Origin of the sequence: Pseudomonas sp. REB1044, assembly GCF_038813925.1 — a bacterium.
Taxonomy (GTDB): Bacteria; Pseudomonadota; Gammaproteobacteria; order Pseudomonadales; family Pseudomonadaceae; genus Aquipseudomonas; species Aquipseudomonas boreofloridensis.
The window spans coordinates 343030-458372 of record NZ_CP046139.1 but is presented as its reverse complement, the minus strand read 5'-3'; the positions used below and the strand labels follow the sequence as shown (position 1 = coordinate 458372).

Here is a 115343-nt window from a genome sequence, read left to right as displayed (position 1 = left end):
CCGATGTCCGGCGCCAACACTGCCTGGGTGCCGTCGCCGACCGCTGCCACGCTGCATGCCCTGCACTACCACAAGGTCGATGTGCAGGCACGTCAGCGCGAGCTGGCCAGCCGTACCCCGGCGTCGGTGGACGACATCCTGAGCATCCCGCTGGCGACCGACCGCAACTGGTCGGACGAGGAGATCCGCAACGAACTGGACAACAACGCCCAGGGCATCCTCGGCTATGTGGTGCGCTGGATCGACCACGGCGTGGGCTGCTCCAAAGTGCCGGACATCAATAACGTCGGCTTGATGGAAGACCGCGCCACGCTGCGCATCTCCGCGCAGTTGCTGGCCAACTGGCTGCGCCATGGCGTGGTAACCCAGGAGCAGGTGCTGGAAAGCCTCAAGCGTATGGCAGCGGTGGTCGACCGGCAGAACGCCGGCGATGCGCAGTATCGCCCGATGGCGCCGAACTTCGATGACAACATCGCGTTCCAGGCCGCCGTGGAACTGGTGATCGAAGGGGCCAAACAGCCCAACGGCTACACCGAGCCAGTGCTGCATCGTCGTCGTCGCGAGTTCAAGGCCCGCAACGGGCTGTAAGCCGTTCCGGCCCCGCCGCGCTCACTGCGCGCGCGGGGCCGGACTAATCAAGCCGCAACTCCGTCTTCACCAATTCCAGCAGCTTGCCCAGGTCGACCGGCTTGAGCAGGAAGTCCAGCACGCCCAGGTGCATCACATCCACCGCTTCCTTCACGTCGGTGTCGCCCGACACCACGATGATCGACACTTCCGCACGGTCCGACTCGCGCACCTTGCGGATCAGCTCCAGTCCGTCCACCGGCAGCATGCGCAGGTCGGTGATCATCAGCGCGATGCGCGGCTCGTAATGCAGCTTGAACAGCGCTTCTTCGGCACCGTCGGCCGTCATGCAGTCGATACCGCGGCTTTTCAGGTACAGGCTCAACGCCTCGCTGTTCACCGGATTGTCGTCCACCACCAGCACCACCGGCCTGGGTGGGGTCGGCGCACTCACCACGGCCAGGGCCTCGCGCTCGGCGTCACTCAATATGTCGTCATGCTCAGCCATGGCCATCTCGTCAAAAAAATCCCGCAGTGTTGTTAAGACCGTCGAAACCGTCGTAACGGCCTTCCTTTCGTCGGAACCTTGACGGAGCCCTCGCCCGCTAGACTTACGTCCAATGGGCATCCCCCGACGCTCGGCCGACCATGGGGTTCGACAACAACAAAGCCGCCCCTATAGATAGATATATATAGTTCGGCATAAGGCAGACGGTCAGCCCATGAGCAAAAAGGACGCCTTCACCCAGGCCGGCAGGACAGCCGTCCTGCAGAACGTTCAAGGCACGTTGCAATTCCTGCAGCGCTTTGCGCCCTTCAACCAGATGGAACAGGGTCACCTGTCGTACTTGGTAGAGCAGTGCCAACTGCGCTTCTATGCCAGCGGCGAGAGCATCATCAAGCCCGCCGACGGCCCCGTGGAGCACTTCTACATCGTCAAGCAGGGCCGGGTGATGGGCGAGCGCCAGCACGTCACCGGCCCCGGCGTGGAAACCACCTTCGAGATCGCCACCGGCGAGTGCTTCCCCCTGGCCGCGTTGCTCGGCGAACGGGCCACGCGCACCGAGCACCTGGCCGGCGAAGACACCTTCTGCCTGCAACTGAACAAAGCCGCGTTCATCCGCGTGTTCTCGCTGTCCGACGTGTTCCGCGACTTCGCCCTGCGCGGGGTCAGCAGCCTGCTCGATCAGGTCAACCAGCAGGTGCGCCAGCGCGCGGTGCACACCCTCGGCACCCAGTACTCGCTGAATACGCCACTGGGCGAACTGGCCATGCGTCACCCGGTGGTGTGCCCGCCGGACATGCCGCTGCGCGATGCCGTGCGCCTGATGCACGAGCAGCAGGTGGGCAGCATCGTGATCGTCAATACGCAGCGTTTCCCCATCGGCATCTTCACCCTGCGCGACCTGCGCCAGGTGATCGCCGACGCCAGCGCAGAGCTGGATGCGCCGATCCAGCGCCACATGACCGCCGCGCCCTTCTTCCTCGCGCCACAGGCCAGCGCCTTCGATGGCGCCCTGGCGATGACCGAGCGGCACATCGCCCACATCTGCCTGGTGGACAACGGGCGGCTGTGCGGCGTGGTCTCCGAGCGCGACCTGTTTTCCCTGCAGCGCGTCGACCTGGTGCACCTGGCGCGCACTATCCGCCACGCGCCACGGCTGGAAGCGCTGGTGGCCCTGCGTGGGGAAATCGGCCAACTGGTCGAGCGCATGCTCGCCCACGGCGCGTCCTCGACGCAGATCACCCAGATCATCACCCTGCTCAACGACCACACCGTGTGCCGGGTGATCGAACTGGCCCTGGCCGAACACGGCGATCCGGGGATCGCCTTCAGTTGGTTGTGCTTTGGCAGCGAAGGCCGCCGCGAACAGACCCTGCACACCGACCAGGACAACGGCATCCTCTTCGATGCCGCAGACGCCGCCGAGGCCGAAGCGTTGCGCGCGCGCCTGCTGCCGTTGGCGAACAGCATCAATCAGGATCTGGCCCAGTGCGGCTTCAGCCTGTGCAAAGGCAACGTCATGGCCGGCAATCCCGAGCTGTGCCTGTCGCGCGCCGAATGGGCACAACGTTTCGCCGGTTTCATCCGCGAGGCCAGCCCGGAGAACCTGCTGGGTTCGAGCATCTATTTCGACCTGCGCGTGGTGTGGGGCGACGAGCAGGGCTGCGAACAGTTGCGCCAGAGCATCCTGGCGCAGGTCGCGGACAACCGCATCTTCCAGCGCATGATGGCCGACAACGCCCTGCGCCAGCGCCCGCCCGTGGGGCGCCTGCGCGACTTCGTGCTGACCCGGCAGGGCAACGACAAGACCGCCACCCTCGACCTCAAGGTCCAGGGCCTCACCCCCTTCGTCGACGGTGCGCGGCTGCTGGCCCTGGCCAACGGCGTCGCCGCCAACAACACCTTGGAACGCCTGCGCCAACTGGTGGCCAAGGGGGTCATTGACGCCCTCGACGGCGCCGCCTTCGAGGAGGCCTATCACTTCATCCAGCAGACCCGCATGCAGCAGCACCAGCGCCAGAGCCGCGACAACCAGCCCTACTCCAATCGCCTCGACCCGGACAGCCTCAATCACCTGGACCGGCGCATCCTGCGCGAATCGCTGCGCCAGGCTCAGCGCCTGCAAAGCAGTCTGGCCCAGCGGTATCAACTGTGAAACTGTTCGCCTGGCTGCGCCCGCGCACGCCGACGCTCGACGTCGATCTGCAACAGCGCCTGGCCAGCCTGCCACGTCCAGCCGCGCTCGGTGTGTGCTCGCTGCGCGAGCAGCGCTGGGTGGTGCTGGACCTGGAGACCAGCGGCCTGAACCTGCAACGCGACCAGGTGCTGTCGATCGGCGCGGTGGCCATCGAGGACGGCGCCATCGCTCTGGGTGGGCAATTCGAGCGCACCCTGCGTCGGCCAGAGCAGAAGACCAACGCCAGCGTGCTGATCCACGGCCTGGGCCCCAGCGCCCTGGCTGCCGGCAGCGATCCTGCCCAGGCGCTGGTCGAGTTGCTGGAGTTCATCGGCGACAGCCCGGTGCTGGCCTTCCATGCCCCATTCGACCAAGGCATGCTCGGCCGGGCACTCAAGGACACCCTCGGTTACCGCCTGCAACAGGTGTTCATCGATGTCGCCGAACTGGCGCCCATGCTCAACCCCGACACGGTGCTGCGCGAAGCGGGGCTGGACGACTGGGTGGCACGCTTCGGCCTCGAGGTGCAGGCGCGTCACCACGCCAGCGCCGACGCCCAGGTGACCGCCGAGCTGGCGCTGATCCTGTTCAGCCAGGCGCGGCGCCAGCAACTGGATAGCCCCCTGCAACTGGAGCAGCGGCTGCGCCAATGGCGGCGGCGCGCGCTGCAACCGCACGGTCTATAAAAGCCGCGGAGCAACGTCGAGCATTCTGACAAGCGTCAATTGCATCCCCCGGTACAGCTCTGCGACAATCGCGAATCATTATCGTTATTTAACGCATTCTTTTCGGGGAACGCCCTTGTCGTCCGTGCACAGCCCACATGCCGAGCTGGTCGGCAGCCTGTACCGCGACCATCGCGGCTGGCTGATGGCCTGGCTGCAGCGCAGCACCGCCTGCCGCCAGCGCGCCGAAGACCTGAGCCAGGACACCTTCGTGCGCCTGCTGGGGCGCGAGCAGTTGAGCGCGCCACGCGAGCCGCGCGCGTTCCTCGTCGCCGTGGCCAAGGGTTTGCTGTTCGACCACTTCCGCCGCGCCGCACTGGAGCAGGCCTACCTCGCCGAACTGGCGCTGCTGCCCGCCGCCGAACACCCCTCCCCGGAAGTGCAGCACCTGATCCTCGAAGACCTCAAGGCCATCGACCGGCTGCTGGGCAAGCTGTCAAGCAAGGCGCGCGCGGCGTTTCTGTACAACCGCCTGGACGGCCTGGGCCACGCCGAGATCGCCGAGCGCCTGGGCGTCTCGGTCTCGCGGGTGCGCCAGTACATCGCCCAAGGCCTGCGCCAATGCTACGTGGCGCTGTACGGAGCGCCGACATGAACAACCTGCCGGTCTCGGCCAAGGTGCTGGAAGCCGCCATCGCCTGGAAGCTGTGCCTGGAAGGCGGCGATGGCACGGCCGATGAGCGCGACGCCTTCAAACGTTGGCAGGCCGCCAGCGACGAACATGCCCGCGCCTGGTTTCAATTGGGCCTGCTCGATCGGCGCGTCGGCGCGGCGACCGGTCCGGCGCGCCATGCCCTGCTGCAATCGCGTGCGCGCCTGCGCCAACGGGTCGGCAAGCTTGGCGGCGGGCTGGCCGGCATGCTGCTGCTCGGCGGGCTGCTGGCCTGGAGCGCAGCACCCTCGCTGGCGCCCAGTTACTGGCTGGCCGACCAGCGCACCGGCACCGGGGAACTGCGTACCCTGCGCCTGGAAGACGGCACGTTGCTCAGCCTGGACACCCACACGGCGGTGGACATCGACTTTGCCGGCGAACAGCGGGTGATCGTGCTGCACCAGGGCGAGATTTCGGTCGAAACCGGTCACGACGACCCGCGCCCGCTCTGGGTGCGCACCGACGACGGCCGCCTGCGTCCGCTGGGCACGCGCTTTTTGGTCAAGCGCGAGACCGCCGGGACGCGGCTGGAAGTGCTGCAGGCCCGGGTCGCGGCGCAACCGCGTGATCAAGGCAACGAACAGGTGTTGGACGAAGGCCAGCAGGTGCTGATGAATGCCCAGGGGCTGGGGTTGATCGGCCCGGTCCAGCCCGGCGCCGATGCCTGGACGCGCGGCATGCTGGTGGTGGACAACGTGCGCCTGGGCGACCTGGTGGCCGAGCTGAGCCGCTACCGCAGCGGCCACCTGGGCGTGTCCGGCAAGGTCGCGCAACTGCGGGTCAGCGGCAGCTTCCCCTTGACCGACACCGACCTGGCGCTGGCCTCGCTGGTACCGGCGTTGCCGGTGAAGATCGAACGGCGCACGCCGTGGTGGGTGACGGTCGAGGCCAAGTGAATCTTCGCCCCCCGCCGTCTGTAGCCACCCAAAAATTTTCAGACAGCCCTGTCACTTTTCATCGTTCGCTCGGCAAGGAAGCAGTCAGCACTTATCCGTCGAGGAGCCACTGCATGTCCCGCGCTGTCGAATCTTACCTGCGTCCCAGCCTCATGGCCCTAGCCATCGGCCTTGCCACCCCTGTGTTCGGTCCGGTGGCGTTCGCTGCCGAACAGGCCGCCGTACGCACTTATGATGTGCCCAGCGGCCCCTTGGCCGCGACGCTCAACCGCATTGCCAGCGAAGCCGGCATCGCCCTTGCCCTGGACCCGAGCCTGGCCAGCGGCCGCACCTCGGCGCCGGTCAAAGGCAGCTTCAACGGTGTTGGGGCCTTGCAGGCCGCCCTGCGCGGTACCGGCCTGCAACTGCAACTGGGCAGCGCCGGCAGCTACAGCCTGGTGAGTGTGCCGCAGGGCAGCGTGGCGCTACCGGAAACCACCGTGAATGCCAGCGGCGACAGCGAGAGCGCGTGGGGCCCGGTCGACGGTTACCTGGCCAAGCGCACCGCAGCCGGCAGCAAAACCGACACCGCACTGGTGGAAGCCCCCCGCTCGATCTCGGTGGCCACCCGGCAACAGATGAGCGACCGCGGCGTTCACAGCCTGGATGACGCGGTGAAGTACATGCCCGGCATCGTCTCCTCCAGCTTCGGCAGCGACACCCGCTACGACTGGATGCGCGTGCGCGGCTTCGAGCCGACCCAGTTCCTCGATGGCCTGCCGCTGCCGCGCGGGGTGTATGCCAACCCGAAACCGGAAACCTGGAACCTTGACCGCCTGGCCCTGCTACGCGGTCCAGCGTCGTCGGTGTACGGCCAGACCCCGCCAGGCGGGCTGCTGGACATCGTCAGTCGTCGCCCGCAAGCCGAAAGCCTGCACGAAATCGAAGTGCAGTACGGCAGCGACAACCATCGCCAGATCAACTTCGCCAGCACCGGCAAGATCGACGACGACGGCCGCCTGCTCTACGGCGTCAGCGGCGTGGTGCGCGATGGCGGCACGGCCATCGACCATATCGACGACAAACGCTACAACATCGCCCCGAGCCTGACCTGGCATATCGACGAAGACACCTCGCTGACCTTGTTGAGCCAGTTCACGCGGGACGATACCGGGGTCACCAGCCAGTTCTACCCGATCCAGGGCACCAAGATCGACATGCCGTTCGGCAAGGTTTCACGGCACAAGAACCTGGGCGATCCCAACTACGACTTCTACGACCGCACCTACTACGCACTGGGCTATGCCTTCGAGCATCGCATCAACGATGTCTGGCAGTTCCGTCAGAACCTGCGCTACACCAAGTCGGACCTGTCCTTCCAGACGGTGACCGTCAACAGCTACAACCCTGGGTTCGGCATGGTGGTGGACAATCAGGGCAATACGGGTCGCGGCACCACCAATGTCGATGAAGACATCAGCCAATTCGCCGTCGACAACAACTTCCAGGGCGACTTCGACACCGGCAACATCCGTCATACCCTGCTGGTCGGCCTGGACCACCAGCGCATGAACAACAACTACTTGGCCATCTTCGGTCGCGCACCGGCGATCAACGTCAACCGTCCGGTCTATGGCTTGCCCATCGAGCGCCCGGACCGATCCACCGCGTTCTACGACTACGACCAGAAGACCCGCCAGACCGGTCTCTACGTTCAGGACCAGATGGCGCTCGACAACTGGCGCCTGACCCTCGGTGGGCGCGAAGACTGGGTGCACACCGGGACGCAGTTCCGCAATCAAGGCGACGCCACCAACACCCAGCGCGACAAGAAATTCAGCGGCAACGCCGCCATCAGCTATGTCTTCGACTCAGGATTCGTGCCTTATCTGTCCTACGCCGAGTCATTCCAACCCAGCAGCAAGGCTGATGTATCGCCCACCAACGGCCTCAAGCCCACCGAAGGTCAGCAATGGGAGCTGGGCATCAAGTATCAGCCACCAGGCTCCAACACACTGCTGAGCGCAGCGGTCTATGACTTGACCCAAAAGAATGTGGCCGTCACCAACAACGTAGGCAACGTCACCGTCACCAGCCAGACCGGCGAAGTAAAAGTCCGCGGCCTGGAACTGGAGGCCACCTCCGAGGTGACCGAGAACCTCAAGGTGATCGCCGCCTACACCCTGGCCAAATCCGAGGTGCAGAACGGCCTCTACAAAGGCAACCGCCTGCAACTGATGCCCAACCAGCAAGCCTCGCTGTGGACCGACTACACCTGGCACAGCGGTGTGCTCGACGGCTTCGGCGTCGGCGCCGGGGCGCGCTACACCGGCAACACCTATGGCGACCAGGCCAACACCTACCTGGGCAAGGCCAAGGCCTATACCGTGTTCGATGCCGCCGTGCACTACGACCTCGGCCGCCTGGACAACAGCCTCAACGGCGCCTCGGTGGCGGTCAACGCCACCAACCTGCTGGACAAGAACTACCTGTCCACTTGCGACAGCTACTACTGCTACTACGGTGACCCACGCAGCGTGGTGGTCAGCGCCAAGTACCAGTTCTGACCGACTGCGCCCTCGCAAACCCGCTGCGCGAGGGCGCGGCCCAAGACCCCTGCGGGACCTGAAATGAAAAGCCAAACCCTGCGCCGCTGGTCGGCGATCCATACCTGGAGCAGCCTGGTCTGCACGCTGTTCCTGCTGCTGCTGGCCCTGACCGGCCTGCCGCTGATCTTCCACCACGAACTCGAACACCTGCTCGGCGACGCGCCCGTGCTGCGCGAACTGCCGTCCGGTACGCCTCACCTGGACCTGCAACAACTGGTGCTCAAGGCCGAGCAGCATCGGCCCGGCGAGGTGATGCAGTATTTCGGTTTCGATGAGGACACCCCCGACGGCGTGGTGGCGATCACTGCCGCCACGGCGGGCAGCGATCCCAACTCATCGCACACCTTCATGCTCGACGCGCGCACGGGCGAGGCGGTGGCCATGCCGGCGGCCAATGGCGGCCTGATGATGGTGCTGCTGCGCTTGCATGCGGATATGTTCGCCGGCCTGCCCGGCAAGCTGCTGCTGGCCTTCATGGGCCTGCTGTTCATCGTCGCCCTCGTTTCCGGCACCGTGCTCTATGCGCCGTTCATGCGCCGCCTGCGCTTCGCCTCGGTGCGCACCGACAAGTCGTCGCGGGTACGCTGGATCGACCTGCACAACCTGATTGGCATCGTCACCCTGACCTGGGCGCTGGTGGTGGGCGTGACCGGCGTGATCAGCGCCCTGTCCGACCTGGTCATCGCCGCCTGGCGCAACGACAGCCTGGCCGCGATGGTCGCGCCCTATCGCGAGGCCGCGCCGTTGACCGAACGCGCCCCGGCCACGCAGCTACTGAGCATCGCCCAGCAAGCCGCGCCGGGCATGCGCCCGGACTTCATCGCCTTTCCCGGCACACGCTTCTCCAGCGAGCACCACTACGCGGTGTTCATGAACGGCGCCACGCCCCTCACCTCGCACCTGTTCACCCCAGTGCTGATCGATGCCCGCACGCTGCAAGTGACAGCCGTCGGCGAGCGTCCCTGGTACATGGACGCCATGGGCCTGTCGCAACCGCTACACTTCGGCGACTACGGCGGACGACCGATGCAGATCCTCTGGGCGGCGCTGGACCTGCTGACCATCGTCGTGCTGCTCAGTGGCCTGTACCTGTGGTGGGGCAAGCAGCGCAAACGGCGGGAGGTGCCAGCATGAGTCACAGATCGCAAAGCACGCGACGCATTTTCGCCTGGCCGCTGGTCATCGCCGTGCTCGGCGGCGCCGGGCTGTTTGCCGCACTGCTGGGCGACGGGGCCTGGGACGCGCTCGCCTGGGTGGGTTTGGGCGTACCGGTATTCCTGGCAACGCGCGGGTTGTGCGCCAAGTGAGGTAACCGACTAACGCGCGCGCCGCAGCAAGGCGCGCCAGGCTCGCATGCTCCCCCACCACGGAGCGCCGCTCATGAGTCTTCAGCAGTTCATCGCCTTCGATCAGCAATTAAGCGACCTGCTCGCCTCGCCACCCAGCCCCGACGCTCAACTGCCCTGGCTGAGTGCGCGCCAACGTTACTTTGCGGACCTGGCCCAGTACTGGCTCGACACGGACGTCACCGGCCAGACCCGCCAGGCGAGAATGACGGCCGTGCTACGTGAACAGATGCTGGCGCAGATCACGCTGCGCGTCGGCGATCACACCTTGGGCTCGAACCACGCTGAACTGATGGAAACCTGCATACGTCTGCCGTTGCCCTGGCAGCGTCAGCACCTGGGCCGCGCGGCGCGTCCGCAGGTGTACCGGCCCGTGCTGGACATCGGCACGCCCAGTTGGCGCAGCTACCTGCCCGGTGCTTTCGTCATCGTCGAGGGAGGCCCCGAGGGCCGCATGCCCGATCCGCAACAACCCAGCGAGTACGCGCTGCTGTGCAGCCTGTCCCATGGCATCGAGGCGTTCGATGGCCTGGCAGAACTGCATGCCGAGCTGTGCGAGCGGCTGGACGATCCGCAACAGAGCCAGCCACTGATGCGGCATATGGCCAGCGACCGCGACCGGGATCTGGCGCTCAATGCCGAGCGTCTGCGCTACGAATGGTTCAGCGAGGATCTGGTGCTGGCCCAGGCACAGGTCCTGATCGACGGGCAACGCACACGGTTGACCCAGGTGTGGGAAGAACTCGCCCAGCGCGATCCGCTCGACCACGCGCAGTTGGCGAGCCGACTGCAACAGACGGTCGACCTGCTGCCCTGGGCCGGCAGTCAGTCGGCACTGCAGACACGCTACGGCCTGCTGCTGGAGCGCAACTCACCCGCCTGGCTGAAGAATGCCTCGCCCCAGGCCCTGACCCACATCATGCAGACCTTGCAGGAGTTGGTGATCGCCATCGACCGGGCGGCGGCACCGGGCATCCTCAGCCACGAACAATTCCTCGATCAGAACGCCCTGAGCACCTGGACATGCCAGCAACTACGCGACCGATTGCGCCATCAGTACCAATTCGATGTCGATCCGTTGGAGATTCATGTGAGCGTGACCTTGGCGCGACAACGCGGCCCCGTCATGCATCCAGGCCTGACCAGCGGCTACATTCCCGCCGCCAGCAGGCCGCAGGTGGGCGATACCATCGAACTGGTGCCACGCACCTACCGCCTCGACGAGCTGGCCGCGCTCAACGTCGCCTGGCTCGACGTAGACTATTGGCTGACGGCACGCGTTCATCGCAAGGACGGCAGCTCCATCCCCGAGATTACTGCCGGGCAGGTCAAGCAACTGGTGCGCGAGTTGAACGTGGGCGAAAGCTACAGCCAGTACCTGCGTCTGCACCTGCTGGACTCGCCAGCCGGACAGTGGCGGCAGGAGCGCCATGTCGCCATCAACCAGGCACGCATGCAGGCCGAGGCGGCCAAGGCGCGCTATGCCGGCCACTACCTGGAGGATCCGTTCGAGCGCGGTTACGCCTGGAGTCGCACCGTCATCGATCATCCCGCCAGCGCTCAACGCAGCGCGCTGGGTCATCGAATGAAAGTGCGCCAATGGATGATCGACAACCACACGGTAATGGGCGTGCTTCTGATCACACCCGAGATCACCGGCCTGCAGCGCTTCGTGGTGTACACCCCAGACGCCCCGGATCGCCGCGCCTGGCGCGAATACCGCAATGCCCGGCATTTGCTGCGCACGCTGCGTGAAAAGCCGGCGTTGCGCGATTACCTCAAGGAGCGACTTCCCTTGGCCGACTCCGCGGCCATTGAACGCGCGGTACTCAACGGGCGACTCGGACATCGCGTGAACACGCCGGAGATCGTCGGTGATTTCCAGCAGGCACGCTACCGGGCCGAAGTGCATGCAGCACTGGCAATGGTGGATGCCAGTACCCATACCAAACTGGAACTGCTGGGCGAGTTCAGCCTGCATGTGCTGTGGGTCACGCTCGACCTGATCAGCCTGGTGCTACCCAACCGCGCCCTGACTCCCCTGTCGTTCGCACGCGCGGCACTCTCGGTATTCGACATGGCCAAAGCCTACCGCGAGGACGACCGTGTCAGCGCGCTTAAGCACTTCGTCGAAGCCTTCACCCATGTCAACGACGCCATCAACAGCATCGGCGGCTCGACCGTGGTTCGCCGTGCGATCCGCGGCATGCCCCCGACGCCACCGCTGAGGCTGCCGCCCGCACTGGCCCTGAAAGTCGACACCAGCAAGCTGCGTTATCGGGTTGACGGTGTCCACAAAGAAGGTATCTACGAACAGGCCTCAGCCTATCCGGGAATGACCTTCTATTTCGTCAAGGACTCGGCCGGCCGCACCTATCAGGTCGCCTTCGACGGTTACCGCTGGCGGGTGCTCGACCCGCGTCAGCCCGACGCCTACACCAAGGTGCCCATCAAGCGCCGCGAGGATGGCGAATGGGTCGTGGACTCGCCGGTGTTGTGGTACGACGGTTTGCCGGATCTGCAAGCACTGCTCGACGACTGTCGCCTCGCCGAAGTGCCCAGCGGCCTGCGCGAAGCGTCGGCCGTAGGCCTGCACCGCGCAGGCGACAGGCTTTACCTACTGGCCGGCAAGCACGCCTTGCCGTTACGGGCTCATCTGCTAAGCGACCACTATCACCTGCTGATGCGCAGCGAGCCGGGCGCTGCGGTGAAGCCCTGGGCGATCCTGCGCTGGAAAGACCGGCAATGGCGCATTCGCGTGCGCCAGGCCGGGCGCAGCAGCGACTGGCTGGCGCTGCCGCCCGCCTACTCGGTAAGCCTTGGCAGACGTTGATCCAGCCGCTGATACAGCGCGCTGCGGGTCGGCCAGTTGCGCAGCAGCCGCGCGCGGTCGCGGGCGAAGGCCGGGGCGAAACTGAGCTGGGTGGCGTGCTGGGTCATGGCGTCGAGGTCGATCAGCGACCACTGGCCGTCCTGCCAGAACAGGTTGTGGCCTTTGAAATCGCCATGGCTGATGCGCTCGGCGATCAGCCGCTGCATCAGCTCGATCAGCGCCTGTACCTGTTCTTCGGGCGCCTCGCCGCTCTCGACGAAGGGCGCGAAACAGGCGCTCAAGTCAGGGCCATCGGCGTATTCGGTAATCAGGTAGGCTATGCTGCGCAACCCCATCACGCGCCGTTCGAGCACCGCCAGCGGGCGCGGCGTGGGGATGTCGAGGAAGGTCAGGCGATTGCCTTCGATCCAGGAATGCCAGGCCCGGCTCGGGCGCCAGAAACGCTTGAACCAGTGGGCGGTGTTCTTGATGTTGTAGCGCTTGAGCACCAGGGTACGGCCGCCGACGTCCACGCGCGCGACGCTGGCTGCGCCGCCGGTCTTGTACAAGTGGCCCTGGTCGATCAGCGCATCGGCTTGCGCCAGCGCCGGGGCAAGGGCTGCGACTGCCTCGCGGCGAATCGCCTGTAGCCCTGACAGGCTGCGCTGCACGCTGAACAGGCTGCAGTCGCGCCCGGCCTTGTCCAGGTAATCCTTCAGGCGCCAGGTGCGCACTTTGTCGATCTGCTTTTGCAGTGCCTCCAGCGGCAGCGCATGCTCGGCGTTGGCCAGCAGGTAATGCACCAGGGCTTCTTCGATGAACGGCTGCAAGCGCTTGGGCAACTGAGCGAAGAACACCCCGAGGTTTTCCAGCACGCGCTGACGCGACAACTGCTGGCCCGGCGTCTCGGCCTTGATCCCGGCGCCGTCGATCAGGTACAGGCGACCGTCGTGGCGCAGCAGGTTGTCCAGGTGCAGGTCTTCCTGCCACAGGCCGTTGGCGTGCATCTGCGCCACCGCCGTCAACGCTTCGCCGAGTACGGCATGTTGCTCATCGGCAAGCATCGGCAGGTGCTCGACCTTGGCCCAGGCAGCACCCAGGCTTTCGGCGTGCTCCAGGAACTCGAACAGCAGCCAGCCGCCTTCGCCGTCTTTCAGGCCATCAGCCAGCAGGCGCGGTGTGACCAGGCCCTGGGCGGCCAGTAGGCGCACGCCGTTCAGTTCGCGTTGGAAGTGTCGCGCGGCGTTGCCGCCCACCAGCAACTTGGCCAGCACCGGCGTACCGCGCCACAGGCCGGCGCCAACGTAACGCTGGCCGGGCAGCACGCGCAGCAGGCTGAACAGCTGCAGTTCGGCACTGCCAGCGGCATCCTCGAGGACCACGTTCAAGGGTAGGCTCGGGCTGCGCCCGGCGCTCTTCAATTCGGACAGGCGCATCAACGGGCCTCTTTTTCACGACGGCGTTTGCTCAGACGCTGCAACCAGCCGGCCACCGACGGGCTCGCGGCCGGCTGCGTCAGGTAGACCGCGAGCAGATGGCGCAAGTCCGCCTCGCTCCATACCGGCGCACGACGCAGCAGCGGCTCCAGGTCCTTGAGCCGGTCACGGCGACCGAGCAGCAGCGGCCGAGTTTTTTCCAGGTCGATCAATTGCGCCTGCCAACCTTCCCGGCGCTCGCGCAGGAAAATGTGCTTGGGGTAGAAACAGCCATGCACCTGACGGGCGCCGTGCAGCGTACGCGCCAGTTCGCCACAGGCACCGAGAATGCCCTGGCGTTGCGCGGGATCGAGCTGCGGCCATTGCAGCAGCAGGCTGTCCAGGTCGCGCCACTCGTCCAGCGCACGGGTCATCAGGATCGCCCGATGCTGGCCACCTTGCTTGCGCTCACCGTAGAACACCGCCTGCAAAGCCGGGATGCCGAGCGCCTGATAGCGCTGGATATTGCGAAATTCGCGAGCGAAGGTGGGCTCGCCCAACGGCCGGTGCAGGGTGTGGGTGAGGTAGTCGCTCTGGCGCTTGAGGTAATAGCCCTTGCCCTCGAGTTCCAGGCGAAACACGCTGCTCCAACCGCCGCGCCCGGTGTTGGGCTCGTCAACGGCCTCCAGTTGCAGCGCCCACAGCGCCTCGAAATCGTCGAGGCCATGGCGTTGCAGCAGCGCCGCTTCGGCGCTGGCCAGGTAATCGGTCATTCCCTTCCCTCGAAAAAGCTCACCACCTGACGGACACGCCGCTTATCGCGCGCGTTGAGTCGGGTGTGCCCGCGGTACTGCAGGTAGAAACGCAGACGCTGGGTCGCGGACAGGTGATATTTGGCCACCTTATCCAGGCAGGCCAGGTCCTTGATCAGTCGATGACGCAGCATGAACCCGCGCCAGAAGTCACCGGTCGGGCAGTCGATGAAGAACACCGTCGCCTGGTCGTCCACCAGCAGATTGCGCCACTTCAGGTCGTTGTGAGCGAAGTGATGGTCATGCATCACCCGGGTGTGACGGGCCAGTTGGCGACTGACGTGATCGACCCAGGCACGATCGGCCAGGCGCGGATCATTGCGATCGGCCAGTGCCGACAGGTCCTCAGTGCGCGGTAGCTCGCGGGTAATCATCGCTCCACGACCGAATGACAGGCCGTTGCGCTCCAGCCCCCAGGCCACCACTTCAGCGGTGGGAATGCCCCACTTGGCGAACTGTTTGAGGTTCTGCCATTCGGCCTTGATACGAGGCCGTCCGAAGAAGCGGCGCATGTGCTTGCCGGCCCCAGTGTAGCGCTTGACGTAATAGTTGACGCCCTCGCGCTCGACGCGGATGACCTCGCTGAGCGGGTCGCGGGTCAGGCGTTCGCCTTCCAAGGCGAACACCGCCTCGAGGCTGCCGAAGTCGGCGGCCAGCCACGCGTAGTCCGGCGCCAGTGTCCAACTCGCCATCAGAGCGCATCCCCATAGCGTTGCTTGCGGTCGTAGAGTTTGCGCGCCTTGCGCTCCAGCCAGGCGAGCAACGCGGCTTCCTCGGCCAGCACCTGGCGCAGCGGGCGCTGGAAGTAGCCTTTGAGAAAGCGCAGTTTGTCGCGACGCGTCAGGCCGATGTCCAGTGCCGAAAAGTACAGGGCGGCCAGGTCCTTGTTGCGCCAGCGACGGGTGATTGTGGCGCGGGTCTGTGCGCGGTGCAGGTCGATGACCGACAGTTTGAAGTCTTGCGCCGTCACCGGGCGGTCGGTGTGCAGCAGGAAGTGGCAGATGTAGCAGTCGCGGTGGTTGACCCCGGCGCGGTGCATGGTGCCGGTCATCTTCGCCACTTCGGCGATGAGGGCGCGCTTGAGCGCCGGTGGCGGCGGCTGACGGCGCCAGTCGAGGCTGAAGTCTTCCAGGCTGACGGTAGGCGCCAGTTCTTCGGTGACGATGAACGAATGTTGGGTCGCAGGATTGGCGCCGCGCTCGCCATAGGCCACCGCGGTCATGGTCGGCACCCCGGCTTGATGCAGGCGTTCGATGGCTCGCCATTCCTGGCCGGCACCCAGCACCGGCAGCTTGGCGCTGAACAGGTTCTTGAAGATCTCGCCCCAGCCGATGCCGCGGTGAATCTTCACGAAGTAGCCCGCGCCGGCCACCTCGGTGCGCAGGGTCCGACGCCCTTCCAGTTCGCGGTATACCTCGCCCTGCAAGGCCTCGACGGCCTCGAAGGGATCGCGCCCGGCCCACAGGCGCTTGAACGGTTCGGCCAGCATCAGTTTCATGCGCGCTCCTGGAGAATCACGTCGGCGGCGTGCTGCGGCATGCTGTACAGGTCGGCCGTGGCGGCGAAGGCCAGGCCATTGCGCGCCCAGTCGGCACGCGCCTGAGGGTCGTCGAGCATGCGCTGCAGGTAGGCGTCGAGCTGCGGCTGCTCGAACGGCTCGTCGAGCACCAGGCCGCTGTCGGCCTCGGCGATGTAATGGGCATAACCGCACACCTGCGAGACCAACACCGGCAGGCCAGCCACCAGCGCTTCGAGCAGCACCGTGCCGGTGTTCTCGTTGTAGGCCGGATGGATCAGCAGGTCGGCACCGAGCAGGAAGCGCGGAATGTCGCTGCGCCCTTTGAGGAACTGCACCTGATCGCCCAGGCCAAGGGTAGCGCTCTGCAACTGGAACACCTTGGGGTCGTCCTGGCCGATGACCATCAGCCGAGCGCGCTTGCGCAGGTTCGCCGGCAGCGCGGCCAGGGCCTTGAGGCTGCGGTCCACGCCCTTGGTCTTGAAGCCCGAACCGATCTGCACCAGCAGCAGGTCGTCCTCGCCCAGGCCGAATTCCTGGCGAAACGCCGCGCGGATGTCTGCTGCGTTGGCCGGCGCCCGGCGGTCCTGGGAAATACCTGGCGGCAGCAGATGGAAACGCTCGAGGGGCGTGCCGTAGTGCTTGATGAACAGCGGCTGCTGCACTTCGGAGATCATCAGGATTTCCGTGTTGGCGTGCGGGTCGAACACCGCGCGCTCGTACTCGGCGAAGTGCCGGTAGCGGCCCCAGCGCCGGTACAGGCCGCCGCGCAGGGTCTGGGCCTTGTCTTCGAAGCAGCCGTCGGCGGCGTAGTACACGTCCAGCCCCGGCATCTTGTTGAAACCGATCAGCCGGTCGACCGGCTCTCTGGCCAGGTCCTCGGCCATCCAGGCACTGAGCTTCTCGTTGCGCCGGTGATTGGACAGCGCCTTGACCGGCGCCACCCGCACGTCGAAGCCCGGTGGCACATCACCTTCCCAGATCAGCGTGTAGACACGGATCTGGTGGCCACGCTGCTGGCACTCCAGGGCGATGCGCATGAAGTCGCGCTGCAGGCCACCGAAGGGGAAATATTTGTAAAGCACGAAAGCCAGTTGCATCAACGAACATCCTCAGCCAGCAGCAGCGCGCTCAAGCGGCTCGCCACATGCTCGGGATTCAGGCGAGTGAAGCACAACGGCCACTCGCGTTTGAGATCGAACCGGCGCAGGTCCTCGGCGCTCGGTTTGTAGGTGCACTTCTTCTGCAGGCAGGGGGCGCAGGGGAAGTCGCTGGCCTGATGGATTTGCGCGCGTCCGTAGGCGCCGGTCAGGCCAGGGTTGGTCGGGCCGAACAGGGAGATGGTCGGCACATCCAGCGCGGCGGCCAGGTGGCCGAGGCCGGTGTCCACCGCGACGCAGGCCTTGGCCGCCGCCAGAATGCGGGCCACGCCTGCCAGGTTCAACTTGGGCAGTACCTGGCAGTGCTCCAAGCCCTGGGCGATGCGCTCGGCGCGCGCCTGTTCGGCGGCGTTGCCCCAGGGCAGTACCACCTTCATGCGACGCCGCCCCATGCGCTCGGCCAGCTCACGCCAGTAGGCCTCAGGCCAGTGTTTGGTGGCCCAGGTGGTGCCATGCAGAAACACCACATAGGGGGCGGTGGGCGGCAGTTGCAGGCGTTTGAGGTCCAGGCCGTACTGGCCGAGCCCCTCGGGCAGGTCATAGGCCAGGGCCAGGGCGAACAGTTGGCGCACACGCTCCACCGCATGCTGACCCACGGCCACAGACAGACGCCGGTCGTAGAATCGGCTGGCCAGGCCTTCGCGCGCCGAATAGCGATCGAGCCCAGCCACCGGCGCCTTGATCAGACGCGTCAGCCAGGCCGACTTGACCAGCCCCTGGGCGTCGATCACCAGGTCGTAACGGCGCTCGCGCACGCGCTGCTTGAAAGCCTTCCATTCGCCGCTCTTGAGGGTCTGCCAGAGGTTCTTGCGCCAGCGCCGAATGGCCACCGGGATAACCTGGTCCACCGCCGGGTGCCAGCTGGGAATCTCAGCGAAGCCCTCCTCCACCACCCAGTCGAAGCGGATGCCGGGGACGGCGTGGGCCGCATCGGTGAGGGCTGGCAAGGTGTGGATCACGTCGCCCAGTGACGAGGTCTTGATGATCAGTACCCGCACTTAGTCGACCTCGACACGGGTATCGATCAGGCCCGGCGCGGCCAGCCCGTGCAGGGCAGCGATGACCTTCTGCGGCTCGAGCAGGCGCAGGCAGTTGTAGTGCCCGAAGCGGCAGGTACGGTCGAAACAAGGGCTGCATTCGATGCCGGTGCGCACCACTTCGACCTGATCGGCCAGCGGCGGCGTGAAGCCCGGCGAGGTGGAGCCGTAGACCGCCACCAGCGGGCGATTCAGGGCGGCGGCGACGTGCATCAGGCCGGAGTCATTGGACACCACGGCATCGGCGCAGGACATCAGGTCAATGGCCTCGGCCAGCGAGGTGTCGCCGGCCAGGTTGCACGACTCTTCGCGCAGCCCTGGGATCAGGCGCTCGCGGATCTGCTCGCCGACCGGGTGATCGTTCTTCGAGCCGAACAACCACACTTGCCAGCCCTGGCGAATCATCGCCTCGGCCACGGCGGCATAGTGCTCCACCGGCCAGCGCTTGGCCTCGCCGAATTCGGCGCCCGGACACAGTGCCAGCACTGGACGGTCGAGCTGCAGGCCGAACTTGGCCAGCGCAGCCTCTCGGCTGGCGGCTTCGATGCGCAAGCTCGGACGTGGATAGGGTTGCGGCAATTCGGCGCCCGGCTCGAAGGCCAGGGCCATGAAGCGCTCGATCATCAACGGGTAGCGCGCTTTGTCGAGCTTGCGCACGTCGTTGAGCAGCAGGTAGCGCATCTCGCCGCGCCAGCCGGTGCGCTTGGGGATGTCGGCGAACCACGGCACCAGCGCCGACTTCAGCGAATTGGGCAGCAGGATGGCCTGGTCGTACTGGCCGGCCAGCGATTTGCCGATACGTCGCCGCGTGGCCAGCTCGAGCGCACCGTGGCCGAGCGGGAAGCTCAAGGCCTGGCGCACCTCGGGCATGCGTTCGAGGATCGGCCGGCTCCACTCGGGGGCCAGCACGTCGATCACGCATTCGGGATGACGTTGGCGCAGGCACTGGAACAGGGTCTGTGCCATCACCATGTCGCCGACCCAGCTGGGTCCGATGATCAGTATTCTCATGCTTTATCCAGAAACAGTCGGGGAGGCTGCAGGCTGCGTTTCAACCTGGCCTCCCCTCTTTATATTCAGGCTATTTGGCGGACAGTGTATCACCGGTGCTGCGCCATGGACCTTCGCGCCTGACAGGGCGCCCCGGCTACAGGCCCAGCTCGCTCCAGATCCGCCGCACCTGGCGACGCTCATCGACGAACTGTCCGGCATCGATCACCCCGGCCTGCTTCTGCAGTGCCTGGCGGTGCGAGGCCGAGCGGAAGGTCTTGTACACCTCGCGCAGCAGCACGGCGTCTGCGGCGGACATCAACCCGGCCTGTTCGAGCTCTTCCAGAATGCGGATGTTATCGGTCCAGCGCAGCAGGGCCGGGTGCTCGTGGGACCAGGCCAAAGCGGCGTATTGCACCATAAATTCGATGTCCACGATACCACCGGCATCCTGCTTGATATCGAACGGCTGGCCCGGCTCGAAGGCGTTGTCGGCGGTGCCGGCGACCGTCGCCTTGCTGCCCAGGCTGGCGCGCATCTTGGCGCGCATCTCGCTCACCTGCGCGCGCAGCGTGTCCAGCTCGCGGGGCTTGCCCAGCACCGCCGCGCGCACGCGTTCGAAGGCGGCGCCCACCTGCGGGCAGCCCACCAGCACCCGGGCGCGCACCAGGGCCTGGTGCTCCCAGGTCCAGGCTTCCTGCTGCTGGTAGCGCTCGAAGGCCCCCAGCGAGCTGACCAGCAACCCCGACGCACCGGAGGGGCGCAGGCGCATGTCAACGTCGTAGAGCTGGCCGGAGTTGGTCTGGGTGGTCAGCAGATGAATGATGCGCTGGCCCAGGCGGGTGAAGAACTGCGCGCCGTCGATGGGCTTGGCGCCGTCGGTCTCGGCATTGGCGTCGCCGTCGTGGATGAACACCAGGTCAAGGTCCGAGCCGTGCCCCAGTTCGATACCGCCGACCTTGCCGTAGCCGACGATGATGAAGCTCGGCGCGCACAGGCTGCCGTCGCTGCGCTTGGGTTGACCGTGGCGGGCCACGGTATGACGCCAGGCCAGGGCCAGCACTTGGTCGAGAATGGCTTCGGCGAGCCAGGTCAGGTAGTCGCTGACCTTCATCAGCGGCAGGTTGCCGCTGATTTCCGAGGCCGCTACGCGCAGGCTGTGGGCCAGCTTGAAATGCCGCAGCGCCTCCATTTGCTGCTCCAGGTCGTCCTCGGGAATGCGGGTCAGACGCTCACGCAACTCCGAGGCCAACTCCGGCGCCAGCGGCGGACTGAACAGCCGCCCTTCGTTGAGCAATTCGTCGAGCAACAGCGGGAAACGGGCGATCTGCTCGGCGATCCAGGGACTGGCCGCGCACAGCGTCAGCAGGCGGCGCAGTGCCCCTGGGTTCTCACTGAGCAGCACCAGGTAGGCCGAACGCCGCGCCACCGCTTCGACCAGCGGCAGCACGCGCTCGAGCACCAGGTCCGGATCCTGGTGCTCGACGGTCTGCGCCAGCAAGCGCGGGATGAAGGCATCCAGACGCTCGCGACCGAGGCGCTGCATCGAGCGCAGCGATGGACTGGTGCGCAGCACCGAAAGGCGCCGCAACGCTTCGCCGGCCTGCTTGAAACCGGCCTCCTCGAGCTGCCGGCTGGCAGCCTCCTCGTCCTGGGCCTGCTCCCACAACGGCGACCACTCACCCCCGACCACCAGCTCGCCTTCACCCTCTTCATCGTCGGGGTCGGCGATCACTTGGCGGAAGTGCCAGTCGACGCGACCGCGCCAATGCATCAATTGCGCGTGGAAGGCGTCCCAGTCGGCGAAGCCGAGCATATAGGCGATGCGAGCGCGGTCCAGCTCGGCGTCCGGCAGCATCTGTGTCTGCCGGTCGGCGATGGCCTGGATGGCGTGCTCGGTATAGCGCAGGAAGCGGTAGCCATCGCGCAGCTCGCTGACCACCGCCGGCGGCAGGTAGCCCTGGCCTTCCAAGGTGGCGAGAACGTTCAGCAACGGGCGCTGCTGCAGGCTCAGGTCACGCCCGCCGTGAATCAACTGGAACGCCTGGGCGATGAACTCCACCTCGCGGATGCCGCCCGCGCCGAGCTTGATGTTGTCGGCCATGCCCTTGCGCCGCACCTCCTGCTGGATCAGTTGCTTCATGGTGCGCAGCGCCTCGATGGCGGAGAAGTCCAGGTAGCGGCGATAGACGAAGGGCCGGAGCATGTCCTGCAACTGCGCGCCGGCCTGCTGATCGCCCGCCACCACCCGCGCCTTGATCATCGCGTAGCGCTCCCAGTCCCGCCCCTGGTCCTGGTAGTACTGCTCCAGGGCATTGAACGACAGCACCAGGGCGCCGGCCGAGCCGTAGGGGCGCAAGCGCATGTCGACACGGAACACGAAGCCGTCGACGGTGACCGGGTCCAGCGCCTTGATCAGCCGCTGGCCCAGGCGGGTGAAGAACGCCTGGTTGTCCAGTGCCCGCTTGACGCCCTCGGTCTCGCCGCCTTCCGGGAAAGCGAAGATCAGGTCGATGTCCGAGGACAGGTTCAGCTCCACCGCGCCCAGCTTGCCCATGCCCAGCACCACCATGTGCTGGGGCTGGCCGCTGCGGCTGCCGATGGGCGTGCCGAACTGCTGGCAGTGACGCGGGTACAGCCACTGGTAGGCTTCGTCGATCGAGGCGTCGGCCAGGTCCGAGAGGTCGCGGCAGGTCTCGCCGAGGTCGGCCTGACGGCTGAGGTCGCGCCAGATGATCCGCACCTGCTGGCGGTTGCGCGCACGGCGCAGGTTGCGCGCCAGCTCGTCTTCGCTCTGCGCCGCGTCGGCCGCTGCCTTTATATGGCTGCGTAATTGTCCGGGGGCATAACCCTGCGCCAACTCACCGCGTGCGACCAGCTCCAGCAGCATGCCCGGCTCGCGCTGCACCTGCTCGAGCACGAACTCGCTGGCGGCAGCGACCTGGTCGAACTGAGCCCAGTGGGCATCGCTCAAGACGGCAGGGTCGAGGTCGGGGTGTGCCGCCAGGGCCTCGCGCAGGAATTGGCGGTTACGGGCGACCAGCGGTTGCAAGGCGGCGGGCAGATCGGACGGCAAAGGCAGGCGCATGGTCTATCCTTGATCGGCGTGAAAGGAGGGTAGTCGCGGTGGAGGGGGAGAAGCGCCACGGTTGGACTGTCATACAAAAGTGGTAAATAGCTGAAAAATACGAATCATTGGTACGATTCATCAGCAAACCTCGCACTAGCGTGCAAATCCAACCACGAGGAACGATTTTCTCCACAACCCGGAAGGCGGCCACATGCCGCATTCCTGTAGTGTTACTACTCCCATGTATGCTCAAAAGCATGAAATGCCGAAGCATTTGTAGTAAAACTACACGGCGCCGGAAGACGCTCCGGCAAATCCAAGAATTCACGACGTCTGCCCAAAAGGCCAGTCGCAAACTCAGGCTTCCGATTCTGGTTGCCTTTCCGCCCTGGAGCAAGCCATGCAAGACCTCGATCCTATCGAAACCCAGGAATGGCTGGATGCCCTGGAGTCGGTCCTCGACAAAGAAGGCGAAGACCGCGCTCATTACCTGATGACCCGTATGGGCGAGCTGGCCACCCGCAGTGGTTCGCAGCTGCCCTATGCCATCACCACGCCATACCGCAACACCATCCCTGTCACCCACGAAGCACGCATGCCTGGCGACCTGTTCATGGAACGCCGCATTCGCTCGATGGTGCGTTGGAACGCTCTGGCCATGGTCATGCGTACCAACCTGAAGGATTCGGACCTGGGCGGACACATCTCGAGCTTCGCCTCCAGCGCCACCCTGTACGACATCGGCTTCAACTACTTCTTCCAGGCCCCGACCGAAGAACACGGCGGCGACCTGATCTTCTTCCAGGGCCATGCCTCCCCCGGCATCTACGCCCGCGCCTTCCTCGAAGGTCGCATCAACGAAGACCAGATGAACAACTTCCGCCAGGAAGTGGACGGCAATGGCCTGTCCTCCTACCCGCACCCCTGGCTGATGCCTGACTTCTGGCAGTTCCCGACCGTATCCATGGGCTTGGGTCCGATCCAGGCCATCTACCAGGCACGCTTCATGAAGTACCTGGAAGCCCGTGGCTTCATCCCGGCCGGCAAGCAGAAAGTCTGGTGCTTCATGGGCGACGGCGAGTGCGACGAGCCGGAATCCCTGGGCGCGATCTCCCTGGCCGGCCGTGAGAAGCTGGACAACCTGATCTTCGTCATCAACTGCAACCTGCAGCGCCTCGACGGCCCTGTGCGCGGCAACGGCAAGATCATCCAGGAACTCGAAGGCGTGTTCCGTGGCGGTGGTTGGAACGTCAACAAGGTGGTCTGGGGTCGCTTCTGGGACCCACTGCTGGCCAAGGACACCAACGGTGCCCTGCAGCGCCGCATGGACGAAGTCATCGACGGCGAATACCAGAACTACAAGGCCAAAGACGGCGCCTACGTGCGCGAGCACTTCTTCAACACCCCAGAGCTCAAGGCCATGGTCGAAGACCTGTCCGACGACGAGATCTGGAAGCTCAACCGTGGCGGCCACGACCCGTACAAGGTGTATGCGGCCTACCACCAAGCGGTGAACCACAAGGAACAGCCGACCGTCATCCTGGCCAAGACCATCAAGGGTTATGGCACCGGTGCCGGTGAAGCCAAGAACACCGCGCACAACACCAAGAAGGTCGACGTCGACAGCCTGCGCAAATTCCGCGACCGCTTCGACATCCCGGTCAAGGACGCCGAGCTCGAGAACCTGCCGTTCTTCAAGCCTGAGGAAGGCTCCGCCGAAGCCAAGTACCTGGCCGAGCGTCGCGCCGCCCTGGGTGGCTTCGTGCCGCAGCGTCGCGCCAAGAGCTTCAGCGTGCCGACCCCGCCACTGGAAACGCTCAAAGCGATCCTGGACGGCTCGGGCGACCGCGAAATCTCCACCACCATGGCCTTCGTGCGTATTCTGGCGCAGCTGGTCAAGGACAAGGAAATCGGCCAGCGCATCGTGCCGATCATCCCGGACGAAGCCCGTACCTTCGGTATGGAAGGCATGTTCCGTCAGCTGGGCATCTACTCCTCGGTCGGTCAGCTCTACGAGCCTGTCGATAAAGACCAGGTGATGTTCTACCGCGAGGACAAGAAGGGCCAGATCCTCGAGGAAGGCATCAACGAAGCCGGCGCCATGTCGTCGTTCATCGCTGCCGGCACCTCGTACAGCTGCCACAACCAGCCGATGCTGCCGTTCTACATCTTCTACTCGATGTTCGGCTTCCAGCGTATCGGCGACCTGGCCTGGGCCGCTGGCGACAGCCGCACCCGTGGCTTCCTGATCGGCGGTACCGCCGGCCGTACCACCCTCAACGGTGAAGGCCTGCAGCACGAAGACGGTCACAGCCACATGATGGCGGGCACCATCCCGAACTGCCGCACCTACGATCCGACCTACGGCTACGAGCTGGCGGTGATCATCCAGGACGGCATGAAGAAGATGACCGAAGAGCAACAGGACATCTTCTACTACATCACCGTGATGAACGAATCCTACCAGCAGCCTGCCATTCCGGCCGGTGCCGAGGAAGGCATCATCAAGGGCATGTACCTGCTCGAAGAAGACACCCGCGACGCCGCACACCACGTGCAGTTGATGGGCTCGGGCACCATCCTGCGCGAAGTGCGCGAAGCAGCGAAGATCCTGCGTGAAGAGTTCAACGTCGGTGCCGACGTGTGGAGCGTCACCAGCTTCAACGAACTGCGTCGCGACGGCCTGGCCGTGGAACGCGCCAACCGCCTCAAGCCTGGCCAGAAGCCACAGCAGACCTACGTCGAGCAGTGCCTGAGCGGCCGCAAAGGGCCGGTCATCGCCTCCACCGACTACATGAAGCTGTTCGCCGAGCAGATCCGCCAGTGGGTGCCGAGCAAAGAGTTCAAGGTCCTGGGTACCGACGGTTACGGTCGCAGCGACAGCCGCAAGAAGCTGCGTCACTTCTTCGAAGTCGACCGCCACTTCGTGGTGCTGGCTGCCCTGGAAGCCCTGGCTGACCGCGGCGAGATCGAACCCAAGGTTGTGGCTGACGCCATCGTCAAGTTCGGCATCGATCCGGACAAGCGCAACCCACTGGACTGCTGAGGAGTATTTTTAAGTGAGCGAACTCATTCGCGTACCTGACATCGGCAGCGGTGAAGGTGAAATCATCGAGCTGTTCGTCAAGGTCGGCGACCGTATCGAGGCCGACCAGAGCCTGCTGACCCTGGAGTCGGACAAGGCCTCCATGGAAATTCCAGCGCCCAAGGCTGGCGTGGTCAAGGAACTGAAGGTCAAGCTGGGCGACCGCCTGAAAGAAGGCGACGAACTGCTGGTGCTGGAAGCCTCAGGCGCCGCTGCGGCGCCTGAGGCGGCCGCCGCCGAAGAAAAACCTGCAGCGGCCCCTGCGGCTGCCGAGAAGCCGGCCGAACAGGCCGCTCCAGCGCCGGCGGCTGCCCCTGCGGCAGCCAGCGTGCAGGACATCCACGTGCCGGACATCGGCTCGTCGGGCAAGGCCAAGATCATCGAAGTGCTGGTCAAGGCGGGCGACACCGTCGAAGCCGACCAGTCGCTGATCACCCTGGAGTCGGACAAAGCGTCCATGGAGATCCCTTCCCCCGCCGCTGGCGTGGTCAAGGAAGTGATCGCCAAGCTGGACGACGAAGTCGGCACCGGTGACCTGATCCTCAAGCTGGAAGTGGCCGGTGCTGCGCCGGCAGCCGCTGCGGCCCCGGCCGAAGCACCCGCTGCCGCCAAGACCGAAGCCGCCCCAGCCGCAGCGCCCGCGCCTGCCGCTGCCCAAGCGGCGGCACCTGCGCCGGCTGCCAGCGCACCTGCCGCTGCCAGCAACGCCAAGGTCCACGCCGGCCCGGCCGTGCGTCAGTTGGCCCGTGAATTCGGTGTCGAGCTGGGCGCCGTCAGCCCGACCGGGCCGCACGGCCGCATCCTCAAGGAAGACGTGCAGGTCTACGTCAAGGCGATGATGCAGAAAGCCAAGGAAGCGCCTGCCGCAGGCGGCGCGACCGGCGGTGCTGGCATCCCACCGATCCCGGTCGTGGACTTCAGCAAGTTCGGCGAAGTCGAAGAAGTCGCCCTGACCCGTCTGATGCAGGTCGGCGCCGCCAACCTGCACCGCAGCTGGCTGAACGTGCCCCACGTGACCCAGTTCGATTCGGCCGACATCACCGAGCTGGAAGCCTTCCGCGTTGCGCAGAAGGCCGTGGCGGAAAAGGCCGGCGTCAAGCTGACCGTGCTGCCGCTGCTGCTCAAGGCGTGCGCCCACTTGCTCAAGGAGCTGCCGGACTTCAACAGTTCGCTGGCGCCGAGCGGCAAGGCCATCATCCGCAAGAAGTACGTCAACGTCGGCTTCGCCGTGGACACCCCGGACGGCCTGCTGGTCCCCGTGATCAAGAACGTCGACCAGAAGAGCCTGCTGCAACTGGCTGGCGAAGCGGCCGCACTGGCCGAGAAGGCGCGCAACAAGAAGCTGTCGTCCGACGACATGCAGGGCGCCTGCTTCACCATCTCCAGCCTCGGTCACATTGGCGGCACCGGCTTCACGCCGATCGTCAACGCACCGGAAGTGGCGATCCTCGGCGTGTCCAAGGCCACCATCCAGCCGGTCTGGGACGGCAAGGCCTTCCAGCCCAAGCTGATGCTGCCGCTGTCGCTGTCCTACGATCACCGGGTGATCAACGGTGCCGCCGCCGCGCGCTTCACCAAGCGCCTGAGCGACCTGCTGGCCGACATCCGCACCCTGCTGCTGTAACGCAGCAACCGCCTCCCCTCGCTGGGGAGGCGGGCATCGATTTCGAGCTGCCACGCTCGTACCTCAACCCCGCCATGTTCTGGCGGGGCTTTTTTTGCAGGCTGTCCATGCGGCCCCGTGCTTCAGATTCCTGCGCCCCCGCCGATAACCCGACAAAGCCCGTATTATGGCCGCTTGCCAGCTCAGGGGACATGATGCACCCTTGCTCAACGCGTCGTCGCACCTCTGCGGCAGTCCGCGCCAACCGCCTTGTTCAAGCGAGTTCTCGATGAATAGCCAACCCGATGTCGCCAGCTGTGTGGCGGCCGAGGTCGTGACGCAGTTACCCGTGCCTTCGCGGCTCGGCATGCTGCGTTACGAGCGGCTGAACGAAGCGAGCTGGGCGATGCTGTACCTGGATCCGGCCTGCGACCGCCAGTTCGGCCTGCCCGCCGCCGAGCTCTGCGCGCTGGTCGGCTCGCCCTACGCCAGCCTCATGGAACCCGAGGCGCGTTATCAGTTGCACGACGAGATCCAGCGCCAACTGGCCCGGCGCAAGCACTACCGGGTGCGCTACACCTTGCACGGTGCTCGCGGTCCGCTGCGCGTGCTCGAAGTCGGCGAAGCCTATGCCCAGCACAACCGTCAATTGCTGCGCGGCTACCTGACGGTGCTCGACGATCAGGTCGAAGACCTCTCGACCCAGGATGCCAACGCTCTGGAGTCGCGCAACAGCCACCTGCAATTGGCCCTGCAGCTCAACCAGCGCGCCCAGCAGGAACAACTCGAACACCTGGAGCGGGTCCGCGCCCAGCAGGACCTGATCCTGCGCCTGGCGCGCCAGCGCTACAGTGCCAGCAACTCGCTGCTCGAAGCCGCCGAGCTGATCACCCGCAGCGCCTGCGAGATCTATCGACTCGACTGCGCGAGCATCTGGTACCTCAACGAACAGCGCCTGGAGCCGATCACCGCTTGGTATCAGGGCGAACAGGCCCACCGCCTACCGCAGCCGATCGACGCCAGCCATTACCCCGACTACCTCGAGGCGCTGCACGCCAGCCGCGCCATCGACGCGCACAATGCCAGTCACGACCCGCGCACCCGCGATCTGGTGCAAGGCCTGTCGAACACCCTCGACAACGCCATGCTCGATGCCAGCATCCGTGTCGACGGTCAGGTGGTCGGCGTGCTGTGCCTGGAGCAGACCGGCCAGCCGCGCGCCTGGCAATCCGACGAGATCGCCTTCGCCGGCGAGCTGGCCGATCAGTTCGCCCAGGTCATCACCAACCACAACCGGCGCACCGCCACCAGTGCCTTGCACCTGTTCCAGCGCGCGGTGGAACAGAGCGCCAGTGCCTTCCTGCTGGTCAACCGCGACGGCGTGGTGGAGTACGTCAATCCCAGCTTCACCGCCATCACCCAGTACAGCACCGAGGAAGTCCAAGGCCACCACCTGGCCGAACTGCCCGCGCTGGAGAACCTCAGTCAACTGATCTTCGACCCACCCTCCAGCCTGGCCGCCGGCAACAGTTGGCAGGGCGAGTTCAAGAGCCGGCGCAAGAGCCTGGAGCCCTACTGGGGACAACTGTCGATTTCCAGGGTGTACGGCGACAACCGCGAGCTGACCCACTACATCGGCATCTACGAAGACGTCACCCAGACTAAGCTCGCCCAGCAGCGTATCGAGCGGCTGGCCTATACCGACAACCTCACCAGCCTCGGTAACCGCCCAGCGTTCATCCGCAGCCTCGATGAACGCTTCGCCCGCGAGGGCAGCATTCCCATCTGCCTGCTGCTGGTGGACATCGACAACTTCAAGCGCATCAACGACAGCCTCGGCCATCAGACCGGCGACAAGCTGCTGATCAGCCTCGCCCGGCGCCTGCGCAACAGCCTGAACAGCGGCGGCAGCCTGGCGCGCTTCGCCAGCAACGAGTTCGCCGTGCTGCTCGACGACACCAGCCTGGAAGACGGTCAGGCCGTGGCCCTGCAACTGCTGCGCACCCTCGACAAACCGATGTTCGTCGACAACCAGTTGATCAACGTCACCGCCTCCGTGGGCCTGGCCTGCGCACCGCTGCACGGCGCCGATCCGCAGACCCTGATGAAGAACGCCGGTCTGGCGCTGCACAAGGCCAAGGCCAACGGCAAGCATCAGGTGCAGATCTTCACCGAAGTGCTGAACGCCGAGGCCAGCTACAAGCTGTTCGTGGAGAACAACCTGCGCCGCGCGCTGACCCAGAACGAACTGGAAGTGTTCTACCAACCCAAGCTGTGCCTACGCAGCGGGCGTCTGCTGGGGCTCGAAGCGTTGCTGCGCTGGAACCACCCGGAACGCGGCATGATCCGCCCGGACCAGTTCATCAGCGTGGCCGAGGAAACCGGGCTGATCATCCCCATCGGCAAGTGGGTGGTGCGCCAGTCCTGCCGCATGAGCCAGGAGCTGCGCGAGGCCGGGTTGGGCAACCTGCACGTGGCGATCAACCTGTCGCCCAAGCAGTTCTCCGATCCCGAGCTGGTCAGCTCGATTGGCACCATCCTCAAGGAAGAAGCCCTGCCCTCGCATCTGCTGGAGCTGGAGTTGACCGAAGGGCTGCTGCTGGAGGCCACCGAGGACACGCGGCGCCAGTTGGACGAACTCAAGCAGTTGGGGCTGACCCTGGCCATGGATGACTTCGGCACCGGTTATTCGTCACTGAGCTACCTGAAGAAGTTTCCCATCGACATCATCAAGATCGATCGCAGCTTCATCAGCGAGATCCCGGCCAACCAGGACGACATGGAAATCACCTCAGCGGTGGTGGCCATGGCCCACAACCTCAAGCTCAAGGTGGTCGCCGAAGGCATCGAGACGTCCGAGCAACTGGCCTTCCTGCGTCGCCACCGTTGCGATGTCGGCCAGGGCTACCTGTTCGACCGGCCGATCCCCGGCCGCGAGCTGGTCGACAAGCTCAAGCGCTACCCACGCGGTCCGGTGGCCTGACAGCCGCTCAAAGCTCGGGCACTATAGGTCTATTCGCAGTTGATCGCGCAATTGTCGGCGATCAGCCCACCGCACTGTCCCACTGCCAAACAGAGAAGCCTTCCATGGTCCTGCGCTCGGAAATCCTGGTGAACAAAAACGTCCTGCCCACCGCCGAACAGGCCCTGCCCGGCCGTGAAACGCCGATGGCGCTGCCTGAGTTCCACTACGTGTTCGAAGGCACGCCGCTGCTCGGCCCGTTCTTCCAGGACGTCGACTTCGCGATCTTCGGCCTGGGCTGTTTCTGGGGCGCGGAACGGCGCTTCTGGCAGCGCGACGGCGTGGTCAGCACGGTGGTCGGCTATGCCGGCGGTTTCACCCCCAACCCCACCTACGAAGAAGTATGCTCGGGCCTGACCGGCCACACCGAGGTAGTGCTGGTGGTGTTCGACAAGGACAAGGTCAGCTACGGCGAACTGCTGGCGATGTTCTGGGAGTTGCACAACCCAACCCAGGGCATGCGCCAGGGCAACGACGTCGGCACCCAGTACCGCTCGGCGATCTTCTGCACCTCGCCCGAACAACTGGAGCAGGCCAAGGCCAGCCGTGAAGCGTTCCAGGCCGAGCTGGACAAGGCCGGTTTCGGCCAGATCACCACCGAGATCGAGCAGGCGCCGACGGTCTACTTCGCCGAGGCCTATCACCAGCAGTACCTGGCCAAGAATCCGGAAGGGTACTGCGGCATCGGCGGCACGGGCGTCTGCCTGCCACCCAGCCTGCAAGGCAACTGAACCGTGGGCATGGTGCTGTTTCATTCGCCGCTGTCGCCGTTCGTGCGCAAGGTCATGCTGGTGCTGCACGAAACCGGGCAGTTGTCGCGCGTGACTTTGCAGGCGGTCAACATCAGCCCGGTCAATGGCGATGCGCAACTCGACCAGGACAACCCGATCGGTAAGATCCCGGCCCTGCGCCTGGCCGACGGCACGGTGCTGCACGACAGCCGGGTGATCTGCGAATACCTCGACACCCAGCACGTCGGCCAGCCACTGATTCCGCGCGAGGGCTCGGCACGCTGGCGGCGCCTGACCCTGGCGTCACAGGCCGATGCGATCCTCGACGCGGCGGTGTCGAGCCGCTACGAAAGCTTTCTGCGTCCTGAAGACAAACAGTGGGACGGCTGGTTGCAGGCACAATCGCAGAAGATCCGTCGCAGCCTGGCGAACCTGGAACAGCAGCACCTGGCGCAAATCGCCTCGGGCTTCGATATCGTCGCCATCGGCGTGGCCTGTGCACTGGGTTATCTGGACCTGCGCCAGCCCGCGTTCGGCTGGCGCGAGCAACAGCCAGGACTGGCGGCCTGGTATGCCGAGGTGAGCCAGCGACCCTCGATGCTCGCTACCGTGCCGGTGGCCTGACAGCAGGAGTAAGATGGGGCCGCTTAGCGGCCCTTTCGCGGCACAAGGCCGCTCCCACAACGTGCGCGTAATCCCTGAAACATGAGGCTGCGCACCCCCTGTGCGGCCTTGTGTCGCGATGGGCTCCCACAACGTCCGCGTAAACCCTGAAATATGAGGCTGTCCGGACCCTGTAGGAGCGGCCTTGTGTCGCGATGGGCTGCGCAGCAGCCCCAATTTCAGCCATACATCGCTTGAGTGAACACCATCAGGGGCGTTTCAGCCGCAGTGGCCTGGGTCTGAGCGCAAACAACAACCCCACCTGCAGCGCCAACCAGCGCCCGATCTCCTTGTCCTCCCTCATGCGCCCCTCCCCACCCGCGACCAGTCCAGCCGGCGGGTCAGCACCATGAACACGCCCAGCAGACCGAAGCACAGCAGCGAGCCCATCAGCAGCGCATAGTCCTCAGCGCTGAGCAGGCCACAGAGCAGTCCGTACAGCGCCGCCAGCCCGGCCGCGAAGCCGATCCCGCGGCCGAGGCTGTGCAGCACATGACTCAGGTAGAAGCCGATCAACAGCACGCAGGCCGCCGCCGACAGCGCATACGCCAGGGCAAAGCCCAGGTGCTCCGACAACGACAGCAGCAGCAGGTAGAACAGGGCCAGCGCCACCCCCACCAGCACGTATTGCACCGGGTGCACGCTGAGGTTCTTCAGTACCTCGAACAGGAAGAAGCCGGCAAAGGTCAGGGCGATGAACAGCAGCGCGTATTTGATCGCCCGCTCGCTCTTGAGGTACTGGTCCACCGGGTCGACGAAGCTCACGCCGAAGGTGCGCTCGCTGAACGCTGCGCATTTGTCGGACTCGGCACACTGGCGCAAGGCGTCTTCCAGGTTGGTGGCGAAGATCGAGGTCTGCCAGTGCGCGGTGAAGCCGTTGGCGTCGATGTCGCGGCTGGCCGGCAGGTAGCTGCCGATGAAGCTGGGGTGTGGCCAGTTGGCGTGCATCTGCACCCGGCTGCTGCGGCCCACGGGCAGCACCTGCAGTTGCCCGGTGCCCTGCAGGCCGAGGTCGAAACCATAGTCGAACGCGCGGGCCTGCTCGCCGTCGAGCTGCGGCAGGGCGACATGCAGGCCGCCGCTCATCCAATCCAGACCGGTCCCGGCCTCGAACGGCAGGCGCTGGCCGTCGAAGCTGAACTCGGTGGCATGCTCGATACCACGGATATCGCTGACGCCCACCGCCACGAACGGGGTGTCGAAACGGTAGTCGTCGAAGTCTTTCTCGATCCCCCAGCGTGCGGGCAGCTTGAAGCGCCCGCCGATCTGGTTCTTGGCATGAAACAGCCGCGCCTGATAGATCCCGCGAGCGCGCAGCTCGGTATCCACCTGGCTCCGCACGTCGAAGGTTTCCGGCAGGAAATACAGGTGACCGGCGATTGAGCTGGTTTCCTCGACGCGCTTGCCGTCCTTCTCGATCCAGCGCCGCTGCAACTTGCGATAGGGCACCACCAGCAGCGGGCCGCTGATCTGCTGGTCGAAGCTCGAGCGCTGGGCGATGTCCTGCAACACGCTGTCGCGCAGGTTCTGGCGCTCGTCGATCAGGTTGCCGATCATCAGCAGGGGAATGAGCAACAACAGCATCAGCACGCCGATCAGGCCGAGCTTGAAACCGAGGGTCTTGTTCATGGGGGTTGGACTCCGAGGGTGATGAACGCAGGTTGCGCCCGGCACGTGGAGCCAATGGGGAGGTTCTGTGGAGAGTGTGTGGAGTTGGGGTGTCAGCTGATGCGTCGCATCGGCAGCCACAGGCGAACCCGCACACCGCCTTCGACGTTGTCGACGGCCAGCGTGCCGCCATGCAGGTGCATCACCTCGGCGACGAAGTTCAGCCCCAGGCCGGTACTCTTGCGCCCGGTGCCCGGCCGCGGCAATGAATAGAAGCGCTCGCTGACCCGCTCCAGGGCATAATCCGGAATGGGCTCGCCCTGATTGAACAGACTCAGGGCCACGCGCTCGCCTGCACGCTCCAAGGCGAACACCAGCGCACCGCCCGGCGGCGTGAAGTCCAGGGCGTTATCCAGCAGGTTGGCCAGGCTCTGACGCAACAGGAAGGGGTCGCCCAGCAAGCGCAGGCCGTGCGGCACCTGCTGGGCGACCTGCACAGCGGCGCTCTCGATACGTGGCGCATAGCTGTGCAGCATGTCTTCGATCAGCAGCGCCACCGAGACCTGCTGCTCATCTTCCAGCGTCTGCATCTGCTCGACCCGCGCCAGATTCAGCAGGCGTTCGATCATCTGCTGCAAACGCTCGCTCTCGCGTTCGATATTGCCGGCGAAGCGGGCGCGCTGCTCGTCGGCCATCGGCGCCTGCAGCAGCTCCGACGCGCCGCGAATCGCCGCCAGCGGGCTCTTCAACTCGTGGGTCAGGGTATGCACGTAACGCTCGACATACGCCTTGCCCTCCAGTTGCGTGCGCATGCGCTCGACCGCCGTGGCCAACTGCAGCAACTCGCCCCCTTTGTAGTGCGGCAGCGCCGCGCGCTGGCCCTCGCTGACGGCCTGGGCATAGCGGGTGAGTCGGCGCAGCGAGCGCGCCAGCCACCAGGACAACGCCGCGCCCACCAGCAGGCCCAGCACGATCAAGCCCAGGCCGAGCGTCAGCAAGCGCCGCTCGGAACGGTCGATGTAGGGTTGCAGCGAGCTGTTGGGCTTGGCCACGGTCACCACGCCGATGATGCGCCCGGCGTCAAGGATCGGCGCCGCCACATGCATCACCGAAGTGCTTTCGTCGTTTGGGTCGCTGCGGGTCGAGCGGGCGCCGTACTGGCCGCGCAAGGTCAGGTAGACGTCGTTCCAGCGCGAGTAGTCCTGGCCCAGCGCCTGACCGCTGGAATCGAGCAAGACGATGCCTTGGGCGTCAGTGACATAGATGCGGTGGCTGACCTGATTCTTCGCCAAGCCCCAGATTTCGGCGCCAGGACGGCGCTGCCCGTAGGACTTCATCACCTGCGGCAGGTGACTTTGTCCCAGCGTGCCAGCCTTGACGTCGTCATGGACGATCTCGGCCAGCAGGTTGGCGGTGTCCACCAGGGTTTCCTCGGAGGACTGACGCACCACCGGGCGAATCTGTTCGCGTACGGTGTTGAGCAGAAAGTAGCCCGACAGCCCGACGAACAGGAAATACACCAGGAAGATGCGAATACCCAGGCGCATCAGGTGTGATCCGGGCTGTAGCTGTAGCCCAGCCCGCGATGGGTCTGGATCGGCTCTGCCTCGGGCGCCACCTGACGCAGCTTGGCGCGCAGGCTCTTGATATGGCTGTCGACGGTGCGCTCATAGCCGACATCGGACGGCACACCCAGGCCGTCGAGCAATTGCTCGCGGCTGAACACCCGCCGTGGCTGCTCGAGCAGGCATTGCAGCAGGCGGAATTCATGGCGCGTGAGCGTCAACGCCTGGCCGTGATAGAGAATGCGCATGGCCAGGGTATCGACCTCGAACGCAGCCACCGCTGCGCTCGCCTCCACGCGCGGGGCCATGCGCTTGAGGATCGCCCGCACCCGCGCACTGACCTCACGCGGGCTGAACGGCTTGACCACGTAGTCGTCGGCGCCGATCTCCAGGCCCACCACGCGGTCGATCTCGCCGTCGCGAGCACTGAGAAACATCACCGGCACTTCGCTGAAGCGCCGCAGTTGCCGACAGGTCTCGAACCCGCTGATGTCCGGCAGCCCGATGTCGAGGATCACCAGATCGGCCGGCCGCAGGCGCATCTGCTCCAGCGCCTGCCCACCCAGGCTCACCCAGGTGGTGCTGTGCCCGTCGGCCTGCAGGGCGTAAACGAGCGTATCGGCAATGGCGGATTCGTCTTCGACGATGAGGATGTGCGGCACGGGAAAGCCTCGGGTTGCAAACCACAAGCTTCAAGCCACAAGCTTCAAGCTTCAAGAAAAAGCGCTGCGCACGAGCCTATACCGATCCGCTCTTTCTTGCAGCTTGAAGCTTGCAGCTCAAAGCTGCTGCGTCAGCAGCCTCAAGCTTCAAGAAAAAGCGCTGCGTGCGAGCCTATACCGATCCGCTTTTTTCTTGCCGCTTGCCGCTTGCAGCTGCTGCATCAGCAGCCCGGCTTATCGGCGGTGTAGCGGCGGGCGGGGTTCACGGCGGCCTTGAACTCGCGCAGGGCCTTGGCGCCGATCAGCAGCGGATAGTTGAAGTTGCTGCGGTCGGTGAGGTTGACCTCGACCGTGCGCTTGACGTCGCCCAGGCACAGCTCCAGGTCCACCACCGGGCGGCGTGCGGCTTCGGAGGGTTCGTCCTCGTCCTCGTCATCGCCGACACGGGCCTTGATCTTGCTGATGCGCGCCACCTTGTGCTCGTAGACCTTGCCATCTGCATCCTTGGTGGCGAGGCGGAAACGCACCCAGTCCTCGCCATCACGGGTGAAGGTCTCGATGTCCTTGGCCGACAGTGAGGCGGTGTATGCACCGGTGTCCATCTTGGCCTTGAGGGTCTGGCCGATCTCGGGGAGCTTGATGTACTCGTAGCGGCCATACAGGGTCGGCTCGGCCGCCATGACCGGCAGCGCGAGCAATGAAAGGAGAGCAAGCATGGATTTCACAGAACGCATTTCCTTGAGGTCGAACGGAGGGGGCTTCAGCTGCAAGCTGCAAGCTGCAAGCTGCAAGCTGCAAGCTGGACAGGGTGCGACGGCTTTGTCTTGCCGCTTGCCGCTAGCAACTTGCCGCTGCCTCTAACCTACCCCACATAATGTGAAACATTTGTCCGTGCCGTCGAGCAACGGGCGTTTGGCGTCAGGCGTTGGCCTGCTTATCATTGCCAACCAGAAATTTCACACAACAAGAGTTTATCTATGCGTCGCCTGCTGACCGGCATTCTCACCACCGCCCTGCTGCTGCTCAACACCGTGGTGTTGATCTGCCCTTTGCTGGTCTTTGCCCTGCTCAAGCTGGTGCTGCCTGGGCGTGGACGCGATTATGCCTCGATGGCGGTGATGTGGATCGCCGAGACCTGGTCGGAAATCGACAAGGCCATCTTCGCCCTGTGCATTCCCACCGAATGGGACATTCGCGGCGTCGACGAACTGCACCCGCACACCTCCTACCTGTGCATCAGCAACCACCAGAGCTGGGTCGATATCCCGGCGCTGATCGAAAGCCTCAACCGGCGGGTGCCGTTCTTCAAGTTCTTCCTCAAGAAAGAACTGATCTGGGTGCCGCTGCTGGGGCTGGCCTGGTGGGGGTTGGACTATCCGTTCATGAAGCGCTACAGCAAGGCCTTCCTGGAGAAGCACCCCGAGCTCAAAGGCAAGGACCTGGAAATCACCAAGGCGGCCTGCGAGCTGTTCAAGCGCCAGCCAGTGACCGTGGTCAACTACCTCGAAGGCACCCGCTTCACCGAGGCCAAGCGCGCTGAGCAGCAGTCGCCCTATCGCCACCTGCTCAAGCCCAAGGCCGGCGGCGTGGCCTTCGTGCTGGCGGCCCTGGGCCAGCAGCTCGATGCCCTGCTCGATGTGACCATCGTCTATCCGGGGAACAAGGCACCGGGGTTCTGGGCGCTGCTCAATGGCAGCATCGAGCGGGTGATCATCGATATCCGCGTGCGCGAGCTGGACCCGGCACTGTGCGAAGGCGACTACGAGAGCGATCCAGTGTTCCGGCAGAAGGTTCAGGCGTGGGTGAACCAGCTGTGGGAAGACAAGGACCAGCGCATCGAGCAACTGCGCGCCGAACTGCGCTGAATCGCACCGCCCTCAGACAGACGGCACCGTGCGCGCAGGTGTCGTCCACAGGCTACTCAGGTTATGCAGCAGCGACCCGGCCACGCCCTGTTGACCCAGGTACTGCAGGATCAGCGGCGCGAACTGGCCGATCATCCCGGTGTCCATGCCCAGCGCCTTGAACGCGCTGTCCAGGTCGTTGCGGTCTTCCACATTGCCCAGCGCGCTGCTCAGCGCCGACTGATGCCCACTGCCCTTGCCAAGCAATGCGTCCAGTCCCTGCAATCCACCCAAGGCATTGGCCCCAGTCAACTGGTCAAGGCCCGGCACGGCCTGGGTCAACTGGCCGTAATCGGCTTTGCTCAGGTTGTTGCGCGCCAGGCCCAGCATGGCGCCCGCGCCGCCGACGGCCTGTTCGGGGGTGATCTTCAGGTCGCGACCCAAGGTATTGAGCAAGTTAGCTTGAGGCGCCGGCGCCTCGGTCTTCTGACTCGGCCCTTGCAGCGCGGAGACCACATCGGCGGCGTCATTGAGATTGAAGGCGAACACCGGGCTTGCGGCCAGGGTCATCAGGGTTGCCAGAGTGATGGCTTTCATTGCGCGGACCTCATCGGCCGGGATGGCCTGGGAAACGCGGCATTTGACTGGGCGATAAGGAGCTTGTTCCGAGGCCTGCGACGTGTTTCATGAAAGCGTCCACGCCTTGCCAATGAGCGGAAGATAGGCCGAGGGGTCTACTCTCGCCGAGCACAACCGAGACTGGCTCGGTTGTGCCGTAGCGACGTTCAGTCGTAGAACCGGATGTTATCTATCCGTCGTTCATAGTCGTCCAATCCGATCGCCTTGATCCTTTTTCCAGCGGGCGCTGTCAAGTCGAGACCTGGGAATCGGGGTGAGAAATGACGATCAGTCCCATCAGTGTAGTACACGGTACCTTCATTGATCGGCTGTCCCTCGGGACTGTCCATATCCATGACGATACGACTGACGGGCTGGGTCGGTTCGATAATCAATTGGATTAAATTTTTCCCAGTATTTTTTCGCACGTATAAATAATGCCCGCTAATGCCATTGCTTGGCCGTTTTTCATCACGCACAGCCAACCTGACTTCACGTGTCCACTCGATCGGATGAACCCAAATCCGCGCCTGGGCAAGGCGAAGCTCAGTCTGGCCTTCCTGCAGGGCAACGGACTCAAAGTCGATCTGTGTGCCAGGACGTCCCTCATCCCCGATCACCTGATCGGCTTGGCGATAGACGAAGTTGGCCTTGCCGTTGGCATTAGCCGCCATGGTCAATTGAATGACAGGCACCACTTGGTTGTAATGTTGATAATACCGACGCTGATCATCCTGAGCCCCAACCAGGCCCTGGCTACCGGCAATATAGAAGAATGATTGAATGGGCAGTTGTGCGCCGCTGCCCGTGGCCCACGTCGCCAAACGCAGTTCGTTGTTGGCCGTGCGGTGGAACCCGCTCAGCAGTTGTTTCGCACTTATTGTCTGGAAAAAACGATCTGCGGTAGCGGGCTGTCCCTGTCGCAGATTCCAACCACACTGCGCCTTGTATTTATTCGGCGCGCTGTTGAAATGGGTTATCCACTTCGCGGCGGTATCGATGCCCTGTTCATTGCACGCCCGGCTCTGGGTGGGATACTCGGGCGATATCCCGCAGCCTTGCTGATTACGACTGTCTGTCCAGGCGTCGAAGGGAAAGGAGCACAGCACCTGGATCGTTGAGTTCTTGCCTGCTGGTGTTTCCTGCGCCGGATAGAATATGTACCCATTGTTGTAATCCAACGGCAATGTCGAGAAGCTCATGTCTGTCCTTATCCACGCAAAGGATACGCCTCCACTGGCGACCGAGGGCGGGCTCGGATCCCAAGGCAACCAACTTTGCCCGCTTTGCGTACCGCGCATCATTACACCTGAACACAAGTAAGCTGGCGCTGTGGCTCCCCCGCAATCCCGGCGCGTCTGTTCGTACCAGCGGGTCAACTGTTCGGCCGCCTGCACGCCCGTGGCGGAGACATCCAGCGGTGCCGAACTTACCGCACTCATTGTCGGCGTTTGGCCCCCGCGGGCTTCCATACCTGCATCGACCGCGACCTCGGGCGTTCGTGCACAAGCCGCCACCAACGCGAGCATCCCGAGTGCCACCGAGCGTTTCATCCACATAGGTCCGTCCTTGCCAGGCGCTGGCAATAGGGTCGACATTCACAAGTCGTCAGCCATTTACGAGCGGGAGATACTTGTCTATCCGCGCAAGAACGCTAGCAAGTCGATTGCTCGACCGTAACTGGTAGAAATATCAGGTGGGAGCGGGGCTGTTGCAGGACACAGTGCCCACGGCGAGTGGACGTACCGCGCGGAAAATTGAGTGCACCTGGGATCCACAAGCGCGGGCATGTTTCATGCTCGAACTGCTGCGCATCTCCAGCGATACCATTGACGGGACGGCCCCCTTGGAAAGGGGGCCTGAGTCTACAGACCTCTTAGCTTAGAGACCCCGCCGCCAACAGCGTGACGTGCGCCGAGGCCACCACCGGAATGGTTTTCTGCACCTGGGTAGGCACCCATCCACTGTCATCGTCAGCCGGTTTTGTAGGGGCCGGTGCCGCGTGAGCAGTGCTCATGAGCAGAAACAGAACGCCCGCGCTAACAGCCATTGAAGTTTTCATGTGCCAAGCCTCGTTGTCGATGGAAGATCTGTGCCGCTTGAAGTGCTCAAGACGGCTTCAGTGACCTGCACTTCCAAACTAGAACACAGACGAACAGAGGCACACTGATAAAAATATCAGTTTGGATGAATGGTGTTGTCCAACGGGGTGCACAACCGCCGAGGGCTGCGGCGGTTGTGCAAGGCGGTGGGGCCGCAGAGCGGCCCCTGTAGTGTCAGGCAGCGCTGAAGGTCTTGTGCGGATCGATGACGAATTTCTTCGGTACGCCGGCATCGAACTCGCCGTAGCCTTCCGGCGCCTGATCCAGGCTGATGACCTGCACACCCACCACTTCGGCGATGTTGATCCGATCCCACATGATCGCCTGCATCAGTTGGCGGTTGTACTTCATGGTCGGCGTCTGGCCGGTGTGGAAGCTGTGCGACTTGGCCCAGCCCAGGCCGAAGCGGATGCTCAGCGCACCGATCTTCGCCGCAGCGTCCACGGCACCTGGGTCTTCCGTCACGTACAGGCCCGGAATACCGATGCTGCCGGCCACGCGAGTGACTTGCATCAGCGAGTTGAGCACGGTGGCCGGGGCCTCGTGCTTGGCGCCCTCGTGGCCGTGGCCGCGGGCCTCGAAGCCCACCGCATCGACCGCGCAATCCACTTCCGGCTCGCCGAGGATGTCGACGATCTGCTCGTGCAGCGGGGTGTCCTTGGACAGGTCGACCACCTCGAAGCCCTGGGCCTTGGCATGGGCCAGACGCGCCGGGTTGAGGTCACCCACGATCACGCAGGCCGCACCCAACAGGCGTGCCGAGGCGGCCGCTGCCAGACCGACCGGACCGGCACCGGCCACATAGACGGTGCTGCCCGGGCCGACGCCTGCGGTGACGGCGCCGTGGTAGCCGGTGGGCAGGATGTCGGACAGGCAGGTCAGGTCACGGATCTTCTCCATGGCCTTGTCGCGCTCAGGCAGTTTGAGCAGGTTGAAATCGGCATAGGGCACCAGCACGTACTCGGCCTGGCCACCGGTCCAGTCGCCCATGTCGACGTAGCCGTAGGCGCCGCCAGCGCGAGCCGGGTTGACGGTCAGGCACACGCCCGTGTGCATTTCCTTGCAGGAACGGCAGCGACCGCAGGCCACGTTGAACGGTACCGAGACCAAGTCGCCGATCTGCATGCGCTCGACGTCGCGGCCTTTCTCGACGATTTCACCGGTGATTTCGTGACCCAGGACCAGGCCGACCTGAGCGGTGGTGCGACCACGGACCATGTGCTGGTCGGAGCCGCAGATGTTGGTGGAAACCACCTTGAGGATCACGCCGTGCTCGATCTTCTTGCCGCGTGGGTCCTGCATTTTGGGGTAGTCGATCTTCTGCACCTCGACCTTGCCTGCGCCGAGATACACCACTCCACGGTTACCAGACATGCTCTTACCTCGCTTGATTTGTACTTATGCAGCGGTGGTTGAAGCGCCGCCATCCATGAGCGGCATGCGTTACTGGAATGGGGGAATTGTGGGCCTGATGGGTGTCGCTGCACTGACTGGATGCGACAGAGGGATGCCTGTTTACGGCAGGTCGAAAGCGGTGCAGCCCATCGCGGTGCAAGCCCGCCCCCACAGGGCATTCAGCGGATTCGAAACCCGTGACATTCGTGTGAGCGCGGCGACTTGTCCCGCGGTGAGACCGATCAGAGCACGACAGTGCGATTGGCGTTGAGGAACACCCGCCGCTCGATGTGATACCCCACCGCCCGCGCCAGGGTCAGGCATTCGATGTCACGCCCCTTGGCGATCAAGTCCTCGGGGTAGTGGCTGTGGTCCACCACCTCGACGCCCTGGGCGATGATCGGGCCTTCGTCCAGGTCGTTGTTGATGTAGTGCGCCGTGGCGCCGACCATCTTCACACCCTTGTTGTAAGCCTGGTGATAGGGCTTGGCGCCCTTGAATCCAGGCAACAGCGAGTGATGGATGTTGATCGCCCAGCCGTCGAGACGACGGCACAACTCCGGCGACAGCACTTGCATGTAGCGGGCGAGGATCACCAGCTCCGCGCCCGTTTCCTCGATCACCTTGATCACCTTGCGTTCCTGACCCGGCTTGTCTTTCGGGTCGAGGGCGAAATGGTAGTAGGGGATCTTGTGCCAGTGCGCCAGCGGTTCCAGGTCGGGATGATTGGAAATCACCGCGACCACCTCCATGCCCAGTTGACCGATGCGCTGACGGTAGAGCAGGTCGTTCAGGCAGTGGTCGGCCTTGGACACCATGATCACCACCTTGGGGCGATGATTCGGCGCGATCAGCTCGAAGGCCATGCCGAAGCTGGCGCTGCGCTCGCCAAGCCCGGCACGAAAGGCCTCTTCATCGAAGCCCTCCGGCGCGCGGAACTCGACGCGGATGAAAAAGCGCCCCGACAGCCGGTCATCGAAGGAATGGTGCTCGGTGACATAGCAGCTCTGCTCGAACAGGTGGCGCGTCACCACATCCACCGTGCCCAGCTTGCTCGGGCAATCGGCGGTGAGAATCCAGGTATCCGGTGCCCGACTCATGTGCTGCGCTCCTTAGGCCTCGATGGCCAGACCGTACTCGGCCGAGGCGTCCTGCAGCCACAGCCACCAGTAATCGGAGAAGCTGCGGCGGATCACCAGCTCCCAGGTGTCTTCAGCCGTGCGGCGAATCACCAGTTGCGACTTGGCGAACACCGTGCCGACCGCCTTGCCCACCGGGAAATTGTTGGGGTGTACGTCGTAGCTGGTGGATTTCATCAGTACGTTGCGCACGTTCGGCCCGCGCAGCTCCAGCAGGCTCTGCCCGCCGCTGACGTTGACCACCTGGATGTGCTGGCCTTCGAGGGCCGCGCGCAGTTTCTGCTCGACGGCCAGTTCCTGGCCACCGGGGACGATCAGCAACCATTCGTCCGGGCCGACCCATTGCAGCGACATCTCGTCGTTGGCGACGACGGTCAGGGCCACCGGCAGTTCCAGGCCCAGGGCCTTGTGCACACCGGCGGCGAATTCGGCGTCGTGACCATCGCCACGCAGGGTCAGGTGACCGAGGAACTTGCGTTCGCGCAGGGTCACGCCTGCGTTATTGCGGCCTTTGCCGACGAGGCTGGCCAGATCGGCATGGTGCAGCGGCGACTGGGCCTTGGCCTCGCTGCCGGGATTTTGCTGGAAGACGTTGATAGCGCTCATTTCTTACCTGCCTTGAATTCTTGTGCCAGGAACGACACCGAACCTGTGGGCGATGGGGCCGGGAGGCCACCCTCGCATCGCGGGGCAAGCCCGCTCCCACAGGGTCCGGTGCGGTCTTCCAAAGTCCTTAGACGTTCTGCCGCTCACCCTTCGGATCGAAGAACACCGAAGACACGATCTCCGCCTCGATCACGCTGCCATCGGCCTGCGGCGAGTAGACACGCTCGCCCATGCGCTTGAGGCCGCCCTTGACCACACCCATGGCGAACGAATAGCCCAGGGAGTTGGCTTTGTAGCTGGAGGTGACGTGGCCGACCATGTCCATCGGGATGGGCTGCTTGGGATCGAACACCAACTGGGCGCCTTCGGGCAGCCAGGCATTCGGGTCCACCGGCTTGAGGCCGACCAGTTGCTTGCGGTTCTCGCGCACGCAGTCTTCACGGTTCATGCCACGCAGGCCGATCCACGAGTACGGCTTGTTGCGGCCCACGCACCAGCTCATGTTCAGGTCGTCCGGGGTCATCGAGCCGTCGGTGTCCTGACCGACGATGATGAAGCCCTTCTCGGCGCGCAGTACGTGCATGGTCTCGGTGCCGTACGGGGTCAGGTTGTATTTCTTGCCTGCCTCGATGATCTGTTCCAGCACGCCCATGGCGTAGTTGGCCTGCACGTTGATTTCGTACGACAGCTCACCGGTGAAGGAGATACGGAACACCCGAGCCGGTACACCGCCGACATTGCCTTCCTTCCAGGTCATGAACGGGAAGGCTTCCTTGTCCATGTCGATGTCGGTCAGCTCGCTGAGCAGCTTGCGGCTGTTCGGACCGGACAGGGTCATGGTGGCCCAGTGGTCGGTGACCGAGGTGAAGTACACCTTCAGGTCCGGCCATTCGGTCTGGTGGTACAGCTCCAGCCACTGCAGGACGCGGGCAGCGCCGCCGGTGGTGGTGGTCATGATGAAGTGGTTCTCGCCGACGCAGGCGGTGACGCCGTCGTCGAAGACCATGCCGTCTTCCTTGCACATCAAGCCGTAACGGGCCTTGCCCACATCCAACTTGGTCCAGGCGTTGGTGTACACGCGGTTGAGGAACTCGCGCGCATCCGCGCCCTGGATGTCGATCTTGCCCAGGGTCGAGGCGTCGAGGAAGCCGACGCTGTCGCGCACGGCCTTGCACTCGCGGGCCACGGCGGCATGGATGTCTTCACCGGCCTTGGGGAAGTACCACGGACGCTTCCACTGGCCTACGTCCTCGAACTCGGCGCCGTTCTTCACGTGCCAGGCGTGCAGGGCGGTGAAGCGGACGGGCTCGAACAGGTGGCCACAGTGACGACCCGCGACCGCGCCGAAGGTCACTGGCGTGTAGTTGGGGCGGAACATGGTGGTGCCCATCTGCGGGATGGTGATGCCCATCGAACGGGCGGCGATGGCCAGGCCGTTGATGTTGCCCAGCTTGCCTTGGTCGGTACCGAAGCCCAGCGCGGTGTAGCGCTTGACGTGCTCGACCGACTCGAAGCCTTCGCGGGTGGCCAGCTCGATGGCTGCAGCGGTGACGTCGTTCTGCTGGTCGACGAACTGCTTGGGCGCACGGGCGGTGCCCTTGTCGTGCGGCACCTGGAACAGCGCCACGGTGGCGTCTTCCTTGCGCGACACGGTTTTCGGCAGGGTGCCGACGGTGGCCTTGAAGCCGGCCTCGGTGGCTGCGCGCACGCCGCCTTCGAAGCCATCGGCAATGGCATCGCCCAGCGGGTACACGCCGTTGATGCCGCCGACGCATTCGCGTTTCTGCGGAGCATTGCCCGGCACGAAGCCGAGAATGTCGTCACGCCACACCGGGCGACCGCCCAGGTGCGAGGCCAGGTGAACCACCGGGCTGTAGCCGCCGGACGTGGCGATCAGGTCGCACTCGAGGGTTTCGCCTGGGCTGGTGACCTTGTGCGCCTGCACATCGATGGCCGCCACGCGGGCACCAGTGACGTGCTTGCTGCCCTTGGCTTCGATCACGGCGCTGGAGGTGAGGATACGGATGCCCTTGGCACGTGCTTCCTCGACCAGCGAACCGCGTGGGTTGTGGCGTGCATCGGCGATGGCGACCACTTGCAGGCCGGCATCGTGCCAGTCCAGCGCAGTGCGGTAGGCATGGTCGTTGTTGGTCGACAGCACCAGCTTGCGGCCCGGCGCCACGCCATAGCGGCGTACGTAGGTGGATACTGCACCGGCCAGCATGTTGCCCGGCACGTCGTTGTTGCCGTAGACCAGCGGACGCTCGTGGGCGCCGGTCGCCAGGACCACGCGCTTGGCCCGCACGCGGTGCACGCGATGGCGCACCTGGCCGATCGGCGCGCGGTCGCCGAGGTGATCGGTGAGGCGCTCGTGAATGGTCAGGAAGTTGTGGTCGTGGTAGCCGTTGACCGTGGCGCGCGGCAGCAGGGTCACTTCCGGCAGGCCTTCGAGCTCGCTGACCACGCTGGCGACCCACTCGGCAGCGGGTTTGCCATCGAGGGTTTCGCGGGTGTCGAGCAGGCTGCCACCGAACTCTTCCTGCTCGTCGGCCAGGATCACCCGGGCACCGCTGCGCGCAGCGGCCAGGGCAGCGGCCAGGCCCGCCGGGCCGGCACCGACGATCAGCACGTCGCAGTGCTGGTTCATGTAGTCGTAGCTGTCCGGATCGTTCTGCAGCGGCGCCCGGCCAAGACCGGCGGCTTTACGGATGTACTTCTCGTAGGTCATCCAGAACGACTTGGGATACATGAAGGTTTTGTAGTAGAAGCCCGGCGGCATCATGCTGCCGCCCACCTTGCCGAGGATACCCATGACGTCGTTGTTGACGTTCGGCCAGCCGTTGGTGCTGGTGGCCACCAGGCCCGAATACAGCGCCTGCTGGGTGGCACGCACGTTGGGGATCTGGGTGGCTTCGCTGGCGCCGATCTGCAGGATGGCGTTCGGCTCTTCGGTACCGGCAGCGATGATGCCGCGCGGGCGCGAGTACTTGAAGCTGCGCCCGACGATGTCGACGCCGTTGGCCAGCAGCGCAGCGGCCAGGCTGTCGCCGGCATAACCCTGGTAGGTCTTGCCGTTGAAGGTGAAGTTCAGCACCTTGCTGCGGTCGATACGGCCGCCGCTGGCGAGGCGATAGGTCTGGCTCATACGTTGACTCCCCGTTCGTTTACGGCCGCCGAGCGCTCAGGTGTGTGTTCGCGGGCGCTGACCTGCGGCTTCTCGCCAATCTTGTAGGTTTCCAGGATCTCGTAGGTCTCGGTGTTGCGGGTGACGTTGAAGTACTGACGGCAGCCGGCAACGTGATCCCACAGCTCATGGTGAATACCGCGCGGGTTGTCACGGTAGAACATGTAGGTGCCCCATTCCTGGTCGGAACAGGCGTTGGGGTCCAGCGGACGGGCGATGTGCGCCTGGCCCGAGGCGTGGAACTCTTCTTCGGAGCGCAGCTCGCCGCAGTGGGGACAGAAGATATACAACATGACGGTGTCTCCGGTTAGTGGGCGACGGCAGCAGCGCCGTGTTCGTCGATCAGTGCGCCGTTGTAGAAACGGTCCATGGAGAACGGCGCGGCCAGCGGGTGCATTTCGCCTTTGGCCAGGCTCGCAGCGAAGACGTTGCCCGAACCTGGAGTCGCCTTGAAGCCGCCCGTCCCCCAACCGCAGTTGAAGAACAGGTTCTTGACCGGGGTCTTGGTGATGATCGGGCAGGCGTCGGGCGAGGTGTCGACGATGCCGCCCCATTGGCGGTTCATGCGCACGCGCGACAGATTGGGGAACATCTCGACGATGGCCTGCAGGGTGTGCTCGATCACCGGGTACGAGCCGCGCTGACCGTAGCCGACCCAGCTGTCGATACCGGCACCGATCACCAGGTCGCCCTTGTCGGACTGGCTGATGTAGCCGTGCACGGCGTTGGACATGATCACACTGTCGATGATCGGCTTGATCGGCTCGGAGACCAGCGCTTGCAGCGGGTGCGACTCCAGCGGCAGGCGGAAGCCGGCCAGCTTGGCCATGTGTCCGGAGTTACCGGCGGTGACCACGCCGACGCGCTTGGCGCCGATGAAGCCCTTGCTGGTCTCGACGCCGATCACGGCGCCGTTTTCCTTGCGGAAACCGGTCACTTCGGTCTGCTGGATCAGGTCCACGCCCAAGGCGTCGGCGGCACGGGCATAGCCCCAGGCCACGGCATCGTGACGGGCCACGCCGCCCCGGCGCTGTACGGTAGCGCCAAGGATCGGGTAGCGGGTGTTCTTGGAGCAATCCAGGTACGGGATCTCGGCCGCCACCTGGGCGGTATTGAGCAACTCGCCGTCCACGCCGTTGAGGCGGTTGGCACTGACGCGGCGCTCGGAGTCACGCATGTCCTGCAGGGTGTGGCACAGGTTGTAGACGCCGCGCTGGGAGAACATCACGTTGTAGTTGATGTCCTGGGACAGGCCCTCCCACAGCTTCATGGCGTGTTCGTAGAGATGCGCCGACTCGTCCCACAGGTAGTTGGAACGCACGATGGTGGTGTTACGGGCGGTGTTGCCGCCGCCCAGGTAACCCTTTTCGATCACCGCCACGTTGGTGATGCCGTGTTCCTTGGCCAGGTAGTAGGCCGTGGCCAGGCCATGGCCGCCACCGCCGACGATGACCACGTCGTACACCTTTTTCGGTGTCGGCGTGCGCCACATGCGCTGCCAGTTCTCGTGGTGGCTGAGGGAGTGCTTGAGAAGGCCGAAGCCCGAGTAACGTTGCATGGTGTGGGACTCCACTCAGCGGTAAACAGGGAAATCTGCGCACAGCGCCGCGACGTTCTTCGCCACATCGGCTTCCACGTCAGCGTCGCCGAGGTTGTCGAGGATGTCGCAGATCCAGCCGGCCAGGGCCACGCACTGGGCGACCTTGAAGCCGCGGGTGGTGACGGCCGGGGTGCCGATCCGCAGGCCCGAGGTCACGAACGGCGATTGCGGGTCGTTCGGCACGGCGTTCTTGTTGACGGTGATGTGCGCGCGGCCCAGGGCAGCGTCGGCGTCTTTGCCGGTGAGACCCTGGCGAATCAGGCTGACCAGGAACAGGTGGTTGTCGGTACCGCCGGAGACCACGTCATAGCCACGGTCGATGAACACCTGGGCCATGGCCTGGGCGTTTTCGATCACTTGCTTCTGGTAGCTCTTGAACTCAGGCTCCAGCGCTTCCTTGAAACACACGGCCTTGGCCGCGATCACATGCATCAGCGGGCCGCCCTGGGCGCCGGGGAAGACCGCAGCGTTGAGCTTCTTCTCGATCTCTTCGTTGGACTTGGCCAGGATCAGGCCGCCACGTGGACCGCGCAGGGTCTTGTGGGTGGTGGTGGTGACCACGTCGGCGAAGGGAATCGGGTTCGGGTACAGGCCAGCGGCAACCAGACCGGCGACGTGGGCCATGTCGACGAACAGCAGCGCACCGACCTTGTCGGCGATGGCGCGGAAGCGTGGGAAATCGAGGGTCTTGGAGTAGGCCGAGAAGCCGGCGACGATCATTTTCGGCTTGTGCTCGACGGCCAGGCGCTCGACTTCGTCGTAGTCGATCAGGCCGGTGTTGGTGTCGATACCGTACTGCACGGCGTTGTACAGCTTGCCCGAGGACGACACCTTGGCGCCGTGGGTCAGGTGACCGCCGTGGGCCAGGCTCATGCCCAGGAGGGTGTCGCCGGCCTGCAGCAGCGCCAGGTACACGGCACCGTTGGCCGACGAGCCGGAGTGCGGCTGAACGTTGGCGTAGTCGGCGCCGAACAGCTGCTTGGCGCGCTCGATAGCCAGCGCCTCGACCTTGTCGACGTGTTCGCAGCCACCGTAGTAACGCTTGCCTGGATAGCCTTCGGCGTATTTGTTGGTCAGGCCGCTGCCTTGGGCCTGCATCACACGCGTGCTGGTGTAGTTCTCCGAGGCGATCAGCTCGATGTGATCTTCCTGGCGCTGTTCCTCGGCATTCATCGCCGCCAGCAGTGCATCGTCGTAACCCTGGATCTGGTCTTGCTTGCTGAACATCGTGTCTCTCCCGGCAGCGATCATTTTTTGTTGGGAGGGTTCAATGACCCTTTGCGGCGATGGTATGGCCGGGCCGTTGTACACAGATGCCTGCGCGCGCCTTGCAATGGCGCGTTTACGACATTGCTTCATCGCCCATCGACGGGCATGCAGGGCGAGGGCTCGATTACCGGTCGCGAGCCCGCCTGAGCGCGAACCTTCCAGGCCCCCAGCACGCTGATGGCAATGGCCGCGAGCAGCAGAACAGAGAGGCTGCGCGCCTGTTCGCCGAGCAGGTAGAGGGTCATGCCCACCACAGGCAGCACGGCCTGGTTCATCAACACCATCAGCGAGGACACACTCGCCAGGCGCTCGACCGGCACCAGGCGAATGCGCAGGCCGCGACAGAAGTTGGTCATGAACACCTTGCCGGCGATGTTCAGGGCGTACAGCACGAGAAAACCAGGCAAGTAGGCCTGGGACAGGATCATCAGGGCACTGGCCAGCACCGTCAGCAGCGCCGCCGCACTGAACAGCCGCAGTGCCGGCACGGCGGCGGCCAGGCGCGGGTAGAGCAAGGTCGCGGCCACCCCGCAGATTCCCGCGCAGACATCGACGAAGGCGAAATACTCGATGGGCAACTGCATGGCACGGTCGATCAAACTCACCGCGCCCGCCTCCACCAGTCCGTCGAAGGCATTGTTGCCGACGGCCAGGACCACCGAGCTGACCAGCACCGGCGTCGACAGGATCAGCTTCAGGTTGCCCGGCCCAGGCGCTGTGGCGTCGCGCGCAGCTTCGCAGCGGTTGTCCGGCACCGCCCGGCTAAAGGCGTAGCACAGGGCGTTGCTGACATACAGCACAGCCGCAAGCAGCAACAAGGCTTCAACGCCAGCGGCGTAGCAGAGGAATCCGCACAACGGCCCGGTGATCATCGCCAGTTGATCGATGCGACAGAGCAGGTTCACATCCCGATCCACGTCGCGGCTGACCAGGGCGATCATCTTTTCGTAGGCAATCAGGCTCTGCGTATTGCCGATCGCGACCAACCCACTCAACAGTCCGCCGAGCAGCGTCACGGTCAGGGCGTCCGGCGCCGCACTGAGCATCAGCACCACGCACAGGCACCCGGCACACTTCAGCACATCCGACAGCACCGAGACCTTGCGCACACCCCAGCGGTCGATGGAGCGGCCGACCAGCGGCGTGACCCCTATTCGCGGCAGCCACGTCATGGCGTATGCCAGGCCCGACCACGCCAGGCTGGCGGTATGGGCGTAGACCATCACCGGCAGGAGGAACACCAGCAAGGCGTCGGCGCTGAGGACCAGCAGCAGGAGCAGTGACAGGGAGCGGGTCATGGTGCCGATGCAGCGCGCGCGGCCTGGGTCAGGATGACCTTGACCTGCCGCCCGGTCACCTGGTCGGTCACCAGCACCGCCTTGGGCGTCTGGGCGGCTGGCGCGATCGCGGCGAGCCGCTTCTGTACCTCGGCCAGCGCTTCCAGATAGCCCAGCGAGGCCAGCGTCGGGTTGGGCGTCAGTACAGGGTAAGGCCGAGCACTCAACGGCCAGTCGATGACATCGTTACCCGGCTCATAGGCCTTGGCGTCATCGAGGTAGAACACCGGGCGGTTCAGGGTGAACACGTGGGTCATGTCGAACAGCGCATGCGCTACCCCGCAGGGAATGATCAGCTCCATTTCAGGATCCGGACGAAACTCATGCCACTCTTCCTGATGCAGGGTAGGAGAGCCTGCGCGCACATCCACCAGCTTCAACCTGATCGACTGGCTGGGTGAACCCAGGAAGGTCAGGTGGTCTTCCTGGCCGAGGTGGATGCCGAACGAGTCGAAGCTGTAGGGTTGCGTCCCATGATCGACGACATAGAAAGGCGACGGTCCCATGACCGGAACGATACGGCTGTGTTCACCAGTACGCACCGATCCATGCCGCTTGAACTCGACCCCATGAATACGTGACACGGGAAAGCTCGAAGCCTCTCGTGCGGGACTCACGGCAGGTTGCAACATGAGCTGGACGTGCTCGCCAGTGTCCAGGATGAACTGCCGGGTTTCTGCGTGGGACACCTCGCCGGCGGACATAATCGAGCGTTGCAACGCCGCTAATTGGTAGTACACCCGGTTCGCGGCAGGCTCGCACATCGGGGTCACCCCCTCCACGGTCGCAGGATCAGTGTCCAGGGGAAGATTGATAATGTCGTGTTCAGGCGTCCAGCCAAGAGTCGGTTGCAGGAGCGACGCCAAGGGCGGCAGGAATACGTCATAGACATTAAGCGTCGACACACCCTCCAACCCACTGAACGTATGGGCCACACCGGGCGGAATGACCAGTGTCCTGCTGGAAGAAGGTGAAAACCGTAGAGACAGCGAGGCCCTGAACGTAGGCGACGCTTTTCGACAGTCGATGAACTTGGCGTGAATGACCTTATGCGTATCGCCTAGAAATGTCAGAACATCTTGCTGCGCCAGATGAATACCGAATTGCCCATAGTCGAATTGCGCTTGCCCGTGGGTGACAATATTCACCGGGCGAGTCGTGGCGAACGGCACCACGAATGACTCGGTACTGCCATTGCCCAGACGCCAGCGGTCGAACCACTGTAAACCTTGGATGTTCATCCGTGCGTTCATCGCATCACATTCGGCCTGCATGAGCCACCTCCCGAAAAAAGCCAGGCGCCTCTCGACGCCTGGCAACTTTTTAGATAGCCACTACCCGGGCACTCAAGCCAGCCGCCTGCGCGCTGCGCAGCAGCGATTGCAAACTGGATGTGTCGAGCGTTTTATAGGGATCTTGCGCCGCTGCAGACTTTATGCCGGCCAAGTAAGCCAATGAGTCAAAGGCCCGGCCAAGCGTATCCTGCGTGGTTTCCATCATGGCAATGAATGCATTGGCATGCACAACTTGGCCATCAACTACTGCAGGTTTAACTTCATAGAACTCAGCCACCTCAGATGCTTCGATCATGAGTATTCTCCTATACAGAATCATTATGGAAGTGCCGTTGCCGGCCTATTGATACTTGGGGAGAAATTAGAGTTCGTCAAATGCGAACCCTCTAAAAAGCGCTCAAAAATCCACGCCTCGTTATTTTAATTAATCTCTGAAAGAAACTTCTTACACATCTGAAAGAGGCTTCCTTTTTTGTTTACGGACAGCGTCAATCGCCTGCTCGCAACGGTTCCCCGCACCAACACCGCTATAGCCCTGACCAGAAACTTCGCTACAGTACCGGGGTGCCCACGGTTTACAGGACCTGCCATGACAGACAAGAGCCAACAATTTGCCAGCGACAACTACTCCGGCATCTGCCCCGAAGCCTGGACGGCCATGGCGCAGGCCAATCAGGGCCATCAGCGCGCCTACGGCGACGACCAATGGACCGAGCGCGCCGCCGAGCACTTTCGCACGCTGTTCGAAACCGACTGCGAGGTGTTCTTCGCCTTCAACGGCACCGCCGCGAACTCGCTGGCCCTGGCGTCGCTGTGCCAGAGCTACCACAGCGTGATCTGCTCCGAGACCGCCCACGTGGAGACCGACGAATGCGGCGCGCCTGAGTTCTTCTCCAACGGCTCGAAGCTGCTCACCGCCGCCAGCGTCGGTGGCAAGCTGACCCCCGAATCGATTCGCGAAGTGGCGCTCAAGCGCCAGGACATCCACTACCCCAAGCCACGTGTGGTGACCATCACCCAAGCCACTGAAGTCGGCACCGTCTACCGCCCCGAAGAACTCAAGGCCATCAGCGCCACCTGCAAGGACCTGGGCTTGAACCTGCACATGGACGGTGCGCGCTTTGCCAACGCCTGCGCGTTCCTCGGCTGTTCGCCGGCCGAGCTGACCTGGAAGGCCGGCGTGGATGTGTTGTGTTTTGGCGGCACCAAGAACGGCATGGCCGTGGGCGAAGCGATTCTGTTCTTCAACCGCGAGCTGGCCGAAGACTTCGACTACCGCTGCAAGCAGGCCGGACAGTTGGCGTCGAAGATGCGTTTTCTCTCCGCGCCCTGGGTCGGGCTGCTGGAAGACGGCGCCTGGCTGCGCCACGCCGAGCACGCCAACCAGTGCGCGCAGTTGCTGGCTTCGCTGGTCAGTGATCTGCCGGGGGTCGAGTTGATGTTCCCGGTGGAGGCCAACGGGGTCTTCCTGCAACTGCCGGAGTTCGCCATCGAGGCACTGCGCGCCAAAGGCTGGCGCTTCTACACCTTCATCGGTAGCGGCGGGGCGCGGTTCATGTGCTCGTGGGATACCGAAGAACAGCGGGTGCGTGAACTGGCGGCGGACATCCATAGCATCATCGATGTCGAAAAGCTGCCGAGCTGAACAACCGTGCTTGAAAAGGGTCGTCAAACGGCCCTTTTCGTTGCTCCATGGACGCCATTTCACGCAACCAGTCTCAATTTGAAACTGTCATTTTTAACAGTTCAACGACGCGCCTCCTTCCGGTAGGGTTCACTTGCAAGCCCACCCAACCCAGGAGTTTTTAAAATGAGCACTATTGTAAAAATTGCGGGTCATCAAGATAGGTTTGAAAATGGCGAAACGCTGGATGAAATTCTTCGCATCAAGCCTTGGGACCATGTTCAAGTCAATGACGAAATGGTTTTTGTAACCCAAACATCTTTCCACTCATCCAGTGACTCAAGCGAAAACAGTGAGTTTCGCATCATCAGTGACAAAGGACCATTCACTAACAACAAAGACAACACCCCAAAAACAGCTCCCCACAAAAAGCTCAACTTCAGCGTCCAACTCGATTACCCTGGTGGCTCAGACACCGTGTCTAATCCCGCTGCACAAAACCTGTTCAAAAACGCACCCGCTCATACACTGGTTGAATACAATGGCAATTCGTACTACATCGACCATAGGCTGTTGATTTGGGAGTTTGGCCAAGAGTTTCACTGGGTTATCACCGTGACAAATGCGACGTCCGCAAGTGTCTAATCCTGAAATAGGTTTACACCTGCTCAGGCCTAAAACGCCCGGTACAGCGTAGCGGGCGTTTTATTTTTCAAGGCCCTGTGAGGCCAGTCCATATTGCAGATCTGCACGGCCTCGTCATCCCTTTGCCTTGCTTGCTCTAAATCTTCGGAACTACTCAGCAGCCGCTCAATCTTGAGGATTCCGTTGATTCTCTTGGCCAGCACATTCCGATAGCAGTCACACCCATCAGTCATCGAGCATTGAACCCCATGCCGCTGATGATGTGACTGGTAGAGCGCCGAACAGTATTGAATACCGCGGTCCGAATGATTGCCCCATGGCTGGCGACAACGTCGCTTTTGTAATGTCTGCTTGAACGCTTGTGCCACAGACTCGGCATGCAGATTTTCATCACCGTAGGAGCGAGCATAGCCCTCGATGGGACGCGCAGCGGCCCCGGGTTCTCAGCTTCGCAGCCAACATTGCTGGAGCTGCCTTGCAGCCCATCGCGAACGCCTACAGGGGCTGGTGCTGCCCTTACTGTTCGGCGATGGTCCGGACGATGGCGTCCACCGTGGCATCGATCTGTGCCCGGGTTCGCTCCAGCGTCTGTTGGTGTTCCTTTTGCAGCTCCACCTGTTTCGAGCACAGGTTCAGGGCTGCCAGCACCATCAGCTTGTCACCGATCAGGGTCGGGTACTGACGCTTGGTCTCGTTCAGGGCGGTGTTGAGCATAAGCACTGCCTGCGCCAGGGTTTCCTCCTGGCCTCCGGGCGCCTTGATCGAATAGTCGCTGCCCAGGATCGACACCACGTTGATCGACTGCGAGTGCAGGCTCATGCGCTGACGGCACCTGCGCTGGCACGCTCGACCAAGGCCTGGATGCGGGCGGCGGTGGCGCCGTTCTGCTCTTCCTGCTCCATCAGCGACAGTTGCAGGGTCTCATTTTCTTCCTTGGCCTGGGCCAGTGCCTGGTCGAGCTGCTGGTTCTGCTCGGTCAGTTGCGCGTTCTTGTGCATCAGGTCGGCGACCAGTTGCTCGAGTTGATTCAGGGAAGCTTCCAACATGCGTCTATCTCGGGTTGTTGCAAAGGGCGCACACGATAAAGAAAAGCATGCGCCCCCGCCATTAAAAATCAGGATCGAAGGCTCTCGTTCCGGCACATTGACAGGGTAAGCGGGGTCTTGTTCCGACCTGGGTCAACCGCCCGTCCGTCCAAGCGATTGTAGAAGGCTCATTTTTTTGGCCGATCCTAAAGACTGGTAGTCCGTTACCGATAGGTTTGTAAGACAAATTCTTTCGCATGGACGCGAGCCATCCTTCCGGACTCGACGTCATGTCAATACGTACGCTGAACATCGCGCCACGCGCACTTCTCGGTTTTTCCCTCATAGGCTTGCTGATGCTGGGCCTGGGTGTGTTTTCACTGCTGCAGATGGGGCATATCCGTCAAGCGGGCGTGAACATCGAACAGATCAACATCCCCAGCATCAAGCTGCTCGACGAACTGACCACCAACAATCAGCGCCTGCGCACCCTCTCCTACCGCCTGATGGTCGATCGCAACCTGCAGGACGAAACCCTGCGCCTCATGGACGAACGTAACGCGCAGATCGACAAGGCCCGCGACGCTTATGCGCCGTTGATTCTCGAACCCGGTGAGCGCGCCGCCTTCGACGAACTCGGCCAGGTCCTGGCCCAGTACCGTCAACTGGAAATGCGCCTGCGCGCTTACAGCCAGGCCGATCAGCTCGAAGCGATGCGCGAACTGCTCAACCATGACCTGCTGAGCAACTCCGAGCAGATCAACAAGGCCATGGAAAAGCTCCTTCAGTTCAACGCCACCCAGACCCGCTCGGCCAACGCCGATGCCGCCCAGCAGTACGACCGTGCCTTCATGCTGGTCATCGCGCTGCTGGTGGTCGCCACCGTGCTGATGGTGCTGTTCGCCCTGCTGCTGACCCGCAGCATCGTCAAGCCGATCGACCAGGCCTTGGCGGCCGCCGAGTGGATCGCCAAAGGCGACCTGACCCACGCCATCGACACCGCTGGCACCGACGAGGCCGCGCGCCTGTTGCAGGCCATGGACCAGATGCAGATGCAGTTGCGCGACACGCTGCAGCAGATCTCCGGCTCCGCTACCCAGCTCGCCTCGGCGGCCGAAGAGCTCAACAGCGTCACCGACGAGAGCGCCCGCGGCCTGGCCCAGCAGAACAACGAGATCCAGCAGGCAGCCACTGCCGTGACCGAGATGACCAGCGCAGTGGAGGAAGTGGCCCGCAACGCCGTGAGCACTTCCGAGGCGTCGGGCGAAGCCAGCCGTTCGGCCGGTGACGGCCGCGATCTGGTGCTGGAGACCGTTAGCGCCATCGAGCGCATGAGCGGCGACGTGCAGAACACCGCCCGTCTGGTCGAAGACCTGGCCGGGCAATCACGCGATATCGGCAAGGTGCTAGACGTGATTCGCGGCCTGGCCGACCAGACCAACCTGCTGGCGCTGAACGCCGCGATCGAGGCCGCGCGTGCCGGCGAGGCCGGACGTGGTTTTGCGGTGGTGGCCGATGAAGTGCGGGCACTGGCGCATCGCACGCAGCAATCGACCAGCGAAATCGAGCGGATGATCGGCAGCATTCAGGGCGGCACCGAACATGCGGTGGAGTCGATGCGCACCAGCACCGAACGCGCCGAATCGACCTTGAACATCGCCCGTGGCGCCGGCCTGGCGCTGGACACCATCGCCAGTGCGGTAGGCCAGATCAACGAGCGCAACCTGGTGATCGCCAGCGCCGCGGAGGAGCAGGCTCAAGTGGCCCGCGAGGTGGACCGCAACCTGGTGAACATCAACGATCTGTCGGTGCAGAGCGCCACCGGCGCCCACCAGACCACGATGGCCAGCGCCGAACTGTCACGCCTGGCCGTCGACCTCAACAGCATGGTCGCCCGTTTCCGCACCTGAGAGCAGCGGCAAGTTGCAAGCTTCAAGCTGCAAGAAGAAGCGGGCCGGTGTAGAGCCTGCTTTTTCTTGCAGCTTGCCGCTTGCAGCTTGCCGCTTGCCGCTTGCCGCTTGCCGCTGCCGCGCTACGCGCGGCTAGTAATCGATGCGCACGTCGCCCTTGGGCACGCTGCAGCACGAGAGGATGTAGCCTTCGGCTTCGTCTTCCTCGGTGATGCCGCCGTTGTGCTCCATCTCCACTTCACCGCCCAGCTTGAGCACCTTGCAGGTGCCGCAGATGCCCATGCCGCAGGCCTTGGGGATCATCAGGCCGACTTTTGCCGCGGCGGCGTGCACCGTTTCGCCGGGGGCGATGCGGATGCTCTTGTCGCTGCCGATGAACTCCACCAGGTTGAGGTCGGCGGCGTCCACTTCCGGGGCCTCGGCGGCGGCTTCGGCGTGCTCGACGGCATCGGCCTTGGCCTCCGGTGGCGTGGCGCCGAACGATTCCTCGTGGTAGTTCTTCATGTCGAAGCCCACGGCTTCGAGCATGCGCTTGACCGCGCTCATGTACGGCGTCGGACCACAGCAGAAAATTTCCCGCTCCAGATAGTCCGGCGCGATCAGCTCCATCAGGCGCTGGTTCAGGTAGCCGCGATAGCCCGCCCACGGCTCGCCCAAACCATGCTTCTCGCAGACGATGTGCAGGCTGAAGTTCGGCACGCGTGAGGCCATCTGCTCCAGCTCGCGGTGGAAGATGATGTCCTTGGGCGAACGGGCGCTGTGCACGAAGACCATGTCGACATTGGCGTTGGTGTCGTAGAACCAGCGCGCCATGGACATCACCGGGGTGATGCCAACACCGCCGGACAGGTAGAGCACCTTGGCCGCCGGGTAGTCGATGGCATTGAACAGACCGACCGGACCGTGCACCGGCAACTCGGCGCCTTCATGCATGGTGTCGTGGAGGAAGTTCGACACCAGCCCGCCCGGCACACGCTTGACGGTGATCGAGAAGCTGTACGGCACCGACGGCGAACTGGAGATGGTGTACGAACGCATCACCGGCTTGCCTTCGATCTCAAGCTCCAGGGTGACGAACTGGCCCGGCTTGAAGAAGAACATGATCGGCTGGTCGGCCATGAAGCAGAAGGTGCGCACGTCCCAGGTCTCCTGGATGACCTTGACGCAGCGCACGATATGGCGGCCGTTGGCCCAGGTCTGGGTGGTGACCGGATTGAGGAAGGTTTCGGACATGTTCATCTCCAGCAGCCGACTATCGGCTTTCTTATGGCTGCGATAATGCTCAAGCCCGATGTGTCGCACATTCCCATCCGCGACATCGGCGTGCTTATCGCGACCAGCCCCGAGACACAAGGGTTGGCGCGTCGGAATTCGATTCGGCCATGTCGCCCATGGATATGGCCCGGCCACGGCGCGAACGCACACTCCACCGCAAATAGAACGGCTGTTTTTCTGCTGATAGCCTTGCGGCAAACACAACAACGATTAGCCACCTTTCGCCGGCCGACAACGGCCTTGAGGATAAAACGATGGACGTCACCGCAACCCTGAGCCTGGGCGATCCACTGGAACCTGCACGCAAGGCCACCGCCGAGATGCTGCAGACCCGCGAGCGCACGTACTCGCTGCCGCAGCCCTTCTACTGCGACGAGCGCCTGTTCCAGATCGACATGCAGGAGATCTTCCACAAAGAGTGGTTGATTGCGGGGATGACCTGCGAGATTCCGGCGAAGGGCAACTACCTCACCCTGCAGATCGGCAAGAACCCGGTGATCGTGATCCGTGGCGCCGAGGGCAAGGTGCACGCCTTCCACAATGTCTGCCGTCATCGCGGTTCGCGCCTGTGCGTCAGCGACAAGGGCAAGGTGGCCAAGCTGGTCTGCCCGTACCACCAGTGGACCTACGAGCTCGACGGCCGCCTGCTGTTCGCCGGCACCGAGATGGGCGCCGACTTCGACATGAATCAGTACGGCCTCAAGCCGATCAACGTGAAGACGGCCGGCGGCTACATCTTCATCAGCCTGGCGCAGAACCCGCCGGCCATCGACGAGTTCCTGGCCACGCTGGACCACTACATGGAACCGTACGACATGGAGAACGCCAAGGTGGCGGTGCAAACCACCTTGATGGAAAAGGCCAACTGGAAGCTGGTGCTGGAAAACAACCGCGAGTGCTACCACTGCAACGGTTCGCACCCGGAACTGCTGAAGACCCTGCTGGAGTGGGACGACACCAACGACCCGCGCGCCAGCCAGGAATTCAAGGACCACGTGGCCGCCTCCGCCGCCGCCTGGGACGCCGAGAAGATCCCGTACCTGCACAAGAGCCACGGCCTGCGTAACCGCATCGTGCGCATGCCCCTGCTCAAGGGCACCGTGTCGATGACCATGGACGGCAAGCAGGCATGCAAGAAGCTGATGGGCCGGATCAAGAACCCGGACCTGGGCTCGATGCGCATCCTGCACCTGCCGCACTCGTGGAACCACTGCATGGGCGACCACATGATCGTGTTCACCGTATGGCCGATCAGCGCCCAGGAAACCATGGTCACCACCAAATGGCTGGTGCACAAGGACGCGGTCGAAGGCGTGGACTACGACCCTGAGCAAATGCGCAAGGTGTGGGACGCCACCAACGACCAGGACCGCCGCTTGGCCGAAGAGAACCAGCGCGGTATCAACTCCACCGCCTATCAGCCAGGCCCGTACTCGAAGACCTACGAGTTCGGTGTGGTCAACTTCATCGACTGGTACAGCGATCGCGTGCTGGCCAACCTGGGAGCGGAACCTGCGCCGTACCTGAAGGAAGTGAAGTCGCAGTGAACCTGCGAGGTTGTTGAAAACGCCACGGCCGAGTGATCGGCCGTGGCGTTTTTGTGTGTTGTACAGAGGGTGCGAACAGGTTACCCACAGCTTTCCAAGAAAAAACCTGTGGATACTCGAAACCCGTGCAGCCCGAATCGACTGATCATTATTTGACCAAACCCCTGGAAGCCTGTTCCCACGTGGCTTTCAGCGTTTATCGAACACCTTGTCCACAGGGACGCCAACAGAAACTGTGGGCATGAATCATGACGGTTCAAATGCGCTGTGGATAATGCCCTCTAAGCCCTGTATTTCCGGCGTTATGAGGTGATCGCAATCATATTGATCAATTTTTGATCTATTCTCTTAAAGCCCCGTCAATCGTGGCTTCCAGCGCTTTCCAAACATATTATCCACAGAAGGATATACAGCGATTGTGGGAAAGTCGCAGAGGGTGCGAGATGAATCAGGCTGTTCAACCACACACTGACCTGTACATTTTTTGATCATCGACCTCCAGCCCTCGTCCACTCTAGGCTTGAGCAACAAGCGAACACGTTATTCACAGGCTGGCGAACAGTTTCGGGGGACAGTTTGCAGGCGGTGGGGCCATTGCGCTGATTTCACGTCACGAGATGGCGCAAACCCACTAAATAGCCCGTGAGAGCGGCCCGAAGCCACAAAAAGGGCCGCAAAGCGGCCCCAGAGTTATTCACAGGTAGAGGCCGCTCAGCGCAGCACACCCTCCTCCACCAACAGCTTGAGAATGGCTTCAGCGCCTTCCTGTGGAGAAACGTCCTTGAGCACCTTGCCGCCCCGCCACTGGCCTTGGCCGTCGCCGCCTTCATACGGTCGGCACCGCTCTTGGCCTTGATCACTTTCAAGCGCTTGGGGCGTGGCCGCGCCGGTTGCAGGGCATCGCCGTCCAACACCTCGTCCTCGACCACCGCGACATCGCGCGCCGCCAGCACACCCCGGCGTGCCGGACCGAACGCGCTCTGCCGTGGCTTGGGCGCAGCGTTATCCACAGTGGCCAGCAACGGCAGGCGCACCTTCAGGCGACGCCGCTGACCGCGCGGCAAGGCTTGCAGCACCTGCGCGGTGCCATTGTCGATCGACTCCACCTCGGCCAGCCCCACCACCAGCGGCCAGCCCAGCTTCTCGGCCAGGAGAAACGGCAGCATGCCAGAGCCTTCGCCGGTTTCGGCCTGGCTGCCGGTCAGCACCAACTGGGCGCCGGCGTCGCGCAGGTAGTCGCCGAGCACGCCGAGCACGTCGGCGCCAGCGGGTTGCTCCAGCACGTCCAGGTGTTCCAGGCCCATGCCCAGGTAGCCGCGCAGCGCCTCCTCGGCGGGGTTACCGGCATGCACCACCTGCAGGTCGTTGCCTGCCAGTTGCAGGCCGAGTTCGACGGCGCGCGAATCCTGCTCGGCGCGACGGGCGCGACCAGAGCTGGGGTGGGCACCGATGGAAACCAGGCTGATGACTTTCGTACTCATGTCGTGCCCTTATGCCGCGTCGCGCTGAGCGCCGCTGCGGAAGTTGTCCACAGCCTCGATCAGGGCCTTGAGAATCGCCGCACTGTCGCCAATCACCGACAGGTCGGCCCGCTTGATCATGTCGCAGCCAGGGTCCATGTTGATGGCCACCACCTTGTCGCAGGCGCCGATGCCTTGCAGGTGCTGGATGGCCCCGGAGATGCCCACGGCCATGTACACCCGCGCCGTGACCCAGGTGCCGGTCGCCCCGACCTGACGGTTGCGCGGCATGAAGCCGTCGTCCACCGCCACCCGCGACGCGCCTTCGGTAGCGCCCAGCGCCGCCGTGGCCTGGTGGAACAGCGCCCAGTCCTTGACCCCGTTGCCACCGGAGACGATGAACTCGGCCTCGGCCATGGCGATGGCCGCCGGATCCACGGCCACCGGCCCCAAGTCCTCGATGCGCGAAAGGCTACGGGCCACGCCTGTGGACAACGCCACCGGCAAGGCTTCGTGACGGGTTTCGCTGACCGGGTCGGCGCATTCGGCTGCGGCCAGGATCAGGCGCGGCAGGCCGCGTTGCAGGTCCTGCTGACCGGCCCCGGCGCGGCCGATGCACTGGCCGTCCTTGATCTGCCAGACCCGCGTGGCCGGGCGTTCACCCAACGCGGCGCCCAGGCGTCGGCCCAACTCGCCGCCACCGGTGCGGCTATCGGGCAACAGCCAGTGGCGCGGCGCGAACTGGTTATCCACAGCACGCAGGCCTTGAACCAGCTGTTCGGGGGCGTAACCGCTGTAGGCATCGCCTTCGATGACCAGCAAGCGGTCCACCCCGGCGTTGGCGAAGTTGCTTTCCTTGTGTTCACCGAACACCACGGCCAGCACCGCGCCGTCGGTGCCGGCCAGGCTGCGGGCCAGGCCAAGCAGGTCGCGGTCGTGACTGCCTAGGCGGCCACCGACCATGTCCGGTACCACGGTGATGTAGAAGGCAGGATCGGCCACTTGGTGCAGCGGCAACTGCACCTCGGCCGCTGCCGTGCGCCGTGCGCCACCGGCAGTGCCCTGCTGGGCGCCGCTGCGGTCGATACGCTTAAGACCGGCCGGGCCGACGAAGCCGGCTGCCAGTGCGTGAGGGTTCTTGCGCATGAGCCCGTTGGGGCCCATCCAGCGGGTCTGTTGCGTCTGCATCGCGGCGTGCAACGGATGCAGACGGTTACGGGCGATCCACTCGGCGCGTGGGTCGCGGCGGACGATGTCGCTCATCAGTGCACCTCCGCAGGTTCACGTTTGGCCGCAGCCGGTTTGCTGGTCGCTGCTGGCGCTTGTTCTTCGATCAACACGTCGGCGACCAGCTCGGCCAGGTCCTTGATCTGTGGGCGGGGCTCGACCACCCCTTCGAGCATGGCGGTGCATTGCGGACAACCCACCGCCACCAGCTCGGCCTCGGTTTCGCGGATATCGTCCATGCGCATGTCGGGAATCCGCTGCTTGCCGGGAATGTCGGTGATCGGCGCACCGCCGCCACCGCCGCAGCAGCGAGAACGGAAGCCCGAGCGCTGCATCTCGCGCACGTCGATACCGAGCGCTTTGAGCACTTCACGCGGGGCTTCGTACTCGCCGTTGTAGCGCCCCAGGTAGCACGGGTCGTGGTAGGTGACGCTGCCGCCCTTGTGCTGGCCAAGGTTCAGGCGTTTGGCAGCGATCAGTTCGGCGATGTAGGTGCTGTGGTGCTGCACCTGGTAATCGCCGCCCAAAGCGCCGTACTCGTTCTTGAGTACATGGAAGCTGTGCGGGTCGCAGGTGACGATGCGTTGGAACTGGTACTTGGCCAGGGTCTGGATGTTGCGCTTGGCCAACTGCTGGAAGGTCGCCTCGTCGCCCAGGCGACGTGCCACGTCCCCGCTGTCGCGCTCTTCCAGGCCAAGCACGGCGAAGTCCACGCCCGAGGCCTTGAGCACTTTGACGAAGGCGCGCAGGGTGCGCTGGTTGCGCATGTCGAAGGCGCCATCACCCACCCAGAACAGCACCTCGGTGGTCTTCACGTCCGAGAGCAACTTGAGGTTCAAGTCTGCCGCCCAGTTCATCCGACCACCCGGATTGAAACCGCCGGGGTTGTCGGTGGCGATCAGGTTGTCGAGCACCTCGGCCCCTTGTTCGGGGTCGCGCCCTTCTCCAGGGTGAGGTGACGGCGCATGTCGACGATGGCATCGACGTGCTCGATCATCATCGGGCATTCCTCGACGCAGGCCCGGCACGTGGTGCACGACCACAGCGTTTCGGCATCGACCAGGCCGTTGACGATCGGCTGGTGCGGATGGCCGCCGTGCTCGCCGATGGGTTTGCCGGGGTAAGGGCTGCCGGCGAACTTGGCGTCGGTGCCACCGGCCAGGCCGATGACCATGTCCTGAATCAGTTTTTTCGGGTTCAGCGGCTGGCCAGCGGCGAAGGCCGGGCACATGGCCTCGCACTTGCCGCACTGCACGCAGGCGTCGAAGCCCAGCAGTTGGTTCCAGGTGAAGTCCACCGGTTTTTCCACGCCCAGCGGCGCGCTCGGGTCTTCCAGGTCCAGCGGCTTGAGGCCAGTGGAGCGCCCGCCGCCGAAACGTTCGGCGCGGCGGTGCCAGGCCAAGTGCAGGGCACCGGCGAAGGCGTGCTTCATCGGCCCGCCCCAGGTCATGCCGAAGAACAGCTCCGACACGCCCCACAGCACGCCCAGGCCGAGAATGCCGACCATCACCCAGCCGCCGGTGTTGGCCGGCAGGATACCCGCCACCGGCAGGGTGGCGATGAAGAAGCTCGCGGCGAACACCAGCAGGCTCTTGGGCAGACGCATCCACGGGCCTTTGGACAGGCGCGAAGGGGGGTCAGGCGACGCTTGAAGACGAAGATGGCGCCGCTGAACATGATCACCGTGGCCACCAGCAGGGCGTAGCCGAGGATCTTGCTCTGCAGGCCGAAGCCGTGCACCAGGATCGCCAGCAGCGCCGACAGCACGAAACCACCGGCGGTGGCGACGTGGGTCTTGGACATGTACTTGTCGCGCTCGACCACGTGGTGCAGGTCCACCAGGTAGCGGCGCGGCATGGCCAGCAGGCCGCCGATCAGATCGACCTTCGCAGGCCGACCACGACGCCACATGCTCACACGACGCACGGCGCCGAGCACGGCCAGGCCGAGCGCGGCGAACAGCAGGATGGGTAGAAGGGTGTTCAACATGGGAAGCCCCCACAACAGCTGGATTCTTGCATCACCTCAAGGGTGACGCGGACCCCTGTGGGAGCGGCCTCGTGTCGCGAAAGGGCTGCCCAGCAGCCCCAGGAGGCTCAGCGGTGCTGTCCAGATCCTGGGGTCGCTTGGCGACCCTTTCGCGACACAAGGCCGCTCCCACAGGGGGGCCAATCCCGCCCACGTGGGGCGGTATTCATGCCAGTGCGATCAGAAGTCCTTGCACAGGCGCAAGGCATCGTAGATCGCCGCGTGCACGTTGCGCTGGGCCACGCAGTCGCCGATGCGGTACAGCAGGTAACCTTCGCCCGGCTGGCTGAGGATTGGCTGCGGCTGGATCGCGAACAGGGCTTCGATGTCGATCTGGCCTTTGTTGCGCGAACCGTCCTTGAGGCCGTAGTACAGCTCCTCGTCGGGACGCACGCCGTTCTCGATCACCACCTGGTCGACCACCCGCTCTTCCTTGGCCCCGGTGTATTCGTTCTCCAGCACCGCCACCAGCTTGTCGCCTTCGCGGTAGACCTTCTCCAGCATCATGTCCCCGGTCATGATCACTTCCTTGGGGTACATGCTGCGGTAGTAAGTCGGGAAGGTGGTGCCGCCCATGGCCACACCCGGCTTGATGTCGTCGGTGACGATCTCGACCTGGCTGCCTTTGTCGGCGATGAAGTCAGCCACCGACATGCCGGTGAATTCGCAGATGGTGTCGTACACCAGCACGTTCTTGCCCGGCGCGACCTTGCCGTCGAGCACGTCCCAACTGCTCACCACCAGCCCTTCGGCAGCGCCCCAATGGTCGTTCTGCTCGACGAACGGATGACCGCCCACCGCCAGCACGATGATGTCCGGACGCAGGTCCTGGATGGTCGGGATATCCGCCGCAGTGCCCAGGCGCAGGTCCACCTTCAGGCGGGCGAACTCCAGTTGATACCAGCGGGTGATACCGGCGATCTGGTCACGCTGCGGCGCCTTGGCGGCGATGGTGATCTGCCCGCCGATCTGCTCGCGCTTCTCGAATACGGTCACGTCGTGGCCACGTTCGGCAGCGACGCGTGCAGCTTCCATGCCGGCAGGGCCGGCACCGACCACCACCACCTTGCGCTTGGGCCCGGTGGACTTCTCGATGATGTGCGGCACCCCCATGTACTCACGGGAGGTCGCGGCGTTCTGGATGCACAGCACATCCAGACCTTGGTACTGACGGTCGATGCAGTAGTTGGCGCCGACGCACTGCTTGATCTGGTCGATCTGACCCATCTTGATCTTGGCGATCAGGTGCGGGTCGGCCATGTGTGCACGGGTCATGCCGACCATGTCCACGTAGCCGCCTTCGAGAATGCGCGTGGCCTGATTCGGGTCCTTGATGTTCTGTGCGTGCAGCACCGGTACCTTGACCACTTCCTTGATGCCAGCGGCCAGGTGCAGGAACGGCTCCGGCGGGTAGCTCATGTTCGGGATGACGTTGGCCAGGGTGTTGTGGGTGTCGCACCCCGAGCCCACCACGCCGATGAAGTCGAGCATGCCGGTGGCATCGTAGTACGCAGCGATCTGCTTCATGTCCTCGTGGCTGAGGCCATCGGGGTGGAACTCGTCACCGCAGATACGCATGCCCACGCAGAAGTCGTCGCCGACCTCGGCGCGTACCGCCTTGAGCACTTCCAGGCCGAACTTCATGCGGCCTTCGAAGCTGCCGCCCCACTCGTCGGTCCGCTTGTTGACGCGCGGGCTCCAGAACTGGTCGATCATGTGCTGGTGCACCGCCGACAGCTCGACGCCGTCCAGGCCACCTTCCTTGGCCCGGCGCGCGGCCTGGGCGTAGTTGCCGATCACGCGCCAGATCTCTTCCACCTCGATGGTCTTGCAGGTGGCGCGGTGTACCGGTTCACGGATGCCGGACGGCGACATCAGGGTCGGCCAGTTGAAGCCGTCCCAACGCGAGCGACGACCCATGTGGGTAATCTGGATCATGATCTTGGCGCCATGCTTGTGCATGGCGTCGGCCAGGTTCTGGAAGTGCGGGATGATGCGGTCGGTGGACAGGTTGACCGACGCCCACCACTGCTGCGGGCTGTCGATGGCCACCACCGAGGAACCGCCGCAGATGGCCAGGCCGATGCCGCCCTTGGCCTTCTCTTCGTAGTACTTCACATAGCGATCGGTGGTCATGCCGCCGTCGGTCGCGTAGACCTCGGCGTGCGCGGTGCTGAGCACGCGGTTGCGGATGGTCAGCTTGCCGATCTGGATCGGCTGGAACATTGCTTCGAATGCCATGACGCTCTCTCCGGCTTACAACGGCTTCGTAATGAACAGGCCATCTTCGTGGCCTTCTTCCGATCCGCCGTAAACCTGTTCGGCCACGGTGCGGATCTTGCTGCCGCGGGCAGCGAGAATCTGGTCCATGGCACCGGCGAACCAGCCGGTGAACATGTAGTCGACCTTGCGGCCGCACTTGCCATAGACGTACACGAACGCGGAGTGCTTGAGCTTGACGCTGCAGGTGCCCTTGTCCAGGTCGATGTCCTGGATCTCGAACAGGCCCCAGCCACGCTGGCTCAGGCGCTTCATGTAGTGCTCGAACACCGCGACGCCTTCCAGGCCGTGGCACTCGGCTTCTTTCTCGCACCAGTGCCAGGCCGATTTGTAGCCGGCCTTGTAGAGGATTTCAGCGTAGGCGTCGGCGCCCAGCACTTCCTCGATGCCCATGTGGTTGTTGACGAAGAAGTGGCGCGGCACGTACAGCATCGGCAGGGCGTCGCTGGTCCAGACACCGGTCTCGCTGTCGACTTCGATGGGCAATTGCGGGGCGATCTTGGCCATGGAAACTTAACTCCAGAATTTTTTGTGTTGGATGCCCCAGCGTTATTGGCCGGGGCTTGCAGGCTTGGAGAGCGGCTTATTCGCCCCAGACATCTTTCAGGATGTTCACCCAGTTCTCGCCCATGATCTTGCGCACCACGCGCTCGGAATGGCCGCGTTTGAGCAGGGTCTCGGTGAGGTTGGGGAACTCGCCGACGGTGCGGATCCCCAGCGGGTTGATGATCTTGCCGAAGTTGGTCAGGCGACGGGCGTAGCCCTTGTCGTGGGTCAGGTACTCGAAGAAGTCCTGGCCGTGGCCCTGAGTGAAGTCGGTACCGATACCGATGGCGTCTTCACCAACGATGTTCATGGTGTATTCGATGGCTTCGGCGTAGTCGTCGATGGTCGAGTCGATGCCCTTGGCCAGGAACGGCGCGAACATGGTCACGCCGACGAAGCCGCCGTGGTCGGCGATGAACTTCAGTTCCTCGTCGGACTTGTTGCGCGGGTGCTCCTTGAGGCCCGACGGCAGGCAGTGCGAGTAGCACACCGGCTTCTTCGATTCGAGGATGACTTCTTCGGAGGTCTTGGAGCCGACGTGCGACAGGTCGCACATGATGCCCACGCGGTTCATCTCGGCGACGATCTCGCGACCGAAGCCCGACAGCCCGCCGTCACGCTCGTAGCAGCCGGTGCCCACCAGGTTCTGGGTGTTGTAGCACATCTGCACGATGCCCACGCCCAGTTGCTTGAAGATCTCGACGTAGGCGATCTGGTCTTCGAAGGCGTGGGCATTCTGGAAGCCGAAGAGGATGCCGGTCTTGCCCAGCTCCTTGGCCTTGCGGATGTCGGCGGTGGTACGCACCGGCATCACCAGGTCGCCGTTCTCGCGGATCAGCTTCTGGCTGGCGGCAATCTGGTCGACGGTCGCCTTGAAGCCTTCCCAGACCGACACGGTGCAGTTGGCCGCGGTCAGGCCGCCTTTGCGCATGTCCTCGAACAGCTCGCGGTTCCACTTGGCGATGATCAGGCCATCGATGACGATGCTGTCGGCGTGTAATTCGGCTGGGCTCATCAGGCTGTCCCCTTTTATCGTGAGGCTTGTAATGGGTCGCGCCGAACCAGGTGCCGGCGGTTTGGGGCCAGCATATGCCTGCGGCCTGTGTCGCCTCGGTGCAAAAACGACAGGGGGTTTGCCGAAAGCGTCAAGGCGGCGAACGGCACGCTCTGGCCTGCCGTTGGTCGATGAGAGCGAGTCTCGACAAGGGCTGTCGATGAACATTTTTCGCACCCCCTATCACCCAGCCCGAGGCTGAGCGAGAATCCCTGACGATTCGTCAGTCTGTTCAGGAGAAAACGGATGAAATCAAAGGCATGGCTGGTCCTGCTGTGCGTGGCGCTGGGCGCCCAGGCCGCCGAGGAAGACAGCACGCCCTGCGACAGCGTCGAGAACGACCAGCAGGCTTATGCGTGCGCGACCTTTAACAAGCAGACGGCCGAGCGCGAGCTGAAGTCGGCCTACGACGACCTGCTGCAGCGCATCCGCGATCAGTACGCCGACGAGAACGACAAGGCCAGCGCGCTCACGGCGCGCATGGACGCGGCGCAGAAGCTCTGGGCACAACTGCGTGACGCCGACTGCAAGGTCGAGACCTACGCCGAGAAGCCCGGCAGCAAAGCCTTCGAGGCCGCCTGGAACACCTGCGTGGCACAGCGCAGCGACGAGCGCTCGGAGTACCTGCAGTCCATCGGGCAGCAGTGAATGTCCAGCCTGGACCCGCCCCTGCCCCGGTTCAGGCCAAGGCGGACACCGCCCGCGCCAGGCGGTCCTGCCGTGGGCACTGGGCGAAACGTGCTCTGTAGCAACGGGTGAAATACGACGCCGACTCGAAGCCGCACGCCACCGCCACCTGCAGCACGCCCATGTCGGTCTGGCGCAGCAGTTGCCGGGCCTTGTCCAGGCGTAGGCCAAGGTAGAAACCGCGTGGCGTGTCGTCCAAGTGCACGCGGAACAGGCGCTCCAACTGGCGCCGGGTGACCTGGATCGTCTCGGCCAGCGCCAGGGTGTCCAGCGGCTGCTCGGTATTGCGCTCCATCTCGCCGATCACCTTCACCAGCTTGCGGTTGCGAATGCCGTAGCGCGTGGCGATTTCCATGCGTTGGTGGTCCTGGCGTGGGCGGATGCGCCCGAGCACGAACTGCTCCGACACCTGGATCGCCAGTTCGCTGCCGTGGGCCTGGGCGATCAGATCGAGCATCAAGTCGATGGACGCGGTGCCACCCGCACAGGTGATGCGCCGACGGTCGATCTCGAACAATTCCTGGGTGGCCTGCAGGCGTGGATAACGCTCCTTGAACGCCTCCAGTGCCTCCCAGTGCAAGGTGGCGCGGTAACCGTCGAGCAGACCGGCCTCGGCTAGCACCACCGCGCCGGTGTCGATGCCCCGAGGATGCCGCCCTCGTGCTCGACCCGCCGCAGCGCCTGCTGCAATGCCGGCCCGTGGCAAGCCAGCGGCTCGAAACCGGCCACCACCAACAGCATCGCGCCACGCTCGCTGTCGGCCAGCGCCAGGTCGGCATTGACCGACATGCCATTGCTGGCCTGCACCGGCCCGCCGTCCAGGCTCAGCACCCGCCAGCGATACAGCGCACCGCGAAAGCGGTTGGCCACCCGCAATGGCTCCAGCGCACTGATGAAGCCCAGCGCGGAAAACCCTGGCAAGAGCAGAAACTGGATGGTGTCCGGCATCGCTGACTCCTGGGAGATGGATGGTCGCTGCAGTGCAACTCTTGGTCGCCAGCGTGCGATTGCCCACTGTGCCATGGGCGTAACGTTTTTCCCACGGCCCGCAGAGGCCGGATCCCATAACAATACGCACTGCCGATGGAGAGCCACCATGCATCGCTTGATCCGCCGCAGCCTGTTGTCCTTCGCCCTGAGCAGCACTCTGGTCACGCCGCTTTTCGCTGCAGAGCCCGCGGTCTGCAAGAACGTGCGCCTGGGCGTGGTCAACTGGACCGACGTCATCGCCACCAGCGCCATGGCCCAGGTGCTGCTCGACGGCCTGGGCTACCAGACTGCCCAGACCAGCGCCTCGCAACAGATCATCTTCGCGGGCATTCGCGACAAGCGCCTGGATCTGTTCCTGGGGTACTGGAACCCGATCATGACCCAGACCATCACCCCGTTCATCGAGGCGGGCCAGCTCAAGGTGCTGGAAAAGCCCAGCCTGGAAGATGCCCGCGCCACCCTCGCGGTGCCCAAGTACCTGGCCGACCAGGGCCTGAAGACCTTCGCCGACATCCACACCTTCGAGAAGGCGCTCAAAGGCAAGATCTACGGCATCGAACCCGGCTCCGGCGCCAACACCCAGATCAAGGCGATGATCGCCAAGAACCAGTTCGGCCTGGGCAAGTTCCAGCTGGTGGAGTCCAGCGAAGCAGGCATGCTCGCCGCAGTGGACCGCGCGGTGCGGCGCAAGGAGGCCGTGGTGTTCTTCGGCTGGAAGCCGCACCCGATGAACGTCAACCTCGACATGGTCTACCTGGGCGACAGCCAGGACGCGCTCGGCCCGGACGAGGGCCGCGCCACGGTATGGACCGTCACCGCCCCCGACTACGCCCAGCGCTGCCCGAACGCCAGCCGCCTGCTGGCCAACCTGACCTTCAGTGCCGAGGACGAGAGCCGCATGATGCAGCCGCTGCTCGATCATAAAGACCCGCTGGTGTCGGCGCGCCAGTGGCTCAAGGAGCACCCCCAGGACAAGGCCCGCTGGCTCGAAGGCGTGACCACCTTTGATGGCCAGCCAGCGGCAGAGCACCTCAAGCTCAGCGCCAACTGAACCGCGTGGGGCGCCGCGCGCCCCCTGCAATGCGCTCGCGACACCTTCACCTCGAATCCCAGCACACCGAACCCAAGGCCCCGCCATGAACCATGACGTCATCATCACCTGCGCCCTGACCGGTGCCGGCGACACCGCCGCCAAGAGCCACCTGGTCCCTGTCACCCCCAAGCAGATCGCCGCCGCGGCCGTGGAGGCGGCCAAGGCCGGTGCCACCGTGGTCCACTGCCACGTGCGCGACCCACAAACAGGCCGTTTCAGCCGCGATGTCGCGCTGTACCGCGAGGTCATGGAGCGCATCCGCGAGGCCGACGTGGACGTGATCGTCAACCTCACCGCCGGCATGGGTGGCGACCTGGAAATCGGCCCCGACGAGAACCCCATGGCGTTCGGCACCGGCACCGACCTGATCGGCCCGCTGGAACGCCTGGCCCATGTCGAGGCGCTGCTGCCGGAAATCTGCACCCTGGACTGCGGCACCCTCAACTTCGGCGACGGTAATTCGATCTACGTATCGACGCCGGCCCAACTGCGCGCAGGTGCCAAGCGCATCACCGAGCTGGGGGTGAAAGCCGAACTCGAGATCTTCGACACCGGCCACCTGTGGTTCGCCAAGCAGATGATCAAGGAAGGCTTGCTGCACGACCCCCTGTTCCAACTGTGCCTGGGCATCCCCTGGGGCGCCCCGGCCGATACCACCACCATGAAGGCCATGGTCGACAACCTGCCAGCCGACGTCACCTGGGCCGGCTTCGGCATCGGTCGCATGCAGATGCCCATGGCCGCGCAAGCGGTGCTGCTCGGCGGCAACGTGCGGGTGGGCCTGGAAGACAACCTTTACCTCGACCGCGGCGTGCTGGCCAGCAACGGGCAACTGGTCGAGCGCGCGGTGGAGATCATCTCGCGCCTCGGCGCCCGCGTGCTGACCCCGGCCGAAGGCCGCGAAAAAATGAACCTCATGCGCCGCTGAGCCTTTTTCCAGGAGTTGCAGCACATGCCTTACATCACCGAGATCAAGACCTTCGCCGCGCTCGGCAGCGGCGTCATCGGCAGCGGCTGGGTCGCCCGCGCGCTGGCCCACGGGCTGGACGTGATCGCCTGGGACCCAGCACCCGGCGCCGAGCAGGCCCTGCGCAAGCGCATCGCCAATGCCTGGCCCGCCCTGGAGAAACAGGGCCTGGCCCCCGGCGCCAGTCAGGACCGTCTGCGCGTCGTGGCCAGCGTGGAAGACTGCGTGCGCGACGCTGACTTCATCCAGGAAAGCGCGCCCGAGCGCCTGGAACTGAAGCTCGAGCTGCACGCGCGCATCAGCGCCGCCGCCAAGCCTGAGGCGATCATCGCCTCCAGCACCTCGGGCTTGCTGCCCAGCGACTTCTACGCCACCGCCACCTTCCCGGAACGCTGCGTGGTCGGCCATCCGTTCAACCCGGTGTACCTGCTGCCGCTGGTGGAGATCGTCGGCGGCAGGCAAACCGACGCTAGCGCCATCGACGCCGCCAGGACGGTGTACAGCGCACTGGGCATGCGGCCCTTGCACGTGCGCAAGGAAGTGCCCGGCTTCATCGCCGACCGGCTGCTCGAAGCGCTGTGGCGTGAGGCCCTGCACCTGGTCAACGACGGCGTGGCCAGCACCGGCGAGATCGACGATGCGATCCGCTTCGGCGCCGGACTGCGCTGGTCGTTCATGGGCACCTTCCTCACCTACACCCTGGCCGGGGGCGATGCAGGCATGCGTCACTTCATGGCGCAGTTCGGCCCGGCGCTCAAGCTACCCTGGACGTACCTGCCCGCCCCGGAGCTCACCGAGCGGTTGATCGACGATGTGGTCGAAGGCACCACCGAGCAACTGGGCGAGCACAGCATCGCTGCGCTGGAGCGCTACCGCGACGACACCCTGCTGGCGGTGCTGGACGCGGTGAAGCAGAGCAAGACCGCCCACGGCATGGCCTTCGGCGACTGAGGAGAAATCGATGACGGTACTGCTCACCTACCGCACCACGGTCCAGCCGGACTGGGTGGACTACAACGGGCACCTGCGCGACGCCTACTACCTGCTGATCTTCAGCTACGCCACCGATGCGCTGATGGCGCGCATCGGTCTGGATGCCGACAGTCGCGGGCAGAGCGGGCACTCGCTGTTCACCTTGGAGGCGCACATCAATTACCTGCACGAGGTGAAGCTCGGCACCGAAGTGTGGGTGCAGACGCAGATCATCGGCTTCGACCGCAAGCGCCTGCATCTCTACCACAGCCTGCACCGCGCCGATTTCGAGGGCGCGCTGGCGGCCAGCGAGCAGATGCTGCTGCATGTGGACTTGGCGGGGCCGAAGTCGGCGCCGTTCGGTGAGCACAGCGTGGCGTCGCTGCAACGGCTGGTGGCTGAGCAGGCCGACCTGCCGCCGATGGACTATGTCGGACGCGTGATGGGCCTGCCGAGCCCGCCGTGAGCCGCACTGCCGCGCGCAAAAAAAGCCCCGGAAGCCGTGAGCATCCGGGGCAGAGAGCGAGCAACATCCACTGTGCCAGAGTGAGGGTGACCAAACCCTCGGTGCCGTGAATGAGTCCAGCGTGCTGACTTCCACGGGCCTGGATTTAGCCGGAAACGACCTGTTCTTAGTCATGGCAGCCATCGCCACGCGCTGTGCTTGCGGGCCTGTCGTGGTGGTCACAGAATCGGTCATCACTGACCGCAGACTAGGACCTTCACCATGATGCATGCCGATTTGATCGATCAGGACGACTTGCTGGGCCACCTGCGCGCACGCGGGTTCGAGATTCCTGCCGGCGCCAGCGCCGAGCAAGCCTGCGAAGCGGCGGTGCGTGGGCTGACCGAGCCCAACGCACGCGCGCTCAAGGGGATGGTGGAGCAGATGTACACCGGCAGCGCGACGATCCTGCCGGCCGTGCGCCAGGCCATCGACAAGCATTTGCTGCCGGCGCTGGCGCAGTTCAGTCAGCGCGGCTAGCCACGCGCTCGGCGCAGGCCTTATCGACGCGGTACATCATCCGCGATAAGACCTGCGCCCGCTCAGAGCCTCACACTGGCAAAGGTCGACTCGTTGCGCGCCTGGCTCAGCGCCGCCATCGGGCCGCTATGCGGCGACAGCGCCATGGCCTGCGGAATCGGCATCATCGCCACCTGCTGCGCGGTGTTGGAACCGACGCGCTCGTCACGCGGCGGAATGCCGAAGTATTCGCGGTAGCACTTGGAGAAGTGCGGCGTGGAGACGAAGCCGCACACCGACGCCACTTCGATGATCGACATCGGCGTCTGCTTGAGCAGTTGCCGCGCCCGGATCAGTCGCAGCTTCAGGTAGTAGCGCGACGGCGAGCAGTGCAGGTACTTCTGGAACAGGCGCTCGAGCTGACGACGCGACACGTTGACGTACACCGCCAGCTCGTCCAGGTCGATCGGCTCCTCGAGGTTGGCCTCCATCAGCGCGACGATTTCCTGAAGCTTCGGCTGGTTGGTGCCGAGCATGTGCTTGAGCGGCACGCGCTGGTGATCCTGCTCGTTGCGAATGCGCTCGTAGACGAACATTTCGGAGATGGCTGCCGACAGCTCACGGCCGTGGTCGCGGCTGATCAGGTGCAGCATCATGTCCAGCGGCGCGGTGCCGCCGGAGCTGGTGAAGCGGTTGCGGTCGAGGGTGAATAGGCGCGTGCTCATGTTGACCCGCGGGAAGGCTTCCTGCATCGCGGCCAGACATTCCCAGTGCACGCTGCAGTCGAAGCCATCGAGCAGACCGGCACAGGCCAGCGCCCAACTGCCGGTGCAGACCGCGCCCAGACGGCGCGACTGGCGGGCCTGGGCCTGCAGCCAGGTCACGTGTTCACGGGTGACGGCGCGCTGGATGCCAACGCCGCCACAGACGATCACCGTGTCGATGGCCGGCGCGCTGTGCATCGGCGCATCGGGGGTGATCTGCAGACCGTCGCTGGCCCAGACCTGTCCGCCATCCACGGTCAAGGTGTGCCAGCGATACAGCTCGCGCCCGGACAGTTGGTTGGCCATGCGCAGCGGCTCGACCGCCGACGCCAGGGAAATGAGGGTGAAGTTGTCCAGAAGGAGAAACCCGATGGACTGTGGAGCTGTGCGGTTCTGGGCTGGCCCGGAGGTGTACGACGTCATCGCGATTTCTCCTCACACAAATGCAGGGTGTGCCTCAGGCGGGCACCGTTTTCTTGTTATTGCCCCTATCCTTGTACGGGGGCTCTACCCAACTCTACGCAAACCCCGTGCCTGAAGTTGAACGGCTATCCAAAAAAACCTAAAAACGACGTTGCCGTGCGTCTTGTAGGGCCTTTCTGTAAGAGGTGGTCATAGAACGCAAAGCAGCGCGCCAGCGCCTCTGCGTGTAACGGCTGAGCAATTCGGTAGCACTTGTGGGAAGGTTGCTCAGAAGCGACATCCATGATGTGTCACCGACAATGACACGCTCGATAGCGACAGCCGACGGTCGGTCGGCGTTGGCCGCTGCACAACGATGCAGCACAGCGGCCAGAAAAGGGCCAGATCGGCGCATCAGCACTCGACGGCGTTGACGGCCAGACCGCCGCGCGAGGTTTCCTTGTACTTGTCGTGCATGTCGGCGCCGGTGTCGCGCATGGTGCGGATCACGTGATCGAGGGAGATGAAGTGCTCGCCGTCACCGCGCAGGGCCATCTGCACGGCGTTGATGGCTTTCACCGCCGCGATGGCGTTGCGCTCGATGCAGGGCACCTGGACCAGACCGCCGACCGGGTCGCAGGTCAGCCCGAGGTTGTGCTCCAGGGCGATCTCGGCGGCGTTCTCCAATTGCGCCGGGGTGGCGCCGAGCACGTCGGCAAGCCCGGCGGCGGCCATGGCGCACGCCGAACCGACCTCGCCCTGGCAGCCCACTTCGGCGCCGGAGATCGAGGCGTTCTTCTTGCACAGGATGCCCACCGCCGCCGCCCCCAGGAAGAAGTCCACCACGTTGGACTCGTCCACCGCGTCGGAGAAGCGCATGTAGTAGTGCAGCACCGCCGGAATGATGCCTGCCGCACCGTTGGTCGGCGCGGTGACCATCCGCCCTCCGGCGGCATTTTCTTCATTGACCGCCAGGGCGAACAGGTTGACCCACTCCATGGCGCTCATGGTCGAGCCGATCACGTTGGGCTTGCCGATCTCTTGCAGACTGCGGTGCAGCTTGGCCGCACGGCGCCGCACGTTGAGCCCACCGGGCAGCGTGCCTTCGTACTTCAGGCCGTTGTTCACGCATTCCTGCATGGCTTGCCACAGCTTGAGCAGACCGGCGCGAATCTCCGCCTCGCTGCGCCAGACCTTTTCGTTCTCCATCATTAATTGCGACACGCGCATGTCGTTTTGCTTGCACAGCCGGAGCAGCTCGGCGGCGCTATTGAAATCGTAGGGCAGCACGGTCTGGTCGGCATCCAGCACGCCACTGGCGGCCTGCTGCGCATCGACCACGAAGCCGCCGCCGATCGAGTAGTAGGTATCGCGGTGCAGTTCACCGGCGGTGCCCTCGGCGACCAGGGTCATGGCGTTGGGGTGATACGGCAGGTTCTCGTCGAGCAGCAGCATGTCGCGGGCCCAGACGAAGTCGATGGGCAGGCGGTTGTCCAGCAGCAGCGTGCCGGTTTCGCGCAGGTCGGCGATACGCGGGGTGATCTGGGTCGGGTCGATGGAGTCGGGCCATTCGCCCATCAGCCCCATGATCGTGGCGTTGTCGGTGCCATGGCCGATACCGGTGGCCGACAGCGAGCCGTACAGGCGCACCTCGACGCGCCTCACCTGCTCCAGTTCGCCGCGCTCACGCAGCCCCTGGACGAACAGCGCGGCGGCGCGCATGGGGCCGACGGTATGCGAGCTGGAAGGCCCGACACCGATCTTGAACAGGTCGAACACGCTGATGGCCATTGTCGAATCACCTCTTGATGGGCTTGTTCCTGCGCGCCAGGTGGCGGCGCAGCCAGCTGCTAGGCTGAGGGCGGCGGGTGCCGCGAATGCACGCATGATCGGGGTTTTACCCCAGCCTTCGCCGTCTGCAACCGACCTGATTTTGTCCGGCAGCGCCCTGTAGGGCTGGCCACTGTCTGGCCGCTTTCAGGCGAGCCGATGACTCAATTGCACGGCCTCGGGAGGGAAAAATCCGTAAACGACATTGCCCGTACTGGATGCGACCTGTCCTGCACTGGTTACGACTCCACCAGTAGGCGATTGCCGAACGCTGGTGGATTATCGAAAGCGACTCGTATTGCACGGCCTCGCAACCTGCCCTCTGCAGGCCCGGACGATCAGCCCCCGAGAAAGGGCTGACGTACTGCGCGAACCCGAAGAAAACATCACAGGAGTCCACCCATGAACGCTTCGCCCTCGCTGTTACTGGCCGCGTTGCTCGCAGCCCCGCTGCTGGCCCAGGCCGCCGAACCCGAGCAATGTCAGAGGGTTCGCTTTTCCGACGTCGGCTGGACCGACATCACCGTGACCACCGCCACCACCAGCGCCGTCCTCGAGGCGCTGGGCTACAAGACCCATACCACCATGATCTCGGTACCGGTGACCTACAAGTCGCTGGCCAACGGCAAAGACCTGGACGTGTTTCTCGGCAACTGGATGCCGACCATGGAAAACGACATCAAGGCGTACCGCGACGCCGGTACCGTCGAGACCGTGCGCGCCAACCTGGAGAACGCCAAGTACACCCTGGCCGTGCCGCAGTACCTGTACGACAAGGGCCTGAAGGATTTCAGCGACATCGCCAAGTTCAAGCAGGAACTGGACGGCAAGATCTACGGCATCGAGTCAGGTAACGATGGCAACCGCACCATCGCGAAGATGTTCAACGACAATGCCTTCGGCCTGAGAGATGCCGGTTTCAAGCTGGTCGAGTCCAGCGAAGCTGGCATGCTCAGTCAGGTCGACAGAGCTCAGCGCAAAAGTGAAGCCATCGTCTTCCTCGGCTGGGAACCCCACCCGATGAATACCCGCTTCAAGATGCAGTACCTGACCGGCGGCGATGCCTACTTCGGTCCCGACTTCGGCAAGGCCACCGTCTACACCAACACCCGCAAGGGCTACACCGAGCAGTGCAGCAATGTCGGCCAGTTGCTGAAGAACCTGGTGTTCGATCTCAAGGACGAGAGCACCATGATGGGCTATGTCCTGGACGAAAAGATGAAACCCGACGCCGCCGCCAAGCGCTTCATCAAGGACAACCCTGGCAAGCTGGATGCCTGGCTCGCGGGCGTGACCACCGTGGATGGCAAACCGGGCCTGGAGGCGGCCAAGGCCAAGCTCACGCAATAACAATGAAATACGCAGTAGCAGTAATGGTCGCCAACGGCCATTAGGCACTACCTCGGGACGCCACCGTGACGTCCCGGACTGATTTCAATCTTTGCAGGTGGAAGCTCGCTATCATGCTTATCGATCAGAAAATACCTTTGGGGCAGTACATGGCCTCATTCGTCGAGTGGTTGACCCAACATGGCGCCAACTACTTCGATGCCATCGCCCAAGGGCTGGAGTTCATGATCCATGGCGTCACCAGTACGCTGACCTGGTTCAATCCGCTCGTGCTCATCGCCATTTTCGCCGCCCTGGCGCACCTGATTCAGCGCAAAGTGGCGCTGACCGTGTTCGTCGCGGTGTCGTTCCTGCTGATCCTCAACCTGGGCTACTGGCAGGAAACCATGGAGACCCTCGCCCAGGTCAGTTTCGCCACGGTGGTCTGCGTGGCCATCGGTGTGCCGCTGGGCATCGTCGCCGCGCACAAGCCGATGTTCTACACCGCCATGCGTCCGGTGCTGGACCTGATGCAGACCGTCCCCACCTTCGTCTACCTGATCCCGACCCTGACCCTGTTCGGCCTGGGCGTAGTGCCCGGCCTGATCTCCACCGTGGTCTTCGCCATCGCCGCGCCGATTCGCCTGACCTACCTGGGCATCTGCGACGTACCGCAGGAACTGATGGACGCCGGCAAGGCCTTTGGCTGCTCGCGCCGCCAGTTGCTCACGCGCATCGAACTGCCCCACGCCATGCCCAGCATCGCCGCCGGGGTCACCCAGTGCATCATGCTGTCGCTGTCGATGGTGGTGATCGCCGCGCTGGTCGGCGCCGACGGCCTGGGCAAGCCTGTGGTCAACGCGCTCAACACCGCCGACATCTCGCTCGGCTTCGAAGCGGGCCTGGCGATCGTGCTGCTGGCGATCATGCTCGACCGTATCTGCAAGCAACCGGAACAGCCGGCAAGGAGTGAAGCATGAGCATCATTCGCTTCGAAGATGTCGATGTCATCTTCTCCACCAAGCCGCGCGAAGCGCTGGCGCTGCTCGACGAAGGCAAGACCCGCGAGCAGATCCTCAAACAGACCGGCCTGGTGGTCGGCGTGGAAAAAGCCAACCTGGACATCCAGAAGGGCGAGATCTGCGTGCTGATGGGCCTGTCCGGTTCGGGCAAGTCGAGCCTGCTGCGCTGCATCAACGGCCTGAACACCGTCAGCCGCGGCAAGCTGTTCGTCGAGCACGAAGGCAAGCACATCGACATTGCCCACTGCACCCCGGCGGAACTGAAGATGATGCGCACCAAGCGCATCGCCATGGTGTTCCAGAAGTTCGCCCTGATGCCCTGGCTGACGGTGCGCGAGAACATCAGCTTTGGCCTGGAAATGCAGGGCCGCCCCGAGAAGGAGCGGCGCAAGCTGGTGGACGAGAAACTCGAGCTGGTGGGCCTGACCCAGTGGCGCAACAAGAAGCCCGACGAACTGTCCGGCGGCATGCAGCAGCGCGTGGGTCTGGCCCGGGCACTGGCGATGGATGCCGACATCCTGCTGATGGACGAACCTTTCTCGGCACTCGACCCGCTAATCCGCCAAGGTCTGCAGGATGAACTGCTGGAGTTGCAGCGCAAGCTGAGCAAGACCATCGTCTTCGTCAGCCACGACCTGGACGAGGCGCTGAAACTGGGCAGCCGTATCGCGATCATGAAGGACGGTCGGATCATCCAGTACAGCAAGCCCGAAGAGATCGTGCTCAACCCGGCCGACGAGTACGTGCGCACCTTCGTCGCCCACACCAACCCACTCAACGTGCTGTGCGGCCGCAGCCTAATGCGCAGCGTCAACGACTGCAAGCGGATCAACGGTTCGGTGTGCCTGGACCCCAGCGGCGATTCGTGGCTGGACCTGGGCGAAGGCGGTTCGCTGCAACGTGCACGCCAGGGGCAGAACGGGCTGGACTTGCAGAACTGGGCACCGGGTCAGGACATGGAAAGCCTCGGTCGCAGGCCGACCCTGGTGCATGCCGACATCGGCATGCGCGAGGCGCTGCAGATCCGCTATCACACCGGCAACAAGCTGGTGTTGCAGGAGAACGACAAGGTGGTCGGCATCCTCGGCGACACCGAGCTGTACCACGCATTGCTGGGCAAGAACCACGGTTGAAGCCATCGCGGGGCAAGCCCGCTCCCACCCGCCACTGGGAGCGGGCTTGCCCCGCGATTGGGCCGCCTGGCGGCCCGCTTGACTGAATCAGCGCACCACGATACCGCGCGAAGCCATGTAGGCCTTGGCCTCCGGCACCGTGTACTCGCCGAAGTGGAAGATACTCGCCGCCAGCACCGCGCTGGCATGCCCTTCCAGAATGCCGTCGGCCAAGTGCTGCAGGTTGCCTACACCACCCGACGCGATCACCGGAATGCCCAGCGCATCGCTGATGGCACGGGTCACGCCCAAGTCGAAGCCGTTCTTCATGCCGTCCTGATCCATGCTGGTCAGCAGGATCTCCCCCGCCCCAGCGCTTCCATTTTCTTCGCCCATTCCACGGCATCGAGCCCGGTCGGCTTGCGCCCGCCGTGGGTGAAGATCTCCCAGCGCGGCACTTCGCCGGGGCCCGAGACTTTCTTGGCGTCGATGGCGACGACGATGCATTGCGAGCCGAAGCGATCGGCCGCTTCCCCGACGAACTCCGGGTTGAAGACCGCAGCGGTGTTGATCGACACCTTGTCGGCCCCGGCGTTGAGCAGGTTGCGGATGTCCTGCACGCTGCGCACGCCACCGCCGACGGTCAGGGGGATGAACACCTGGCTGGCCATGCGCTCTACGGTGTGCAGCGTGGTGTCGCGACCATCGACGCTGGCGGTGATGTCGAGGAAGGTGATCTCGTCGGCGCCCTGCTCGTTGTAGCGCCGGGCGATCTCCACCGGATCGCCGGCATCACGGATGTTCTCGAACTTGACGCCCTTGACCACCCGGCCGTTGTCCACGTCCAGGCAAGGGATGATGCGTTTGGCTAAAGCCATGGGTCAGGCTCCTGAGGGCAGATGCAAGCTTCAAGCGGCAAGCTTCAAGCTGCAAGCGGCTCGTATGGCGCTCTCCATCTTGCCGCTTGCCGCTTGCCGCTTGCGGCTCTCTTAGTGGTTGTCGCAGAAGGCCTGGGCCTGGGCGACGTCGAGAGTGCCTTCGTAGATGGCACGGCCGGTGATGGCGCCGATGATGCCGGGGCCTTGGCGTCCAGCAGGGCCTTGATGTCACCCAGGTTGTGGATACCGCCCGAGGCGATCACCGGGATCGAGGTGGCTTCGGCCAGGGCCTTGGTGAAGGGCACGTTGCAGCCCTGCATCATGCCGTCCTTGGCGATGTCGGTGTAGACGATCGCCGAGACGCCGTCGGCCTCGAAACGCTTGGCCAGGTCGATGACCTGCACCGAGCTGACCTCGGCCCAGCCGTCGGTGGCGACGAAGCCGTCCTTGGCATCCAGGCCGACGATGACCTTGCCGGGGAAGGCCTTGCAGGCCTCGGCGACGAACTCGGGCTGCTTGACCGCCTTGGTGCCAATGATCACGTAGCTGACACCGGCCCTGACGTAATGCTCGATGGTTTCCAGCGAACGGATACCGCCGCCGATCTGGATCGGCAGGGTCGGATAACGCTTGGCGATGGCAGTGACCACCTCGCCATTGACCGGCTGGCCTTCGAAGGCGCCGTTGAGGTCGACCAGGTGCAGGCGGCGGCAGCCACCCTCGACCCATTTGGCAGCCATGCTCACCGGGTCATCGGAGAACACCGTGGAGTCTTCCATGCGGCCTTGACGCAGGCGCACGCAGGCACCGTCCTTCAGATCGATAGCGGGGATGATCAGCATGTGTGTTCCTCAAAATTCACAAGCTGCAAGCCTCAAGCGACAAGCTTGCACGCGGTTGTTCGAGCTGCGCGCTCCTGCTGGGCGCTTGCAGCTCGAAGCTTGAAGCTGGGGGTTTACCAGCGCCCGTCCCAGGCCACGAAGTTCTGCAGCAATTGCAGGCCATGGGTGTGGCTTTTTTCCGGGTGGAACTGCACGGCGAAGCGCGAGCCGTCGGCCAGTGCGGCGGCGAAGTCGACGCTGTAATGGCCACGACCGACCACCTGGCCCGGCTTGCCGGCCTGGATGTAGTAGCTGTGCACGAAGTAGAAACGCGCGCGATCCGGCACGTCGTGCCACAGCGGATGGTCGACGCACTGGCTGACTTCGTTCCAGCCCATGTGCGGCACCTTCAGATGCTCGCCGTCTTCCTCCAGGCCCTTGCCGAAGAACCGCACCTGGCCAGGGAACAGGCCGATGCAATCGACGCCTTCGTTTTCCTCACTGTGTTCGAGCAGCGCCTGCATGCCCACGCAGATGCCGAGAAACGGACGGTCCTGGCTGACTTCACGTACCAGGGCGTCGAAGCCCAGGCGGCGGATTTCGGCCATGCAGTCGCGGATTGCGCCCACGCCGGGGAATACCACGCGGTCAGCCTCGCGGATCACCGCCGCGTCGCTGGTGACCAGCACCTTGCCGGCGCCCACGTGCTCGAGGGCCTTGGCCACCGAGTGCAGGTTGCCCATGCCATAGTCGATGACGGCGACGGTCTGCATCACAGGCATCCCTTGGTCGAAGGCATCTGACCGGCCATGCGCTCGTCGAGCGTCACGGCCATGCGCAGGGCGCGGCCGAAGGCCTTGAACACGGTTTCGATCTGGTGGTGGGTGTTGTGCCCGCGGATCGTGTCGATGTGCAGGGTGACCAGCGCGTGGTTGACGAAGCCCTGGAAGAACTCCTGGAACAGGTCCACATCGAAACCGCCGACCGAAGCGCGGGTGAACGGCACGTGCATCTGCAGGCCCGGGCGGCCGGAGAAGTCGATGACCACGCGCGACAGCGCTTCGTCCAGCGGCACGTAGGCATGGCCATAGCGGAAGATGCCCTTCTTGTCGCCGACGGCCTTGGCGAACGCCTGGCCGAGGGTGATGCCGACGTCTTCGACGGTGTGGTGATCGTCGATATGCAGGTCGCCCTTGCATTCGATGTCCAGATCGATCAGCCCGTGCCGGGCGATCTGGTCGAGCATGTGTTCAAGGAAAGGCACGCCGATATCGAATCGGGCCTTGCCGCTGCCATCCAGGTTGATCGAGGCCTTGACCTGGGTTTCCAGGGTATTGCGCTCGACGGAAGCCTTACGTTCGACCATCACCAGCTCCGCAAAATCATTGGGCGAAAAGGGCTGCATTATAGGCCCAGAACGCGCCGGCTTGAAACGCGGATGACGTGTGGCGACGCCGTAAATGCATCGCGGGGCAAGCCCGCCCCCACAGTGCAGAACCTGTGGGAGCGGGCTTGCCCCGCGATAGGGCCATCGCAGCCAGCCATCAGCCGGCCGTCATCGGCCTCAGTGGAACAGCACCGCGGTCTTCTGCAAGGTGACCCACACGCCCCAGGCCAGCGGAATCACCACCACCGCCCAGGCCAGCAGCACCAGCGGCAGGCTGCCCGGCGCGGCGTGCCATTCCAGCGACTTGGCCCCGTCGGCGCCTTTGTCGTGGCTCAGCGCGCGCTCGGCGGCCAGCTCGGCATCGGTCATGAAGTACTTGTCGGCCACCGGACGCACCAGCAGGTTGCAGATGAAGCCCAGCACCAGCAGGCCGGCGAGGATGTACAAGGTCATGTCGTAGGCAGCGGCGCGCGGCACGCCGGCCGCCAACTGCGCCTCACGCAGGTAGGTGATGAGCACCGGGCCGAGCACGCCGGCCGCCGCCCAGGCGGTGAGCAGGCGGCCGTGGATCGCGCCGACCATCTGCGTGCCGAACAGGTCGGCCAGGTAGGCCGGAACGGTCGAGAAACCGCCGCCGTACATCGACAGGATGATGCAGAACGCCGCCACGAATAGCGCGACGTTACCGATGTGGCCCATGTTCGGCACCAGCGTGTACAGGCCCACGCCCAGGGCGAAGAAGGCGAAGTAGGTGTTCTTGCGCCCGATGTAGTCGGAGAACGACGCCCAGAAGAAGCGCCCGCCAATGTTGAACAGGCTCAGCAAGCCGGTGAAGCCCGCGGCGATGGCAGCGATCTGTGCCAGTTGCGCGGCATTGAGCTCACTGAAGCTCAGGTCGTTGCCCAGCAACTTGCCGCCGAACACTTCCTGCAGCAGTGGCGAAGCCATGCCGAGGATGCCGATACCGGCCGACACGTTCAGGCACAGCACCAGCCACACCAGGGCGAACTGCGGGGTTTTCCAGGCCACGCTGACGTGCACGTGACGGTCGGTGACCATGGCGTTGGCTTTCTTCGCCGGCGGCGTCCAGCCCTCGGGTTTCCAGCCGGTCGGCGGCACGCGGTAGGCCAGGGCGCCTGCGGTCATGAACACGAAATAGATGGCCGCCATGGCGATGAAGCTCTGCCACACGCCCACTTCCTGGCCGTTGGCGAAGTGCCCCATCAGCGCCGTGGCCAGCGGTGCACCCACCATCGCGCCGCCGCCGAAGCCCATGATCGCCATGCCGGTGGCCATGCCGCGCTTGTCCGGGAACCACTTAATCAGGGTCGAAACCGGCGAAATGTAGCCCAGGCCCAGGCCGATACCGCCGATCACACCCGACCCCAGCCACATCATCCACAGCTGATGGGTCTTGATGCCGATGGCCGAGATCACCAGGCCGCCACACCAGCACAGCGCCGAGACCAGGCCAGCCTTGCGCGGACCGGCATGTTCCAGCCAGCCGCCCAGCACGGCGGCCGAGCAGCCGAGGAAGACGAAGAACAGGGTGTAGATCCAGCTCAGCATCGAGATCTGCCAGTCGCAGTCGGCGCTGAACAGACGGGCGATGAAGCCCAGGTCGGGCGAGCAGGCCACCGGTGCAGTGATGCCAATGGCTTGCGACAGCGGCAGCCAGAACACCGAGAAGCCGTAGGCCATGCCGATGCACAGGTGGATAGCCAATGCCGCCGGGGGTACCAGCCAGCGGTTGAAGCCCGGGCGGGCGATGATGCGCTCCTTGGACAGGAAGCCTGGCGCCGCCCCTGTCGTGTTGCTGCTTGTCATGGATTCGATCCTTATATGAATTGTCAGTGCTTACGGATCGTTTCCCTGGCGTTTCGCGGCACACAAGGCGAATTACGCGCCGTTTTCGGCATCACTGCCCCGCGACAATCGGTCGCGGACATTCCGGAAGCGGGGCAAGGTTACCAGCATAAAGTGACGGCGAGATCAAACTGACATCATTATTTTTCCTAAATCTGCTCGCCCCGTGATTTCGTGCGCAAGCGTTTGCGTCCGATCAGGCTGGGCAGTCTTCGAACGGAACTGTGTCAGGCGACGCTGTCGAAGCCCTTTCATGGCAAACGCCCCCTATTGCGCGTCAGTTACTCAGAAGCGGCGCGCACGGCGCTATACTCTGGCGCTCGAATTCATCCATCGGACTACAAGGACTCGCCCATGAAAGCGTTCGGCAAAATCCTGGGGCTTGGACTTCTCGGGTTGTTGCTGATCATCGTGGCGCTGGGCTTCGCCCTGACCCACCTCTTCGATCCCAACGACTACAAAGACGAAATCCGCGAGCTGGCCCGCAAGAAGGCCCACGTCGAGCTGACCCTCAACGGTGACATCGGCTGGAGCCTGTTCCCCTGGCTGGGCCTGGAACTGCATGAGGCGAGCATCGCCACGCTGAACAACCCCAAGCAGCCGTTCGCCGACCTGCAGATGCTCGGCTTGTCGGTGCGCGTCCTGCCGCTGCTGCGCCGCGAGGTGCAGATGAGCGACGTGCGCGTCGAAGGCCTGAACCTTACCCTGGTGCGCGACCCGCACGGCCACGGCAACTGGGAGGACATCGGCAAGCCGCTGCCCGAGCAGAACGCCAGCGCCCCGACGGCCCCGGCCGAGCCGAGCGAAGCACCCGCGCCAGCCAAGGGCGATGCCAACGAACGCGCCGTGAAGCTGGACATCGACAGCCTCACCGTGAACAACGCGCGAGTGCAGTTCACCGACGAACAGAGCGGCAGGCGCTATGGCGCCGAAAGCATCCAACTGAGCACCGGTCCCGTGCATGACGGCGTCAGCACACCGATCAAAGCCAGTGCCTTCGTCAGCGCCAGCGAACCGAACATCAAGGTGCGCACCGAGCTGGTCGGCGATCTGCGCTTCGATCGCAAGCTCAAGCGCTATAGCCTCGAAGACATGCGCTTGTCCGGCGAAACCTCGGGCGAGCCGACCGCCGGCAAGACCGTGACCTTCGCCGCCCAGGGCCAGGTACTGGCCGACCTGGGCGCCGACGTCGCCTCCTGGACTGGCCTCAAGGTCTCGGCCAACCAGTTGCGTGCACTCGGCGAGCTGAACCTGCGCGACCTGAGCAGCACCCCGCAGATCAGCGGCGCGCTGTCCATCGCCCAATTCAACCTGCGCACCTTCCTCGACGGCATCGGCCATCCGCTGCCGGCCACCGCCGATGCGAACGCCTTCGCCAAGCTCGAACTGGTCACCCGCCTGGAAGGTTCGCCAACCGCCATCGCCCTGCCAGACCTGGCGGTGAAACTCGATGACAGCAGCTTCACCGGCCGCGTCGCCATCGAAGACTTCGCCAAGCAGGCGCTGCGCGTGCAGCTCAAGGGCGACAAGTTCGACGCCGACCGCTACCTGCCGGCCAAGAGCGAGGAGGCCAAAGGTGCCAAGGCCGCGCGTCAGGCCGAGGTGCAGCAGCAGGAAGCCACGGCAGTCGCCGGGGCCGGCTCCACGCCGCTGCCGAGCGCACCCACCCAAGTGGCCTGGAGCACCGACAAGCTGCTGCCGGTCGATCGCCTGCGTGCCCTGGACCTGCAAGCCGACCTGTCATTCGGCGCCCTGACCCTGGACAAACTGCCGATCACCGACGCTCATCTGCAAGCCTCCGGCCAAGGCGGCCTGCTGACCCTGCAGACCCTGCGCGGCGGCCTGTACAACGGCAACTTCGAGGCCAAGGGCACGGTCGACGTGCGCCCGGCCGTGCCACAACTGGGCGTCAACACGCAGATCACCCGCGTACCGGTCGAGCACTTCATCAAGCGCGACACGCCAGATCAGGCCCCGCCGGTCAAAGGCCTGCTGACCCTGTCCAGCGACCTCACTGCCAGCGGCAACAGCCAGAAAGCGCTGGTCGATACGCTCAATGGCAATGCCAGCTTCACCATCACCGATGGCGTGCTGGTCAACGCCAACCTCGAACAGCAACTGTGCCAGGCCATCGCCACCCTCAACCGCAAGCAGCTCAGCGGCGAGCCACGGGCCAAGGACACGCCGTTCCAGGAGCTGCGCGGCAACTTGGTGGTGCGCAACGGCGTGGCCAGCAACCCGGACCTGAAGGTGCGCATCCCAGGCCTGACCGTCAACGGCCATGGCGACGTGGACCTGCGCGTGCTGGGCATGGACTACGGCATCGGCGTACTGGTCGAGGGCGATCAGCGGGCCATGCCCGACCCGGCCTGCCAGGTCAACGAGCGCTACGTCGGCGTCGAGCTGCCGCTGCGCTGCCGCGGCCCGCTGGAGCTGGGCGCCAAGGCCTGCCGCCTGGACAAGGACGGCCTGGGCAAGGTCGCCGCCAAGCTGGCCGGCAATCGCCTGAAAGACAAGATCGACGAGAAGCTCGATGAAAAGCTCGGCGACAAGGTCAGCCCGGAATTGAAGGACGCGCTCAAGGGGCTGTTCAAACGATGAGCCCCCAGCAGTTCTCCAGCGCCGTGCTGGAGTGGTTCGACCAGCACGGCCGCCACGACCTGCCCTGGCAACAGGGCATCACCCCGTACCGCGTGTGGGTGTCGGAAATCATGTTGCAGCAGACCCAGGTGAGCACGGTGCTCAACTACTTCGACCGCTTCATGCAGGCGCTGCCGACCGTGCAGGCGCTGGCCGAGGCGCCCGAGGACGAAGTGCTGCACCTTTGGACAGGCCTGGGGTACTACACCCGTGCGCGCAACTTGCAGAAGGCGGCGCAGATCGTCGTCGCCGAGCATGCGGGCGAATTCCCGCGCAGCGTCGCCCAGCTCACCGAACTGCCCGGCATCGGCCGCTCCACCGCCGGTGCGATCGCCAGTATCAGCATGGGCCTGCGCGCGCCGATCCTCGACGGCAACGTCAAGCGCGTGCTGGCGCGGTTCACCGCGCAAGGCGGCTATCCCGGCGAGCCAAAGGTCGCCAATGCCCTGTGGATGGCGGCCGAGCGCTTCACGCCGACGACGCGGGTCAACGACTACACCCAGGCGATGATGGACCTGGGTGCCACGCTGTGCACCCGCTCCAAGCCCAGTTGCCTGATCTGCCCGCTGCAGCGCGGCTGCGAAGCGCACCTGCTGGGCGAGGAAAAGCGCTACCCCGAGCCCAAGCCACGCAAAGCCCTGCCCCAGCGCCGGGCGCTGATGCCGCTGCTGACCAACCACGAAGGCGCCATCCTGCTCTACCGCCGCCCCTCCAGCGGCCTGTGGGGCGGTCTGTGGAGCCTGCCGGAGCTGGACAGCCTGGAACAGCTCGACGACCTCGCCTACCAGCACGGCCTGCGCATGACCGAACGCCAGGCGCTGCAAGGCCTGACCCACACCTTCAGCCATTTCCAACTGGCGATCGAGCCCTGGCTGGTCCGCGTAGACTCGCTCGGACCGCACGTGGCCGAGCCCGACTGGCTCTGGTATAACCTCGCCACCCCGCCGCGCCTGGGCCTTGCCGCCCCAGTGAAGAAACTGCTGGCCCGCGCGGCCGACGCATTGATTGCAGGAGAGTCCCGATGACCCGCACCGTGAAGTGCCGCAAGTACAACGAAGAGCTGCCCGGCCTGCCGCGCCCGCCCTACCCGGGCGCCAAGGGCCAGGACATCTACGAACACATCTCGCAGAAGGCCTGGGACGAGTGGCAGAAGCACCAGACCATGCTGATCAACGAGAAGCGCCTGAACATGATGAGCGGCGAGGACCGCAAGTTCCTCCAGGCCGAAATGGACAAGTTCTTCGCCGGCGAGGACTACGCCCAGGCTGAAGGCTACGTGCCACCGAGCGCCTGAGCCCGAGCACCCCCCATGTCTGTACAAAAAACAGGCAACGGCCGTAAGCGACGGAATTAATTTAAAATTTTTTCAAAAAGTCGTTGACGCAAGATCTGAAAACCTTTTTAATTCGCCCCGTCGCCCAGATAGCTCAGTCGGTAGAGCAGAGGATTGAAAATCCTCGTGTCGGCGGTTCGACTCCGTCTCTGGGCACCACCATTAAGCATCGGGTGGTTGCAAAGTTACCCGAAGCGACACAAGAAACCCGCCCAGTGCGGGTTTTTTGTTGCCTGGGATTTGGCTGCCGGGTTTGATCAATGTCAAACCGCCATCCTCCGCATCCCCCTAAGCTACGCCATGGACCCCCGATTCCCGCAAGGATCTCCATGAGCGACGACGCACCTCTTCCACTCCCCGCACCCACCGCCTCTGCGGCGCGCACACCCGCGCGCACTGCTCGCGCCCGCAAGCGCAAGCCCGAAGCGACCATCACCCGCATCAGCCAACAGCCTGCCGCACTAGAAGTGGCCACCGCCCGCAAGGGCAGCAACGAAGACAGCACCAGCGCCCGCCTGCCGGCCAGCTATCCCTACGCCACACGGATGCGCCGCCAGGAGTACGAAAAGGCCAAGCACGCGCTGCAGATCGAGCTGCTCAAGGTACAAAGCTGGGCCAAGGACACCGGCCAGCGCATCGTGGTGTTGTTCGAGGGACGCGACGCGGCCGGCAAAGGCGGCACCATCAAGCGCTTCATGGAACACCTCAACCCACGCGGCGCACGCATCGTGGCGCTGGAAAAGCCTTCGGAACAGGAGAAGGGCCAGTGGTACTTCCAGCGCTACATCCAGCACCTGCCCACCGCCGGGGAAATGGTGTTCTTCGACCGCTCCTGGTACAACCGCGCCGGCGTCGAGCGGGTGATGGACTTCTGCTCGCCGCTGCAATACCTGGAGTTCATGCGCCAGGCCCCCGAACTCGAACGCATGCTGTGCAACAGCGGCATCCTGCTGTTCAAATATTGGTTCTCGGTCAACCGCGAAGAGCAGTTGCGCCGTTTCATCTCGCGCCGTGACGATCCGCTCAAGCATTGGAAGCTGTCGCCCATCGACATCAAGTCGCTGGACAAGTGGGACGACTACACCGCGGCCAAGGAAGCCATGTTCTTCCACACCGACACCGCCGATGCACCCTGGACCGTGATCAAGTCCGACGACAAGAAGCGCGCCCGGCTCAACTGCATCCGCCACTTCCTCCACGCCCTGGACTATCCGGACAAGGACCACAGCGTCGCCCACGCCCCCGACCCGTTGCTGGTCGGGCGAGCGATGCGCGGTTTCGAAGAGGACGAGGCCACGGAACTGGCCGGCTGAAAAACAAACGCCACCGTGTGAACGGTGGCGTTTGCCGTCGCGATACCGGGCTGGCGGTCAGTGCCAGACAGCGGCGAGCGCGTCGAGCTCTGCGTCGCTGAGCAATCCCTGCGGGTATCGCGCATCCAGAAGGCGGCGTGGATCGGTCTTCCTGACCCGGAGGCTTCCATGGTGCTTCAACCACTGCGCCAACACCTTGAGCGATTCGTGATCGATCGCCACGGGGGACATAGCCGACTCACTTGCTGCATTCATTTCGACACGTACTCCCTGGAGGCGTGAGCGGCCAAACTACCGGGTGAATGTTACAGAACGGGGGTGTGGCCCCCTGCCTGAACCATCCGGCTGAATGCGATACAAGAGCTGTGCCAGGGTGTTGATCGATCATCGCGAGCGACGCTCGAATCAGCACCGTCCCTGGCAGGCTAGAGGCCGGCTCAGCGCTTGACCGGCGCCGGCTGCTGCTGGGTCAGACAGTGGATATTGCCGCCGCCCAGCAGTAGCTCACGGCCGGGGATCATCACCACCTCGTGGTCGGGGAACAGCTCGGTGAGGATCGCTCTGGCGCGGGCGTCGGCTGGATCGTCGAAGCTGGGCGCGATGATGCCGCCGTTGACGATCAGGAAGTTCACGTAGGATCCGGCCAGGCGCACCGAGGGATCGCGCGGCTGGCTGCCGGCGACCTGGTCGACGCCGGCGCATTCTTCTTCGGTGGCATAAAGCGGTCCAGGAATGGGCATCTTGTGCACCACGAACTCGCGCCCTTTGGCATCGCGGGTGTTCTTCAGCACCTCGTAGGCGGCGTGGCAACGGGCATGGTTGGGGTCATTGGAATCATCGGTCCAGGCCAGTAACACTTCGCCTGGACGCACGTAACAGCAGAAATTGTCGACGTGGCCGTCGGTCTCGTCGTTGTACAGCCCATCGGGCAACCAGACGATGGTCTGCACCGCCAACTGCTCGCGCAGGACCTCTTCGATCTGCTCGCGGCTCAGGTGCGGGTTGCGGTTGCGATTGAGCAGGCATTCCTCGGTGGTAATCAGCGTGCCCTCGCCATCGACATGGATCGAGCCGCCCTCGAGCACGAAGCCTTCGGTGTAATAGCGCTGGCAACGCTCCATTTCCATGACTTTGGCGGCCAGTTCTTCGTCACGGTTCCACGGCGCGTACAGACCGCCGTCAAAGCCACCCCAGGCGTTGAAGCCCCAGTCGACCCCACGCACTTCGCCATGGTCGTCAATCACGAAGGTCGGGCCGGTGTCGCGCACCCAGGCATCGTCGCTGCTCATTTCCACCACACGGATGTTCGGCAGCTCGAGCTGACGACGGGCGTTGCCGTACTGCCCAGCCGACACCGCCACGGTGACCGGCTCGAAGCGGGCGATGGCCTTGGCCAGGGTCACATGGGCCGCCTGCGCGGGCTTGCCGCCCTGGCGCCAGTTGTCCGGGCGCTCCGGCCACACCATCCACACCTGGGTCTGTGGCGCCCACTCGGCGGGCATGTGGAAACCGTCGGCGCGGGGAGTCGAATCAAGGGTCTTCATGGAAAGCCTCTGCAGAGTTGGGGGGCGAGCCCGGGCCACGAATGGCCGGATGCCGCCCAATTTATCCGATGCAAATCGGTAATTAAAGGGTAATAAAGCCTAAAATAATGAATTAGACGTTTATTTAGCCGATATTAATCGACATGAATTCAGTGAGTTCGCCCAGCACCTGATCCACGCAGTCGACAAAGTAGTCCACGCTGGCGCGCGTGGTGCACATGGGCGGCTTGATCTTGAGGATGTTCAAGTGATCGCCGGTCGGCTGCATGAAGATCCCCAGTTCGCGCAAGCGATCGCACAACAGCAGGGTTTCCTCGGTGGCCGGCTCCAGGGTGTGACGATCGCGGACCAACTCCAGCCCCAGGTAGAACCCCGAGCCATGGGCCGCACCGGCCAGCGGGTGCTTGTCCACCAGCGCTTGCAGGCGCGACTTGAAATGCCGGCCCACCTCGCGGGCGTTGTCCCACAGCCCCTCGTCGCGCATGACATCGAGCACCGCGATGCCGATGCGGCAACTCACCGGGCTGCCACCGGCCGAGGAAAAGAAGTAGCCCTCGGCCTCCAGCGCCTCGGCGATCTCGCGCCGAGTGATCACCGCCCCCAACGGCTGGCCGTTGCCCATGCCCTTGGCCATGGTGATGATGTCCGGCACCACGCCCTGCTCTTCGAAGCCCCAGAAATGCTCGCCCAGACGGCCGTAGCCGACCTGCACTTCATCGGCGATGCACACCCCGCCACGCGCCCGCACCAGGGCGTAGGCCTGGCGCAGGTAATCCGGCGGCAGCGAGATACCCCCGGCATTGCCATACACCGGCTCGCAGATCATCCCCGCCAGTTGGCGCCCTCGCGCGTCCAGGTCGGCCAGCTTGGCCTCGACATCGCGCAAGTAGGCCGCCGCACTGTCGGGCCCGCGAAAACGTCCGCGGAAGGTGTTCGGTGCCTCTACCGGATGCACCCAGTCCGGGCGGGTCTCCAGGGCCTGCGGGTTGTCGGCGATCGAAGTGGAAATCGCGTCGGTGGCCACCGACCAGCCGTGGTAGGCCTCCAGCACACTGAGCAGGTCGCGCCCGCCGCTGTAGGCCCAGGCCAGACGGATCGCCAGGTCGTTGGCCTCGGTGCCGCTGTTGACCAGGAACACCCGGTCGAACCCAGACGGCGCCAACGCCAGCAACCGTTCGGAGAATTCGGCGATGGCCGCGTAGTGGAAGCGCGAGTTGGTGTTGAGCAGCGACCATTGCCGCGCCGACTCGGCAACCATGCGTGGATGACCATGGCCGAGCACGGCCACGTTGTTGAGCATGTCCAGGTACGAGCGAGCCTGCATGTCGATCAGGTAGTTGCGCCAGCCCCGCTCGATGTGCGGCGGCTGGGTGTAGTAATGCTTCTGCGAGCGGGCGAAGCTGGCATCGCGACGGGCCAGCAGGGCCTGGGAGTCGGCCAGCGGTTCGGCGTCGCAGTCGAAACCAAGCAGCGCCGCCGGCGACGGGCACAAGGCCAGCCAGGTGGCCGCCTGCGACGGCCTGGCAAAAAACGGCGGCTGAATGTCGGTATCCAGCGCAAGCTGCACGCCGAGCAGGCCGCAGGTGGAACCGAGCACTTGGCCCTTTTCCACCGACTCGCCGTCCTCGGGCGTGCGCTCCAGCCCGCTCAGCCACAGCCCCCACTGGGCCGTGCTCAGACAGCCGCGCCCATCGCCGGTGCTCAGCCAGATGCCCGCCTGGGGCGCGTGCAGCAGGGTTCCGATGGACAGCTTCAACTCCACGCCCAGGGCACAGGTGGCCGGCTCGTCCGGGCGGTCGATGTGGGTCTGCGACAGGCGATACTGGCCGTACTGGGTGCTGGCCGGCGCGGGCTGGGCGAGCAGCAGACGCTGGTCGAAGCCGGCCTGTTGCCAATTGCCAGCGTCACAGTGCGGGCTGAGCACGCCGAGGTCGAGCAGGCTGACCTTCTCCCGCGCCAGGCTCGGCAGCAGCGGCGCGCAGCCGGCCAGGTCCGGCGTTTGCGGTGCCATGCCTGCCGCATGCAGGATCGCCGCCTCCATCAGCGCGGCAGGCAGGGCGGTGGCGGTGTTGAAGATCTCCCACTCATGGGCGATGTTGTCGCGGATGTACTGGTTGTCGGGGTCGACCGTCAGTTGCTGCTCGCTGCTCAGCACCAGCACCGCCGAACGGTTCAGCAGCAACGGCCACAGGGCGCGCAACTCGGCTTCGCCCAGCGGGTTGACCGCCTGGTAGGCGGCGACCACCGGCAAGATGCGCAGCGGATCGCCAGCGGCATGGTGGAGCATGGCCGCGCAGGTGACGGACAAATCGGCGATGCGCCAGGTGCGCGACAGATCGCCGAAGTCGATCACCCCCCGCGCCTGCCATTGCAGGTGCTCATCCAGCGCCCAGACCACGTTGTCATCGGTGATGTCCAGGTGCACGGCCTGCTTGGGCAACTGCCCGACCAAGGGCGCCAGGCGTCGCTGCGACTGGCTGGCCACTTCAGCGACGCGCTCGCGGTGGGCGCGGTTCTTGATCACCGGCAGCAGGTGCTCGATCAGCACACCGGCATGGCGCGGATCCCACTGCAGGGTACGCTCCAGGCCCGGATGGTCGAATCCGGCCAGGGCCTTGCCGACCTGGGCGCACAAGGCACCCAGTTCAGCCATCAAGCGCTGCGGCAGGTGCGCCACACGCGTCAGCGGCTGGCCGTCGAGGTACTCGAGCACGCGCCCGCGCAGGGCCTGGCCACCGATCTGCAAGGCCAGCAACCGGCTGCCGTCCAACGCCGCACGCACCGCCGGCACCGGCAGGCCGTGTTCGCGCAGGTAGGCCAGTGCCGCATGCTGGGCCTCCAGCTCGACTCGTGCATAACTGCCGTGGCAAAGCTTGAACACGAAACGACCCTGATCGCTGTCCAGCCGGAAATTCACGTCCTGCTGGCTGCCAAGAGGCACCAGCGACCCGTGCAGACCGTAGTAGGCCTGCAGGGCCTGGAGGGCCTGCGTCTCGGAAACCTGGGGGCGTGGCAGGCTGGAGCGGTGGATCAGGGTGTGCAGCGGCATGGTGCGAACCTCGGCCTCGATTTCGCCTATGACGCCACCACCCTCGCCGGGACGCAAGTGGGGCTCGCTGCAGTCTGTCACTGCACGCCCGCAGTACGCGCTATGATGAAGCCTTTGCCGGCCTCGAGACGCTGCCCGACCGGGGCTGCGCCCTACTGGCTTCCACTGATTTCCAGGAAAGTGACACCTTATGCGTATTCTCGTCACAGGCGGTGCTGGTTTCATCGGCTCAGCGCTGATCCGCCACCTGATCGGCCACACCGACCATCAGGTGCTGAACCTCGACAAGCTCACCTACGCCGGCAATCTCGAGTCGCTGCAGCCGATCGCCCAGGACAGCCGCTATGAGTTCGTCCAGGCCGATATCGGCGATCAAGCCGCCGTCAGTGCTACGCTCGAGCGCTTCCAACCCCAGGCAATCATGCACCTGGCCGCCGAGTCCCACGTCGACCGTTCCATCGACGGTCCGGCTGCATTCATCCAGGCCAACATCACCGGCACCTATACGCTGCTCGAGGCCACCCGAGCCTGGTGGAGCGCTCAGCCAGCCGAAGCACGTGCCGCGTTTCGCTTCCATCATATTTCCACCGACGAGGTGTACGGCGACCTGCATGACGAGAACGACCTGTTCCGCGAAACCACGCCCTATGCCCCCAGTTCGCCTTACTCGGCCAGCAAAGCCGCGTCCGACCACCTGGTACGCGCCTGGCACCGCACCTATGGGCTGCCGGTGCTGATCACCAATTGCTCGAACAATTACGGCCCCTACCATTTCCCGGAAAAGCTGATCCCGCTGATGATCCTCAATGCCCTGGCGGGTAAACCACTGCCGGTGTACGGCAACGGCCAGCAGGTGCGCGACTGGCTGTTCGTCGAGGACCATGCCCGAGCGCTGGTCAACGTGGTGACCGCTGGCACGGTGGGCGAGACCTACAACATCGGCGGGCACAACGAGCAGAAGAACCTCGATGTGGTACACGCCATCTGTGCGCTGCTCGACGAGCTTGCGCCACAACGCCCGGACAACATCACCCACTTCGCCGACCTGATCACCTTCGTCCAGGACCGCCCGGGCCATGACCTGCGCTATGCCATCGACGCCAGCAAGATCGAGCGCGAGCTGGGCTGGGTGCCGCAGGAAACCTTCGAATCCGGCCTGCGCAAGACCGTGCAGTGGTACTTGGACAACCTGTCCTGGTGCCAGCATGTGCAGGACGGCAGCTATCAAGGCGAACGCCTCGGCCATTCCGACTTCAAGGACCTGATCGCATGACCAAAGGCATCGTCCTCGCCGGGGGCTCCGGCACTCGCCTGCACCCCATCACCCTGAGCGTGTCCAAGCAACTGCTGCCGATCTACGACAAGCCGATGATCTACTACCCGATCTCGGTGCTGATGCTCGCCGGCATCCGCGACATCCTGCTGATTTCCACCCCCAGGACCTGCCGCAGTACCGCGCGCTGTTCGGCGACGGTAGCCACTTCGGCATCAACCTCAGTTATGCCGAGCAACCGTCGCCGGACGGTCTGGCCCAGGCCTTCCTGATCGGCGAGGCATTCATTGGCAGCGACCCGGTATGCCTGATCCTGGGCGACAACATCTTCCATGGCCAGGGCTTTAGCGAACAGTTGCAGCGGGCCGTCAGCCGCCGGAGCGGGGCGACGGTGTTCGGTTATATGGTCAAGGACCCCGAGCGCTTCGGCGTGGTCGAGTTCGACGAGCAGGGCAAGGCGCTGTCGGTGGAAGAAAAACCTGCCGTGCCACGTTCCAATTACGCCGTCACCGGCCTGTATTTCTACGACAACGACGTCGTCGAGATCGCCAAGGGCGTGCGCCCCTCGGCCCGCGGCGAGCTGGAAATCACCGACATCACCAACGCTTACCTGCAACGCGGCGACCTGCGCGTGGAGCGCTTCGGGCGGGGTTTTGCCTGGCTCGACACCGGTACGCACGACAGCCTGCTGGAAGCCTCGCAGTACGTGCAGACCATCGAACACCGTCAGGGCCTGAAGGTGGCGTGCCTGGAGGAAATCGCCTACCAGAAGGGGTGGATCTGCAGGGAGCGCCTGCTGGCCAAGGCACATGAACTGAAGAAGACCGGCTACGGTCACTACCTGAGCAAGCTGGCTGAAGAAGCACGATGAACGTTATCAGCACCGCCATTCCCGATATTCTGATCATCGAACCGAAGGTATTCGGTGACAGCCGTGGCTTTTTCCTGGAAAGCTACAACGCCCGCGCCTTCGCCGAGCTCACGGGCGTGCAAACCCAATTCGTCCAGGACAACCACTCACGCTCCCAGCGCGGCGTACTGCGCGGCCTGCATTACCAACTGCAGAATCCTCAAGGCAAGCTGGTACGCGTGACCCAGGGCGAAGTGCTGGACGTGGCCGTCGACATCCGTCGCAGCTCGCCCACCTTCGGACACTGGGTCAGCGCCCGGCTGTCGGCCGACAATCAGCACCAGATGTGGGTCCCCCCGGCTTCGCCCATGGTTTTGTGGTGCTGAGCGAGTCGGCGGACTTTCTCTACAAGACCACCGACTACTACAACCCCGCCGCCGAGCGCTGCATCCGCTGGGACGATCCGCAACTGGGCATCGACTGGCAACTGCAGGGTGCCCCGCTGCTCTCGGCCAAGGACCAGGTCGGCCCTTTGCTGAAGGACGCGGAGCTGTTCCCATGAAGATTCTGGTCTGCGGGCACAACGGCCAGCTCGCCCAAGCGTTGCACGGGGCCTTGGCCGGTCTGGGCGAACTGCGCCTGCTGGGTCGCGACCAGCTCGATCTGGCCGATCCCGAAGCGCTGCGCGCGCCGCTGCGTCGGCTGGCACCGGACCTGATCGTCAACGCCGCTGCGCACACGGCGGTGGACCAGGCCGAAAGCGAAGCCGAGCTGGCCTACGCGATAAACGCCGAAGGCCCGCGCGTGCTGGCCGAGGAAGCCGCGCGCCTGAAGGCGCCGCTGATCCACTATTCCACCGACTACGTGTTCGACGGCAGCAAGACCGCCGCCTACACCGAAGCCGACACGCCCAATCCCCTGGGCGTCTACGGGCAGAGCAAACTGGCCGGCGAGCAGGCGATCACCGCCGTGGGCGGCGAACACCTCATCCTGCGCACCAGTTGGGTGTATTCACTGCACGGGCGCAACTTCCTGCTGACCATGCAGCGCCTGCTGCAGGAGCGCGCGCAATTGAAGGTGGTGGACGACCAGATCGGCGCCCCAACCTGGACCGGCACTATCGCCGCCAGCACCCGCGCCTTGATCGAACGCTGGCAGTCCGGTCAGTCCGGCGCCTGGGGCACCTATCACCTCACGGCCCAGGGCGAGACCTCCTGGTTTGGCTTCGCCCAGGCCATCGCCGCGCACCTGCAAGCGCGCGGCCTGCCCTGCGCCGAGTTGCTGCCGATTCCCAGCAGCGAATACCCGACTCCGGCGCGGCGCCCGCTGAATTCGCGGCTGGACTGCTCGCGCCTGGCCCAGCAGTGGTACGTCAGCCAGCCGCATTGGCAGCAGGCGCTGAACGACTGCCTGAACTAGCGCATAATCGCGTCAGATCCTTCTGGCGCACTTGGCGATGCTCTCGATTCCGACCCCTTCCCGACGTCCCCGCTGGCGCAGCCTGGCACTGCTGGCGCTGTGCCTGGCCCCGTTGCTATGGCCCCTGCACCACCTGGCCGAACGTTACTACCAGGACCAGTTGGCCTCGCAGAATCGCCAGACCCTCGACCTCTACGTCGCCAACCTGCTCGGCACCCTGCACCGCTACGAAACCCTGCCGCAGATCCTCGGCGACCTGCCGGCCCTGCGCGGGGTGCTGGCCGACCCGTTCCGCCTGGAGGCGGTGACCAACGCCAATCGCCTGCTGCGCGAAATCACCCAACAGACCGGCGCCGAGGTGATGTACCTGATGGACGTCAGCGGCAACACCCTGGCCGCCTCCAACTGGGACAAGCGTGACAGCTTCGTCGGTCGCAACTTCGCCTTCCGGCCGTATTTCATCGAAGCGATGCAGGGCCGGCTGGGGCGCTTCTTCGGCCAGGGCACCACCTCGGCCAAGCGCGGCTACTTCTTCGCCGCCGCCGTGCGTGACGCAGAGCGGGTGGTGGGCGTGCTGGTGGTCAAGGTGGACCTGGACCATACCGAAACCCTGTGGGGGCGCACGCCGGAACAACTGCTGCTGACCGACCAGAACGGCGTGGTGGTGCTCACCTCGCGTCCTGAATGGCGATTCCGTGCCACCCGCGGGCTGACCGAGCAGGAGCGCACGGCGATGATCGCCATCCAACCGTATCCGACCCAGGCACCGCAGCCCCTGCACCTGGAGCCCGACGCCTGGCTGACCCAGACCCGCGACATCCAGGAAACCGGCTGGCAGGTGAGCATTCTGGCGCCGCGTATGCTGGTCGATCGCTCGGTGCAGACGGTCATGGCCATCGGCGCCGCCGCCCTGCTGGTGACCATGCTCCTGGCCGGGCTGGTGATGCAGCGCCGGCGTCACTACATGGACCGCATCGAGCTGGAAGCGCGTGGCCGCCAGGAATTGGAAAACCGCGTGGTGGCGCGCACCGCCGACCTGGAATGGCTCAACACGCGCTTGAAGAACGAGGTGCTGGAGCGCGAGCAGGCGCAGCAGGAGCTGGTGCGCGCCCAGGACGAACTGGTCCAGGCCGGCAAGCTGTCGGTGCTCGGCACCATGTCGGCGAGCATCAGCCACGAGCTCAACCAGCCGCTGGCGGCCATTCGCAGCTATGCCGAGAATGCCGAGGTGCTGCTCGATCACCAGCGCACCGAGGACGCCCGTGGCAACCTCAAGCTGATCGGCGAGCTGACCGGGCGCATGGCCTCGATCATCGCGCACCTGCGCGCCTTCGCCCGCCGCGACCGCCATGCGCCGGAAAGCGTGGCCCTGCAACCGGCGCTGGACGATGCCCTGGCGCTGTTGGCCAAGCGTCGCCGGGCGATGGCGGTGGAACTGACCCGCGACCTGCCCGACGCGACCTTGTGGGTGCAGGCCGGCGAAACCCGCCTGCGCCAGGTGCTCGGCAACCTGCTGGCCAACGCCCTCGACGCCCTCACCGAAAAAGCCAATCCGCGGCGCCTGTGGCTCAGTGCTGAACAGCGCGATGGCAACGTCTACCTGTACATCCGCGACAACGGCCCGGGCTTCAGTCGCCAAGCCCTGGAACACGCCAAGGAACCGTTCTTCACCACCAAGACCCGGACCCAGGGTCTGGGCCTGGGCCTGGCGATCTGCGAAAGCCTGATGCGCGCCCTGGGCGGCGAGCTGCTGCTGGGCAACCACCCGGAAGGCGGCGCCCTGCTGACCCTGCAACTGCGCGTTGCGCCGCCGGGCGCCAACCTGCAACCCTCGGAGGATTCCTCGGCATGACCGAGCCACTGATCGACAGCCAAATCCAGGTCATCCTGGTCGATGACGATCCGCACCTGCGCCAGGCCCTGAGCCAGACACTGGACCTGGCCGGCCTCAAGGTCGCCGCCCTGGCCGATGCCCAGGGCCTGGCCGCGCGCCTGCAGCCTGACTGGCCCGGCGTGGTGGTCAGCGATATCCGCATGCCGGGCATCGATGGCCTGCAACTGCTCGAACAACTGCACGGGCTCGACGCCGAACTGCCGGTACTGCTGATAACCGGCCACGGCGACGTGCCGCTGGCGGTCCAGGCGATGCGCGCCGGTGCCTACGATTTCCTGGAAAAGCCGTTCGCCAGCGATGCCCTGCTCGACAGCGTGCGCCGCGCCCTGGCCCTGCGCCGCCTGGTGCTGGACAACCGCAGCCTGCGCCTGGCCCTGAGCGACCGCCAGCAACTGTCGACCCGGCTGGTCGGCCACTCGGCGCCGATGCAGCGCCTGCGCGAGCAGATCGGCGCGCTGGCCGGCACCCGCGCCGACGTGCTGATCCTCGGCGAGACCGGCGCCGGCAAGGAAGTGGTGGCGCGCGCCCTGCACGACCTGTCGAGCCGTCGCGACGGCCCGTTCGTGGCCATCAACGCCGGGGCCCTGGCCGAATCGGTGGTCGAAAGCGAGCTGTTCGGCCATGAGCCTGGTGCGTTTACCGGCGCGCAGAAACGGCGCATCGGCAAATTCGAGTTCGCCAACGGCGGCACCTTGTTCCTCGACGAGATCGAGAGCATGAGCCTGGATGTGCAGGTCAAGCTGCTGCGCCTGCTGCAAGAGCGCGTAGTCGAGCGCCTGGGCGGCAACCAGTTGGTCCCGCTGGATATCCGCGTGATCGCCGCGACCAAGGAGGACTTGCGCCAGTCCGCCGATCAGGGGCGCTTCCGCGCCGACCTGTACTACCGCCTGAACGTCGCGCCGCTGCGCATTCCGGCACTGCGCGAGCGCGGCGACGACATCCTGGTGCTGTTCCAGCATTTCGCCGATGCCGCCAGCCAGCGCCACGGCCTGGCGCCGCACACCCTGCAACCGGCGCAACGCGCGTTGCTGCTGCGCCACGAGTGGCCAGGGAATGTGCGCGAACTGCAGAACGCCGCCGAGCGCTTCGCCCTGGGCCTGGAGCTGGCCCTGGACGAGCAGGCCAGCGCTGCCAGCCCCAGCGCCGAGCCTCAGCGTGGCGGCACGCTGAGCGAGCAGGTCGAGCAGTTCGAGCGCTCGCTTATCGCCGCCGAGCTGAGCCAGCCGCACAGCTCCATGCGCAGCCTGGCCGAGGCCCTGGGCATTCCACGCAAGACCCTGCACGACAAGCTGCGCAAACATGGCCTGAGCTTCGCCGACGGCAGCGGCGGCCATGACGACCACGAGGAAACGCGCCCATGAGCCGCGACAGCCAATACCTGCAACAGGTCTTGCACCACGATATTCCGCTGACCGCCGAGATGGGCCTGCAGGTGCTCGACTGGCAGGCGCAACGCCTGCGCTTGGCGCTGCCTTTGGCACCCAACGTCAACCACAAGAGCACCATGTTCGGCGGCAGTCTCTACTGCGCGGCGGTGCTGGCGGGTTGGGGCTGGCTGCACCTGCGCTTGCGCGAGCTGGGCATCGACGATGGGCATATCGTCATTCAGGAAGGGCAGATCAGTTATCCGTTACCGGTCACCGGCACCGCCGTGGCCTGCTGCGAGGCGCCGCCGGACAAGGACTGGCAACGTTTCCTGGCGCTGTATCAGCGGCGCGGCCGGGCGCGGCTGACGTTGCAGACCACGGTCGCCAACCAGGGCAGCGAAGCAGCCGCTGTGGTGTTCAGCGGCCAATACGTACTGCACCGGTAGAAAGCAGGTTGTATCACTGCTTGAGGATCGTCCACAGCAGCGCGTCGCGCCACTCGGCGTCACTGGGCAGCGCCAGGAAGAAGGGATTGAGCAATGACTCGCGCGGCGGGTAGCGAAACGGCTGACCCGCCAGATCGATGACCTCGCCGCCTGCCCCTTCGAGCACGCCCTGCGCCGCTGCCGTGTCCCATTGCGAGGTCGGCGCCAGGCGGGGGTAGAAGTCCGCCAGACCTTCGGCGAGCAGGCAAAACTTCAACGAGCTGCCGATGTTCGCCAATGCCAGCTCGCCGACCGAAGCGCCCAGCGAGGCCAGCAGCGCCTCCTGCTCGGGGCTGGTGTGGCGACGGCTGGCGACCACGGTGAAACGCGCGTCGGCCGGTGCTGCGGTGCGCACCCGAATCGCCCGGGTCAGTCCGCCCGCCGTGAGATGCCAGGCGCCCAGGTCGCGTCCGCCGAAGTAGCAGCGGCCATTGGTCGGCGTCGCCACCACACCGAACACCACCTCGCCTTTGTCCACCAGGGCGATGTTGACGGTGAACTCCTCGCTGCCGGCGATGAATTCCTTGGTGCCGTCCAGCGGATCGACCAGCCACCAGCGCGTCCAGCCTTCGCGCACGGCCAGGGCGATGTCGCAGTCTTCCTCGGACAGCACCGGGATGTGCGGCGCCAGCGCGTGCAGGCCATCGGCGATGATGCGGTGCGCGGCCAGGTCGGCGGCGGTGACCGGCGAATCGTCGGCCTTGTTGCTGACCGCGACGTCGGTACGCCAGAACGGCAGGATCGCCTCGCCCGCGCGTTGGGCCAGGGTCACCGCTTCGTGCATCAGTTGCAGATCGTTCATGCGCTCAGCAGCCCCCGTTGGATCAGCAGGTCGCGGGTCAGGTACAGCGCCGCCAGGGCGCGCCCCTCGCTGAACTGCGGATGGGTGGCCAGGGCCGAGAGTTCGCGCAGGTTGACCTTGTCCACGCGCATTGGCTCGGGCTCGTCGCCCTCCAGACGTTCCTCGTACAGGTCGCTGGCCAGCACCACCTGGATTTTCTGACTCATGTAGCCAGGCGACAGCGACAGTTCGGTGAGGTGTTCCAACTGACGCGCACCGAAACCCGCCTCTTCCTTGAGCTCGCGGTTGGCGGCGGCCAGCACGTCCTCGCCCGGCTCGATCAGGCCCTTGGGCAACGACAGCTCGTACTCGTCGGTGCCGCCGCAGTATTCCTCGATCAACAGCGCATGCTCGGCATCGATCAGCGCCACGATCATCACCGCACCATAACCATTGCCGCGACCGACCAGGCGCTCGTAGGTGCGCTCGTTGCCGTTGGAGAAACGCAACTGCACGGCTTCGACCCGGAACAGACGGCTGCTGGCGACGATCTCGCGACTGAGGACGGTGGGTTTCTGGCGCATGGGTGCGGCTCCTTGGCATGAACGGGTTACTATACCGTGGCTTGCCGACCTGACGAGAGTTTCCCATGCCTGTTCTGCCCTGGTCCGCCATCGACACCGTCCTGCTGGACATGGACGGCACCCTGCTCGACCTGCACTACGACAATCGCTTCTGGCTCGACCACCTGCCCCAGCGCTATGCCGAATTGCACGGCGTGAGCCGGGCCATGGCCGAACTGGAGCTGCGCCCGCTGTTCGAGCAGCATGCGGGCACGCTGAATTGGTATTGCCTGGATTTCTGGAGCCGCGAATTGCGCCTGCCGATCCGTGAGCTCAAGCGCGAAATCGCCGACCTGATCGCCCTGCGCCCGGACGCCGACACCTTCCTGGCCGCGCTGCGCCAGGCCGGCAAGCGCGTGGTGATGATCACCAATGCCCACCGCGACTCGCTGTCGCTCAAGCTCGAACGCATTGAGCTGGCGCCCTACTTCGAGCGGATGATCAGCTCCCACGACTACGGCTACCCGAAAGAGAGCCCGCAGTTCTGGGACGCCCTGCGCGCCGACATCGACTTCGAGCCAGCGCGCAGCCTGTTCATCGACGACACCTTGTCGATCCTGCGCAGCGCAGGTCGGTTCGGCGTTGGCCATCTGCTGGCCGTGCGCCAGCCCGACAGCCGCGCAGCAGAGCGTGACACGCAGGAATTCGATGCAGTCGAGGATTATCGGGCGTTGTTACAGGGCCTGTGACGGACGCTTCGCGGGCGACCCCGCGAAGACTACCGCGCGCGGCTCAGTCGGGAATGCGCAGCACCTGCCCTGGATAGATCTTGTTCGGGTCCGACAGCATCGGCTTGTTGGCCTCGAAGATCTTCTGGTACTTGTTGGCGTCGCCATACACCCGCTTGGAGATGGCACTGAGCGTATCGCCCGGCTCCACCGTGACGAACCGCGCCGCCTTGTCGGCCGCACCACTGACGGTGATCTGTTCGTCCACCGAGGCCACGCCTTCAATGTTGCCCGCCGTCAGGACGATCTTCTCCTTCTCCTCCTGACTCGCCACTTCGCCCTTGAGAATGACTTTGTCGCCCTCGACCGAGGCCGTGATGTTCGGATTGCCCAGGCCCACGTTTTGCAAATGCTTCTTCAACTGTTCCTTGGCATTGGCAGGGGTCAGCAGTTCGATCAGCTTCTCGCCGGCTTCCTTGACGAAACTGAACATGCTCATGACGTGCTCCTTAGTAGATGAGTGCTCGGAACGGTTCAGTCTAGGCGAGGAATTCCCTGGGCGCCTGCTGCGACCAATCGACGCGGCCTATCACGGTATAGAACCTAACGATTAGACGCCGCACAGCCACTGGCACTAGGCTTGTATGCGTATACCAGCCGCCGGTGATCCGTCCCGATGAACAGCAAGCCTCCGGTCTGCGCGGCCTCAACCCCCCTGTCCCTGCCCGCCGCCAGCAACACCTACGATTATGTCCAGTTGTCCGACCAGACGGGCGAGCGTACGCCGCTGGCCGAAGAAGTCGCCCTGGCCATCGTCTATAACGGCCTGAACCAGGCGGTGATGCTGGTCAGCCCGACCGACCTGGAAGACTTCGCCGTCGGCTTCAGCATCGGCAGCGGCATCGTCGCCAACCTTGAAGACATCTACGACGTCAAGCTCTCCGGCAGCGGCTCGGCGTTGTACGCCGATGTCGAAATCTCCAGCCGCGCATTCTGGAACCTCAAGGACCAGCGCCGCCAGTTGGCCGGCACCAGCGGTTGCGGCCTGTGTGGCGTCGAAGCCCTGGAGCAGGCCTTGCCAGCGCTGCAACGCCTGCCCGGCGCGCCGCTGCCGCCGGTGCAGTGGCTGGACGATCTGCGCCGACGCATCGACGCCTTCCAGCCGCTCGGCCAGCACTGCGGCGCGGTGCATGCCGCGCTGTTCATGGACCGCAACGGTGAACTGCTGCTGGGCCGTGAAGACATTGGTCGACATAACGCCCTGGACAAGTTGATCGGCGCCCTGCTGCGCCAACGCATCGACACCCAGGGCGGCCTGGCCATCGTCACCAGCCGCTGCAGCCTGGAATTGATCCAGAAAGTCCTGCGCGCCGGCATCCAGACCCTGGTCAGCCTTTCTGCGCCCACAGGCCTTGCCCTGCAGTGGGCGCGCCAGCACAACCTCAACCTCATCCATCTGCCCAAACACAGCGCACCGCGGGTGTTCAGCCCCGCGGCGGAGTCGTAAAACCGTGACCTCCTACGAGAAAGTTCCAGACAACGCCCCTGCTTCCAGCCCTCGCTACAAGCCCTACCACGGCCCCGCCGGTGGCTGGGGCGCGTTGCGCAGCGTGGCCAAGGCCTGGGTGGGCAGCGACAACGCGCTGAAGAACATTCGCGCCCTGCTCAAGACCAACCAGCATGGCGGCTTCGACTGCCCCGGCTGCGCCTGGGGCGATTCGCCGGAAAGCGGCATGGTCAAGTTCTGCGAGAACGGCGCCAAGGCGGTCAACTGGGAAGCGACCAAGCGCCGCGTGGACGCCGCCTTCTTCGCCCGCTACAGCGTCAGCGCACTGCTCGAGCAGAGCGACTACTGGCTGGAATACCAGGGCCGACTGACCGAGCCGATGGTCTACGAGCCGGCCAGCGACCGTTACCGGCCAATCGACTGGGACGCCGCCTTCGCGCTGATCGCCGAGCACCTCAAGGCGCTGGAATCGCCGGATCAGGCCGAGTTCTACACCTCCGGGCGCGCCAGCAACGAGGCCGCCTACCTATACCAATTGTTCGTGCGCGCCTACGGCACCAACAACTTCCCCGACTGCTCGAACATGTGCCATGAGGCCAGCGGCGTGGCCTTGGGCCAGAGCGTCGGCGTGGGCAAGGGCACCGTCACCTACGACGACTTCGAGCATGCCGACGCGATTTTCGTGCTCGGCCAGAACCCCGGCACCAACCACCCGCGCATGCTCGATCCGCTGCGCGATGCGGTCAAGCGCGGCGCCCAGGTGGTCTGCGTCAACCCGCTCAAGGAGCGTGGCCTGGAGCGCTTCCAGCACCCGCAGCACCCGCTGGAAATGCTGCTCAACAGCGACCGCCCGACCAACACCGCGTTCTTCCGCCCGGCCCTGGGTGGTGACATGGCGCTGCTGCGCGGCATGGCCAAATTCCTCCTGCAATGGGAACGCGAGGCCCAGGCCAAGGGCGAGCCAGCGGTCTTCGACCACGCCTTCATCGCCGAGCATGGCCAGGGCGTGGACGAGTACCTGGCCGTGGTCGAGGCCACGCCGTGGGCGCAGATCGTCGAGCAGTCGGGCCTGACGCTTGACGATATCGAGCTGTCAGCGCGCATGTACTGCAAGGGCAAGCGGGTGATCATGTGCTGGGCCATGGGTATCACCCAGCACCGCCACTCGGTGCCGACCATCCAGGAAATCGTCAACCTGATGCTGCTGCGCGGCAACATCGGCAAGCCTGGCGCTGGCCTGTGCCCGGTGCGTGGCCACAGCAACGTGCAGGGCGACCGCACCATGGGCATCAACGAGCGCCCACCGGTGGCCCTGCTCGATGCCATCGAGCGGCGCTTCAACTTCCCGGTCCCGCGCAGCAACGGCCACAACACGGTCGAGGCGATCCACGCCATGCTCGAAGGTCGGGCCAAGGTGTTCATCGGCCTGGGCGGCAACTTCGCCCAGGCGACGCCCGACACCGAGCGCACCGCCCAGGCGCTGCGCAACTGTGCACTGACCGTGCACATCAGCACCAAGCTCAACCGCAGCCACCTGATCCACGGCCAGCAGGCGCTGATCCTGCCGTGCCTGGGGCGCACCGACATCGACATGCAAGGCGAAGGCCCACAAGCGGTGACGGTAGAAGACTCGTTCAGCATGGTTCACCCCTCCAACGGCCAGTTGCGCCCCTGTCGCGGCAGATGCGTTCCGAGCCTGCGGTGATCGCCGGCATCGCCGCCGCCACGCTGGGCAGCCATCCGGTGGACTGGAACTGGATGGTGGCCGACTACGACCGCATCCGCGACCTGATCGCCGACACCATTCCCGGCTTCACCGATTTCAACCAGCGCCTGCAAAAGCCGGGTGGTTTCTACCTGGGCAACAGCGCCGGCGAACGGCAGTGGAAGACCACCAGCGGACGCGCCAACTTCAGGGCCAACCTGCTGCCGGATAGCCTGCTCGACGAACGCGTACGCGCCAGCGGCCAACTGCCGGACCTGATCCTGCAATCGATGCGCTCGCACGATCAGTACAACACCACCATCTATGGCCTGGACGACCGTTATCGCGGCGTGCGCGGCCAGCGCGAGGTGCTGTTCGCCAACGAGGCCGACATCATTCGCCTGGGCTTCAAACCGGGGCAGAAGGTCGACATCGTGTCGCTGTGGGGCGATGAGCACGTGCGCCGTGTGCACGGTTTCACCCTGCTGGCCTTCGATATTCCGGCAGGCCAGGCGGCGGCTTACTACCCTGAGGTGAACCCGCTGGTGCCGCTGGAGAGCATCGGCGACGGCAGCCACACGCCGACGTCGAAGTTCATCGCCATCCGGCTGGAAGCCGCACGCGAAAACGGCCAGATCATTCGCGTGGCCTGACCTGCGCGCTATCGACTGCGGCCGCGCTGTTCTCCTGGGTCGCGCGGCCGCGTCGTTTCAGAAGCGATCCAGCCGATAGGCTGCCATTTCCGGGCCAGCGGCTTCATGGGCCAGACGGCCCACCCACTCGGCCGTCAGCGCGGCCTGGGTCAAACCCAGGTGCTGGTGCCCGAAGGCCAGCAACACGCGGCCCGCGCATGCTCGGTCGATCACTGGCAGCGAATCGGGCAGCGAGGGCCGCATGCCCATCCACGGAGTCGCCCCTTCGGCAGACAATTCACGCTGGAACAGGCCTTGGCTCAACCGATGCAGTTGCCAGGCGCGCGGCAGGTTGGGCGGCGCCTGCAACCCGGCGAATTCCACCGTGCCCGCCAGCCGCAGCCCGCCCTCCATGGGCGTCATGATGAAGCGGCGCTCCCAGGACGTGACCGCCACGGGCAGGCGCTGCCGCTCGTTCGGCAACATCAGGTGATAACCGCGTTCGGTGTCCAACGGCACCCGCTGGCCGGTCAATGCCTGCGTCAGGTGGGCCGAATGGGCACCGCAGCAGATCAGCACCTGTCGGGCCGCAATCCTGCCGTGGTCGCCGCTCAACTGGACCTGCTCGGCGTGCACCTGTCCGCCTTGGACCTCGGCCTGGACGAAGCGCACGCCGTGGGCCAGGGCCGCGTCGAACAGCGCACGGAGCAGCCGATACGGATCGACGAAATGTCCGGTATTGGGGAAGAACAAGCCACCGAGCAGCCTGTCGCTCAACTGCGGCGCCGTCTCGTGCAAGCGCTCGGCCGACCACAGGTCGACCGGCACCCCCTGCGCCTGCATGCGCGTGCGCAGGGCGACCAGGGGTTGCAGCGACTCGGGCCGCTCGTACACCAGCAACGAACCGTCACCACGGAACAGTTCGCCCTGCCCGATCAAGGCCAGCAATCGCTGCCATGCCGACAGACTGCCTTCGTTGAGCCGACGCAGGCCGGCCACCGTGCGCTGGTAGGGTGCCGGACGCAGGTTGAGCAACAGCCGGGCGAACCACGGCAGGGCCTTGGGCAGGTATTTCCAGTCCAGGCGCAGCGGGCCCATCGGGTCCAGCAGCATGCCCGGCAGGCGCTTGCAGATCGACCAATCGGCGATGGGAAACACCTGCTCGCTGGCCAGGTGCCCGGCGTTGCCATACGAGGCCCCCATGCCCGGCGGCTGACGATCGATCAACATCACCCGGCGACCCTGACGAGCCAGTTGCAGGGCGCAGGCAACCCCGACGATGCCTGCCCCCACCACCGCGATATCGGTATCCAGCGGCTGATCCATGCTCACGCTTCCCGTCTGCCGTCGAGCAAGCGCCTCAGCCTCAGTGGATTGCCCTGCTGCAACGCCTTGGGGAGCAAGGCATCAGGCACATCCTGGTAGCACACCGGGCGCAGGAAGCGCAGGGTCGCGGCGCTGCCCACCGAGCTAGTGCGGGCATCGGAAGTGGCCGGGAACGGCCCGCCATGGACCATGGCATCGCAGACTTCCACGCCGGTCGGCCAGCCGTTGACCAGAATCCGCCCGGCCTTGCGCTCCAGTACCGGCAACAGGCGGCGGGCGCTGTCGATATCGGCCGCGTCCAGATGCAGCGTGGCGGTCAACTGCCCTTCCAGCCGCTCGGCCACTTGATGCACTTGCCGATCGTCACGGCACACCACCAGCAACGACGCCGCGCCGAATACCTCGTGCGCGAGCCCAGGGTCGGCCAGAAACGCGTCGGCCTGGGTGACGTAAAGCTGGGCCTGGCCCTGATTCGGCCCTTGCCCGGCCAGCCCACTGGCGACGGCCTGCACCTGGGGATGGGCGCGCAGTTGGCCGACGCCAGTCTCATAGGCCTGGTGGATAGCCGGGGTCAACATGGTCTGCGCTGCGACTTGACGCAGTTGCGCACTGGCCGCGTCTATGAAGCGCTGCACGTCGGGGCCTTGACGGGCGATGACCAGGCCAGGGTTGGTGCAGAACTGCCCGGCGCCTTGGGTCACGGAGGCGACGAAACCCTGTGCCAGCGCGTCGGTCCGTGCGCCTAATGCCGCCTCGAACAGGAACACCGGATTGATGGAACTCATCTCGGCGTACACCGGGATAGGCTCCGAACGCGCCTGGGCCGCCCGGCACAGGGCGATGCCCGCAGTGCGCGAGCCGGTGAAACCGACCGCCTTGATGCGCGGGTCGCTGACCAGCGCGATGCCCACCTCATGCCCCACGCCATAGAGCAGCGAAAAAGTGCCCTCCGGCAGCCCGCAATCGCTCACCGCCTGCGCCAGCGCACGGCCCACCAGCTCGCTGGTGCCTGGATGGGCGCCGTGGGCCTTGACCACCACCGGGCACCCGGCAGCCAACGCCGAGGCGGTGTCGCCACCGGCGACCGAGAAGGCCAGGGGGAAGTTGCTGGCGCCGAACACCGCCACCGGACCGAGCGCCACCTGGCGCTGGCGCAGGTCCGGACGCGGCAACGGTTGGCGCTCGGGCAGCGCCGGATCGATCCGCACGTCCAGCCATTCGCCGGCGCGTACCACGCGGGCGAACAGGCGCAGTTGCTGGCAGGTGCGCCCGCGCTCACCCTGAATGCGCGCCTTGGGCAGGCCGGTTTCGGCGACGGCGCGTTCGACCAGCTCATCGCCCAGCGTTTCGATGCCATTGGCGATGGCGTCGAGAAACAGCGCCCGTTGCTCGAGCGTGGTTTCCCGATAGGTGTCGAACGCGGCCTCGGCCAGCGCGCAGGCCTGGGCCACCTGCTCGCGGCTGGCGCCGAGATAGGCCGGCTCCAGAGGCTGGGCCGTGGCTGGGTTGATGGCGTGAACGGCAGCGCCGACGCCGGGTGTCGAGGTCTGGCCGAGCAGCAGGTTACCGGTGAGCCTCATGGCGTCTCCTGGGCATTCGATGAAGGGGAAAACGGGCTGCGAGGCAGCCCAGGGTGGGCTCAGGCGAGGTTCTGCTCGGCCGACCAGTTGGCGTACCAGGTGCGGAACAGCGCGTACTGCTGTTCGGCGTAGTGACGCTGGGCGACGCTCAGTTCATCGCTTTCGTTGAAGTGCAGGCTGTACTCGCGGTCGCCGTTGAGCACCATCAGGTGCTTGTAATACAGCACCAGGTCGCAGCCCTCGTCGAACGACGAAAGCACGGCCAGCGCCGACTCCAGTTCACGGGCCTGGCGACGGGCACGGGCGTCGCCCTTGGCGGCTGCACGGCTGAGACTGACCAACTGCAGCACTTCGCGAGGCAAGGCATTGCCGATACCGGTAATGGCACCCGTGGCGTTGCAGTTGACGAAGCCATGCACCAACTGGGTGTCGACACCGACCATCAGCGTCACCTGGTCATCCTGGGACGTGATGTGTTCGGCGGCATAACGCAGGTCGGCACCGCCGCCGAACTCCTTGAAGCCGATCAGGTTGGGGAACGCGCGGCGCAGTTCGAAGAACAGCTCGGCGCGGGTGGCGAAGCCGTAGTAAGGACTGTTGTAGATCACCGCCGGCAGCGCCGGTGCGGCCGCCAGAATGGCCGAGAAGTGATGTTTCTGGGCGGTCGGCGAGGCGCCGCGGCTCAGCACCCGGGGAATGACCATCAGGCCAGCGGCGCCGACCTTCGCCGCGTGGGCAGCATGGGAAACCGCCTCGCGGGTGTTCACTGCGCCCGTGCCGACGATGGTGGGAATACCTGCAGCCACCAGACGCGCCACCCCTTCCTGGCGTTCGGCTTCGGTCAGCAGCGGCCAGTCGCCCATGGAGCCGCAGTAGACCACGGCGCTCATGCCCGCCTCGATCAGCGCCTGGCCCTTGCGCACCAGCGCGTCGAAGTCGGGTGTACGGTCGGCAGTGCAGGGGGTCATCAGCGCGGGCATGGTGCCGCTGAAAATGTTGTCGGTCATTGTGATTGCTCCTGAGGCTGTTCAGTGGAAGAAGAAACCGGGGTCAGATGCCCCAGGCGAACGGATCGTGCTCGTCGATCAGCAGGGTGCTGTCGGCGGTGAGGTAGGCGCGGCCGGTGATGAACGGGCGAATACCCTCGCCATGCGGCTCGTAGCGACCGTGGAACTGGCTGCCGGTGATGCTGGCCTGGGTCCAGACCTGGCCGGGCTGCAGCTTGCCGTCCGCCGCCAGGCAGGCCAGCTTGGCGCTGGTGCCGGTGCCGCAGGGCGAGCGGTCGTAGGCCTTGCCGGGGCACATCACGAAGTTGCGGCTGTCGGCATGGGGGTCGTCGGCGAACAGCTCGACATGGTCGATGGGCGCGCCCTGCTCGCCGGTGATGCCCTGCGCCTGCAGCGCTTCGAGCATCGTCCAGGTGTAGGCGGTCAACGCCTCGCGGTTGTCCAGTGCCAGACGCTGACCATGCTCGCAGACCAGGAAGAACCAGTTGCCGCCCCAGGCGACGTCGCCGTGCACCACGCCATGCCCCGGCACCGTCACCGCCACCTGGCGGCGATAACGGTAGGACGGCACGTTGCCGACGGTGATGGCACCGTCCTCGTGCAAGGTGGCGCTGACCTGGCCGACCGGCGTGTCGATCCTGTGCAGACCTGTGCCAATCAGGCCCAGGTACTGCAACGAGGCGATCAGGCCGATGGTGCCGTGGCCGCACATGTTCAGGTAGCCGGTGTTGTTGAAGAAGATCACCCCGCAGGTGGCGTCAGGCGATACCGGCGGGCAGTACAGCGCGCCGACCAGCACGTCGTTGCCGCGCGGTTCGAGCAGGCAGGCGCGGCGCCAGTGATCGTGCCGGTCGCGCAACTCGTCGCGCTGCTCGGCCAGGCTGCGCCCGTGCAAGGCGGGGAAGCCTTGCATGACCAAGCGGGTCGGTTCGCCGCCGGTGTGGGAATCGATGACGTGGAGTCGTTTCATGGGCAAGGTCCGTGGCGAAGGTCAGGAGAACGCAGCGGTGGCCGGCGGGCCGGTGACGGTGTCGGCAGCGCTTTCGCTTTCGTCATCGTCCTCCAGGCGCACCAGGGCGGCCGGCACGCCCGTGGCGGCGCCCCAGTAGTAGATTCCCAGCGCACAGACAGCGACGACGACGGTGTCCAGCGGGTGGCCGAGCACCCCCAGGCCGCCGAAGCTGCCCAGCCACGACAGCAGCAAGGTGATCGCGTAGAAGCCAATCAGCCAGGCCGAGGAGCGCACCTGCTGAGCCAGCGACAGGTGCTCGGTGGGGACGAAACGGCGGCACAGCAGGTACAGCACGAACATCGCGATCTGCAGCGTCAGCAGCCAGGACACCGTGCTCCAGCCGGACCAGTAGACGATCAGCGCCGCGATGATGAATGAAAGCGGGCCGAGCACCGCCATGCCCTTGACCCGGAACGGGCGTGGCATCTGCGGGGCGCTGCGACGCAGCGCGGCCACGCTCACCGGTGCCACGGCATAGCTGAGCACCAGCGCCGCCGAGACCACGTTGATCAGCGCTTCCCACGACGGGAAAGGCAGGGTCCAGAACACCGACAGCGCGAAGGTCAGCCACAGGGCCGGACGCGGGATGCCAGACTGTGCGTCGATGCGGGTGAAGTAGCGGAAGAAGGTGCCGGTCTGCGCCCAGCCGTAGATCACCCGGGGCGTGGCGTTCATGTAGATGTTGCCGCAGCCGCTGGGCGAGATCACTGCGTCGGCGACCACCAGGTAGGCCAGCCAACCTACGCCCAGGGCCAGGGCGATGTCGCGGTACGGCAGCGCCAGTTCGCGGGTGATCCCGGCCCAGCCGCTGGTCAGCATCTCGGTCGGTACGCTGCCTAGAAAGGCCAATTGCAGCAGGGCATAGATGGCCGTGGACAGCAGCACCGACAGAATCAGGGCGATGGGGATGGTGCGCTGGGGATTCTTCACTTCGCTGGCCACCGAGATGATCGGGGTCAGGCCCAAGTAAGCGAAGATGATGCCGCCGGCCGACACCGCCATTTCCACACCGGAGAGGCCGAACGGCGCGAATCCCTGGACCTGGAAGTTGGCGGGCTTGAAGAAGGTGAACAGCACGCCGATGACCAGCAGCGGCACGATGAACTTGAACACGCTGATCAGGTTGTTGGCTTTGGCGAAGGTTTTCACGCTGCGGTAATTGAGCCAGAAGAACAGCGCGAGCAAGGCGAACTGCACCAGCCAGCCCAACACGGTGGGATCGCTGGAAGCGGTCTTGGTCAATCCCGGGAACCAGGCAGCGGCGTACTGGCGTGAGGCGACCACTTCGATGGCGATCAAGCTGGAGAAGGCGATCAGGGTGATGAAGCCCATCAGGTAACCCAGCAGCGGCCCATGGGAGTACACCGGATAACGCACCACGCCGCCCGCCCGTGGCAGGGCGGCGCCCAGCTCGCAATAGACGATGCCCAACAGCAGCACGGCGAAACCACCCAGCAGCCAGGAGAAAATCCCGGCTGGCCCGGCGATGGCCGAGACATGGCTGGCAGCGAACAGCCAGCCGGAGCCGAAAATCGCGCCGAGGCCGATGAACGTGAGGTCCAGCAGGGATAACTGTTTCTTGAATTTGCCTGACATGGTTGCGCCTTTTTGTTGGTTATTGGATAGGCAGGTCTGATGTCACCCGAGGCGGCTAGGCGCCGTGATCGTGCTGAACGCAGGACGGCGTTGCGCAGTAACAGAGTGAACCGAGCGCGGGCTGGCTTCTTGATGGTTTTCGGCAGATGCGATGACGATATCGGCACAGTCGGCTGAAACGCTGGCGTGCCAGGGCGGGCCGCGACTAGGCTGTCGATCGCACCTCGACAGGTCTGCGCGCTTCAGGCGAATGCCCGAGCAGGCCGGGTGCGCCCCTTTTCTTCAGCCAAGAATCGACCGATGAACGATCTGCCACTGGCCACCCTGTACCAGTCTCTCGAGCAGTCCCGCCCGGCCACCTTGGAGGCCTTGCTGGCGGGCGTGTCGCTGCTGCTGCCGATCCTCGACGCCATCCCCAACGCGGCGATCTTCATCAAGG

The 115343-nt window shown here is 64.7% G+C and carries 88 protein-coding genes, 1 tRNA gene and 9 pseudogenes (2 of these 98 only partly in view); 44 read left to right on the top strand and 54 right to left on the bottom strand.

The genetic code is table 11. The features are described 5' to 3' along the window. Positions 1-588: the final stretch of a malate synthase G gene (locus tag GKC70_RS02040; protein WP_342650310.1), read on the top strand. The gene continues 1590 nt to the left of window position 1, outside the view; 588 of the gene's 2178 nt are visible here — the last part of the coding sequence; the start codon falls outside the window, past its left edge; it ends in the stop codon at positions 586-588. A gap of 43 nt (positions 589-631) precedes the next feature. On the opposite strand, the gene GKC70_RS02035 is transcribed toward GKC70_RS02040, so the two are convergent. Then, complete coding sequence (locus GKC70_RS02035) at positions 632-1081, bottom strand: response regulator (protein ID WP_304485310.1); 450 nt, start codon at positions 1079-1081, stop codon at positions 632-634. A gap of 208 nt (positions 1082-1289) precedes the next feature. Between GKC70_RS02035 and GKC70_RS02030 the strand changes: the two genes are divergently transcribed. The 8 genes from GKC70_RS02030 to GKC70_RS01995 all read left to right on the top strand — a co-directional run bounded on the left by GKC70_RS02030 (position 1290) and on the right by GKC70_RS01995 (position 12288). Continuing rightward, positions 1290-3227 (top strand): putative nucleotidyltransferase substrate binding domain-containing protein, encoded by a 1938-nt coding sequence (locus GKC70_RS02030; RefSeq protein ID WP_342650309.1) that lies wholly within the window; start codon positions 1290-1292, stop codon positions 3225-3227. Beyond that, a complete protein-coding gene (locus GKC70_RS02025) occupies positions 3224-3934 on the top strand; it encodes a 3'-5' exonuclease (RefSeq protein ID WP_342650308.1) in 711 nt (236 codons plus the stop codon). The genes GKC70_RS02030 and GKC70_RS02025 overlap by 4 nt, the downstream gene beginning before the upstream one ends. 115 nt (positions 3935-4049) lie before the next feature. After that, on the top strand, positions 4050-4568 hold the full coding sequence (locus GKC70_RS02020) for an RNA polymerase sigma factor (RefSeq protein WP_342650307.1): 519 nt from the start codon (positions 4050-4052) through the stop codon (positions 4566-4568). After that, positions 4565-5521, top strand: a complete 957-nt coding sequence (locus tag GKC70_RS02015; protein WP_342650306.1) for a FecR family protein — start codon at positions 4565-4567, stop codon at positions 5519-5521. The genes GKC70_RS02020 and GKC70_RS02015 overlap by 4 nt, the downstream gene beginning before the upstream one ends. Positions 5522-5634: 113 nt before the next feature. Next, positions 5635-8067 (top strand): TonB-dependent siderophore receptor, encoded by a 2433-nt coding sequence (locus GKC70_RS02010; protein WP_342650305.1) that lies wholly within the window; start codon positions 5635-5637, stop codon positions 8065-8067. Positions 8068-8130: 63 nt separating this feature from the next. Continuing rightward, positions 8131-9243 (top strand): PepSY domain-containing protein, encoded by a 1113-nt coding sequence (locus GKC70_RS02005; protein WP_342650304.1) that lies wholly within the window; start codon positions 8131-8133, stop codon positions 9241-9243. Next, entirely contained in the window at positions 9240-9416 is a 177-nt protein-coding gene (locus GKC70_RS02000) for a hypothetical protein (protein WP_342650303.1), read from the top strand. The genes GKC70_RS02005 and GKC70_RS02000 overlap by 4 nt, the downstream gene beginning before the upstream one ends. 73 nt (positions 9417-9489) lie before the next feature. After that, the gene (locus tag GKC70_RS01995) at positions 9490-12288 is read left to right on the top strand and encodes a DUF6543 domain-containing protein (RefSeq protein WP_342650302.1); all 2799 of its coding nucleotides are present in this window, start codon (positions 9490-9492) and stop codon (positions 12286-12288) included. On the opposite strand, the gene GKC70_RS01990 is transcribed toward GKC70_RS01995, so the two are convergent. The 8 genes from GKC70_RS01990 to glnE all read right to left on the bottom strand — a co-directional run bounded on the left by GKC70_RS01990 (position 12261) and on the right by glnE (position 22285). Next, positions 12261-13703, bottom strand: coding sequence for a lipopolysaccharide kinase InaA family protein (locus GKC70_RS01990; RefSeq protein ID WP_342650301.1), 1443 nt, complete (start codon positions 13701-13703; stop codon positions 12261-12263). The genes GKC70_RS01995 and GKC70_RS01990 overlap by 28 nt on opposite strands. Next, the gene (locus GKC70_RS01985) at positions 13703-14455 is read right to left on the bottom strand and encodes a lipopolysaccharide kinase InaA family protein (RefSeq protein WP_342650300.1); all 753 of its coding nucleotides are present in this window, start codon (positions 14453-14455) and stop codon (positions 13703-13705) included. Before GKC70_RS01985 ends, GKC70_RS01990 begins: the two co-directional genes overlap by 1 nt. Further along, positions 14452-15186, bottom strand: coding sequence for a lipopolysaccharide kinase InaA family protein (locus GKC70_RS01980; RefSeq protein WP_342650299.1), 735 nt, complete (start codon positions 15184-15186; stop codon positions 14452-14454). Before GKC70_RS01980 ends, GKC70_RS01985 begins: the two co-directional genes overlap by 4 nt. Further along, positions 15186-15992 carry a lipopolysaccharide core heptose(I) kinase RfaP gene (rfaP, locus tag GKC70_RS01975; RefSeq protein WP_039581242.1) on the bottom strand — a complete coding sequence of 269 codons (807 nt, stop codon included), beginning with the start codon at positions 15990-15992 and terminating at the stop codon, positions 15186-15188. Before rfaP ends, GKC70_RS01980 begins: the two co-directional genes overlap by 1 nt. Next, the gene (locus GKC70_RS01970; RefSeq protein ID WP_342650298.1) at positions 15989-17110 is read right to left on the bottom strand and encodes a glycosyltransferase family 4 protein; all 1122 of its coding nucleotides are present in this window, start codon (positions 17108-17110) and stop codon (positions 15989-15991) included. Before GKC70_RS01970 ends, rfaP begins: the two co-directional genes overlap by 4 nt. Beyond that, on the bottom strand, positions 17110-18168 hold the full coding sequence (gene waaC, locus GKC70_RS01965; protein WP_342650297.1) for a lipopolysaccharide heptosyltransferase I: 1059 nt from the start codon (positions 18166-18168) through the stop codon (positions 17110-17112). The genes GKC70_RS01970 and waaC overlap by 1 nt, the downstream gene beginning before the upstream one ends. After that, complete coding sequence (waaF, locus tag GKC70_RS01960) at positions 18169-19218, bottom strand: lipopolysaccharide heptosyltransferase II (RefSeq protein WP_342650296.1); 1050 nt, start codon at positions 19216-19218, stop codon at positions 18169-18171. Positions 19219-19354: 136 nt separating this feature from the next. Continuing rightward, entirely contained in the window at positions 19355-22285 is a 2931-nt protein-coding gene (gene glnE, locus GKC70_RS01955; RefSeq protein WP_342650295.1) for a bifunctional [glutamate--ammonia ligase]-adenylyl-L-tyrosine phosphorylase/[glutamate--ammonia-ligase] adenylyltransferase, read from the bottom strand. A gap of 382 nt (positions 22286-22667) precedes the next feature. Here glnE and aceE point away from each other — a divergent pair, with 382 nt between their 5' ends. The 5 genes from aceE (at position 22668) to GKC70_RS01930 (ending at position 31332) form a co-directional block, all read left to right on the top strand. Continuing rightward, on the top strand, positions 22668-25313 hold the full coding sequence (gene aceE, locus GKC70_RS01950; protein ID WP_304485319.1) for a pyruvate dehydrogenase (acetyl-transferring), homodimeric type: 2646 nt from the start codon (positions 22668-22670) through the stop codon (positions 25311-25313). Positions 25314-25326: 13 nt separating this feature from the next. Continuing rightward, a complete protein-coding gene (gene aceF / locus GKC70_RS01945) occupies positions 25327-26976 on the top strand; it encodes a dihydrolipoyllysine-residue acetyltransferase (RefSeq protein WP_342650294.1) in 1650 nt (549 codons plus the stop codon). Between the two features lie 268 nt (positions 26977-27244). Further along, the gene (locus GKC70_RS01940) at positions 27245-29938 is read left to right on the top strand and encodes an EAL domain-containing protein (RefSeq protein ID WP_342650293.1); all 2694 of its coding nucleotides are present in this window, start codon (positions 27245-27247) and stop codon (positions 29936-29938) included. A 104-nt stretch (positions 29939-30042) separates the two neighbouring features. Continuing rightward, entirely contained in the window at positions 30043-30708 is a 666-nt protein-coding gene (gene msrA, locus GKC70_RS01935) for a peptide-methionine (S)-S-oxide reductase MsrA (RefSeq protein ID WP_342650292.1), read from the top strand. A gap of 9 nt (positions 30709-30717) precedes the next feature. Next, positions 30718-31332: a glutathione S-transferase gene (locus GKC70_RS01930; protein WP_342650291.1), complete on the top strand. Its 615-nt coding sequence runs from the start codon at positions 30718-30720 to the stop codon at positions 31330-31332. 339 nt (positions 31333-31671) lie between these two features. Here the strand turns inward: GKC70_RS01930 and creD are convergent, their stop codons facing one another. The 4 genes from creD to GKC70_RS01910 all read right to left on the bottom strand — a co-directional run bounded on the left by creD (position 31672) and on the right by GKC70_RS01910 (position 35931). Further along, positions 31672-33000: a cell envelope integrity protein CreD gene (creD, locus tag GKC70_RS01925; RefSeq protein WP_342650290.1), complete on the bottom strand. Its 1329-nt coding sequence runs from the start codon at positions 32998-33000 to the stop codon at positions 31672-31674. A gap of 92 nt (positions 33001-33092) precedes the next feature. Next, complete coding sequence (gene creC / locus GKC70_RS01920; RefSeq protein ID WP_342650289.1) at positions 33093-34526, bottom strand: two-component system sensor histidine kinase CreC; 1434 nt, start codon at positions 34524-34526, stop codon at positions 33093-33095. Next, on the bottom strand, positions 34526-35206 hold the full coding sequence (gene creB, locus GKC70_RS01915) for a two-component system response regulator CreB (RefSeq protein WP_342650288.1): 681 nt from the start codon (positions 35204-35206) through the stop codon (positions 34526-34528). The genes creC and creB overlap by 1 nt, the downstream gene beginning before the upstream one ends. A gap of 221 nt (positions 35207-35427) precedes the next feature. Next, positions 35428-35931: an ATP-dependent zinc protease gene (locus GKC70_RS01910; RefSeq protein ID WP_029615273.1), complete on the bottom strand. Its 504-nt coding sequence runs from the start codon at positions 35929-35931 to the stop codon at positions 35428-35430. Between the two features lie 252 nt (positions 35932-36183). Here GKC70_RS01910 and GKC70_RS01905 point away from each other — a divergent pair, with 252 nt between their 5' ends. Continuing rightward, positions 36184-37071: an acyltransferase gene (locus tag GKC70_RS01905; protein WP_342650287.1), complete on the top strand. Its 888-nt coding sequence runs from the start codon at positions 36184-36186 to the stop codon at positions 37069-37071. A 12-nt stretch (positions 37072-37083) separates the two neighbouring features. Here the strand turns inward: GKC70_RS01905 and GKC70_RS01900 are convergent, their stop codons facing one another. The 12 genes from GKC70_RS01900 to GKC70_RS01845 all read right to left on the bottom strand — a co-directional run bounded on the left by GKC70_RS01900 (position 37084) and on the right by GKC70_RS01845 (position 51890). Further along, entirely contained in the window at positions 37084-37647 is a 564-nt protein-coding gene (locus GKC70_RS01900) for a DUF2780 domain-containing protein (RefSeq protein ID WP_342650286.1), read from the bottom strand. Positions 37648-37835: 188 nt separating this feature from the next. Beyond that, the gene (locus GKC70_RS01895) at positions 37836-39227 is read right to left on the bottom strand and encodes a hypothetical protein (RefSeq protein WP_342650285.1); all 1392 of its coding nucleotides are present in this window, start codon (positions 39225-39227) and stop codon (positions 37836-37838) included. A 717-nt stretch (positions 39228-39944) separates the two neighbouring features. After that, positions 39945-41144, bottom strand: coding sequence for a formaldehyde dehydrogenase, glutathione-independent (fdhA, locus tag GKC70_RS01890; protein WP_039581282.1), 1200 nt, complete (start codon positions 41142-41144; stop codon positions 39945-39947). Between the two features lie 263 nt (positions 41145-41407). After that, the gene (gene purU / locus GKC70_RS01885; RefSeq protein ID WP_029615232.1) at positions 41408-42265 is read right to left on the bottom strand and encodes a formyltetrahydrofolate deformylase; all 858 of its coding nucleotides are present in this window, start codon (positions 42263-42265) and stop codon (positions 41408-41410) included. A gap of 12 nt (positions 42266-42277) precedes the next feature. Further along, positions 42278-42910 (bottom strand): sarcosine oxidase subunit gamma family protein, encoded by a 633-nt coding sequence (soxG, locus tag GKC70_RS01880; protein ID WP_342650284.1) that lies wholly within the window; start codon positions 42908-42910, stop codon positions 42278-42280. Positions 42911-43037: 127 nt separating this feature from the next. Then, the gene (locus GKC70_RS01875) at positions 43038-46055 is read right to left on the bottom strand and encodes a sarcosine oxidase subunit alpha (RefSeq protein ID WP_342650283.1); all 3018 of its coding nucleotides are present in this window, start codon (positions 46053-46055) and stop codon (positions 43038-43040) included. Then, on the bottom strand, positions 46052-46387 hold the full coding sequence (locus GKC70_RS01870; RefSeq protein ID WP_039581290.1) for a sarcosine oxidase subunit delta: 336 nt from the start codon (positions 46385-46387) through the stop codon (positions 46052-46054). Before GKC70_RS01870 ends, GKC70_RS01875 begins: the two co-directional genes overlap by 4 nt. A gap of 14 nt (positions 46388-46401) precedes the next feature. Beyond that, entirely contained in the window at positions 46402-47652 is a 1251-nt protein-coding gene (locus GKC70_RS01865; protein WP_029615229.1) for a sarcosine oxidase subunit beta family protein, read from the bottom strand. Between the two features lie 15 nt (positions 47653-47667). Then, entirely contained in the window at positions 47668-48921 is a 1254-nt protein-coding gene (locus GKC70_RS01860; protein WP_342650282.1) for a serine hydroxymethyltransferase, read from the bottom strand. 128 nt (positions 48922-49049) lie between these two features. Further along, on the bottom strand, positions 49050-50261 hold the full coding sequence (locus tag GKC70_RS01855; protein ID WP_342650281.1) for an MFS transporter: 1212 nt from the start codon (positions 50259-50261) through the stop codon (positions 49050-49052). Continuing rightward, positions 50258-51574, bottom strand: a complete 1317-nt coding sequence (locus tag GKC70_RS01850) for a dTDP-4-dehydrorhamnose 3,5-epimerase family protein (RefSeq protein ID WP_342650280.1) — start codon at positions 51572-51574, stop codon at positions 50258-50260. The genes GKC70_RS01855 and GKC70_RS01850 overlap by 4 nt, the downstream gene beginning before the upstream one ends. Positions 51575-51623: 49 nt before the next feature. Beyond that, the gene (locus tag GKC70_RS01845; RefSeq protein WP_342650279.1) at positions 51624-51890 is read right to left on the bottom strand and encodes an XRE family transcriptional regulator; all 267 of its coding nucleotides are present in this window, start codon (positions 51888-51890) and stop codon (positions 51624-51626) included. A 294-nt stretch (positions 51891-52184) separates the two neighbouring features. On the opposite strand from GKC70_RS01845, the gene GKC70_RS01840 reads away from it, so the two are divergent. Both GKC70_RS01840 and GKC70_RS01835 read left to right on the top strand, forming a co-directional pair. Further along, on the top strand, positions 52185-53240 hold the full coding sequence (locus GKC70_RS01840; RefSeq protein ID WP_342650278.1) for a low specificity L-threonine aldolase: 1056 nt from the start codon (positions 52185-52187) through the stop codon (positions 53238-53240). A gap of 165 nt (positions 53241-53405) precedes the next feature. Continuing rightward, positions 53406-53864 carry a hypothetical protein gene (locus tag GKC70_RS01835; protein ID WP_342650277.1) on the top strand — a complete coding sequence of 153 codons (459 nt, stop codon included), beginning with the start codon at positions 53406-53408 and terminating at the stop codon, positions 53862-53864. A 29-nt stretch (positions 53865-53893) separates the two neighbouring features. Here GKC70_RS01835 and GKC70_RS01830 read toward each other — a convergent pair. The 3 genes and pseudogenes from GKC70_RS01830 to GKC70_RS01820 form a co-directional block, all read right to left on the bottom strand. Beyond that, positions 53894-54253 (bottom strand): annotated as a pseudogene (locus tag GKC70_RS01830) (integrase core domain-containing protein); the annotation flags it as partial. 127 nt (positions 54254-54380) lie between these two features. Next, positions 54381-54683, bottom strand: a complete 303-nt coding sequence (locus GKC70_RS01825) for a cell division protein ZapA (protein ID WP_342650276.1) — start codon at positions 54681-54683, stop codon at positions 54381-54383. Continuing rightward, positions 54680-54910, bottom strand: coding sequence for a hypothetical protein (locus GKC70_RS01820; protein WP_029614877.1), 231 nt, complete (start codon positions 54908-54910; stop codon positions 54680-54682). Before GKC70_RS01820 ends, GKC70_RS01825 begins: the two co-directional genes overlap by 4 nt. Before the next feature lie 269 nt (positions 54911-55179). On the opposite strand from GKC70_RS01820, the gene GKC70_RS01815 reads away from it, so the two are divergent. Beyond that, positions 55180-56799 (top strand): methyl-accepting chemotaxis protein, encoded by a 1620-nt coding sequence (locus tag GKC70_RS01815; RefSeq protein ID WP_342650275.1) that lies wholly within the window; start codon positions 55180-55182, stop codon positions 56797-56799. Between the two features lie 132 nt (positions 56800-56931). On the opposite strand, the gene gbcB is transcribed toward GKC70_RS01815, so the two are convergent. After that, positions 56932-58032, bottom strand: coding sequence for a glycine-betaine demethylase subunit GbcB (gene gbcB / locus GKC70_RS01810; RefSeq protein WP_029614881.1), 1101 nt, complete (start codon positions 58030-58032; stop codon positions 56932-56934). Positions 58033-58328: 296 nt separating this feature from the next. On the opposite strand from gbcB, the gene gbcA reads away from it, so the two are divergent. Next, a complete protein-coding gene (gene gbcA / locus GKC70_RS01805) occupies positions 58329-59621 on the top strand; it encodes a glycine-betaine demethylase subunit GbcA (protein WP_317871374.1) in 1293 nt (430 codons plus the stop codon). A 711-nt stretch (positions 59622-60332) separates the two neighbouring features. Here the strand turns inward: gbcA and GKC70_RS01800 are convergent. From GKC70_RS01800 to GKC70_RS01775, 6 genes and pseudogenes are all read right to left on the bottom strand, one after another. Further along, positions 60333-61102 (bottom strand): annotated as a pseudogene (locus GKC70_RS01800) (electron transfer flavoprotein subunit beta). Between the two features lie 9 nt (positions 61103-61111). Next, positions 61112-62344 (bottom strand): electron transfer flavoprotein subunit alpha/FixB family protein, encoded by a 1233-nt coding sequence (locus GKC70_RS01795; RefSeq protein ID WP_342650274.1) that lies wholly within the window; start codon positions 62342-62344, stop codon positions 61112-61114. Next, positions 62344-64297: pseudogene (gene dgcB / locus GKC70_RS01790) on the bottom strand (dimethylglycine demethylation protein DgcB). The gene GKC70_RS01795 and the pseudogene dgcB overlap by 1 nt, the downstream one beginning before the upstream one ends. A gap of 219 nt (positions 64298-64516) precedes the next feature. Next, positions 64517-66577: a dimethylglycine demethylation protein DgcA gene (dgcA, locus tag GKC70_RS01785; protein ID WP_039581311.1), complete on the bottom strand. Its 2061-nt coding sequence runs from the start codon at positions 66575-66577 to the stop codon at positions 64517-64519. Positions 66578-66592: 15 nt separating this feature from the next. Further along, on the bottom strand, positions 66593-67123 hold the full coding sequence (locus tag GKC70_RS01780) for a DUF5943 domain-containing protein (RefSeq protein WP_021782648.1): 531 nt from the start codon (positions 67121-67123) through the stop codon (positions 66593-66595). A gap of 76 nt (positions 67124-67199) precedes the next feature. Next, positions 67200-68177, bottom strand: coding sequence for a dipeptidase (locus GKC70_RS01775; protein WP_039581315.1), 978 nt, complete (start codon positions 68175-68177; stop codon positions 67200-67202). Positions 68178-68462: 285 nt separating this feature from the next. Between GKC70_RS01775 and GKC70_RS01770 the strand changes: the two genes are divergently transcribed. Beyond that, positions 68463-68864 (top strand): lysozyme inhibitor LprI family protein, encoded by a 402-nt coding sequence (locus tag GKC70_RS01770; RefSeq protein WP_342650273.1) that lies wholly within the window; start codon positions 68463-68465, stop codon positions 68862-68864. Between the two features lie 31 nt (positions 68865-68895). Here GKC70_RS01770 and GKC70_RS01765 read toward each other — a convergent pair. Continuing rightward, positions 68896-69851: pseudogene (locus GKC70_RS01765) on the bottom strand (GlxA family transcriptional regulator). Positions 69852-69999: 148 nt separating this feature from the next. On the opposite strand from GKC70_RS01765, the gene choX (GKC70_RS01760) reads away from it, so the two are divergent. From choX (GKC70_RS01760) to GKC70_RS01740, 5 genes are all read left to right on the top strand, one after another. Then, positions 70000-70944, top strand: coding sequence for a choline ABC transporter substrate-binding protein (gene choX, locus GKC70_RS01760; protein WP_342650272.1), 945 nt, complete (start codon positions 70000-70002; stop codon positions 70942-70944). A gap of 85 nt (positions 70945-71029) precedes the next feature. After that, positions 71030-71914, top strand: coding sequence for a 3-keto-5-aminohexanoate cleavage protein (locus GKC70_RS01755; protein ID WP_342650271.1), 885 nt, complete (start codon positions 71030-71032; stop codon positions 71912-71914). A 24-nt stretch (positions 71915-71938) separates the two neighbouring features. Next, entirely contained in the window at positions 71939-72904 is a 966-nt protein-coding gene (locus GKC70_RS01750) for an L-carnitine dehydrogenase (RefSeq protein WP_342650270.1), read from the top strand. A 10-nt stretch (positions 72905-72914) separates the two neighbouring features. Further along, positions 72915-73391, top strand: a complete 477-nt coding sequence (locus tag GKC70_RS01745) for a thioesterase family protein (protein ID WP_342650269.1) — start codon at positions 72915-72917, stop codon at positions 73389-73391. Positions 73392-73652: 261 nt separating this feature from the next. After that, entirely contained in the window at positions 73653-73910 is a 258-nt protein-coding gene (locus tag GKC70_RS01740; protein ID WP_342650268.1) for a hypothetical protein, read from the top strand. A gap of 62 nt (positions 73911-73972) precedes the next feature. Here the strand turns inward: GKC70_RS01740 and GKC70_RS01735 are convergent, their stop codons facing one another. Continuing rightward, positions 73973-75076, bottom strand: a complete 1104-nt coding sequence (locus GKC70_RS01735; RefSeq protein WP_342650267.1) for a GlxA family transcriptional regulator — start codon at positions 75074-75076, stop codon at positions 73973-73975. Positions 75077-75469: 393 nt separating this feature from the next. Continuing rightward, positions 75470-76846 carry an L-serine ammonia-lyase gene (locus GKC70_RS01730; protein ID WP_342650266.1) on the bottom strand — a complete coding sequence of 459 codons (1377 nt, stop codon included), beginning with the start codon at positions 76844-76846 and terminating at the stop codon, positions 75470-75472. A gap of 441 nt (positions 76847-77287) precedes the next feature. On the opposite strand from GKC70_RS01730, the gene choX (GKC70_RS01725) reads away from it, so the two are divergent. The 3 genes from choX (GKC70_RS01725) to choV all read left to right on the top strand — a co-directional run bounded on the left by choX (GKC70_RS01725) (position 77288) and on the right by choV (position 80369). Then, a complete protein-coding gene (choX, locus tag GKC70_RS01725; protein WP_342650265.1) occupies positions 77288-78235 on the top strand; it encodes a choline ABC transporter substrate-binding protein in 948 nt (315 codons plus the stop codon). Positions 78236-78345: 110 nt separating this feature from the next. Then, positions 78346-79194, top strand: a complete 849-nt coding sequence (gene choW / locus GKC70_RS01720) for a choline ABC transporter permease subunit (protein WP_209435542.1) — start codon at positions 78346-78348, stop codon at positions 79192-79194. Continuing rightward, positions 79191-80369: a choline ABC transporter ATP-binding protein gene (gene choV / locus GKC70_RS01715; RefSeq protein WP_342650264.1), complete on the top strand. Its 1179-nt coding sequence runs from the start codon at positions 79191-79193 to the stop codon at positions 80367-80369. Before choW ends, choV begins: the two co-directional genes overlap by 4 nt. Before the next feature lie 87 nt (positions 80370-80456). Here the strand turns inward: choV and hisF are convergent. From hisF to GKC70_RS01690, 5 genes and pseudogenes are all read right to left on the bottom strand, one after another. Next, positions 80457-81226 (bottom strand): annotated as a pseudogene (gene hisF, locus GKC70_RS01710) (imidazole glycerol phosphate synthase subunit HisF). Between the two features lie 111 nt (positions 81227-81337). Further along, positions 81338-82068, bottom strand: a pseudogene (hisA, locus tag GKC70_RS01705) (1-(5-phosphoribosyl)-5-[(5-phosphoribosylamino)methylideneamino]imidazole-4-carboxamide isomerase). 113 nt (positions 82069-82181) lie between these two features. Further along, entirely contained in the window at positions 82182-82820 is a 639-nt protein-coding gene (gene hisH / locus GKC70_RS01700; RefSeq protein ID WP_342650263.1) for an imidazole glycerol phosphate synthase subunit HisH, read from the bottom strand. Continuing rightward, on the bottom strand, positions 82820-83413 hold the full coding sequence (hisB, locus tag GKC70_RS01695) for an imidazoleglycerol-phosphate dehydratase HisB (RefSeq protein ID WP_039581346.1): 594 nt from the start codon (positions 83411-83413) through the stop codon (positions 82820-82822). Before hisB ends, hisH begins: the two co-directional genes overlap by 1 nt. A gap of 198 nt (positions 83414-83611) precedes the next feature. Next, a complete protein-coding gene (locus GKC70_RS01690) occupies positions 83612-85261 on the bottom strand; it encodes an OFA family MFS transporter (RefSeq protein WP_039581349.1) in 1650 nt (549 codons plus the stop codon). A gap of 393 nt (positions 85262-85654) precedes the next feature. Here GKC70_RS01690 and GKC70_RS01685 point away from each other — a divergent pair, with 393 nt between their 5' ends. From GKC70_RS01685 to ppk2, 5 genes are all read left to right on the top strand, one after another. Then, the gene (locus GKC70_RS01685) at positions 85655-87901 is read left to right on the top strand and encodes an AsmA family protein (protein ID WP_342650262.1); all 2247 of its coding nucleotides are present in this window, start codon (positions 85655-85657) and stop codon (positions 87899-87901) included. Then, positions 87898-88965 carry an A/G-specific adenine glycosylase gene (gene mutY / locus GKC70_RS01680; RefSeq protein ID WP_039581355.1) on the top strand — a complete coding sequence of 356 codons (1068 nt, stop codon included), beginning with the start codon at positions 87898-87900 and terminating at the stop codon, positions 88963-88965. The genes GKC70_RS01685 and mutY overlap by 4 nt, the downstream gene beginning before the upstream one ends. Further along, the gene (locus GKC70_RS01675) at positions 88962-89234 is read left to right on the top strand and encodes an oxidative damage protection protein (RefSeq protein ID WP_342650261.1); all 273 of its coding nucleotides are present in this window, start codon (positions 88962-88964) and stop codon (positions 89232-89234) included. Before mutY ends, GKC70_RS01675 begins: the two co-directional genes overlap by 4 nt. Before the next feature lie 122 nt (positions 89235-89356). Further along, positions 89357-89432 (top strand) — tRNA-Phe (locus GKC70_RS01670). A gap of 170 nt (positions 89433-89602) precedes the next feature. Next, entirely contained in the window at positions 89603-90586 is a 984-nt protein-coding gene (ppk2, locus tag GKC70_RS01665; protein ID WP_342650260.1) for a polyphosphate kinase 2, read from the top strand. A 57-nt stretch (positions 90587-90643) separates the two neighbouring features. Here the strand turns inward: ppk2 and GKC70_RS01660 are convergent, their stop codons facing one another. The 3 genes from GKC70_RS01660 to GKC70_RS01650 all read right to left on the bottom strand — a co-directional run bounded on the left by GKC70_RS01660 (position 90644) and on the right by GKC70_RS01650 (position 95179). Then, positions 90644-90841: a hypothetical protein gene (locus GKC70_RS01660; RefSeq protein ID WP_029612828.1), complete on the bottom strand. Its 198-nt coding sequence runs from the start codon at positions 90839-90841 to the stop codon at positions 90644-90646. A 182-nt stretch (positions 90842-91023) separates the two neighbouring features. Continuing rightward, positions 91024-92130, bottom strand: coding sequence for an agmatine deiminase (gene aguA, locus GKC70_RS01655; protein WP_342650259.1), 1107 nt, complete (start codon positions 92128-92130; stop codon positions 91024-91026). A 124-nt stretch (positions 92131-92254) separates the two neighbouring features. Beyond that, complete coding sequence (locus GKC70_RS01650) at positions 92255-95179, bottom strand: aminotransferase (protein WP_342650258.1); 2925 nt, start codon at positions 95177-95179, stop codon at positions 92255-92257. Positions 95180-95369: 190 nt separating this feature from the next. Between GKC70_RS01650 and rfbB the strand changes: the two genes are divergently transcribed. From rfbB to GKC70_RS01615, 7 genes and pseudogenes are all read left to right on the top strand, one after another. Further along, positions 95370-96452: a dTDP-glucose 4,6-dehydratase gene (gene rfbB / locus GKC70_RS01645; protein WP_342650257.1), complete on the top strand. Its 1083-nt coding sequence runs from the start codon at positions 95370-95372 to the stop codon at positions 96450-96452. Further along, a pseudogene (gene rfbA, locus GKC70_RS01640) lies at positions 96449-97323 on the top strand (glucose-1-phosphate thymidylyltransferase RfbA). Before rfbB ends, rfbA begins: the two are co-directional and overlap by 4 nt. Continuing rightward, positions 97320-97864, top strand: a pseudogene (rfbC, locus tag GKC70_RS01635) (dTDP-4-dehydrorhamnose 3,5-epimerase). Before rfbA ends, rfbC begins: the two co-directional pseudogenes overlap by 4 nt. Continuing rightward, positions 97861-98721, top strand: coding sequence for a dTDP-4-dehydrorhamnose reductase (rfbD, locus tag GKC70_RS01630; RefSeq protein WP_342650256.1), 861 nt, complete (start codon positions 97861-97863; stop codon positions 98719-98721). The pseudogene rfbC and the gene rfbD overlap by 4 nt, the downstream one beginning before the upstream one ends. A 37-nt stretch (positions 98722-98758) precedes the next feature. Next, entirely contained in the window at positions 98759-100573 is a 1815-nt protein-coding gene (locus GKC70_RS01625) for an ATP-binding protein (protein ID WP_342650255.1), read from the top strand. Then, a complete protein-coding gene (locus GKC70_RS01620) occupies positions 100570-101976 on the top strand; it encodes a sigma-54 dependent transcriptional regulator (RefSeq protein WP_342650254.1) in 1407 nt (468 codons plus the stop codon). Before GKC70_RS01625 ends, GKC70_RS01620 begins: the two co-directional genes overlap by 4 nt. Next, positions 101973-102428, top strand: coding sequence for a YiiD C-terminal domain-containing protein (locus tag GKC70_RS01615; RefSeq protein WP_342650253.1), 456 nt, complete (start codon positions 101973-101975; stop codon positions 102426-102428). Before GKC70_RS01620 ends, GKC70_RS01615 begins: the two co-directional genes overlap by 4 nt. A 13-nt stretch (positions 102429-102441) precedes the next feature. On the opposite strand, the gene cysQ is transcribed toward GKC70_RS01615, so the two are convergent. Beyond that, on the bottom strand, positions 102442-103269 hold the full coding sequence (gene cysQ / locus GKC70_RS01610; protein WP_342650252.1) for a 3'(2'),5'-bisphosphate nucleotidase CysQ: 828 nt from the start codon (positions 103267-103269) through the stop codon (positions 102442-102444). Continuing rightward, positions 103266-103832, bottom strand: a complete 567-nt coding sequence (gene nudE, locus GKC70_RS01605; protein WP_029612833.1) for an ADP compounds hydrolase NudE — start codon at positions 103830-103832, stop codon at positions 103266-103268. The genes cysQ and nudE overlap by 4 nt, the downstream gene beginning before the upstream one ends. A gap of 65 nt (positions 103833-103897) precedes the next feature. Between nudE and yrfG the strand changes: the two genes are divergently transcribed. After that, complete coding sequence (yrfG, locus tag GKC70_RS01600; RefSeq protein ID WP_342650251.1) at positions 103898-104560, top strand: GMP/IMP nucleotidase; 663 nt, start codon at positions 103898-103900, stop codon at positions 104558-104560. Positions 104561-104603: 43 nt separating this feature from the next. Here yrfG and lysM read toward each other — a convergent pair whose 3' ends face one another. Further along, positions 104604-105038, bottom strand: coding sequence for a peptidoglycan-binding protein LysM (gene lysM, locus GKC70_RS01595; protein ID WP_342650250.1), 435 nt, complete (start codon positions 105036-105038; stop codon positions 104604-104606). Positions 105039-105215: 177 nt separating this feature from the next. Between lysM and fdhD the strand changes: the two genes are divergently transcribed. Together fdhD and GKC70_RS01585 are read left to right on the top strand one after the other, a co-directional pair. After that, on the top strand, positions 105216-106046 hold the full coding sequence (gene fdhD, locus GKC70_RS01590; RefSeq protein WP_039581379.1) for a formate dehydrogenase accessory sulfurtransferase FdhD: 831 nt from the start codon (positions 105216-105218) through the stop codon (positions 106044-106046). A gap of 4 nt (positions 106047-106050) precedes the next feature. After that, a pseudogene (locus tag GKC70_RS01585) lies at positions 106051-108404 on the top strand (FdhF/YdeP family oxidoreductase). A 57-nt stretch (positions 108405-108461) separates the two neighbouring features. On the opposite strand, the gene GKC70_RS01580 reads toward GKC70_RS01585, so the two are convergent. Genes GKC70_RS01580 through GKC70_RS01560 form a run of 5 tightly spaced genes read right to left on the bottom strand, consistent with a single transcriptional unit; the run spans position 108462 to position 114904 of the window. After that, positions 108462-109709, bottom strand: coding sequence for an FAD-dependent oxidoreductase (locus GKC70_RS01580; RefSeq protein ID WP_342650249.1), 1248 nt, complete (start codon positions 109707-109709; stop codon positions 108462-108464). 2 nt (positions 109710-109711) lie between these two features. Then, positions 109712-111289, bottom strand: a complete 1578-nt coding sequence (locus GKC70_RS01575; protein WP_342650248.1) for an aldehyde dehydrogenase (NADP(+)) — start codon at positions 111287-111289, stop codon at positions 109712-109714. 59 nt (positions 111290-111348) lie between these two features. Next, positions 111349-112296 (bottom strand): dihydrodipicolinate synthase family protein, encoded by a 948-nt coding sequence (locus tag GKC70_RS01570; RefSeq protein ID WP_342650247.1) that lies wholly within the window; start codon positions 112294-112296, stop codon positions 111349-111351. Between the two features lie 43 nt (positions 112297-112339). After that, entirely contained in the window at positions 112340-113266 is a 927-nt protein-coding gene (locus GKC70_RS01565) for a 4-hydroxyproline epimerase (protein ID WP_342650246.1), read from the bottom strand. Positions 113267-113287: 21 nt separating this feature from the next. Further along, positions 113288-114904: an APC family permease gene (locus GKC70_RS01560; RefSeq protein WP_342650245.1), complete on the bottom strand. Its 1617-nt coding sequence runs from the start codon at positions 114902-114904 to the stop codon at positions 113288-113290. A gap of 300 nt (positions 114905-115204) precedes the next feature. Between GKC70_RS01560 and GKC70_RS01555 the strand changes: the two genes are divergently transcribed. Then, positions 115205-115343: the beginning of a helix-turn-helix domain-containing protein gene (locus tag GKC70_RS01555; protein ID WP_029612851.1), read on the top strand. Its footprint extends 665 nt past the window's final position; 139 of the gene's 804 nt are visible here — the first part of the coding sequence; its start codon is at positions 115205-115207; the stop codon falls past the right edge of the window.

Coding starts and splice junctions, on each gene's coding strand:
- GKC70_RS02035 (WP_304485310.1), bottom strand. CDS start 1,081: ATGGCCATGGCTGAGCATGACGACATATTGAGTGACGCCGAGCGCGAG.
- GKC70_RS02030 (WP_342650309.1), top strand. CDS start 1,290: ATGAGCAAAAAGGACGCCTTCACCCAGGCCGGCAGGACAGCCGTCCTG.
- GKC70_RS02015 (WP_342650306.1), top strand. CDS start 4,565: ATGAACAACCTGCCGGTCTCGGCCAAGGTGCTGGAAGCCGCCATCGCC.
- GKC70_RS02010 (WP_342650305.1), top strand. CDS start 5,635: ATGTCCCGCGCTGTCGAATCTTACCTGCGTCCCAGCCTCATGGCCCTA.
- GKC70_RS02005 (WP_342650304.1), top strand. CDS start 8,131: ATGAAAAGCCAAACCCTGCGCCGCTGGTCGGCGATCCATACCTGGAGC.
- GKC70_RS02000 (WP_342650303.1), top strand. CDS start 9,240: ATGAGTCACAGATCGCAAAGCACGCGACGCATTTTCGCCTGGCCGCTG.
- GKC70_RS01995 (WP_342650302.1), top strand. CDS start 9,490: ATGAGTCTTCAGCAGTTCATCGCCTTCGATCAGCAATTAAGCGACCTG.
- GKC70_RS01990 (WP_342650301.1), bottom strand. CDS start 13,703: ATGCGCCTGTCCGAATTGAAGAGCGCCGGGCGCAGCCCGAGCCTACCC.
- GKC70_RS01985 (WP_342650300.1), bottom strand. CDS start 14,455: ATGACCGATTACCTGGCCAGCGCCGAAGCGGCGCTGCTGCAACGCCAT.
- GKC70_RS01980 (WP_342650299.1), bottom strand. CDS start 15,186: ATGGCGAGTTGGACACTGGCGCCGGACTACGCGTGGCTGGCCGCCGAC.
- rfaP (WP_039581242.1), bottom strand. CDS start 15,992: ATGAAACTGATGCTGGCCGAACCGTTCAAGCGCCTGTGGGCCGGGCGC.
- GKC70_RS01970 (WP_342650298.1), bottom strand. CDS start 17,110: ATGCAACTGGCTTTCGTGCTTTACAAATATTTCCCCTTCGGTGGCCTG.
- waaF (WP_342650296.1), bottom strand. CDS start 19,218: ATGAGAATACTGATCATCGGACCCAGCTGGGTCGGCGACATGGTGATG.
- glnE (WP_342650295.1), bottom strand. CDS start 22,285: ATGCGCCTGCCTTTGCCGTCCGATCTGCCCGCCGCCTTGCAACCGCTG.
- aceE (WP_304485319.1), top strand. CDS start 22,668: ATGCAAGACCTCGATCCTATCGAAACCCAGGAATGGCTGGATGCCCTG.
- GKC70_RS01940 (WP_342650293.1), top strand. CDS start 27,245: ATGAATAGCCAACCCGATGTCGCCAGCTGTGTGGCGGCCGAGGTCGTG.
- msrA (WP_342650292.1), top strand. CDS start 30,043: ATGGTCCTGCGCTCGGAAATCCTGGTGAACAAAAACGTCCTGCCCACC.
- GKC70_RS01930 (WP_342650291.1), top strand. CDS start 30,718: ATGGTGCTGTTTCATTCGCCGCTGTCGCCGTTCGTGCGCAAGGTCATG.
- creD (WP_342650290.1), bottom strand. CDS start 33,000: ATGAACAAGACCCTCGGTTTCAAGCTCGGCCTGATCGGCGTGCTGATG.
- creC (WP_342650289.1), bottom strand. CDS start 34,526: ATGCGCCTGGGTATTCGCATCTTCCTGGTGTATTTCCTGTTCGTCGGG.
- GKC70_RS01905 (WP_342650287.1), top strand. CDS start 36,184: ATGCGTCGCCTGCTGACCGGCATTCTCACCACCGCCCTGCTGCTGCTC.
- GKC70_RS01900 (WP_342650286.1), bottom strand. CDS start 37,647: ATGAAAGCCATCACTCTGGCAACCCTGATGACCCTGGCCGCAAGCCCG.
- GKC70_RS01895 (WP_342650285.1), bottom strand. CDS start 39,227: ATGTGGATGAAACGCTCGGTGGCACTCGGGATGCTCGCGTTGGTGGCG.
- fdhA (WP_039581282.1), bottom strand. CDS start 41,144: ATGTCTGGTAACCGTGGAGTGGTGTATCTCGGCGCAGGCAAGGTCGAG.
- purU (WP_029615232.1), bottom strand. CDS start 42,265: ATGAGTCGGGCACCGGATACCTGGATTCTCACCGCCGATTGCCCGAGC.
- soxG (WP_342650284.1), bottom strand. CDS start 42,910: ATGAGCGCTATCAACGTCTTCCAGCAAAATCCCGGCAGCGAGGCCAAG.
- GKC70_RS01875 (WP_342650283.1), bottom strand. CDS start 46,055: ATGAGCCAGACCTATCGCCTCGCCAGCGGCGGCCGTATCGACCGCAGC.
- GKC70_RS01870 (WP_039581290.1), bottom strand. CDS start 46,387: ATGTTGTATATCTTCTGTCCCCACTGCGGCGAGCTGCGCTCCGAAGAA.
- GKC70_RS01865 (WP_029615229.1), bottom strand. CDS start 47,652: ATGCAACGTTACTCGGGCTTCGGCCTTCTCAAGCACTCCCTCAGCCAC.
- GKC70_RS01860 (WP_342650282.1), bottom strand. CDS start 48,921: ATGTTCAGCAAGCAAGACCAGATCCAGGGTTACGACGATGCACTGCTG.
- GKC70_RS01855 (WP_342650281.1), bottom strand. CDS start 50,261: ATGACCCGCTCCCTGTCACTGCTCCTGCTGCTGGTCCTCAGCGCCGAC.
- GKC70_RS01850 (WP_342650280.1), bottom strand. CDS start 51,574: ATGCAGGCCGAATGTGATGCGATGAACGCACGGATGAACATCCAAGGT.
- GKC70_RS01845 (WP_342650279.1), bottom strand. CDS start 51,890: ATGATCGAAGCATCTGAGGTGGCTGAGTTCTATGAAGTTAAACCTGCA.
- GKC70_RS01840 (WP_342650278.1), top strand. CDS start 52,185: ATGACAGACAAGAGCCAACAATTTGCCAGCGACAACTACTCCGGCATC.
- GKC70_RS01835 (WP_342650277.1), top strand. CDS start 53,406: ATGAGCACTATTGTAAAAATTGCGGGTCATCAAGATAGGTTTGAAAAT.
- GKC70_RS01825 (WP_342650276.1), bottom strand. CDS start 54,683: ATGAGCCTGCACTCGCAGTCGATCAACGTGGTGTCGATCCTGGGCAGC.
- GKC70_RS01820 (WP_029614877.1), bottom strand. CDS start 54,910: ATGTTGGAAGCTTCCCTGAATCAACTCGAGCAACTGGTCGCCGACCTG.
- GKC70_RS01815 (WP_342650275.1), top strand. CDS start 55,180: ATGTCAATACGTACGCTGAACATCGCGCCACGCGCACTTCTCGGTTTT.
- gbcB (WP_029614881.1), bottom strand. CDS start 58,032: ATGTCCGAAACCTTCCTCAATCCGGTCACCACCCAGACCTGGGCCAAC.
- gbcA (WP_317871374.1), top strand. CDS start 58,329: ATGGACGTCACCGCAACCCTGAGCCTGGGCGATCCACTGGAACCTGCA.
- GKC70_RS01795 (WP_342650274.1), bottom strand. CDS start 62,344: ATGAGCGACATCGTCCGCCGCGACCCACGCGCCGAGTGGATCGCCCGT.
- dgcA (WP_039581311.1), bottom strand. CDS start 66,577: ATGGCATTCGAAGCAATGTTCCAGCCGATCCAGATCGGCAAGCTGACC.
- GKC70_RS01780 (WP_021782648.1), bottom strand. CDS start 67,123: ATGGCCAAGATCGCCCCGCAATTGCCCATCGAAGTCGACAGCGAGACC.
- GKC70_RS01775 (WP_039581315.1), bottom strand. CDS start 68,177: ATGAGCCCAGCCGAATTACACGCCGACAGCATCGTCATCGATGGCCTG.
- GKC70_RS01770 (WP_342650273.1), top strand. CDS start 68,463: ATGAAATCAAAGGCATGGCTGGTCCTGCTGTGCGTGGCGCTGGGCGCC.
- choX (WP_342650272.1), top strand. CDS start 70,000: ATGCATCGCTTGATCCGCCGCAGCCTGTTGTCCTTCGCCCTGAGCAGC.
- GKC70_RS01755 (WP_342650271.1), top strand. CDS start 71,030: ATGAACCATGACGTCATCATCACCTGCGCCCTGACCGGTGCCGGCGAC.
- GKC70_RS01750 (WP_342650270.1), top strand. CDS start 71,939: ATGCCTTACATCACCGAGATCAAGACCTTCGCCGCGCTCGGCAGCGGC.
- GKC70_RS01745 (WP_342650269.1), top strand. CDS start 72,915: ATGACGGTACTGCTCACCTACCGCACCACGGTCCAGCCGGACTGGGTG.
- GKC70_RS01740 (WP_342650268.1), top strand. CDS start 73,653: ATGATGCATGCCGATTTGATCGATCAGGACGACTTGCTGGGCCACCTG.
- GKC70_RS01735 (WP_342650267.1), bottom strand. CDS start 75,076: ATGACGTCGTACACCTCCGGGCCAGCCCAGAACCGCACAGCTCCACAG.
- GKC70_RS01730 (WP_342650266.1), bottom strand. CDS start 76,846: ATGGCCATCAGCGTGTTCGACCTGTTCAAGATCGGTGTCGGGCCTTCC.
- choX (WP_342650265.1), top strand. CDS start 77,288: ATGAACGCTTCGCCCTCGCTGTTACTGGCCGCGTTGCTCGCAGCCCCG.
- choV (WP_342650264.1), top strand. CDS start 79,191: ATGAGCATCATTCGCTTCGAAGATGTCGATGTCATCTTCTCCACCAAG.
- hisH (WP_342650263.1), bottom strand. CDS start 82,820: ATGCAGACCGTCGCCGTCATCGACTATGGCATGGGCAACCTGCACTCG.
- hisB (WP_039581346.1), bottom strand. CDS start 83,413: ATGGTCGAACGTAAGGCTTCCGTCGAGCGCAATACCCTGGAAACCCAG.
- GKC70_RS01690 (WP_039581349.1), bottom strand. CDS start 85,261: ATGACAAGCAGCAACACGACAGGGGCGGCGCCAGGCTTCCTGTCCAAG.
- GKC70_RS01685 (WP_342650262.1), top strand. CDS start 85,655: ATGAAAGCGTTCGGCAAAATCCTGGGGCTTGGACTTCTCGGGTTGTTG.
- mutY (WP_039581355.1), top strand. CDS start 87,898: ATGAGCCCCCAGCAGTTCTCCAGCGCCGTGCTGGAGTGGTTCGACCAG.
- GKC70_RS01675 (WP_342650261.1), top strand. CDS start 88,962: ATGACCCGCACCGTGAAGTGCCGCAAGTACAACGAAGAGCTGCCCGGC.
- ppk2 (WP_342650260.1), top strand. CDS start 89,603: ATGAGCGACGACGCACCTCTTCCACTCCCCGCACCCACCGCCTCTGCG.
- GKC70_RS01660 (WP_029612828.1), bottom strand. CDS start 90,841: ATGAATGCAGCAAGTGAGTCGGCTATGTCCCCCGTGGCGATCGATCAC.
- aguA (WP_342650259.1), bottom strand. CDS start 92,130: ATGAAGACCCTTGATTCGACTCCCCGCGCCGACGGTTTCCACATGCCC.
- GKC70_RS01650 (WP_342650258.1), bottom strand. CDS start 95,179: ATGCCGCTGCACACCCTGATCCACCGCTCCAGCCTGCCACGCCCCCAG.
- rfbB (WP_342650257.1), top strand. CDS start 95,370: ATGCGTATTCTCGTCACAGGCGGTGCTGGTTTCATCGGCTCAGCGCTG.
- rfbD (WP_342650256.1), top strand. CDS start 97,861: ATGAAGATTCTGGTCTGCGGGCACAACGGCCAGCTCGCCCAAGCGTTG.
- GKC70_RS01625 (WP_342650255.1), top strand. CDS start 98,759: ATGCTCTCGATTCCGACCCCTTCCCGACGTCCCCGCTGGCGCAGCCTG.
- GKC70_RS01620 (WP_342650254.1), top strand. CDS start 100,570: ATGACCGAGCCACTGATCGACAGCCAAATCCAGGTCATCCTGGTCGAT.
- GKC70_RS01615 (WP_342650253.1), top strand. CDS start 101,973: ATGAGCCGCGACAGCCAATACCTGCAACAGGTCTTGCACCACGATATT.
- cysQ (WP_342650252.1), bottom strand. CDS start 103,269: ATGAACGATCTGCAACTGATGCACGAAGCGGTGACCCTGGCCCAACGC.
- nudE (WP_029612833.1), bottom strand. CDS start 103,832: ATGCGCCAGAAACCCACCGTCCTCAGTCGCGAGATCGTCGCCAGCAGC.
- yrfG (WP_342650251.1), top strand. CDS start 103,898: ATGCCTGTTCTGCCCTGGTCCGCCATCGACACCGTCCTGCTGGACATG.
- lysM (WP_342650250.1), bottom strand. CDS start 105,038: ATGAGCATGTTCAGTTTCGTCAAGGAAGCCGGCGAGAAGCTGATCGAA.
- fdhD (WP_039581379.1), top strand. CDS start 105,216: ATGAACAGCAAGCCTCCGGTCTGCGCGGCCTCAACCCCCCTGTCCCTG.
- GKC70_RS01580 (WP_342650249.1), bottom strand. CDS start 109,709: ATGGATCAGCCGCTGGATACCGATATCGCGGTGGTGGGGGCAGGCATC.
- GKC70_RS01575 (WP_342650248.1), bottom strand. CDS start 111,289: ATGAGGCTCACCGGTAACCTGCTGCTCGGCCAGACCTCGACACCCGGC.
- GKC70_RS01570 (WP_342650247.1), bottom strand. CDS start 112,296: ATGACCGACAACATTTTCAGCGGCACCATGCCCGCGCTGATGACCCCC.
- GKC70_RS01565 (WP_342650246.1), bottom strand. CDS start 113,266: ATGAAACGACTCCACGTCATCGATTCCCACACCGGCGGCGAACCGACC.
- GKC70_RS01560 (WP_342650245.1), bottom strand. CDS start 114,904: ATGTCAGGCAAATTCAAGAAACAGTTATCCCTGCTGGACCTCACGTTC.